Below are 109,604 nucleotides of genomic sequence, written 5' to 3'. Positions count from 1 at the left end.
TAAGTGTCATGCCGGTACGCAGAGTGGATCGCATGGGGCTTTCCTTCTCAGCGATGCTTGTAATTAAGGGTGATGGTCGCCGCAGTGAGGAAGGCCAGGATCATGCTAATGAAGTAAAGAATGTCGCGAAGTGCAAATTTTCCATCGTCCAGGCTGCTGAATCTTGAAAGCGGATTGAGGGAACTCAAACTGTCGATAACCCAAATGGGCGCTTGATGTTCCAGAGCATCGAGTAAAGATGAAAGTCCACTGACGGTGAGCAGTAAGCCCATCGTCAGTATGACGACGACGGTACGCTGACGGACGCAAGTGAAGATGAAACAACCGGCAGATAGATAACTGCCCGCCAGCAGCCAACTTGCCAAAAATTGCGAGGCTATAACGGCGTTGTCCGCCCTGCCAAGATAATTGGCGATGATGACCAGGGGAAACGTCAACAGCAGAGCCACGCCGACTACAGCCCAGGCAGCCAGGAACTTGCCGATCACCCACTCAAAGGGGGTGACGGGCAATGTTTTCATCAGTTCGAGAAAACCGGCATTCGCCTCATCCGACCAGAGTTGCGCCGCCAGGGCGGGGATCAAGAGTAAGTAAAGCCAGGGATGCAGTTGGAAAAAAACCTGCAAGGTGCGGCTGTCTTGCTCCAGCCACGGGCTGAGGTGAAAACCCAAGGCCACGGACAGTACTAAAAAAATCGCCACGCTCAGGTAGGTGCCTGGTGTGCAGGCATAACTGGCGAGTTGGCGCTTGAAAATGACGGGCAGCAATTTCAAAGAGTGGCCTCTCGGCTCAGGTGGTGGACCACATCGTTCACGCGGCCTGACTCCTGGTGCAGCGAGCTGATTTGCCACCGACGACTGGCGATGAGTGTGTGAATGTGTGAGGAGATGTTATGGCCCGGCATGGCCAGCACGGTCACGGTGCCGGGGGCATGGCGATGCTCTTCGATGCCCGCCACGCCTGGCAGGACGGCGAGCGCCAGCAGGTCCAGAGGCGTTTGCGCGGTCAGGGTAACTGCCTGGAAATGGCGGGAATCGCGTTGCAGATCAGGCAGTGGCGTATCGGCCACCAGACGCCCGCCCGCAAGCACCAGCGCCCGTGTGCAGAGTTCGGACAATTGATCGCAGTGCCGGGACGCGATGATCACCGTCATCTCCTGCGTCAACGACCTCATAAGCGCCCTGAAGGTGTGTTTTTGATCGGGTGCCAGCCCTTCGGTCGGCTCATCCAGTAACAACAAGGCTGGCCCATGCAGGATGGCTTGGGCAATCGCGACTTTACGTTTCCATCCAGTGCAGAGTGTGTCGAGGGGCGCGTTGAGAATGGGCCATAACTCCAGTCGCATGGCGGCATGTTCCACGCGCGCGCGTTTTTCTGCGCCGTGGAACCCACGAATGCTGGCAATGAAATGCAGGAACGCGTTCGCCGACATCGTCGGATGACCGAGATCCCGGTCCAGTTGATAGCCGATCGCTTTCTTTATCTTGAGAACTTGCGGGTTGATACCCTGGACAGTGACGTGGCCACTGGAAGGCGAAGTTGTACCGGAAAGTATATTCAATAGTAGCGTTTTAACAGCAGGGTCTTCTCCAAAAAGCCCCAGGCATTCGTGTTGATTGGCGCTGAATGAGAGATCACTGATAATGTTTTTCTTGTCCAGGTATTTTGTCACGTTGCTTATTTCGATCATGTGTTTACCGAATAAGTTTGGTATGACGTTAAGGGAGAGATTTTAAAAAGGGTACGGATAATCATCGCTTTTGGGAACGACGATCAGCATTAATAAGAGAAGTCCTACGTGTGTGCCCGGTACATCGCTGAAACAATTGGAGTGTGTGTTGACTTTTAAATTTCGAATGTTTATTTGATGTTTGTATAGACGTTCTGCGCTGTGTAACGAGGCCTGATAATCATGATGCTGCTACGTACCCTAGTTCTTGAACGCGATGGTCAGGATGCACCGGTCAACGGCGCACTGCTCTGTGGGTTTGCTGTTGGTCAGATTGCCTCCAACTTCCTCGTCTACAGCCTCGATGAAGAAGTTGAACCGGGGAGTTCCAGGGTTTACATCGCGGCATTGCGTAAAAAAGCCGAACGGTATTTTCTCGGTGGTGTCGAGTCCAGGGACGACTTGCAAGTTGCCATGCATGTGTTCAAGCAAATTCTGACGTTGGCGGCGTCGGGTGCAAAAGCCGCTGGCGTCACGGAAACCCAGTTGCCCTATCATTTTGTCGATTTGAAAGGCTGCAAGCTGCCGCCTGCCAGGCCCGAGGATCACCACTCGGTGATCATCAAGAAAGCGCTGGTGATGAAGGTGATTACCCTGGGCATTTCCGCGCCTGCGTTGCCGGCAATCGAAAGCGCGTCATTGATCGTGCCGTCCATTCGCTTTTCATCGAAATTAAGCTCGTCCCCCAGGGCAGCGATCGCGGCCGACCCTGCCCGTGTACCTGAGCACGAACAGCCTGTCGAAGAGCCACGCCCGGTGGCGATCGAAATGCCGGTAAACCGCGTACAGGCTGAACCTGTGATGCCGCCCGCGCCGGAGCCGCGGGGGCAACCTGGATTGCCCGCGCCCATGGACCAGAACGCCATGTTCGAGGTGGACAGTACACTGACCAACCTGGCGCGTGTCGCACAGGAGTTGACCCAACAAAAGCTCGCCGTCATCGAACAGCAGGCGGCGCTTGATCAATGGCAGGCTCGATTGCAGCAGGAACAAAGCCAGTCCGATGAGAGGTCTCGAGAGCTGGAGCAGCGCATTGCCCAGTTGCATGACCAGTCGCTGGCGGTCAGCCAGAGAACCGAAACACTGAAGGTCATGACGTCGCAGGTGTCGAACCTGCGCCAAAGCTTGCGCGCGATGCTGCTGGACCTGGATCAGGTCCTGGATGGCTAGACCGGCCTGGCTACTTTCCCGGGTTCATTTATCATCAACGCCAGCCAGCCGACGCCAGGGCATGATTGCCTGGCCGATCGGCACCTATGGACATTGCCTGGGGATGCATGCGTTTGAGTACCAAGCTGATTACCAAAGAAGGTCATGAAGCGCTGAAGAAAGAGCTGGACTACCTGTGGCGCGAAAAGCGCCCGGACACCACGCGCAAAGTGACATGGGCTGCATCGCTGGGCGACCGCAGCGAAAACGCCGACTACCAATACAACAAGAAATTGCTGCGCGAGATCGATCGCCGGGTCCGGTACCTGCGCAAGCGCCTGGAAGACATGCGCGTGGTGGAGTACATGCCCGAGCAGGAAGGGAAGGTGTTTTTCGGCGCCTGGGTCGATATCGAAAACGAGCAGGGCGAGACCAAGCGTTTTCGGATTGTCGGCTATGACGAGATTTATGACCGGATGGACTATATCTCCATCGACTCACCGATGGCCCGCGCGTTGTTGCGCAAGGAAGTCGATGACGAGGCCATCGTGCAGACGCCCGGCGGCGAAGTGTGCTGGTGGATCACCGGGATCGAGTATGTGAAGTGAGCGGCGTTGGCCCGCGTCCCTTGAAGGACGCGGGCCATTGTGTTTTCAGCCTTCGCGCAATACGGTCAGAGGGCTGGCGTTCAGTGCGCGGCGCGTACCGAAGACCCCGGCCCCGCCGATCAATACCGCACCGATCACCGGCAGCACCAACAACCACGGGTGCGGGTGCCAGGCCAGGTCAAAGGCATAGCGGTACAGCACCCACGTCACCAGCTCGGTTCCCAGCGCCGCCAGCAACCCGCTGACGGCACCCAGCAAGCCGAACTCGATGCGCCTGGCCTTGACCAGCAGCTTGCGCTCGGCGCCCAGGGCGCGCAGCAGTGCACCTTGGCGGATCCGCTCATCAAGGGTGGCCTGCAGGCCGGAGAACAACACCGCCATTCCGGCCGCCAGCACAAACAGCAGCACGTACTCCACCGCCAGGGTCACCTGCGCCAGGATGCTGCGCAACTGCTCCAGCAGTGCCTCGACCTGCAGGATGGTCACGGCCGGGAAGGCACGCGACAGATCGACAATCTGCTGGTCGTGCCCAGGTGCCAGGTAAAAGCTGGTCAAATAGGTCGCGGGCAGATCCTTCAGCGTGCCTGGCTGGAAAATCATGAAGAAGTTCGGCTGGAAGTTGTCCCAGTTGATGGTGCGCAGGCTGGTGACCCGCGCTTCACGGTTTTCCCCGCCCACGGTAAACACCAGGTGGTCGTTGAGTTTGAGCTTGAGGCTTTCTGCGACCTTGGCTTCTACCGAGACCCCGGGGATCTCGTCGGTGGGTTGCTGCGACCACCAGGTGCCCGCTGTCAGGGCGTTGCCCGGTGGCAGGTCGGCGGCCCAGGTGAGGCTCAAGTCACGTTGCACCGCGCGGTCGCCGCTGGAGTCCTTGCTGACAATCTCCTGCACCGGTTCGCCGTTGATGCTGATCAGCCGGCCCGGCACCACGGGATACAGCGGTGCTGACTGCGCCTGCAGCTCCAGCAGGCGAGCGCCGAACGCGTCTTTGTCGGCCGGCAGGATGTTGAGGGCGAAATAGTTGGGCGCATCCTTGGGCAACTGGTTTTGCCAGGTGTCTAGCAACTCGCCGCGCAGCAGGGCAATCAAACCCATCGACAGCAGGATCAGGCCAAAGGCCAGGGACTGGCCAGCCGCCGCCAGCGGGTGACGCAGCAATTGTCCCAGGCCCAGGCGCCAGGGCAGGGAGGCGCGGGCCAGCAGGCGTCGCAGGCTCTGCAACAGCAACAGGAGCAGGCCACCGAGTACCAGCGCTGCCACCACGCCACCGCCGAGCAGGGCGAAGGTCAGCACCAGGTCGAGGCTCAGGCGCCACATGATCAGGCCCAGGGCGAACAGGGCTGCGCCGTAGACCATCCAGGTGCTGGAAGGAATCGGCAGCAAGTCGCGACGCAGTACCCGCAGCGGCGGCACCCTACCCAATGCCGCCAGTGGCGGCAGGGCGAAGCCGGCGAGGGCGACCAGCCCGGTGCCGATCCCGGCGATGGCCGGCAGCAGGCCGCCAGGCGGTACGTCCGCCGGCAGCAGATCGTGCAGGAAGTAGAACAGGCCAAACTGCGCGAGCCAGCCGAGCAGTGCGCCGGTGAGGCTCGCCAGCAGGCCCAGTACGCTCAATTGCAGGCTGAACAGCAACATCGCTTCACGGCGCGATAACCCCAGGCAGCGTAACAATGCACTGGCGTCGAAGCGGCGGGTGGCGAAACGGTTGGCCGACAAGGCCACGGCGACGCCGGCCAGCAGCACTGCCACCAGGCTTGCCATGTTCAGGTAGCGCTCGGCCTTGCCCAGGGCACCGCCAATCTGCTGGTTGCCGTCTCGCGAGTCCTGCAGGCGCTGGTTGGCGGCGAGGCCGGGCTTGACCAGGTCGCGATAGGTTTGCAGCGCTGTGCTGCCCTGTGGCCCGCGCCACAGTTCGCGGTAGCTGACGCGGCTGCCGGGCTGGACCACACCGGTGGCATCCAGGTCCGCCAGGTTGATCATCACCCGGGGCGTGAGGCTGTAGAAATTACCGGCGCGGTCGGGTTCGTAGGTGAGGATGCGGGCCAGGCGCAGGGTCTTCATGCCGACATCGATACTGTCGCCGACCTTGAGGTCGAGTGCAGTCAGTAGCCGCGCCTCCACCCAGGCTTCACCGGGCTTCGGGCCACCTCCCGGGGTTTCATCGCCAAACGGCGCAGCCGCGCTTTTCAGCTCACCGCGCAGCGGGTACTGCTCGTTGACCGCCTTGATGCTGGAGAGCTGGATGCCGTTGTCGGTGGCAATCACGCTGGAGAATTCGACCACCCGGGCGTGATCCAGGCCCAGCTCGGTCCCCGACCGGATTTGTTCGGGCCGCGCCGGCGAGCTGCCTTCAAGCACCAGGTCGGCGCCGAGGAACTCGGTGGCGCGCAGCATCATGGCGCCATTGAGGCGGGCACCGAAATAGCCGATGGCGGTGCTGGCAGCTACCGCCACCAGCAGGGCGAAGAACAACACGCGCAATTCGCCGGCGCGGGCATCGCGCAGCAATTGGCGCATGGCAAGGCTGAACAGGCGCAACAGCGGCAAACGTGCCATCAAGGCTCCAGGGGTGCGACCATCAGGCCGGCTTCAAGGCGGATCAGGCGTCGGCAACGGTGGGCCAGGCGCTCGTCGTGGGTGACCAGCACCAGGGTCGTGCCGCTTTCTTTGTTGAGCTCGAACAGCAGGTCGCTGATGCGCTCGCCGGTGTGGCTGTCGAGGTTCCCGGTGGGTTCATCGGCAAACAGCACGTCCGGTTCGGCTGCGAACGCGCGGGCGATCGCTACGCGTTGCTGTTCACCGCCGGACAACTGGCGCGGCGAGTGGGTCAGGCGTTGGCCCAGGCCGACTCGCTCCAGCAAATGGGTGGCGCGCTCGCGGGCGTCTTTGCGGCCGTCCAGCTCCAGCGGCAGCATGACGTTTTCCAGGGCGTTGAGGCTGTCGAGCAACTGGAAGGACTGGAACACGAAGCCCACGTGCTCGGCGCGGATGCGCGCACGCTGGTCTTCGTCGAGGGTGCTGAGGGCTTGCCCGGCGAGCGTGACTTCGCCGCTGCTGGGCAGGTCGAGGCCGGCCAGCAGGCCCAGGAGGGTGGATTTACCGGAGCCGGAAGCACCGACGATAGCCAGGCTATCGCCCTTGTTCAGTTCCAGGCTCAGTTCGTGCAGGATAGTCAGTTCACCTTCCGCGCTGGGAACCACTTTGCTAAGGTTCCGCGCGGTGAGAATGCTTGCGCCCATGGAGAATCCGATGCGAATGTGGTTTTTGAGTGCTGGCCTGGCCTTGATGTGCATGGCCCAGAACGCAGCGGCGGGTACAGTCCTGATCGTTGGCGATAGTATCAGTGCCGGTTTCGGCCTGGATACCAGCAAAGGGTGGGTAGCGTTGCTGGGACAACGGCTCAAGAAGGAAGGTTTCGACGATAAAGTGGTCAACGCTTCCATCAGCGGCGACACCAGTGCCGGAGGCTTGGCGCGGCTGCCGGCGGCGCTTGCAGAGCATAAGCCGGATGTCGTGGTGATCGAGCTTGGTGGCAATGACGGCCTGCGCGGCCAACCGCCTGCGCAATTGAAACAAAATCTTGCGTCGATGATCGATCAGTCCAAGGCCGGCGGCGCCAAGGTGCTGTTGCTGGGCATGCAGTTGCCACCCAACTACGGCCCGCGCTACACCACGGCATTCGCTGAAGTGTATGGGGCACTGGCCAAGGAAAAAAACGTCCCGCTGGTGCCGTTTTTCCTTGAGGGCGTCGGTGGTCATCCCGAACTGATGCAGGCGGATCAACTGCACCCGGCGGTCGGCGCCCAGGGCAAGTTGCTGGAAAATGTCTGGCCGACGCTAAAACCGCTGCTTTGACGCTTTTCTACCGGCAGGCTTTCGGCTAAGGTGGCGCCCCCCCGATTTGGAGCCCTTGATGTCGCGTCCTGCCTGGTCCCTGTTTAACTACCAACTGATCGAGCCGGACGAGCAGCTGGATCTGTTCGCCTGCCAGGAAGTGCGGGTGCATCTGGTCACGCGGCAATTGGAACTGGGCGGCTCCATCGATCGTACCCTGTGCGGTACGTTACTGCCGGCGCAACCGCGGTGGTCGCTGGTCGATCGCTCGATCTTCCAGGACCAGCGCCTGTGCCCGTTGTGCCGAGCGATTCTGGAGTCCCAGAAGCGCGGCACGCCGCCAATCTGGCCGGAGCTGCGTTTCGAGCTCTAGATGCAGCTGCAAGCTTCACGCTATAAGCTGTAAGCTAGCGGCTGAAAGCTTGTAGCTTGTAGCTTGCAGCTCGCTTTTAACCTACCCGTCGTTCTGCGAAGGATTTTCCGGATGTTGTCGCGCCTTTCCGTCGTCACCTGCTGCCTGTCTCTTGCTGCACTTTGTGCGGCCGGTTCTGCGTCAGCCTTGCAGTTGCCCCTGCCCCCGCCAGGCGAGGACATCGTCGGTCAGGTCCAGGTGATCAAGGCCAAGTACGAAGACACCTTTGCCGACCTGGGCACGACCTATGACCTGGGCTATTCGGAGATGGTCGCGGCCAACCCGGGCGTGGATGCCTGGTTGCCGGGCGCGGGCACTGACATCGTGCTGCCGACGCGTTTCATCCTGCCGCCCGGTCCTCGGGAAGGCATCGTGATCAACCTGGCGGAGTACCGGCTCTATTACTTCCCCAAGGGCCAGGACGTGGTCTACACCTTCCCGCTGGGGATCGGTCGTGAGGGCTGGGGCTCGCCGGTCGCCCACACCACGATTACCGGCAAGATCCCCAACCCGACCTGGACCCCGCCCGCCTCGATCAAGGCCGAGCACGCCGCCAATGGCGATCCGCTGCCCAACGTGGTGCCGGCCGGTCCGGACAATCCACTAGGGCCGTTCAAGTTCACCCTGGGCACCCCGGGCTACCTGATCCATGGTTCGAACATGAAATTTGGTATCGGCACGCGTACGAGCCACGGTTGCTTCCGCATGTTCAACAACAACGTGCTGGAGATGGCCAGTATGGTGCCGGTGGGTACCTCGGTGCGCATCATCAACGATGCCTACAAGTTCGGCAGCAGCGGCGGCAAGGTCTACCTCGAGGCGCATACGCCGCTGAACGACGACGGCACGCCTTCGGTGGTCGACAAGCACACGGCGGTCATCAACGCCCTGCTCAAGCGTGAAGACCTGGCCAATAACCTGCGGGTGAACTGGGATCAGGTGCGTGATGTGGTCGCGGCCGAAGACGGCCTGCCCACCGAAATCGGGGTGCTGGGTGCAGCGCCGGTAGCGTCCAGCGCGCCGATCGACCTGCAGCAATAAGCCTGCTCGACCCTGAGCCCGCCACGGCCTTGCGCTGCGGCGGGCTTTTTATTGCGCGGCAATCGAGGCACGAATCGCGGGCAATAAAAAAGCCGACCCAAGAATGGATCGGCTTGATAACAACCCCGAGGGATTATTACTTGCGGCTTGCTTTTTCAAGCATGCGCAGAGCGCGCTCGTTAGCTTCGTCAGCAGTCTGTTGTGCTTTTTGAGCAGCAGCCAGAGCTTCATCAGCTTTACGGTAGGCTTCGTCTGCACGAGCCTGGGAGCGAGCTGCTGCGTCTTCAGTTGCAGTCAGACGAGCTTCGGTTTCTTTGGAGACGCTGCTGCAACCGGTAGCCAGAACTGCGGCCAGAGCCAGAGCAGAGAATTTCAGAACGTTGTTCATCGTGTTCCCCTTCAAGGACTTTCTATTAAATGGCTATTTCCTCAGAGTGAGTTCATAGCCGGCGTACATACTACTCATTACTTGTAGTAAGTAAACTGACGTAGCGCAAGAAGCAAAAAAAATTCTTGTGCCGAATCTATTTTGGCTAATCTTTTGGAGGTTTGTATAAAAACCGTCCAATTTTTTGCAGTCGGGCGGAAATTGGATCCAGGCTGAAAGGGCCGGCCCGCATGTGTTAAGCCTTGTAAACAGATGAAAATTTATATATCGAGGCCGACACTTTCGCGCTGCTTGCCTTTACCACACCTGGCATCTTTTACGCATGTAGAGTGACTTTAAGAGCGGCAGTTCGTCTCAAGGTTCAACGGCCGGCAAATGTTCAGGCTATCGGTCACCGGTTGATCGAGGCCCTTTCTATATCCACCCATGGCAAGGATGACGAGTGCGGCTTGAGCAATGGCAGGATTGGTGCCTACTATTCTCTACGTGCTGGTTGTGAGCGCTAAAGGTTTTCTCGTTGTCGAAACCGGCACGGGGTGGCGTAGATGTTCCTTCGCCGGAAAAACATCGGTAAGGTAGGGGTCGCAATCTTAGACCCGCGAGGAGTAGTGATGAGCGAGGCGTTGTCCATCCACCATGACCAGGCTGGTCATCAGTTCGAGACCAATGTGGACGGTCATCGTGCCTATCTGACCTATATGGACCTCGGGAAGCAGACCCTGGACATCTATCGGACCTTCGTGCCCAACGCGCTGCGCGGCCGTGGTATTGCGGCGGCATTGACCGAAGAAGCGCTGAAGTTCGCCGAAGAGGCCGGCTACACGGTGATCCCGTCCTGCTCCTATGTCGAACGCTACATGGAGCGCCACCAGCGCCATGCCGCGAAGCTGTAAGCCACACGCTGCAGCATGAAAAACGCCGGGCTTAGCCCGGCGTTTTTGTGTGCGCTCGATTCAGCCGCGCTGTCAGGTGCGTTTGCGCTTGGGCAAGACGTCCTTGAGCTTCGCGTGCATGCTGCGCAGGGTGTTCTCGGTAGCAGCCCAGTCGATACAGGCATCGGTGATCGACACGCCGTACTGCAAGTCGGCGAGGTCCTTTGGAATCGCCTGGCAGCCCCAGTTCAGGTGACTCTCGACCATCAGGCCGATAATCGACTGGTTGCCTTCGAGGATCTGGTTGGCGACGTTTTCCATGACCAGTGGCTGCAGCGCCGGATCCTTGTTGGAGTTGGCGTGGCTGCAGTCGACCATGATGTTCGGCTTGATCTTAGCCTTGTTCAGGGCCTGCTCGCACAGCGCGACGCTGACCGAGTCATAGTTGGGCTTGCCGTTGCCACCGCGCAGCACCACGTGACCGTAGGCGTTGCCCTTGGTGGTGACGATGGAGACGCCGCCTTCCTGGTTGATGCCCAGGAAGCGGTGAGGGCTGGAGACCGACTGCAGCGCATTGATCGCCACGGTCAGGCCGCCGTCGGTGCCGTTCTTGAAGCCGACGGCCGACGACAGGCCGGACGCCATTTCGCGGTGGGTCTGGGATTCGGTGGTGCGGGCGCCGATGGCCGACCAGCTGATCAGGTCCTGCAGGTACTGCGGGGAGATCGGGTCGAGGGCTTCGGTGGCGGTGGGCAGGCCCATTTCCGCCAGGTCCAGCAGCAACTGGCGACCGATGTGCAAGCCGTCCTGGATCTTGAACGAGTCGTCCAGGTACGGGTCGTTGATCAAGCCTTTCCAGCCCACGGTGGTCCGTGGTTTCTCGAAATAGACGCGCATCACCAGGTACAAGGTGTCGGACACTTCCGCTGCCAACACCTTGAGGCGCTCGGCGTACTCGTGGGCAGCCTTGAGGTCGTGGATCGAGCAGGGCCCGATCACCACGAAGAGGCGGTGGTCGGTGCCGTCGAGAATGTCACGGATGACTTCGCGGCCCTTGGTGACGGTCTGCAGGGCAGCGTCGCTCAGGGGGATTTCGCGCTTGAGCTGATCGGGTGTGATCAGCGTCTCGTTGGATTCGACGTTAAGGTCATTGATCGGTAAATCAGCCATCGTGTTACTCGCCAGGGTCACGGGTGCCGGCCGCCAGCCATCCCCGTGCGGCGGGCACAGCATGATTTTGAATACAGGGGGGAGGAACCTTAGCGCGTAACACGGGCCCGCGACAATGGGCAAAGCCCGCTTTAATCCCGTGCAGGCCGCACAAATGCTTCATGGGAGAACTCGCTGGCATGGCGCGCCACCCACTCGCGGGCCAGGGCTTCGAGTTGTGCAGGTGTCGGTTCGGCATCTTCGTGCTGGCGGCAGTAGCGTTCCATCCGGCATGCTTGTTCGCCCATGCGCGCGCCGAACAACGCATGCTCATCGGTAAACGAGATGCCGATGCGATAGCCGTTTTCGACCTTGCGGCACCAGGCTACATAGCCCGGATACCGGGCGTTGGCGCCCAGGGACGGGATGTGCAGGTCAACGGCTGTGCCCTGGCGCCAGGCGCGTGGCCAATGGCAGGCGATGCCGCCCAGGCCGACCGTGTGCAGGCGCTGGCGGGGGAGGGCAGGAGAGGGACGTTGGATTAACTCGACAGCGACATCATCAGGGTGAGGTAAAAAACGACCCATGTACACGGACTCCGAGCACCGTCCAGTTGACGGCGGTGGCAGCAGTATAGTGAAGGAACTGGAATTGACCGACCTGGATATTGACCAGCAATTGCTGGGATTGCCAGGTATTTCGCTGGTGGTGTTCACCAGCGTCGGGTGTTCCAGTTGCCGTTGGGCGCGCCAGCAGCTACCGGGCTGGTCCCTGCCGATTGACCGCGTGTGCTGGGTGGATGCCGGCCACAACGGCGGCGCGGTCGAACGCTACCAGATCTTTCATTTGCCCGCGTTGTTCGTGGTGTGCGAGGGTCAATTCCTCGGGCAGTTACAGACACGTCTTACACTCACTGACCTTACCGACGCGATCAATCAAGCGCTTACCCGTACTCCAGAGGATCTGCCATGACAGCACAGTCGCCCCGCATTGGCATTATCGGCACCGGCGCCATCGGTGGTTTCTACGGCCTGATGCTGGCGCGCGCCGGTTTCGATGTGCACTTCCTGTTGCGCAGCGAATACGCGGCGGTCAGTGAGCATGGCTTGCAGCTGAACAGCAGCGTGCATGGCCACTTGCACCTGCATCCGGTGCAGGCCTACGCACGGGCTGCCGATATGCCGCCGTGCGACTGGCTGCTGGTGGGCACCAAGTCCACGGGTAACGTTGAGCTGGCCCCGACTATCGCCCAGGTCGCGGCGCCGGATGCCAAGGTGGTATTGCTGCAAAACGGCCTGGATGTGGAAGACAGCCTGCGTGAACACTTGCCGGCGTCGCTGCATTTGCTCGGTGGGCTCTGCTACATCGGCGTACACCGCTCCGCGCCTGGCGTGGTCGAGCATCAGGCGCTGGGGCGGGTCAACCTCGGGTATCACAGTGGCACCGCGGCCAACGACGACGCCCGTCGGCAAGCGATTGTCGAAGCCGGCGCCGCGTTGTTCCACCAGGCCGGCATCGACTCCCAGGCCATGGCCAATGTGCATCAGGCGCGCTGGCACAAGTTGGTGTGGAACGTGCCCTACAACGGCCTGTCCGTACTGCTGGGGACCGGCACCACGGCGATGATGGCGGACGAATCCAGCCGCGAGTTGATCCAGGCATTGATGGCCGAAGTGGTGCAGGGCGCCCATGCTTGCGGGCATGAAATCCCCGCCAGTTACGCCGAGCAGATGTTCGCCATGACTGAAACCATGGACGACTACCTGCCGAGCATGTTTCACGACCACGTGCATAAACGCCCGCTGGAACTGGCGGCGATCTATGCGCGGCCACTCGCCGCGGCCAAAGCCGCTGGTTGCGAATTGCCACGGATGCAGGCGCTGTATCAGGCCTTGAGTTTTATTGATCGGCATAATCGCTGAGTGAGGAAACACACCATGGCCAAGGGTTTGGGTGACAAGTTGGTGCTGGCGATTTCCTCGCGGGCACTCTTCGACTTGAGTGAAAGCCACAAGGTCTATCTGGCCGAGGGGGTCGAGACCTACCGCCAGTACCAGATCGAACACGAGGAAGAAATCCTCGAGCCGGGCGATGCCTTCCCGCTGGTCAAGAAGCTGCTGAGCCTGAATGCCAGCCTTGGTCGCGCCCGGGTCGAGGTGGTGCTGGTGTCGCGCAACAGTGCCGACACCGGCTTGCGTGTGTTCAATTCCATCCAGCATTACGGCCTGGATATTTCCCGCGCCGCTTTCGTCGGAGGGCGTAGTCCTTATCCTTATTTGGCAGCGTTCGGTTGCCATCTGTTTCTTTCCACCCATGCTGAGGATGTACGCAGTGCCCTCGATGCGGGGTTTGCGGCAGCGACGATTTTGTCCGGCGGTCCACGCCGTGCCTCCAGTGAGGAATTGCGGATTGCCTTTGACGGTGACGCGGTGTTGTTCTCCGATGAGTCGGAGCGCGTGTACCAGTCCGGCGGGTTGGAAGCGTTCCAGGCCAGCGAGCGCGAGTCGGCGCGCCAGCCGTTGCATGGCGGTCCGTTCAAGGGGTTCCTGGCCGCGCTGAACCTGTTGCAGCGCGAGTTTGCGGACGAGGACTGCCCGATTCGCACGGCGTTGGTCACTGCGCGTTCGGCGCCGTCCCATGAGCGGGTGATCCGCACCTTGCGCGAGTGGGATATTCGCCTGGACGAGTCGCTGTTCCTGGGTGGGCTGGAAAAATCCGCGTTCCTGGAAGCGTTCGCCGCCGATGTTTTTTTCGATGACCAGGCCGGTCATTGCGAGAAAGCCAGGGAGGTGGTGGCCACCGGGCATGTGCCCCATGGCATCAGTAATGAAGTGAAGAGCTAAGTCAATCCAAGTCGTCCGGGCGCTGCTAAGCTGATTCAATCTCCGCCGTCCTGGCAGTCCAGGAGGTTCTATGATTCGCTCGATGCTCTTTGCCACGGACCTTGGTCTGTACGCGCCTTATGTGATGCAGCATGCGTTGGCGCTGGCGCGGACGTTCAAGGCAGATCTGTACGTGATCCACGTGGTCGAGCCGATCGGGTTGTTCGCCGAATCGGTGTTGCAGAGCTACCTTGATGAGAAGGCCCTGAGTGAGTGGCAGAGCCAGGGGCTGACCACGGTGATGGCGACGATCGAGCAGCGGGTGCTGGACAGTTTTCGCGAGGAGTTGGGGGAAGGGGAGCAGGACTTGAAGGTGATTCGCTCGGTACGGGTGATCCAGGGGGATCCGTGCGAGGTCATACTCGATCAATTGCGCAAACTCTCCGTAGACCTGCTGATCGTCGGCAGCCACAGCCACGCGACTTCCGCTGCCACTCCGCTGGGGCGTACCGCAGCTCGGGTGTTGCAGCTGTCTACCGTGCCGGTTTACCTGGTGCCTTCGTTACAACGTCGACGCAGTGATGACGTGTGATGGGTAAATAACGATAAAAAGTTCTAGATTTATCCGTCAAACCTTTAATATAGTTATATACCGTCGCTGATACCCGTGGCGTCTATTTGCTTTGAGGGACACATATGAAGCTTCAACAACTGCGCTACATCTGGGAAGTGGCGCACCACGACCTCAACGTTTCCGCTACCGCTCAAAGCCTCTACACCTCGCAACCCGGTATCAGCAAGCAGATCCGCCTGCTCGAAGACGAGCTGGGCGTCGAAGTGTTCGCGCGCAGCGGCAAGCATCTGACCCGTGTCACCCCGGCGGGTGAGCGCATCATCACCACCGCCGGCGAGATCCTGCGCAAAGTCGAAAGCATCAAGCAGATCGCCCAGGAATTCTCCAATGAGAAGAAGGGCACCCTGTCCATCGCTACCACCCACACCCAGGCGCGTTATGCCTTGCCGCCGGTGATCCGCGATTTCATCAAGCAATACCCTGACGTCGCGCTGCACATGCACCAGGGCTCGCCGATGCAGATCGCCGAAATGGCAGCTGACGGCACCGTCGATTTCGCCATTGCCACCGAAGCCCTGGAGCTGTTCGGTGACCTGGTGATGATGCCGTGCTACCGCTGGAACCGTTGCGTGGTCGTGCCTCAAGGTCACCCGTTGGCCAAGCTGCCGAAGCTGACCCTCGAAGCCCTGGCCGAATACCCGATCGTGACCTACGTGTTTGGTTTCACCGGCCGTTCCAAGCTCGACGAGGCTTTCAGCCATCGCGGCCTCACGCCGAAAGTGGTGTTCACCGCCGCCGACGCCGACGTGATCAAGACTTACGTGCGCCTGGGCCTGGGCGTGGGCATCGTGGCCAAGATGGCCGTCGATACCAACCTCGACAAAGACCTGGTGGTGCTCGATGCCAGCGAGTTGTTCGAGTCCAGCGTGACCAAGATCGGCTTCCGTCGCGGCACGTTCCTGCGGGGCTTCATGTGCGACTTCATCGAGAAATTCGCGCCGCACCTGACCCGTGAAGTCATGGCCAAGGCGATCCAGTGCCACAACAAGCAGGAACTGGAAGAACTGTTCGACGGCGTCGAATTGCCGGTTCACTGATATTGCAGGGGCTGGCTTGCCGTGGTGAGGGCGCGTGCTCCTTCGCCACTACAAGCTCGCTCCTGCAGGCGTTTATTTGGCCTCGGTCACCGTAAAGTGCTGCCGGGCGCCTGCCACCAGAATCTCCACCTCATCCCCTTCGAATTTGTGCAGCAGGCTCTTGCCCAGCGGCGAGCGCGGAGTGATGACGGTCACCGGTTGCCCGACCACATCCACTTTCAAACCCGCCGCGTCCGGCGCCAGGAACAGCCACTGCTGGCGACCGTGCTCGTCTTCCAGCCCGAGTAGCGCGCCGATTTCTATACCGCGCTGATCATCATAAGCACGCAACGGCATGCTCTGGCACAGCGCCAGTGCCTGCTTGATTTCCTCGACCCGTTTGGCTTGGCCCGCCGCGAGGTAGGACGCCTCGAGGCCCAGGGTGTCGTATTTGTTTTCGGCGATGTTTTCTTCGTGGGTCGCGGTTTCGTAGGCGGTCTGCGCGGCGCGTTGGGCAATGTCGAGATCGACGCTGAGCTTCTCCAGCACAAGCTGGTGGACGGCGTGTTTATTCATGGCTGTGCTTGATCATTCGCAAAATTGCAGGACATTTGCCCGGCTCTTTTCATTGGGCGCGTTCTGGTCCTGTTGCAGCCAGAACTGGCACTTGGGGTTGGACAGGTTGCGCGCGTTGGTGCGGGCCTGATCCAGGCTCTGCTGTTGCTCCTGCTTCTGCAGGTTCTGTTGATACTGCTCGAACATTCGGTTCGGCGGTTCCGGCGCAGCTACCGCCGGTTTACCCAGTTGCTGGACGGCTTGGGCCACGGGCGCCAGGGTTTGCGGGAAGAGGTAGCGCGATGCCAGCCAACTGGTCAGCACAATGGCGATAAACCCCAGCCACACCCCCAGGGCGATGGCGAACGTAAGCTTGGGCAGCGACAACGATTGATCCGACATGATGGCCTCCTGGCAGGCAATTGCGGCGTGGCGGCGATTGTCGCACAGCCGCTGTGCAGAATAATCGCGATCAAGCCTTCTGCATCAGGGCATTTATGCGGACAATCGGGCCTTTGATCGTAGGAGCCCGGAATGAAAGCCCGCTGGGATATTTTTTGCAGCGTCGTCGACAATTACGGCGACATCGGCGTGACCTGGCGCCTGGCCCGGCAATTGGTGGTGGAGCACGCCTGTAACGTGCGTTTGTGGGTCGACGACCTGCGGGCCTTCGAGCGCATGTGCCCGGAAATCGATGTGCACCTGGACGAGCAATGGCAAGAGGGCGTGGAAGTGCGCTTCTGGCCGACCGAATGGCGGGACACGGCCTCCGCCGATGTAGTCATCGCCGCGTTCGCCTGCCAGTTGCCGCCCGAGTACATGGAAGCCATGGCCGCAAGCGCGCGTGCGCCCTTGTGGATGAACCTGGACTACCTCAGCGCCGAAGAGTGGGTGGTGGGTTGTCATCGCCTGCCGTCAGTGAAGTTCAAGGGGGTGCAGAAGTACTTCTTTTTCCCGGGTTTCCGACCGGGCACCGGTGGGCTGCTGCGCGAGGCTGGATTGCTGGAGCAGCGCCAGGCGTTTCAGCAGGACGCAGCCGCACAGCGCCAGTTCCTGCAGGCCCTGGGCGTATTTGCGACAGAGGGAGCACGCCTGATTTCATTGTTCGCCTACGAAAATGCCGGGCTCGGCCGTTGGCTGGATGTGTTGTCGAGCGACGTGCGGCCCACGCACCTGTTGGTCCCGGAAGGGCGGATCCTCGGTGATGTGCAGCGCTGGCTTGGCGTGGAGGGCCTGGTGGCGGGGGACGTGCATCAGCGCGACGCCCTGACCGTGCAGGTGCTGCCGTTCGTGCGCCAGGAGCAATATGACCGCCTGCTCTGGTGCTGCGACTTCAATGCGGTGCGCGGCGAAGACTCGTTCGTGCGTGCCCAGTGGGCCGGACGGCCGCTGTTGTGGCACATCTATCGGCAGGACGAAGACATCCACCTCGACAAGCTCGATGCCTTCCTCGCGCTGTACACCGCGGCGTTATCACCGGCCGCCAGCGCTGCATTGATCGCACTCTGGCAAGCCTGGAACACTGATGGCGATATGTCACAAGCGTGGAAAATGCTGCTGGAGCACTGGCCGGAGGTGAACCAGCATGCGCAGACGTGGTGTCTGGAACAAGGCTTGCAGGCCGATCTTGCGACGGCGCTGGTACAGTTTTATGAAAGTTGGATATGATACGCGACCTTGATTTTTGTAAATCCCATCCAAATTTCGGATATACGCAATGAAAACTGGTAAAGAACTGAAACCCGGTACAGTGATCCGTCTCGAAAACGACCCTTGGCTGGTTCAGAAAGCTGAGTTCACCAAGTCTGGTCGTAACAGCGCAATCATGAAGACCAAGCTGAAGAACCTGCTGACCGGTTACAAGACCGAGATCGTCTACAGCGCCGATGACAAACTGGACGACGTGATCCTCGACCGCAAAGAAGCGACCCTGTCCTTCATCAGCGGTGACACCTACACGTTCATGGACACCACCGACTACACCATGTACGAGCTGAACGCTGAAGATATCGAAGCCGTTCTGCCGTTCATCGAAGAAGGCATGGAAGACGTCTGCGAAGCTATTTTCTTCGAAGAGCGCCTGGTTTCCGTAGAGCTGCCGACCACTATCGTGCGTAAGGTTGCCTACACCGAAGGTTCCGCTCGCGGCGACACTTCGGGCAAGGTAATGAAGCCAGCCAAGCTGAGCAACGGTACCGAACTGCAAGTAGCCGATTTCATCGAAATCGACGACCTGATCGAGATCGACACCCGCGAAGGTGGTTCGTACAAAGGCCGCGCTAAGAAGTAATTCTGGCTCGCCAACAAAAAACCCGACTTAGCGTCGGGTTTTTTTATGCGCGGCTGTTTATCAGACGGCAACGTGCAGGCGTACTTCGACATTGCCACGGGTGGCGTTGGAGTACGGGCACACCTGGTGGGCGGCATCGACCAGGCTTTGCGCCTCGTCCTGGGCCAGGCCCGGCAGGCTGATATGCAGGTCGATATCCAGGCCGAAACCACCGGGGATCTGGCCGATGCCGACGTGGGCAGTGATCGAGGCGTCATCCGGGATTTTGCGTTTAGTCTGGCTGGCGACGAATTTCAGTGCGCCGATGAAGCAGGCCGAATAGCCGGCGGCGAACAGTTGCTCAGGGTTGGTGGCCTGGCCACCGGCACCGCCCAATTCCTTGGGGGTGGAGAGTTTGACGTCGAGGATGTTGTCGCTGGAAACAGCGCGACCATCACGGCCGCCGGTGGCGGTGGCTACTGCGGTATAGAGCGTTTGCATGGTGTCGTCCTCTTGGTGTTCTAGCGCTAAATATTTGCGCGCTAAGTAGTTGGTGAGGCGAATGTATAGCGCTAATGTTTAGCGCGCAAGATAAATTTTAAAAATTTTCGCCTCGATGCACAAACGGTAGGAGCCGGCTTGCCGGCAAGCCGGCTCCTACAAGGGGGAAGGGGGGTTAGACGCTGGCTTGCAAATGACTGCGCAAGGCAATCAGGTCAGCCTGCAGCTTGAGCAACTGTTCCAGCTCCAGTCCGCTGGCGCCAAGGATGCACTGCGGAATGCCCATGGCCTTGTCCTGCAGGGCACGGCCGGCGGCGGTCAACTCGACGACGACGACCCGTTCATCTTCGCGGCTACGGGTCCGGCTGAGCAGGCCTTCAGCCTCCAGGCGCTTGAGCAGGGGCGTGAGCGAGCCTGGATCAGTCAGCAGGCGGCTGCTGATTTCGCCGACGGTCAAGCCATCTTCTTCCCACAGCACCATCATGGCCAGGTACTGCGGGTAGGTCAGGCCGAGGGCTTGCAGCAGGGGTTTGTAGACCTTGGTCATCAGCAGCGAGGTCGAGTGCAGGGCGAAGCACAGCTGGTTATCCAGCATCAGGGACTCGCAGGGATCGGGGTTTTTGCTCATGGCGGTGCCTCAAAAAAGCGTATCTGGCCTGGAATCTAGCGGGCAAATCTTTAATGCGCCAGATAATTCTGTCCGGGTGGTCAGACAAGCCCGCTCTGCAGCGCCAGATCCCAGGGCGGCACCGGGCTGAAGCGCGATTTCAGGTATTCCAGCAACAACCGGCTGCGGGCATTCGCCTGCTGTTCCAGGCGCAAGGCGTAAATCCCGGTGGTTTCCGGGCTGGGCAGGCCATCCTCGCAAAACAGTGGCAACAGTTCGCCGCGTACCAGGTATTCACTGGCCAGCCAGGTGGGCAAGTGGGCGATCCCCAGCCCGGCGAGGGCGCCGGACAGCAGGGCTTCGGCGTTGTTGGCGCTCATGCGGATGCGCTGCGGACGATAGGTGGCGCGGCGCCCGTCCAGCTCGAAGCGCCATGCGAACATGGGGGCCAGGCCGTCCCAATCCAGGCCGTCATGCTCGCTCAGTTCGCGCGGATGAGTGGGCGTGCCGCGGCTCTTCAGGTAGGCCGGGCTGGCACAGGCGATGCGCACGATGCTGGCCAGCGGCGTGGCGATCAGGCGGGTATCGACGATATGCCCGGCGCGCAATACCAGGTCGACCTTGCCCAAGTGGGCGCCCTGCATGTCGACAAAGCTGTCGATCAAATGCAGGTGCACATCCAGCCCCGGGTACACGTTGAGGAAATCCGCAATCACCGGCGCCAGGTGCCGTCGGCCAAATGCTGCGGGCGCATCCACGCGAATCAGGCCTTCTGGCGCATGGCTCAGGGACACCGCCTCGGCGCGCGCCAGTTGCAACTCGCTGACAATCCGCCGCGCCCGCTCGGCAAACGCCAGGCCGGCAGGCGTCGGCACCACGGCGTGGGTGCTGCGCTGGAACAGGCGACTGCCCACCGAGCTTTCCAGGCTGTCGATGCGCCGAGCCACCGCCGAGGGTGTCAGCGGATGACGGCGGGCGGCGGCGGAGAAGCTGCCGGTTTCCAGGACATCCAGAAACAGGCCGAGCTGATCGGTGAGAGTGTTGGGGTTCATAGGCATACGCTTATGCGAAATTGGCACAGCCATTGTGCGTTGCTGTGCGTTTCCGTGCCAGGGGCGACTGCGTAGCATGCAAGGCCTGGAATGGGGGAGTAGCGAACGGTGTTGGATTTAGCGATGTACCTGATATTGGGCGCGGCCCTCGGCACAGTGGGCGGCCTGTTCGGGATTGGGGGTGGCTTGATCGCCATCCCGGTCCTTGGCGTCTTGTTCGGCCTCGATCAGCAACTTGCCCAGGGCACGGCGCTGGTGATGGTGGTGCCCAACGTGATGCTGGCGCTGTGGCGTTATCACCAGCGCAACCGTATCGAATTGAGGCATGCGCTGCCCTTGGGCGTGATGGGCTTCAGCTTCGCCTGGCTTGGCTCGATCTGGGCCGTGGGGCTGGACGCAGGCGCGATGCGCATCGGCTTTATCGCATTCCTGCTGACGCTGTCGGCCTACAACCTGCTGCGCATGTTCACACGCAACGCGCCGCCTACCGCGCAAATGCGTTATTCCTGGCCGTGGCTTGGCGTCTTGGGCGCAGCTTCCGGCTCCATGGGCGGGCTGTTTGGCGTCGGGGGCGCGGTAGTTGCTACCCCGGTGCTGACCAGCCTGTTCGGCACCACCCAAGTGGTCGCCCAAGGCCTGTCCCTGGCCCTGGCGCTGCCCAGCACCAGCGTGACCCTGGTCACCTACGCCTGGCACCACGAAGTGGACTGGATGATCGGCGTGCCGCTGGCCGTTGGCGGAATGCTCAGTATCAGTTGGGGCGTGAAAGTGGCCCATGCGCTGCCGGAGCGTGTATTGCGCGGCCTGTTTTGCGGCTTCCTGGTGGTGTGCGCGGTGATGCTGACGTTTAAAGTTTGAAGCCTTCGATGATGTAGTCGGCCAGGCAATCGGTAATCGGCGAGGCCAGCAATGGGTTGCGCAGCAGGCGCAGATTCATCGAGGGCAATGGGGGGAAGCCGTCCTCGCTGCCGAGTATGCACAGGTCCGGGGTCACCAGGCTTTCCATGCTGACCATGGCCGCCAGGCCCGCGCTGACAACGGCCTGGATCGCCGCCCCGTTGGAGCTGTGGTAGGCCAGGCGATAATTGCGCTCGGCCGAATCGAGTGCCGCCAGGGCCCATTGCGTGTAGAGGCAGTCGCCACCGGGAATCGCCAGGGGCAGGGCGTCGTGCTCGTCCACGCAAAAGCACGGCGCCGCCGCCCATACCATGCGTTCAGTGCGCAACAGCTCACCGACATCATTGCCCGGCTCGCGGCTGATAACGGTCAGCGCCAGGTCCCGTCGCTGCATCAGCACGCTTGATCCCTCACAGTGCATCTCGATCTGGATCAGCGGGTAGGCCTTGGAAAACTGTTTGAGAATGCCCGGCAGGAAGCGCATCACGTAGTCATCCGGCGTGCCGATGCGCACCAAGCCGACCATGTGGGGCTCGCGCAAGGTATTGAACACCTCGCTGTGCAGCTTGAGGATGCGTCGCGCGTAGCCCAACAGCACCTGACCCTCGGGCGTCAGCCGGACCTGACGCCCGTCGCGCTCGAACAGCTTGCGTTGCAGCACGTCTTCTTCCAGGCGTTTCATCTGCATGCTCACCGCTGATTGGGTGCGGTTGACCAATTCGCCGGCGCGGGTAAAACCGCCCTGGTCGGCGATGGCGACGAAGGTACGCAGCACTTCGGTGTCGATGCTCGGGTAGCCGGACAATTGATCAATCTCTGAGATGTATTGCATAAGAAACATTCGTTGGATTGATCATAAGGCCAAGCACACACTCGCGTCATCCCCACTGGAGGGCGAGAAGATGAAAGGTCAAAGAGGCTTTGTGTTGCTGGCGAAACGTCCGTTTTCCGGGTTGTTCCATAAGGTTGTGCGGTGGCAGGCGCTGCATGCGGAGCGCCAGACACTGGCAGCCTTGAGTGATGATGCGCTCAAGGATATCGGGCTTAACCGCGGCGACGTCGAGCAGGATCGCCACCTGCATTTCTGGCAAGACCCGCTGCGAAAATGATGCGGGATGCAGTAGGGTAGTCGGCGCGCCCATATGGAGATTCGCATGCCCGCCGACCTGTCTTTGTCACTCAAGCAAGCTCGACGCCTGGCACTGGCCGCCCAAGGTTTTTCCGGGCGCCAGGCGCCTGCACTGATCAAGGCCGCTCACATCAACCGCTTGGTCGAACGCCTGGGTGTATTGCAGATCGATTCGGTGAATGCCGTGGTGCGTTCTCACTACCTGCCATTGTTTTCCCGCTTGGGCACTTACTCCCCGTTGATCCTCGAACAGGCGGCCTGGAGCCAGGGGCGCCGGCGTTCGCTGTTCGAATATTGGGGGCATGAGGCCTCGCTGCTGCCGATGGCGTTGTACCCGTTGATGCGCTGGCGCATGCAGCGGGCGCAGCAAGGGCAGGGCATTTATTCGCAAATGGCGCGCTTTGGCCGTGAGCAGCAGGCGGTCATTCAACGCGTCCTGAAGACCGTGGAGCAGCAGGGTGCGCTGGGCGCGGGGAGTCTGTCGACTCGCGAGGAGCGCGCCGGCCCCTGGTGGGACTGGAGCGAGGAAAAACACGCACTCGAATGGCTGTTTGCTGCGGGGCTGGTCACCGTGGCCGGTCGACGTGGGTTCGAGCGGCTCTACGATTTGCCGGAACGGGTGATCCCTGGCGAGATCCTGCTGACAACGGTGGGCGAAGCCGAGGCCCAGCGCGGCTTGCTGTTGCACAGCGCGACTGCACTTGGCGTCGCTACCGAAAAAGACCTGCGCGATTACTTCCGCCTCGACCCTGCCGACAGTCGCAATCGCCTGGCCGAACTCGTGGAGGACGAGCAGTTGCAGGTGTGCCAGGTGCAAGGTTGGAAACAACCGGCGTACTGTCTGCCCGAGCCGAAAGTGCCACGCAAGGTGCCGGCCAGCGCGTTGCTGTCGCCGTTTGATTCGCTGGTCTGGGAGCGCGCGCGTACCGAGCGCCTGTTCGATTTTCGCTACCGGCTGGAGATCTATACCCCGCAAGACAAGCGGGTCTATGGCTACTACGTGCTGCCGTTCCTGCACAACGAACGCATCGCCGCGCGCATCGACTTGCGCGCCGAACGTGCCAACGGGCGGCTGGCTGTACATGCGGTGCACGAAGAAGAACCGGGGCTGGATGAAGAGGGGATGCTGGCGCTGGCCGCGAACCTTCGACAGATGGCCGACTGGCTGGGGCTGGAACAGATCCAGCTCAATTGCCAGCGGCCAAGTGCCGACAGGTTGCGGGCGGCGATGATCAGTCGGGACAGGCTTGTTTAGAGCCCCATCGCGGGCACTTGTGGGAGCCGGGCTTGCGCGCGATGGCGTCAGCCCCGGCGATTCAACCTCTCAACGCTTGACCTGTTTGAGCGTCTCCGCAATCAGGAACGCCAGTTCCAGCGACTGATCGGCATTCATCCGGGGGTCGCAGTGGGTGTGGTAACGATCCGACAAGCCATCCTCGGTGATCGGTCGCGCACCACCAATGCACTCGGTGACGTTCTGCCCGGTCATCTCGATATGAATCCCGCCGGCATAGCTGCCCTCGGCCTGGTGCACCTGGAAGAACTCCTTCACTTCGCCGAGGATCTGCGCGAAGTCGCGGGTCTTGTAGCCGCTGCTGGCCTTGATGGTGTTGCCGTGCATCGGGTCCGAGCTCCACAGCACCTGCTTGCCCTCGCGCTGAACGGCGCGAATCAGCTTGGGCAGATGTTCGCCGACCTTGCCTGCACCCATGCGCGCGATCAGGTTCAGGCGACCGGGGTCGTTGTCCGGGTTGAGGATGTCGATCAGGCGGATCAGGTCGTCGGGGTTCATGCTTGGGCCGACCTTGACCCCGATCGGGTTGTTCACCCCACGCAGGAACTCGACGTGGGCGCCGTCCAGTTGGCGGGTGCGGTCGCCGATCCAGAGCATGTGCGCCGAGCAGTCGTAGTAGTCGTTGGTCAGGCTGTCCCGGCGCACGAAGGCTTGCTCGTAGTTGAGCAGCAGCGCTTCGTGGGCGGTAAAGAAGCTGGTTTCGCGCAGTTGCGGTGAGCTGTCCATGCCGCAGGCGCGCATGAACGCCAGGGTTTCGTCGATGCGGTCGGCCAGTTGGCTGTATTTTTCCGCCAGGGCGGAGTTGGCGATGAAATCCAGGTTCCACTTGTGAACCTGGTGCAGGTCGGCAAAGCCACCCTGGGCAAAGGCGCGCAGCAGATTGAGGGTCGCGGTGGACTGGTGATAGGACTGCAGCAGGCGCTCGGGGTCTGGCACCCGGCTTTTTTCGTCGAAGCCGATCCCGTTGACGATATCGCCGCGGTAGGCGGGCAGGGTGATGCCGTCGATGGTCTCGTCATTGGCCGAACGCGGCTTGGCGAACTGACCGGCCATGCGTCCGACTTTGACCACCGGGCAGCCGGCGGCGAAGGTCATCACAATCGCCATCTGCAACAGCACCTTGAAGGTGTCGCGGATCTTCGCGGCGGAGAACTCGGCAAAGCTCTCGGCGCAGTCACCGCCTTGCAGCAGGAACGCCCGACCCTGGGTCACTTCGGCAAACTGACGGCGCAACTCACGGGCTTCCCCGGCAAATACCAGCGGCGGGTAGCTGGCCAGGTTCTGCTCCACTTGCAGCAAGTGCGCAGCGTCCGGGTACTGGGGTTGTTGCTGGATCGGCAGGGCGCGCCAGCTGTCGGGGCTCCAGGGTTGGCTCATCATGAACTCGATAGGGTGGTTGACGGTCGGGCGTCAATGTTATCAGCAATTAGTGCGTGACCTGTTGCCGCCGGTTGGCCGACAATCGCGCCTTTGCCGTGCGGTATACCCTTTAGGAGTAGTGATGACCGAGGAGCGTGTCGAGCGCCTGCTGGCCGAAGTCCATGATGATTTCGGCATGATCCGCGTGCTCGAAGTGGCCGATTACCGCTTTCTCGAATTTGGCGACGCCATCGAGCAAAGCTGCGTGTTCACCGCCGACCCCAGCTGGCTGGAGTACGACTACACCCGCGCGATGCTGATCGGCGCGTTGTGCCATGAGCTGCCGGAGAGCGCGCTGTTCCTCGGCCTGGGCGCCGGCACGCTGACCCAGGCGTGCCTCAAGTTTTTGCCGCTGGAAGACGTCGAAGCCATCGAACTGCGCCCCGACGTGCCGCGCCTGGCCATCGAGTACCTGGGGCTGGACGACGATCCGCGCCTGTACATCCGCATCGGCGACGCCCTGCAATTGCTCGATACAGCCGAGTCGGCCGACCTGATTTTCGTCGACCTTTATACCGATGTCGGCCCAGGCGTCGGGCACCTGGCCTGGACCTTCCTGGAAAACTGCCAGAAAAAACTCAACCCCGGCGGCTGGCTGGTGATCAACCAGTGGGCCACCGACGACGGCAAACCCCTGGGGGCGGCGTTGTTGCGCGGGTTGTACCACCGGCATTACTGGGAACTGCCGGTGAAGGAGGGCAATGTGATTCTGCTGGTGCCTTCGGAACTCGATCAGGCGCTGGACCTGGATGCGCTGTCGGCGCGTGCCGAGGCGCTGGCACCGCGATTGGGTTATTCGTTGCAGCCGTTGATCAAGGCGATTCGGCCGGCAACTTAGTCGCCTGTTTCAACGCTATGGCGGGCAAGCCCGGCTCCCACAGGTGGAAATGCGCACCCTGTGGAAGCGGGCTTGCCCGCGATAGCGCCATCAGCCGGTTCAGATACCCTTGAACACCCCGGGACGCTTCTCGATCATCGCCCGCACGCCTTCCTTGGCATCCTCGCTGTTGAGCAACTTATCCACCATCGGCGGCAAGGCGGCGGCCGCGACGGTTTCGCCTTCGATGCGCGCCAGGCGTGCCGACATCAAGGTCGCCTGCACCCCAAGCGGTGCCTGGCGGGCGATGCGGCTGGCGAGTTCGATGGCGCGCGGCAGCAGGTCTTCACTCGCCATCACCTCCTGCACCAGGCCCAGGCGCAGGGCGTCATGGGCGTCGAACTCATCGCCGGTGAGCAACCAGCGCATGGCGTTGCCCCAGCCGGCGACCTGATGAAAGCGCAAGGTCGCACCGCCAAAAGGAAAGATCCCACGTTGCACTTCCATCTGCGCGAAGCGGGTATTGCTCGCGCACAGGTTGATATCCGCCGCCAGCATCAACTCGATGCCGATGGTCAGGCAGTAACCCTGGGCCGCCACGATCACCGGTTTGCTCACCCTGGGACCGGCGAACACGCCCCACGGATCGCAGCCGCCCAGCGGCGGTTGCCAGCCTCCCGCCATCACGCCGCTGACGTTGGCCAGGTCCAGCCCGGCGGTGAAGTGGTCGCCGTGGGCGAATACCACCGCCACGCGCGCGTCTGCATTTCGATCAAATTCGCCATACGCCAGGCTCAGCTCATTGAGCAGATCCAGGTCGAACGCGTTGCGCTTGGCGACTCGATCCAGGCCCAACAGCAGGACATGACCCTGGAGTTCACGGCTGACGCGGCTGCTGCTGGGTTGATTCATCGGGGGGGCCCTCGGGCGCAATGGAAGGTTTCGGACCAAAGGTGTTGATCGCCAGGTGAACCGTTTAAGCGTTACGACCAACGGGGCCGGGCCTTTGAAAAATAGACCCTCGCGGGCCGCTGCGCAAAGACTGTGACGCAGCGCGGTTTATCGGCACTTTGCGATAAAAAAAGCTCCCTTTTTCAGCTATTTCCGGTATAGTGCGCGCCGGCCTTTAACCGGGCCGCGTTTAGGTAGCGCAATTCCCCGAAGTCAGCTTCGGCTGCACGTCCGCACAGCGGACTCTCCCTTGACGAATCTTTTTCATTCATTCGTTTTCGCAAATCCCCGCCGACAAAGCAGCCAGGGCGACTCTTGAGTCTCAACACGGCATGCGCAGCTTTGGAGCATGGGTCTTTGCGGATGCACTTAGAGGCAGACCCATGACCCAGGAAACCGGCGGCTTCGCCGCTTTTAATCTTAACCCGAATATTCTTGCAGCCGTCGCAGCGACCGGCTACGAAGAGCCTTCGGCGATTCAGCAGCAATCGATCCCGATCATCATGGCCGGCCAGGACATGATTGGCCAGGCGCAAACCGGTACCGGTAAAACCGCCGCGTTCGCCCTGCCTATCCTGCACTGCATCGATCCTGCCAAGCGCGAACCGCAAGCCCTGATCCTCGCGCCAACTCGTGAGTTGGCGCTGCAAGTAGCAACCGCTTTTGAAACCTACGCCAAGCAAATGCCAGGCGTTACCGTTGTGGCTGTCTACGGCGGCGCGCCGATGGGCCCGCAACTGAAAGCTATCCGTAACGGCGCACAGATCGTCGTTGCCACCCCGGGCCGTCTGTGCGACCACTTGCGTCGTGACGAGAAAGTCCTGTCGACCGTGAACCACCTGGTTCTGGACGAAGCCGACGAAATGTTGAAGCTGGGCTTCATGGATGACCTGGAAGTCATCTTCAAGGCACTGCCACCGACCCGTCAGACCGTACTGTTCTCGGCCACCCTGCCACAGTCGATCCGTGCCATTGCCGAGCGCCACCTGCGCGATCCGCAACACGTGAAGATCCAGACCAAGACTCAGACCGTTACCGCGATCGAACAGGCTCACCTGTTGGTTCACGCTGACCAGAAGACCTCGGCTGTATTGAGCCTGCTGGAAGTCGAAGACTTCGACGCCCTGATCATGTTCGTGCGCACCAAGCAAGCGACCCTGGACCTGGCCAGTGCCCTGGAAGCCAAAGGCTACAAGGCCGCTGCGCTGAACGGTGACATCGCCCAGAACCAGCGTGAGCGCGTAATCGACTCCCTCAAGGATGGCCGCCTGGACATCGTTGTGGCAACCGACGTAGCCGCTCGTGGTCTCGATGTTCCACGTATCACCCACGTGTTCAACGTGGACATGCCGTACGATCCAGAGTCCTACGTTCACCGTATCGGCCGTACCGGCCGTGCTGGTCGCGAAGGTCGTGCACTGCTGCTGGTGACTCCACGTGAGCGCCGCATGCTGCAAGTGATCGAGCGTGTAACCGGTCAGAAAGTCGCCGAAGTCCGCCTGCCGGATGCCCAGGCCGTTCTCGATGCCCGCATCAAGAAACTGACCAACAGCCTGTCGCCGCTGGTGGCTGACGCTGAATCGACCCACGGCGACCTGCTGGACCGCCTGACCGCCGATATCGGTTGCACCCCGCGTGCCCTGGCTGCAGCGCTGCTGCGCAAGGCTACCAACGGTCAGGCCCTGACCCTGGCAGCGATCGAGAAAGAACGTCCACTGGTTCCGAACAGCGCGCCACGCGGTGATCGTCCAGAGCGTTCCGGCGACCGTCCAGAGCGTGGTGATCGTGAGCGTCGTGCTCCGGTTCCATTGGCTGAAGGTCGTGCCCGTTGCCGTACCGCGCTGGGCGCGCGTGATGGTATCGCGGCCAAGAACCTGCTGGGCGCTATCCTCAACGAGGGTGGCCTGGCACGTGAAGCCATCGGTCGCATCCAGGTCCGTGACAGCTTCTCCCTGGTGGAGCTGCCGGAAGACGGTCTGGAGAAACTGCTGGCCAAGCTGAAAGACACACGCGTTGCCGGTAAGCAGCTGAAGCTGCGTCGCTACCGCGAAGATTGATCCGCCCTTGGGCTGATTGATCGCACATAAAAAATCCCCGACTGGTTCGGGGATTTTTTTTGCCTGTTATTTTTGGGCGGTCTGCGCGCCCGTAGGAGCCGGTTTGCCGGCTCCTACAAAGGGTTGCTTTAGCCGAAGCGGTAGATGTCCATGCCCAGCGCCCCAAGGGTGAAACCCTGATGCGCCACGCTGAAAGCGCCACCGGCGCCACGCGCAAAATACAGCGGCAGCAGATGCTCATCACTGGGATGGCTGCGCACGGCATTCGGTGCCTGGCGGCGATAGTCGTGCAAGGCGTTTTCATCGTTGGCTGCCAGCTTGTCGACGACCCAGTCGCGAAACTCCAGCGCCCATGGCGTGATGGTCTCGGGCCCGGCGCGCCAGTCAAGCTCACCGAGGTTATGGGTGATGCTGCCCGAACCGATCAATAACACGCCTTGCTCGCGCAGGCTGGCGAGGGCGTGCCCGACGCGGGTCTGCAGGGCAGGGCCCATGCGGCTGGGCAGGGACACCTGCACCACCGGAATATCTGCCGCCGGGTACATCAGCGACAGCGGCACCCAGGTGCCGTGGTCAAAGGGCCGGCGCTCATCAATGCGTGCGTTCAGGCCATCGGCGTGCAGCAGTTCGACAATTTCGCCGGCCAATTGCGGGTTGCCCGGCGCCGGGTACTGCACGGCAAACAGCTCGGGGGGAAAGCCGCCAAAGTCGTGCCAGGTTTCGGGTGCGGGGCTGCCGGTGACCAGCAGCTCCTGGCTTTCCCAGTGCGCCGACACCACCACAATCGCCCGCGGTCGTGGCAGTTCGGCAGCCATACGCTGGAGGGCTGGGCCGCTGGCACCGGGTTGCAGGGCGAGCATGGGCGAACCGTGGGAAATAAACAGGCTGGGGAGCATGGGGAGGGTCCTGAGCGTTAACATGGGCCCATCTTCAATCAGATCATTGATCTAAATCTAATATAAGTTTTAGCACCATTTGATCGAATTTTCGGGGTGATCCATGGAGCCTAAGTTTTGGCAGGAGCGCTGGGCGCGCAATCAGATCGGTTTTCACTTGCCTGAGGTCAACCCTTACCTGCAACGGCACTGGCCGCAGTTGGCCCTCGCGCAGGGCGCCCAGGTGTTGGTCCCCTTGTGTGGCAAGAGCCTGGACTTGATGTGGCTGGCCAGCCATGGGCTGCGGGTACTCGGCGTGGAGCTGTCGGAACAGGCGGTGAAGGCGTTTTTCAGCGAGCAGAACCTGGTGCCGCGCATCACACGGCGCGGCGTCTTCAGCGTGTACCAGGCTGATCTGATCGAGGTGTGGTGCGGCGATTTCTTCGCCCTGGACGCCGAGGCCGTGGCCGATTGCGCCGCGCTTTATGACCGCGCCGCACTGATCGCCTTGCCGCCGTTGATGCGCGCGCAGTATGCCGAGCATCTGCACCAGTTGCTGCGTCCCGGTTGCCAGGGGCTGCTGATCACCCTCGATTACGATCAGACGCAAAGGGCCGGCCCGCCGTTTGCGGTGACGGATGACGAGGTCAAGGTGCTGTTCGGCTCGCAATGGACGCTGCGCGTGCTGGAAGAGCAGGACATCCTCGGCGAGAGCTGGAAGTTCGCTCAGGACGGCGTTACGCAGCTGGATGAGCGTGTCTATCAGATGACGATGCGTTGACCAGGCCTGGGTATTTACACCGCTTCGGGTACGCTGCCAGACCTGTGGCGGGGTAGATTGCCACCGGCTACGCGATCCAAATGTGGGAGCCGGGCTTGCCCGCGATGACGATATAACCGCCCACAAAAAAGGGGCGATCAAATCGCCCCTTGTTGTTTTGCGCCGGCTGTCAGCCGCGACGACGCAGTGCGTCGATACGCTCTTCCAGCGGTGGGTGGCTCATGAACAGGCGAGCCATGCCCTGTTTGATGCCACCGTTGATGCCGAAGGCAGTCAGGCTGTCCGGCATATGCACCGGCAGGCCTTGTTCGGAGCGCAGGTGTTGCAGTGCTGCAATCATCGCCCCGGTACCGGCCAGGCGTGCACCGGCTTCGTCTGCACGGAACTCGCGTTTGCGCGAGAACCACATGGTGATCGCGCTGGCCAGGAAGCCCAGCACCACTTCAGCGAAGATCGTCGCGACGAAGTAGGCAATGCCGCGGCCTTCTTCGTTCTTGAAGATCACCTTGTCGACAAAGTTGCCGATGATCCGCGCGAAGAACATCACGAAGGTGTTCACCACGCCCTGAACCAGCGCCAGGGTGACCATGTCACCGTTGGCGACGTGGCCGATCTCGTGGGCCAGCACGGCTTTCACTTCATCGTAGGAGAAGCGTTCGAGCATGCCCTGGCTCACTGCAACGAGTGCGTCGTTCTTGTTCCAGCCGGTGGCAAAGGCGTTGGCTTCATATGCCGGGAAAATCCCGACCTCGGGCATCTTGATCCCCGCCTCGCGGGACAGCTGCTCCACGGTTTGCAGCAACCATTGCTCATGCCGGGTGCGTGGCTGGGTGATGACCTGGGTGCTGGTGCTCATTTTCGCCATCCACTTGGAGATGAACAGCGAGAACAGCGAGCCGGCAAAACCAAAGACGGCACAGAAAACCAGCAGCTGATTGAGGTTCAGGTCAACCCCGTTGGCCGCCATGAACCCGTTGAAGCCGAAAAGGCTCAGGGTGATGCTGGCAATCAGCACGACCGCCAGGTTAGTGGCCAAGAACAGCAGGATGCGCATCATGGTTGTAGAGTTCTCCTCATGCTTAATATGTCGCGTACTGCGGGGTATATAAGGTGCGGCATGGGGTGATTCAACCGAGCGACTATTTCAAACTGTGTCCTACAGCCTGAATGTAGAGTCTTGAAGGGATTTTCCGGCTCGCTAGCCGCGGTTGGATCACTTCGCCGTTGCCTTGCCGCCCTGTAATTATAGGGTGCAAGTGCGAGAACGGGCGCCACAGGTGCCAAGGCTTAGGGCGCGGGTGGAGAAGTGTTGCCAGATACTCGCCGTACGACCGCATGTCGGTCGTACGGCGACATCTACCCTACTGGCGATAGGACTTGAGGAAGTTGCCGATGCGACCAATGGCCATGTCCAGGTCATCCACACGCGGCAGGGTCACCACACGGAAGTGATCCGGCCACGGCCAGTTGAACGCCGTGCCTTGCACCACCAGCAGCTTTTCCGACAGCAGCAGGTCGAGCACGAACTTCTCGTCGTTGAGGATCGGGCAGACCTTCGGGTCGATGCGTGGGAAAGCGTACAGCGCCCCCATGGGCTTCACGCAGCTCACGCCCGGGATCGCGTTGAGCAGTTCCCAGGTGCGGTTGCGCTGTTCCAGCAGGCGGCCCTGGGGCAGTACCAGGTCGTTGATGCTCTGGTAGCCGCCGAGGGCGGTCTGGATGGCGTGCTGGCTCGGCACGTTGGCGCACAGGCGCATGTTGGCCAGCATGTCGATGCCTTCGATATAGCTCTGGGCGTTGTGCTTGGGCCCGGAAATGGCGATCCAGCCAGAACGGAAGCCCGCCACGCGATACGACTTGGACAGGCCGTTGAAGGTCAGGCACAGCAGGTCAGGTGCCAGCGACGCGGTGCACACATGGACGGCGTCATCGTAGAGGATCTTGTCGTAGATCTCGTCGGAGAACACCACCAGGTTGTGCTGGCGCGCCAACTCGAGCATGCCCAGCAGCACTTCCTTGGAGTACACGGCGCCGGTGGGGTTGTTCGGGTTGATGATCACCAGGGCCTTGGTGTTGGGGGTGATCTTGGCCTTGATGTCGGCCAGGTCCGGGAACCAGTCGGCGCCTTCATCGCACAGGTAATGCACCGGGTGGCCGCCGGCCAGGGTCACCGCTGCCGTCCACAGCGGGTAGTCGGGTGCCGGCACCAGCACTTCATCACCGTTGTTGAGCAGCGCCTGCATGGACATCACGATCAGCTCGGACACGCCATTGCCCAGGTAGATGTCTTCAATACCGACGCCTTCGACCTGCTTCTGCTGGTAGTACTGCATCACCGCCTTGCGCGCGCTGAACAAGCCCTTGGAGTCGCTGTAGCCCTGGGCGGTGGGCAGGTTGCGGATCACGTCCTGGAGGATTTCGTCCGGCGCTTCGAAACCAAATGGCGCCGGGTTGCCAATGTTCAGCTTGAGGATGCGATGGCCTTCCTCTTCCAGGCGTTTGGCGTGCTTGAGCACTGGGCCGCGAATGTCGTAGCAGACGTTGGCGAGCTTGTTCGATTTGCTGACCTGCATGGCGATGTGATCCTGAAAATGAACGATCCAGACGGTGTGGACACTACCGTACTGCGAATCCTGCGGGGCCCGCACCCATAAATACGTTTGAATGCCGGTTGCGCGGGTGCCAGACTGGCGTTTTGAAGAGGCGCAATCATACGTGCCGCCTGATCCATGGAAAAGACACAGATCAGGCTTTTTCAGTTGCCGAGGTGTACCGATGGATAAGTTGCAGAAAACCCTTGAAGAGTGGCGGGACATGCTCGATCCCGCGCAGTACCAGGTTTGCCGTCTCAAGGGCACCGAGCGTCCTTTCAGCGGCAAGTACAACGAAACCAAGACAGATGGCGTGTACCACTGTATCTGCTGCAACGAACCCCTGTTCGATTCCACCACCAAGTTCGATTCCGGCTGCGGCTGGCCGAGCTTCTACGCGCCGATCGCCGAGAGCGCGATGGTCGAGATTCGCGATGTCAGCCACGGCATGATCCGCACGGAAGTCACCTGCGCCAAGTGCGATGCGCACCTGGGCCACGTGTTCCCGGACGGCCCGCCGCCGACCCACTTGCGTTACTGCATCAACTCGGTGTGCCTGGACCTGGTCCCGCGCTGAGCGATATAGGCCAACGTAAACCCCTGTAGGCGCACGGCTTGCCGGCGATGGCATCCTTGGGATCGCTATCGCCACAAGCCGGGCGCCTGCAGGAAAAAGGTGATAGTGGGGTATCAATGCCGCCAATTAAATTGCATGCAATTTAATTGCCTACTATGTTTACCTTCTTTTCTCCCTATCGAGACACTGCCATGAGCGACAACCTGCTGAGCATCCCGTGCACCACCATCAAGGGTGAGCAAAAGACCTTGGCCGATTTCGCCGGCAAGGCCATCCTGGTGGTCAACACCGCCAGCAAGTGTGGCTTCACCCCGCAGTACAAGGGCCTGGAGCAGCTCTGGCAGCAGTACAAGGACCAGGGCCTGGTGGTACTGGGCTTTCCCTGCAACCAGTTCGGCAAGCAGGAGCCGGGCAACGAAGGCGCGATTTCCGAATTCTGCGAGCTGAACTATGGCGTCAGTTTCCCACTGTTCAAGAAAATCGACGTGAACGGTACTGAGGCCCATCCTCTGTTCGTGCAACTGAAAAAACAGGCGCCGGGCCTGCTGGGGTCCAAGGGGATCAAGTGGAACTTCACCAAGTTCCTGATTGGCCGCGACGGCCAAGTGGTCAAGCGCTTTGCCCCGACGACCAAGCCGCAGGACCTCACCCAAGAGATTGAAGCCCTGCTCAAATGACCGACCTGCCTACCGTGTCCCTGGCCCTGGACGATCAGTTGTGTTTCAAGCTGTATGCCGCCTCCCGGGCCGTGACCCGCGCTTATAAGCCGATGCTGGATCAGCTTGGCCTGACCTACCCGCAATATGTGGTAATGCTGGTGCTGTGGGAGTGGCACGAAGTGGCTCCGGCGCAACCGACGGTCAAGGCCTTGGGTGAGCGCCTGATGCTCGACTCGGGCACGCTGACGCCGCTGCTCAAGCGCCTTGAGCAGCTCAAGTGGGTCAGGCGCCAGCGCAGCGCCAGGGACGAGCGCGAAGTGCACCTCAGTCTCAGTGATGCCGGTGTGCACCTGCGCGACCAGGCCCATGGCCTCAAGACCCGATTGTTATGTGACAGCGGCATCGACCTGAACCAGGCCGACGCCTTGCGCCACGGCCTGGACCAGTTGCTTGGGCAGATCAGAGACTTGTCGTCGTCGGCACCCACAGGTCCAGCAGGCCCTTGAGTTCTTCGCGGCGAAACGGCTTGGCCAGGTAGTCATTCATGCCCGCTGCCCGGCAACGCTCGCGCTCTTCGGAGAGGGCGTTGGCGGTCAGCGCGACAATCGGCAGGTCCGGCCAGCGTCCGCTTTGGCGGATCTGCCGGCTGGCCTCATAGCCATCCATCACCGGCATGTTGCAGTCCATCAGCACCAGGTCAAAGCGTTGGTCCTCGAGGAACTTGAGCGCTTCGCCACCATGGGCGGCCACGACCACTTCGCACCCCAGCTTGCTCAACATGCCCTTGGCGACCAATTGGTTGACCGGATTGTCCTCCACCAGCAGGATGCGCGCCCGGTGTGCCAGGGGCGCGGCCTCCAATTGGAGGGGGTCGAGGATCAGTTGCGGGTCGCTGCGTAAATTGCGCTGCAGGATCTGGTACAACGCATTGCGGCTCAAGGGGCGCGCCTGTTGCTGCAAGGGCGCCAGCGCCGCCACTTCTTCGCTGGGCATGAAGTTGCCATAAGCGGTCACCAGCAGGATCGGCGCGGTAATGGCAGGCCGCAGGCGGAACAGGCATTCCGGACAATCGGTGATCAGCAGGTCCGGGGCCAGGCCACTCAAATCCTCGTCCTGCGAGTAGCAGCGGGGTGTCAGCCCCCAATGCGGCAGCAAGGTGCTGAGCAGTTCCGTCAGGCCACTGCCGGCGCTGGTTATGGCGATGACCTCACCCGCCAGCGGCGCCTGTTGCACGGCGGGCAAATGCAGGGGCAGGGGCAGCTCGGCGCAGAACTGGCTACCAAAGCCGACCTCCGAACTGATGCTCAGACGGCCTTTCATGGCTTCGCACAGGTTGTGCGTCAACGCCAGGCCCAGCCCCGTGCCGCCAAACTGGCGGGTGATGCCCGCGCCGGCTTGGGTGAAGGGCTGGAAGATTTTCACCTGGGCTTCCTGCGCAATGCCGATACCGGTATCACACACTTCGATGCGCACCCGGCCATTCAGGGCGCTGAGGCGCACATCCACACGACCGAAACGGGTGAACTTCAACGCATTCGACAGCAAATTGCTGACGATCTGCCGCACGCGCGTCGGGTCGCCCAGCACCTGGGCGGGAAACTGCGGGTCGATCAGGCAGGTCAGCTCGACGCTCGGCGCGGCGTTCTGCGACAGCAGGTTGGCGGTGTCTTCGACCAGCGAGCCCAGGTCGAACGGGATCACCTCCAGCTCCAACTGGCCGGCGTCGAACTTGGACAGGTCGAGGATATCGTTGAGCAACTCCACCAGCACCTTGCCCGAGTCATGGGCGATCGACAGTTGCTGGCGCTGCTCGGCGTTCAGCGAGCTGTCCAGTGACAGCGCGATCATCCCCAGCAGCCCATTGAGCGGGGTGCGGATTTCATGGCTCATGTTCGCCAGAAACGCCGCGCGGGCCTGGGCCATGCCCAGGGCGGTCATCTTCGCCGCTTCCAATTCTTCGTTGGACTGGCTCAGGCGCTGGTTGCTCGCCTTGAGTTCAAGGGTGCGCGCGGAGACGATGTTTTCCAGTTGCCCCAAGTATTCGGTCAGTCGGTCTTCGGCATGCCGGCGTTGCTGGATCTCCGTCTCCATGTTTTCAAATTGCTGGTTGGCCACGCTGACCAGCACACCGATCTCGTCGTGTTCATGCCCGGCTGGGCAGTCCAGGCGGGCGTGCCGGCGGTTGCTCAGCTCGCGAATGACGCGTACCAGTGGCTGGGTCAGCATCACGTAGAAGAGGGCCAGGAGAATGCCGGTCAGCAGCAGGCTACGGGCAAACCCGTTGAGCAGGGTGATCTCGGCACGGTGCAGGAAACGGCTGCCGAAGGCGTAGGTGTCCACGTCCAGGCGCAGCACGCCGAGGGATTCGTTGGGCATATGGCTCAGGTACAGCCGGTCTTCGAACTGACGGTTGGCGCCAAACAGGAAATCGCTGATGGGGCGGTAGGGGCTTTCCATGCGCGGCCGCTCGACATCGGCCAGTACCACGCCGTTGTTGTCGATCAACTGCGCGTGAATGATCGCGGGGGAGTGCAGCAGGCCCAGGGTCAATTCCTGGGCCAATTCGGCGTCAATGTTATAGGCAATACGCGACGTAGGATTATGGCTGATTTCGATCAGCGAGCGTATTTCACGGTTGATGGATGCGTCTTCGCTGGCATAATCAATGCCGATTTGGATCAGGCTGAGCAAGGTTCCCAAGACGAAACCGACCAGCACAGTCAATCTGGCTTGTTTATAAGACAAGCGGTGGGCGAACTTGATATCCATCGAGTGTTGAACCACTTCACGTTTCCCTTCGCCCGGCAAGCATAGCTGAACATCCACAGGCTCTGGCTTGCCGGCATGAATCGTTTTTTACGCGGCCTCGTGCGATCCGCCGCAGGGTTGCCAATACGCCATCTTTTGCAAGAACTTGCCAGAGGAATAATCGTGGATTCTCGACTGAATGCTTTTCTTGAGCGGGCCGACGCAGTACTCGCCCGCCTTGAACCCTTGTTGCCCGCGCCACGCCAAGCCATCGACTGGAACCAGTGCCTTGCCGCCCGTTGGCAGCGTGAAGGTCGCACCGGCTTCCTGTTGCCGCTGGAGGTTAGCCTGGACATGCGCCTGTCCGACCTGATCGGCGTGGACAAGCAACGCGAACAACTGGCCCGCAACACCCAGCAATTCATCGACGGCCTGCCAGCCAACCACGCGCTGCTGTGGGGTTCACGCGGCACCGGCAAATCGTCGATGGTGCGTGCCTTGCTGGCCCAGCATGCCAAGGCCGGCCTGCGCCTGATCGAAATCGAGCGCGATCACCTGGCCGACCTGCCACGGGTGGTCGAGCAACTGGTCAAGCTGCCGCAGCGCTTTATCCTGTTCTGCGACGACCTGTCGTTCGAGGCCGGCGAGGGCGATTATCGCGTACTCAAGAGTGTGCTGGATGGTTCGCTGGAACAGGCTCCGGAAAACGTGCTGCTGTACGCCACGTCCAACCGTCGCCACCTGGTACCGGAAAACCAGAGTGACAACGACAACTGGAAACGCGTGGACGGTGAGCTGCATCCGAGCGAGGCGGTGGAAGACAAGATTGCCTTGTCCGACCGTTTTGGCCTGTGGCTGTCGTTCTACCCGTTCACGCAAGAGCATTTCCTGGACGTGGTCGAGCACTGGATCGGCGAGCTGGCGAACAAAGCCGGTTTGCAGTGGCAGCGCGATGAGGCGCTCGACATCCTCGCCGTTCGCTGGGCGACCGGGCGCGGCAACCGCAATGGCCGTTGCGCGTACCAATTTGCCCGTTACTGGGTAGGCCTCAAACTGCTGGAGCGTCAGCCATGATCGATCTACAACACGCCGGCACCGGCCTCGACGGCTACGCGATGCTGTGTGCGCAGCTGGAATCGCTGCTGGCCGATGAGCGCGATTTCATCGCCAACAGTGCGCAGTTTTCGGCGTTTCTGTTTAACCAGCTGGACGACTTGAACTGGGCCGGCTTTTACCTCAACCGCAATGAAGAGCTGGTGCTGGGGCCGTTCCAGGGGCAGATCGCGTGTGTGCGTATTCCGTTCGGTCGTGGTGTGTGCGGGGCGGCGGCGGCGTCGCGCCAGACCCAGCGCGTCGAGGATGTACACGCGTTTCCCGGGCATATTGCCTGTGACAGCGCCTCCAACAGTGAGTTGGTGGTGCCGCTGGTCAAGGACGACAGGCTGATTGGCGTCCTCGACCTCGACAGCCCGTCCCTGGCACGCTTTACCGAGCAGGACCAGGCGGGTATCGAACAGCTGGCGGCGATCTTCCTGCGCTTGACCGACTGCTGATCAACGAGGGGGCGGATGCCGCCCCCTTATTGACTCCCCAGCTCCTGCAACTGCACCTGCAGCAGCCGTTCCAGCTCCAGCATCAGTTTTTCCAGGGCTTTCACCTGCGTGTCGATCAGGGGGCGGTCAGCATCCTGCGCGCACACCTGTTCGAGGCTTTCGCATTGCGAAGCCAGCGTTCGGGCTTGAACGATGCGGGCAGCGCCCTTGATCTTGTGCGCCTGTTCGCTGATGTCCCGGGATGAAGCCTGGGCGGCTATCAAGGCGAGCAACTCCTGGCGATCGCGACGACTGCTGCTCAGCAACTCCTCCAGCAGGCGTCGACTCATCTGCGGATCGCCGCCGGTCAAGGCCTCGAAATTACCCAGGTCCAGGATCAGGCCGGCCGACCGCGGGCTGATCTGCGCCAGTTGCCGCTCCAGCGCGGTGAGGCTGATGGGTTTGAACAGGCAATCGTTCATGCCTGCCTGGGCGCAGCGCTGTTTCTCCTCGGGTTGGGCGTTGGCGGTAAAGCCCAGTACGACACAGGGCGTCAGTTGCTCGCGCTGCTCGTACTCGCGGATCGAGCGGCTCAACTCGTAGCCATTCATGATGGGCATGTTGCAGTCGGCTATCACCAGGTCGAAGTGCTCCTGGCGCCAGGCCTGGAAACCGGCCGAGCCGTTGTGGGCGGCGGTGAACTGGTGGCCCAGGTAGCCGAGCTGCTGGCACATCAACAGCCGGTTCGCCGGGTGATCGTCCACCACCAGGACATTCAGCACGGGCGCCGTCGCGGGGGCCTCGGGCTTGAATTCGTCCACCGCCAGCACCGGCTGCAGGCGCGTCATCTTCAGGTTGACGTACACCTGGGTGCCGACCATCGGCACGCTGCTCAAGCTCAGTTGGCCGCCCATCATCGCGCACAGGCTGCGGCAGATCACCAACCCCAGGCCCGCGCCGCTCCTGGCCAGGTGCCCGGAGTTGTCGGCCTGGGCAAAGGGTTCGAACAGGCGCATCTGATCGTCACGGCTGATGCCGATGCCGGTGTCTTCGACCACCAGTTTCATTTCGATCTGCTGCGGCAGTTGGGTGGGTAACACCTCGACCTTGATCTTTACCTGGCCTTGCTCGGTGAACTTGATCGCGTTGCTGACCAGGTTGGACAGCACCTGCTTGAAGCGCAACGGGTCGATCAAGACCTCGGTGGCGTCCAGCTCGGGCTTGAACTCCAGCAACAGGCTGAGGGTTTTCTGCCGGGCGAGGCCATCAAACACGCGCACCACCGACTCGATCACTTCCCGCAGGTTGACGCGTTCGGGCGCCAGGCTCAGGCGGCCGGATTCGATACGGGCGATATCGAGGATATCGCCGATCAGCTCCAGCAGGTCCTTGGCCGAGTTGTACGCCACTTCGATGGCCGGGCGATCGAGATGACCCTGGTCGGCTCGCTTGAGGGTCAGCTCGAGCATGCCGATCACGGCGTTCATCGGCGTGCGGATTTCGTGGCTCATGGTCGCGAGGAAGGTGCTCTTGGCCCGGTTGGCTTCGTCGGCACGCTCCTTGGCGGCGCGCAGTTCGTCGAACAACTGGCGTCGTTCGCTGATGTCGATCCAGCCGCCGATGATGCCCTGGACCTCGCCGACGGAGTCGCGGTACGGCAGGATCCAGTGGTAGATCGTCAGTTTTTTCTCGCGAATGTGCAGGGTGCGGTCGAGGATCAGCGGGTTGCCTTCGGACACCACGCGCTTGTAGTCGGCATGGTATTGCGCCGCCTCTGCCGCCATCGCCGTGCTGATCTGCAGGGCGCTTTTGCCGATCACCTCCTCGCGCTTGACGTCGAACACCTGCAGGTAACTGTCGTTGCAGGTCTGCAGCAGGCCCTTGCGGTCGCGGACGTAGATCGGGTGCGGGGTTTCGTTGACCAGCGCACGCATGAACTCGAACTGATCATTGAGCGCGCGCTCCGCCATCCTGCGGTGCTTGATCTGGCGGCGCATATAGGCGTTCCAGCCCAGGGAAATCAGCAATAGCAGGCCGGTGCCGATGATGATGCGGGCAATCAGTTGATGGTAGTCGCGCCAGTAACTGTCGGAGGCCGCGGTGTAGCCGCGCCAGCGACTGTTGATCACCCCCAGCTCATCCGGGGCGATGCTCAGCAGGGCCTTGTCGAGAATCGAGGTGAGTTCGGTGGCGCTGCGTGCTGTCGCCAGCGCAAAAGTGGCAGGGGTGGTGCCGATGCTGGAACTGATTTGGAGCTTGTCCTGGAACATCGGCGAAGACAGGAAGTAATTGGCGACCACCAAGGTATTCACTGCGCCGTCCACGTTGCCTTGCACCAGCAATTCGGCCGACTTGAAGGTGTCGCCGGTTTCTACCAGCTGGATCCTGGGAAAGTTGTCGCGCAGGAATGTTTGCAACGGGCTGCCCTGGGTCACCGCCAGCCGCTTGCCTTGCATTTCCTCAAGACTGCTGGGGGCCTGGCCATCCTTGCGCGTCAACATGACGTAGGAGTTTTCCAGGTAGGGGCGACTGAAGTTCAACTGGGCTTCGCGCTCGACGCTGGGGATGACCGCCCCGATGATATCGGCCTTGCCCGCCTCGACCTGATTGATCATCACGTTCACATCACGTTCGCGCTGGACGTCGAAGCGCAAGCCGGTACGCAGGCGAACCAGTTCCAGCAAGTCGGCGGCGATGCCGCGAAAATTCCCGTCGGAGTCAAAAAACGTCAGCGGTGCAAAGGTTTCGTTGACGATCACCTTGACCACCGGGTTGTCCCGCAGCCAGCGTTCTTCGCGCAAGGTCAGTTGCAGTTTCTGGTCGGTCAGCAGGATGTCGCTGCCGGCGCTCCAGCGCTTGGCGATCGTTTCACGTTCGCTGGTGGGCACAGCGCGCAAGACTTCGTCGACGATGCTCAGCAGGGTGTGCTGGTGCTGGGGCATCGCGAAGCTGAACCCATAGGCTTCATGCTTGCCGAAGTTCGCCATCCGCACGTTCTTCAGGTAGCCCTTGTTGATCATGTAATGCGTGGAGATGGTATCGCCGAGAAAAACGTCGGCTTGCTCGAAGGCCACCGCGTTCAGCGCATTCTGATACGAAGGGTAGGCACGGATGATCGCCTTGGGGTACAGCTTTTCCACCTCACCCAGGGGCAGGTAGTGGTAGACCAGTGCCAGGCGCATTCCGGCCAGGCCCTCGCTGAGGCTACGGGTTTCGCCTTCGCGGGTTACCAGCACCGGCCGGTCGACGGCGTACGGCTCTGACAATGCCAGGTGGGGGTTTGCCGCCTCAAAGCTGTTGGAGGAGCCCAGCAAGTCGATCTCCCCGGTTTCAAGGGCGCTGATCGCGGCCTCTCGGGAGGGATAGCGCAGGACCTTGACCGGCAGGGCCAGCGCCTTGGCGAGCAGGCCGGCGTAGTCGGCGGTGAGTCCTTCATAGTCGCGCCCACTGGACGTGAGATCGAAGGGCGGGTAGTCAGGGAAAGCGGTGCCCAGCACCAACTCGCGTTTGTTCTGTAGCCATTGGCGTTGGGCTTTGTTCAGGCGGTTTTCCAGTGGTACGTAGCTCGCGCGGCTCAGCAGGTTGAAATGTTCCGGGCCAGTTTGAGGGGTTGCGGGCACGGCGGCGCTGAAGCACAAGCCGGCACTCAATATAATCAGATAGTCCTTTATACACCTGGGCATCCGTTTTCTCACACTAGCGCGTTTCGTTTTGCCATCTCGATAAGTTCTACCAAGGACTTGGCTTGAAGTTTCTGCATCAGCCTCTTTTTATAAGTGCTTACAGTTTTATTACTCAGAAACATACCCTTGGCTATTTCCTTGTTGGTGCGGCCTTGTGCAAAAAGTTGCAATACCATCAACTCGCGGTCATTGACTGCCTTGAACAGTTCCAGCTCCTGGGTATCCACGCCGTCTGCACCGTGGGAGTTCAAGGCCTGGCTGGGAAAGTAGTTGTAGCCGGACAATACGGCGCGAATGGCGCTCAGCAGTTCGCTCAGGTCGCCTTCTTTGCACACGTATCCGTCGGCGCCCGAGCGCATGCAGCGTGTAGCGAACAGGGTGGGGGATTGGGCGGTCAGGACCAGGGTTTTCATCGAGGTATTCATGGCGTTGAATCGGCACAGCACCTCGAGCCCATCGAGTTTCGGAATGCTGATGTCCAGGATGATCAGGTCCGGCAGGCATTCGCGGACCATTTGTATGGCGTCGCACCCGTTGTCCGTTTCGCCGACGACTTCGTAACCTTCGTGTTCCAGCAACATCCTGATGGCCAGCCTTATAACCGGGTGGTCATCGATAATAAAAACGGTGTTCATAATCACATTCCATGCAAGTGCAAATAAAGCGGGCACATTAGCTCAGAAGTTGAGGGGGGAGCATGAACTCGAGGGGGCATAGATATAAAACAGGAAAGTTCCTACATTAAAAAAGGTAATAGCCTACTGGTCGCTAAGGCTTCGAGAGTCGGGTGGTCAGCGATTCAGCGGCGCGCCGCCCGAATCGTGGTGCCGGGGATTTAACGGCCCTTATACGTGTGCTTTTCGACGGTTTATATGTTTTAAGTCCTACACGTTTAAGCGGGGCAATGAGTGGGTCAAACGTGAAAACTCATCTTTGTTCAACGGCTTTGATAAGTAGCCGAGTAAGGGCAGCCCACGCTCCCGGGCTTGCTCGTGCAGGGTCGATAATTCAGCTTCCGGTAGCCCGCTGAGCAGGATGGCGGCGCTGATAAAACGTCGGCGGCTGGCGATTTCGATCAATTCGAGCCCCGGAAGGTCCGGCAGGCACTGGTCGCAGAGGAGGATATCGAAAGGGCTGTCGGCCAGCGTCATCAAGCGGATCGCCTGTTCGGCGTTTTCCGCCGGGGTCAGTTGCTCGAAACCGAAACTCTTGAGCAGGCACTGGGTGGCAAGCAGCTGGAACGGATGGTCCTCCACCACCAGGATGCGTAAGGGGTAACTGGGCATAGAAGGCACACAGTGAGTCAAGCGTCGATGGGGGGGCACGTAGGAACGGTTCGCCAGGTTGGCCCGGAGTGCGCGCGATTATTCCTCGTGTGGTTGTGCGAATTCGATCAGGCCGCTCTGTTACCGTCGTAGGCAGATTCTGTTCAGGCAACAGGCGGCGTGATCGGCGGGGTTATTGGGGGCTGGAGCGTCCCGTCATCTCCCGCGCCATTTCGGTGGCATAGCTGTCGGTCATGCCGGCGATGAAGTCGATCATGCGCAGGAACGAAGCGTGCAACGGCCACGCAGGGTTCGGCGCGTTGTTGCCCAGCAGGTCGAGAATGCGCCGGTTCTTGAAGGACGGGGTCCGCCCGCCATGCTGCTCCAGGGCTGCGCCGCAAAAGGCGTTCAGGAGGATCTCCAGAGTGGTGTAGGCACCAATCTCATGCAGGGTCTTGCGTTTGTCCTGGAAGATTTTCTTGCGCGCCATGTCCTTGGCATCCAGTACGCAGCGCTTGGCCGGGCCGTGCATGTGCTCGACCAGGTCGCCGGGCAAAGTCCCGGCCAACAGGGCGTCCTGCTGTTCGACGAAGGCCCGCGCCGCGGCATTGGTCAAATGCTCGATGGCCTTGCCGCGCAGAATCGCCAGCTTGCGCCGACGCGAGTCCTGGGAGCCCAGTTGCCGATAGGTCTGCGGCAGGTCGTCGCCCACCAGGTCGAGCAGCAGCGACTCGACCTCGGCGTATTCCAGCAACTCCATTTCCAGGCCGTCTTCCAGGTCGATCAAGGCGTAGCAGATGTCGTCCGCCGCTTCCATCAGGTAAACCAGCGGGTGACGCGCCCAGCGCTGTTCTTCGAGCTGCGGCAGGCCGAGCTTGTGGGCGATCTGTTCGAGGATCGGCAGTTCGCTCTGGTAGCAGCCGAACTTGTGCTTCTTGTAACCCAGGGAGTCGGCGTGGCGGGCGGTCCAGGGGTATTTGAGGTAGGTGCCCAGGGTCGCGTAGGTCAGCCGCGTACCGCCATCGAACTGGTGGTATTCAAGCTGGGTGAGCACGCGAAAGCCTTGGGCGTTGCCCTCGAAATTAAGGAAGTCATTGCGCTCGGCGGTGCTCATGTCATCCAGCCAGCCGCGTCCGGCAGCTTGCTGGAACCAGTGGCGGATGGCGTCTTCGCCGGAATGCCCGAACGGCGGGTTGCCGATGTCATGGGCCAGGCAGGCCGATTGCACGACCATGCCCAGGTCGCTCGGATCACACCAGTCGGGCAGGGCGCTGCGCAGGGTTTCACCGACGCGCATGCCGAGGGAGCGACCCACGCAGCTGACTTCCAGGGAATGGGTCAGGCGCGTGTGGATGTGGTCGTTGCTGGACACCGGGTGAACCTGGGTCTTGCGACCGAGGCGGCGAAACGCGCCGGAAAAAATAATTCGGTCGTGGTCTTTGTGAAACGGGCTGCGGCCCAATTCTTCCGGGCTGTGCAGGGGCTTTCCAAGACGTTCGCGGGTAAGCAGGGTGGGCCAATCCAAGGCGGGTACTCTCCGTACGGTGAATGTCCCTCCCAGCTTCCCGGTTCAGCGAGGCCTGGGCAAGCGAAAATCTACAAGCCGGCCGCGTCGATATCGATTAACAGCAAGCGCTGACCGTTATCGAAGAATTGTCCGGCGGTGAGGCAATACTGGTTGGTGGTGGCGTCGCGGTAGGTCGAGGACAAGGTCAGGCGGCGTTCTTCCCAGCCTTCGGCCAGCAAGTGATAAAAATACGGGCGCCAGGACCAGTTATGGCCCAGGTAGCGGCTGTCGGCTTGCCAGGCGTCCTGGCGCCACTCGAAGTTCGGTGTCAGCTGGGTGCCATGGCGGTCGCACTGATAAAAACGCAACAGCCAGGGAAAGTCCGGCAGTTGCGGCAGCTCGCTCAGCGGTGCCTGACCCTGGGCCCAGGCCTGCAGGATCTTCATCAGCTCGGCCAATTGCTGGCGCAGTTGCATGACGCGCCCGCGTTCCGCCAGTTTCTGTTGCACATACGCCGCGCGCAGCTGCGCAAAATGCGCCACGAAGGCATCGGTGGCAAACCAGTCCAACTGCGCCTGCGCGAACAGGTAGCCCTGCACATAGCGCGAACCGCACTCCAGGGCGAAATTCAACTGGGCTTCGGTTTCCACGCCTTCGGCAATGATCCAGCAGCCGGTTTTTTCCGCCATCTGCGCCAATGCGCGCACCACTTCACTGCTCGGCCCACCCTTGGCAGCTTCCTGGAACAGACGCATGTCGAGCTTGAGAATATCCGGCTGCAACGCCAGCACCCGGTCGAGCTGGGAATAGCCGGCACCAAAGTCGTCGATGGCGATGCGCGCGCCCGCCTCGCGATAGCGCGCCACCACCTGGGCCAGGCGCTGGATATCGCCACCCAGCTCAGTGATCTCGAACACGATGCGCCGTGGGTCGACGCCATGCTGGTGGATCTGCCTCAGGCTCGGCAGGGCCTGGCCCGGGCGCAGGCGGTTGATCCAGCGCGGCGAGATGTTCAGGCTCAGGAACCAGTCTTCGGGGGCCTCATGCAAACGGCTCAGCGCATTGTCGCGAATCTGCCGGTCGAGGCGGCGCAAGCCCACACCCGGCGTGCGCGGATCGGCGAACAGCGGGCCGACGGACTGCAGGCGCCCATCCGCCTGGCGCAGGCGGCCGAGGGCTTCGACGCCGGCGATACGGCCCGTGGCGGTGTCGATGAACGGTTGGAAGCAGGCGAGCGGTTGCCCGTCGATCACGGGGCCTCCTTAGATGCGTTGCCGAAAAAAAGGCCCGGCCCTCGAAAACGAGGACCGGGCCGTTTCTGTTAGCAAGAATGCAGCCAGCTGGCTCAGCTTTTGCGCGAACTGCCCTGCATGGCCAATTTGATCAGCGGGATCAGGCCGGCACCGAGGCGCACCAGGCGCGTCAGGCTGCTGATCCCGCCGCCCTTGGCGCCTTTGCCGGTAAAGAAGCCCATCAGCGTGACGGCGGCCACGCCCCACAGCGGCGCGTGCTTGATGCCCAACCCGCCCTGGAAGCTCTGGCCCATGTTGCGCACCTTGTTCAGAGGCACCATCAGTTGCTGGGACTCATGGCGGATCTCCTGGCGGTGCATCTCCATGCGCAGGCGAATCAACGCCTTGCGCATTTCCCGGCGCGAGGTTTGCTGGATTTCATTCGAGCTCATGGCAGCAGGCGCTCCCGATCATTGGCCAACTCTTCGAGGGTGGCGTGGAAGGGCGTGGACTCATCGAACACTGCCGCTTTCAAGCGCACCCCGCAGAAGGCGGCGGCCAGGCTGTAGAAGACGCACAGGCAGATGATCCCGGTGAGGCGGTAACCGGTGTCCCACACGAGGATCATCACCAATGTCGACAGCCCCACCAGCAACAGCAGGGCAAACACCAGCGCCAGGCCGGCAAACAGCAGCAGGCTGACAGTGCGCGCCTTCTGCTCCTGCAATTCGATACCAAACAGTTCGACATGGCTGTGCAGCAAGCCCAGCACGGCCGCGCCCAGACGTCGAGAGGTTGTGCCCGTGGACGAGCTGCTTTCGCCGATAGACATGATTTAGCGCCTTGTAGCCAGCAGACCGATCAAGAAGCCCACACCGGCAGCGATACCGACGGACTGCCATGGGTTGGCCTGGACGTAATCCTCGGTGGCCGTGACCGCCGCCTGGCCGCGTTCGCGCAGGGACTCTTCGGTCAGTTGCAGGGTTTCACGGGCCTTGAGCAGGCTTTCGTGGATCTTGCTGCGCAGCTCATCGGCCTGGTCGCCGGCCAGGACCTTGGTGTCGTCCAGCAACCGTTCGGTGTCACTGACCAGGGTTTGGAAATCCGCCATCAGTATTTCTTGAGCAGTCTTTGCAGTTCTTCTGGCCATGGTTATCTCCGTGATTGGCTGATCGTTACGTGTGTTTTCGAGTCACCGGCATCGGTGAAGGTTCAGTTCAATTGTGTGGTACAGCTTTTGCTTTGCCTTGGTGCGCACGCCCCGGGGCCTGCGCTGAATCTGGGCGGCCTGAGGCCAATGCCTTGAAAAACCTTACCCTAAATCACTCAAACCCGCGGAAAAACCCTGTCGGCAACGGCCTGTTGTGTTAATCGCTGCGCTAAAGCGGTTCATGCCCTCTGAAGAGGGGTGGGACCGGTGGTGCCAATTTAGTGCGCGAAACCCTGGCTTGAACCGCTTTGGTGCTTTTTGCCTTTAATGCAGGCCTGCCCACCTCCATGGAAAATTTGCAAAGCGCGGTGGATACCCTTGTCCACAGTTCCAACACCCTGTTCATCCTGATCGGTGCGGTCATGGTCCTGGCCATGCACGCCGGCTTCGCGTTCCTGGAAGTCGGCACCGTGCGCCAGAAGAACCAGGTCAACGCCTTGTCGAAGATCCTCAGCGACTTCGCCATCTCGACCCTGGCCTATTTCTTTATAGGCTATTGGATCTCCTACGGTGTGAGCTTCATGCAACCGGCGGCGGTAATCAGTGCCGACCACGGCTATGGCCTGGTGAAGTTCTTCTTCCTGCTGACCTTCGCCGCGGCGATCCCGGCGATCATCTCCGGTGGCATCGCTGAACGTGCACGGTTTGTTCCGCAACTGTGCGCCACCGCGCTGATCGTCGCGTTCATCTACCCGTTTTTCGAAGGCATGGTCTGGAACGGCAATTTCGGCTTGCAGGCCTGGCTGCTTGCGACTTTCGGCGCCAGCTTCCATGACTTCGCCGGATCCGTGGTGGTACACGCCATGGGCGGCTGGCTGGCGCTGGCGGCGGTGTTGCTGCTGGGCCCGCGCAACGGCCGTTATCGTGACGGGCGGCTGGTGGCGTTTGCACCGTCGAGCATTCCGTTCCTGGCATTGGGCTCCTGGATCCTGATCGTCGGCTGGTTCGGCTTCAACGTGATGAGCGCGCAAACCCTCAATGGCGTCAGTGGGCTGGTGGCGGTCAACTCGCTGATGGCCATGGTCGGCGGCACCGTGGCCGCGCTGGTGATCGGTCGCAATGACCCAGGCTTCCTGCACAACGGCCCGCTGGCCGGGTTGGTGGCGATCTGTGCTGGCTCCGACCTGATGCACCCGGTGGGCGCGCTCGTCACCGGTGTCGTCGCCGGTGGCCTGTTTGTGTGGTGCTTCATCGCGGCCCAGGACCGCTGGAAGATCGATGACGTGTTGGGTGTGTGGCCGTTGCACGGCCTGTGCGGCGTGTGGGGCGGCATTGCCTGTGGCATTTTCGGGCAGACCGCACTGGGTGGGCTGGGCGGCGTGAGCCTGATCAGCCAGTTTATCGGCACCGCCCTCGGCGTCGTGGTCGCGCTGGGCGGCGGCCTGTTGGTGTACGGCGTGATCAAGCGCCTGCACGGGCTGCGCCTGAGCCAGGAAGAGGAGTATTACGGCGCCGACCTGTCGATCCACAAGATCGGCGCGGTCAGTCAGGATTGATCGGCGCCGCGTCGTCGCTGGGCGCCTGCGAGTAAAACCCGTGCAGCAGGCGATAGCGATTGTGCCGGACCTCGTCGACCCGTGCCTGTACCTGTTGGTCGGGCAAGCCGAGCATCACCAGGGCGTGGGAGGCGAGCATCAGGCTCGACTCCAATAGCTCGGGCACCACCTCGCTGGCGCCCGCGGCTTTCAATTCGGCCAACTGGCTGTCATCGCGGGTGCGCACCAGGATCGGCACGTCGGGGTTGATCCGCCTTGCCTCTGTGAGCACCACCAGGGCCACATCGCTGTTGTCCACCGCAATCACCACCAGGCGTGCGCGCTCCAGGCCGACGGCGCTGAGCAAGGCGCCACGCCGACAGTCGCCATAGTGCACGCTGCTGTCTTCGGTGGCCGCTTCCTGTACGCGTTCCGGGTCGTCATCCAGCGCGATAAAGGCTTGCTGTTCGTGCCGCAGGAACCGCCCGATGGATTGCCCGACCCGGCCATAGCCACAGATCACTGCGTGCCCGCGCAATTGGGCGTTGAGGGCGGTGATCGCCTCCAGTTGCACTTGCTGGTTGGGCTTGCGGTGCAGGCGCAGCGCGAGGGCCGGCGCGGCGCGCAACAGCAGCGGGGTAAGCAGCATCGAGCAGAACGTGGCGGCGAGCAGCAGGCCGTTGAATTCATCCGGGATCAACCGGCTCTGCTGCATCTGCGCCATCAATGCAAAACAGAACTCGCCGCCCTGGGCCAGGGCCAGGCCGCTGCGCCACGCGGTTTCACCGTCACTGCCGCGCCACTTGACCAGGGCGGCGACCACGCACGCCTTGACCAGCATGAGTGTAAGGGTGAAACCGAGGATCAGCAGGCTATGGCTGACGAACAGTTGCAGGTCGATCAGCATGCCGATGCTGACAAAAAAAAGCCCGAGCAAAATGTCGCGGAACGGGCGGATATCCGCTTCGATCTGATGGCGGTAATGGCTTTCGCCCAGCAGCATCCCGGCGAGAAACGCACCGAGGGCCGGGGACAGCCCCAACAGGTGCGTGAGCCAGGCGGTGAGCAGCACGATCACCAGTGCCAGCAGCACAAACAGCTCGGCCGAATGGGATGCGGCCACCTCATGAAACAGGCGCGGCAAGAGCCAGCGGCTGGCAAACAGCAGGCCGACGAACAGCACCACGGTCTTGCCCAGGGTCAGCGGCAGCGCCCAGTACCAGGCTTGCTCGCTGCTGCCGGCAAACACCGGCACCAGGGTCAGCAGCAACACCGCCACCACGTCCTGGAACAGCAGCACACCAATCGCGTTCTGGCCGTGGCTGCTGAAGATTTCCCCGAGGCTGGTCAGTTCCTTGCTGACGATAGCGGTGGACGACAACGCCAGCCCGGCACCGAGCAACAGCGCAATGCCCGGCGCCACCCCCAGGACCATCAACAAACCACCCAGCAGCGCCCCGCAGCCCAGCACCTGCAAGCTGCCCAGGCCAAACACCACGCGGCGCAGGGCGAGCATCTTGGTCAGGGAAAATTCCAGGCCCAGGGAAAACAGCAGGAACACCACCCCCAATTCGGCGAGGTCGGGCAGCTCTTCGCTGTCGTTGACCCAATCCAGCGCAGTGGGCCCCACGGCCAGGCCCACACACAGGTAGCCCAGCACCGGCGGCAATTGCAGGCGGCGAAACAGCGCAATCACCACCAGGGATGAGGCCAGAATGATCAGCAGGTTGGCAAACACACGCATCTCCGTTGCAGGTGGCGGGCAAAAAGCCGCGAGAATCGCTGAATCAGTTATAGGTCATGCTGACCTGGGTCAGGTATTTCTGTGGGCGATTGGATTTCAAGTGGCAAGCGAGGGCTGTTGTGGCGAGTGGGCTTAGTGTGGAGAGCGGGCTTATTGTTGGTGATCTGGCTTCCTGTGGTGAGCGGGCTTGCCCCGCGTTGGGGCGCGCAGCGGCCCCACTAAGGCCACCACACTCATCCAGACACAACTGGGGCGATCCGTTTCGGGGCTGCTGCGCAGCCCAACGCGGGGCAAGCCCGCTCGCCACAGGTATTGGGTGCGCTTAGAATGATCACCTACTTCTGACAGGGTCTATTCGTCATGCTGCCTGAATGCCAATTGTTCGGCACCCTGGGTTGTCACCTGTGTGAGTTCGCCGAAGCCGAAATCATGCCGCTCGTCGAACACGGACTGCTGGTGGAGTTGGTGGATATCACCGACCCGGTCGACCTGACCGAGGCCTACGGCCTGCGAATTCCGGTGCTTCGCCGGGTCGACACCGGGGCGGAACTGGATTGGCCATTCGACACACAACAGGTCGTGGCCTTCCTTCGTTGAGGTTTCTGCGATGGCAGGTTTCCAAATATTGCGTTACTGTATGTTTGTACAGCGATTGAATAGAGGGAACGCCCGTGGTGAATGTTGAACAATTGAAAAGCAGCGTCAATCGCATGTCCGCCGACGTCGTGCGCAACGCGGTGAACGAGCTGCGCCTGGACGGCCTGGTCACGGAAGGCAAGACGCCGTTTAACAAAGTGCATTTCAATACCTGCTTCGCCGAGATCGAGGCCCTGTTCCAGCGCGCCGGTTACCACAAGCAGCTGGACGTGGTGGGTTACCAGGGCTTGCTGTACGCGCTGTATGATCCGGGCCGCTGGGAAGCGGTGGACGTGCTGCGCTGGCTCAAGGAGTTCACCGAGGCCGCGAGTGCTTCGCCGATCCTGCGTGCCGAGTTGGTCAAGGCCTGAGATCCGCCCTAGGCTCAATCCCGCTGCATGCGGGATAATGCCCGCGTGTTTTTCCAGGCTTCGAGCATTTCATGTCCTCTACCGGTTTCTCCGCCTCCCAGCATCAAGCCAGCACCTTGTACCTGCCACCGGGCCCCTGGGCGACGGTGCTGGATTGCCTGTGCGAACACTTCCCGGCCATCAGCCGCGAACACTGGCTGGACCGCATCGCCCGTGGCCGCGTGCTGGACATCAACGGCAGCCCGATCCGCCTGGACCTGGCCTACAAGGAAGGCCTGTGCATCTATTACTTTCGCGAAGTGCCGAACGAAAAGGTCATCCCGGTGCAGGAAACCATCCTGTACGCCGACGAACACCTGGTGGTCGCCGATAAACCGCATTTCCTGCCGGTGACCCCGGCCGGTGAGTACGTCGAGCAAACGCTGCTGCGCCGCTTGATTCGCCGCCTCGACAACCCCGCGCTGGTGCCGCTGCATCGCATCGACCGGCATACAGCGGGGCTGGTGCTGTTCTCGGCCAATCCGGCCAGCCGCTCGGCTTATCAGCAGCTCTTTCCCACGCGACGTATCGATAAATTCTACGAGGCCATCGCCCCGGCACTGCCCGCGTTGACGTTCCCCCTGGTGCACAAAAGCCGCCTGGTGGAGGGCGAACCGTTCTTTCGCATGCAGGAAGGCGTCGGCGCCAGCAACACTGAAACGGCCGTGGAAGTGCGTGAGAAAAATGCCGATCTATGGCGCTACGGTCTGTTCCCGGTGACCGGCAAGAAGCACCAGTTGCGCGTGCACATGACCGCGCTGGGCGCGAGTATCTGCAACGACCCGTTCTACCCCGAGGTGATCAAGGATGCCGTGGACGACTACGCCAACCCGTTGAAGCTACTGGCCCAGGGCGTGCGCTTCATTGACCCGGTCACCGGCGAAGCACGCCACTTCAACAGCCGCATCACCCTCGACTGGTAACCCCCCGGAAACGACAAGGCCCGCGCGAGGCGGGCCTTGTGGGCAAGCGTTTGAGGCTTACAGGTCTTTAACGGTACGGACCTGGTCCTTGTTGATACGGGTCTGTTTGCCGTCCAACTGCTCGAACTCGTAGAAGCCCGAAGCCTTGTCGAATTTAGGGGTGTCGACGGCCTGGATTTCGCGACCGTCATTCAGGGTGATCACTGTTGGCGAGGCGCAACCGGCGAGAGTGGCGAGGCCCAGTGCAAGCATGAGAGCGGCGATGGTCCGTTGAGTCATGAGTGTGTCTCCGAGAGAATACTTTTTAAATGCTGACCTTGTGACGTGTGAGACGCCGCCAAAGTTCCTTGTGCGAAAGTTCATTCTGACACGTCAGTCCTTGGGTGCAACAGCTCTGGCGTATTCAGGTTGGCCAAGCGTGGATCATCCGCCGGGCATTCCAGGCCCACGCCCCCCAGTTGCAGGAAGATCTTGCGCGGGCTGCGCTCACCGGCGTGCCACGCCTGTTCTACCTCGGTTCGCAGGTGGGTGGGGATGATGCAGATCAAGGGTTCCCAGAATTCACCATGACGCACCATCACGGGCACCTGCGGTTGGCGTTGCGCGGTGTCACGCAGGGCGCTCAGCAATTGCGCGTCGAGGTTTGGCACGTCACACGGCAATATCAACAGGTGTGTATGGCGCGCGGCTGCCAGCCCTGCGCGGATGCCGGCGAGCGGGCCGGGGAAGTCCGGGCTGTCGTCGCTCACCAGGTGGTCGGCGTAGTGGGCGTAGCGGTCCTGATTGCGGTTGCAGGAGATGATCAAGTCATCGGTCAATGGCCGGGTCAGGCGTTGCAAATGTGCAATCAACGGTTCGCCGCGCCACGCCAGCAGGCCTTTGTCCTGGCCACCCATGCGTTGGCCACGGCCACCGGCCAGTAACAGGATCGAGCAGGGCAGGGGCGAAGAATCGAGAGACATGGCGGTTCCGCTGCGGCAGGTAAAGAGGGCCCTGTGATATAACATCGGGCTGTTCCTTCGACAACCGGACCGAGCCATGAAAGCCAAGGCTGATGCGCCCTTCGTACCCCTGAATATCGCTGTATTGACCGTCAGCGACACCCGCACCCTGGACACCGACACCTCGGGCCAGGTGTTCGTCGACCGCCTGACCGCCGCCGGCCACGCCTTGGCCGAGCGCGTGCTGCTCAAGGACGACCTGTACAAAATCCGCGCCCAGGTCGCGCACTGGATCGCTGAAGATGTGGTGCAAGTGGTGCTGATCACCGGCGGCACCGGTTTTACCGGCCGCGACAGCACCCCGGAAGCCGTCAGTTGCCTCTTGGACAAGCAGGTCGACGGCTTCGGCGAATTGTTCCGCCAGATTTCCGTGGCCGATATCGGCACCTCCACCGTGCAATCCCGTGCCTTGGCCGGCCTGGCCAACGGCACGCTGGTGTGCTGCCTGCCGGGTTCCACCAACGCTGTGCGCACCGGTTGGGACGGCATCCTCGCCGAACAGCTGGATAACCGCCATCGCCCGTGCAACTTCGTACCGCACCTCAAACAGGCTGAACCCTGTGAATCCCGTGGGTAAGCCTGGCAAGACCGGCGCCCTGATGCCGGTGGAAGACGCGCTCCAGCAATTGCTCGACATGGCCGCCGCGGCGCCGATTCGTGAGCAGGAATCGCTGCTCCTTGCCGAGTGCGATGGCCGCGTCCTGGCGCAGGATCTGATCTCCACCCTCGACCTGCCGCCGTGGCCCAACAGTGCCATGGACGGCTACGCCTTGCGCCTGGCGGACTGGACCGGCGAGCCGTTGGTGGTCAGCCAACGCATCTTCGCCGGCAACGCGCCGCAGCCCCTGGCTGCTGGCACCTGCGCGCGCATCTTCACCGGCGCACCGGTGCCGCCAGGCGCGGACTGCGTGGAGATGCAGGAAAATGCGGTGGTCCACGCCGATGAGCGCGTGAGCTTTACCGAGCCCTTGCAGGTCGACCAGAACATCCGCCCCCAAGGTCAGGAAACCACCGTCGGCGAATTGGTCTTGAGCGCCGGCACGCGCCTGGGCCCGATCGAGTTGGGTCTCGCCGCTTCGCTGGGGCGCGCTCGTCTTGACGTGATCCGCCGCGTGCGCGTGGCCGTGCTGTCCACCGGTGATGAGCTGATCGAGCCCGGCTTGCCGTTGGGGCCTGGGCAGATCTACAACAGCAACCGCCGTGTGCTGTGCAGTTGGCTTGAGCGCATGGGCTGTGAAGTGATCGATGCCGGCATCCTGCCGGATGACCTGGAGCAGACTCGCACCTGCCTGGCGAGCCTGGGCGCGGTTGACCTGATCCTGTCCACCGGCGGCGTATCGGTGGGCGAGGCCGACTTCCTCGGCATCGCCCTGCGCGAAGAGGGCGAGCTGGCCTTGTGGAAGCTCGCGATCAAGCCGGGCAAGCCGCTGACCTTCGGGCACTTCCGTGGCGTGCCGGTGATCGGCCTGCCTGGCAATCCGGCGTCGACCCTGGTGACCTTCGCCCTGTTGGCGCGGCCTTACCTGTTGCGCCGCCAGGGCGTGCAAGACGTGGAACCGCTGCGTTTCGAAGTGCCGGTGGGCTTCACCTGGCCCAAGCCGGGCAACCGCCGCGAGTATTTGCGCGGGCGCATCGAGCAGGGCAAGGCGATCATCTACCGCAACCAGAGCTCCGGCGTGCTGCGCAGCGCGGCCTGGGCGGAAGGCTTTGTGGAAGTGCGGGAAGGCACCACGCTGGAGGTGGGCGACAGCGTCAATTTCATCCCGCTGAGTGAAGTCCTGAACTGACAATAGAGAGCTGTGTGGGGGAGTGAGTCGTTAGTAGTCTTCGCCACGTGCGGTCACATCGCGTTCCGCCGGCTGGGCGTTGGGGTCATAGCCTGCGGGGAACTTGCCCTTCAAGGTCCAGGCGAACGCGATGATTTCGGCAATGGTGCGGTACAACTCCTCGGGAATGCTGTCGCCCAATTCCATCCTCGCCAGCAGCTTCACCAGCTCGGCGTTTTCATAGACCGGGACTTCGTTTTCCCGCGCCAACTTCAGGATCGCCTCGGCGAGGGCGTCGTCGCCCTTGGCGGTCAGGGTCGGGGCTTGTTGGCCATCGTATTTGAGGGCAATCGCCTGACGCGGTGGTGTCGGGTTTTTCATGCGGTCTCATCCACCCAGCGTTGTTCCAGTCCGGTTTTCGGCCCGCGCGGCGGGGTGCCGAGGTGGCAGTCGAGGTCGCCGACGTTGAGGCCCGACGTCACCAGGCGCTCGCGCAGGTTGCCCAAGTGGCTTTCGATCAGGCTGGCGGTAAACGGCCGGGTTGCCCATAACTGGCTGGACAGCTTGCCCTGGGTCAATTGCGCCTGCACCTGCAACGGCCCCAATGGCTCCATATCGAAGGCCAGCTCGACGCGCCAGAGCATCTGCTTGGGATCTTTCTTGTCTTTGCGCTCGGGCTGGTCCTTGTCCGGCGCCGGCTCTTCGCGCTGGAACTTGACCTGCAGCGGCACGATGTCCTGCAAGGTGCGCATCGGGATTTCCAGTTGCCAGGTGGTTTGCAGGCGGCCATCGGCGGTGGTGCCGGTCTGTTCCAGGCTCGACAACTGGTGGCTCTGCAACCGCGAGATCGCCCCGGCGGCGAGGCGCAGAAGGTTTTCCAGGTCGCCTTCGCCTTCCAGTTTGGCCATCAGCCGCTCGGGCAGCGGGAAGCCTGCGGGTGTCTGCCGGGCGCTGACCTGGCCGAGGGTGTTCAACGGGCTGCGCACGAAGTTCGGCAACACCTGGGCCAACGTATTGGCGGCGAGGATGGCATTCATATTGGTGCTGGCGGGGAGGGCGGGCAGCAGGTCCGCGACCAGGCGCAGCAGGGCGCCCTTCATGTCCAGCGGCGGGATCTGCGGGTTTTGCCCGGCGAGCAGCTTGGCTTCGAGGAAGGCGCCGCTGTTCTGAATCACCTGGGCCAGCACCTTGGGATTGCTGACCTGCGCCAGGTCCGGCAAGGCAGCCAGTAACCGCTCGGCTGCGGCACGCAGGTCAGCGGAGGTGCTGTCGCCACGTGGCAGGTTCTGGAGCGCAGTGAAGACCGCATCCAGCGAGCCCTGGCGACTTTGCTGGGTGGCGAGTTGCTGGGTCACCGCCAATTGATCCTTGAGCCCGCTCAACGGCACAAAATTCAAGGTCTGTGCGTTCTGCACCACGGCGCTGAGCAAGCTGCCCACGCGCAAGGGTTGCGGGCTTTCCACGGTCAGGGTAGCACCGACCAGGGCGTTATTGAGCACGGTCACCAGCGAACGGTAGATGGCCGGTTGCGTGGGGCCCTGGGGCAACATCTGGGTGGTCAGCACCTTGGCTTGCAACAGCGTGCCCACCGGCATTTGCGTGGTGTCGATGCGCGTCAGCGCGGCAACGTTCGCGCTCAAGGCCTGCTGCAGGCTGAGCGTGAGGTTGCCGGCGGGCGTCTGGCTGACGGCCACGTTACTGCCCAGCGGCAAGGGCTGCGCGCTGCTCGCCTGGACCAGGGTCTGGCGGCCACCCTCGAGGGTCAACTTGAGCAACAGCTGAAAGGCTTCACCGCCTTGTTTCAGGGCGATGACCTCGGCATTCGCGGTTTTCCCGGGGTCGATCAGGCCGATCTGCGGCTCCAGCAGTTTCAGCAACTCACCGGTCGCGGGCGCCAGGGCAGGCCCGGTTGCCGGAGCAGGTGCTAGCGTAGGAAGGTTGATCTCACCGGTCATCGCGCGCGTCGTCTCTGGGGAAATTGCCCTCTTTAGAGTAGGGCATCACATGTATAATGCCGCCCGTCTGCAAAGAGAGCGGTAAAAACCTCACAACTATTTGATCCAGCTCTCTAAAATCGGTCGCCAAAGCCGTTATTGTGCATTTCTCTTTAACGGCCGCTGCACCGCCGACTTGAACCGTAAAGGCCCGCGATCTCTTGACCAGCCCTCTTCTTGAAGCCGTAGCGCTTGCCTGTGAACGCGACCTGCGCCTGTTGTTCGAACACCTCGAACTGCGGCTGACGGGCGGCGACATGGTGCAGATCAGCGGCCCCAACGGCAGCGGCAAGACCAGTCTGCTGCGCCTGCTGGCCGGGTTGATGCAGCCGACGGCCGGCGTTGTACGCCTCAACGGCAAACCCCTCAATGAACAACGCACCGAGCTTGCCCGCAACCTTGTCTGGATCGGCCACGCCGCCGGCATCAAGGATGTGCTGACGCCTGAAGAAAACCTCAGCTGGCTCAGCGCCCTGCATCATCCGGCCGCGCGCAACGCCATCTGGCAGGCCCTGGCCGCTGTCGGCCTCAAGGGCTTTGAAGACGTTCCCTGTCACACCCTGTCCGCCGGCCAGCAGCGCCGCGTGGCCCTGGCGCGCCTGTATCTGCCCGGCCCGCCGCTGTGGATTCTCGACGAGCCCTTCACCGCCCTCGACAAACAAGGCGTCGCCCAGTTGGAAGAGCACCTGGCGCGACATTGCGAGCAGGGCGGCCTGGTCGTACTCACCACCCACCATAACCTCACGCGCATGCCCGCCGGTTACCGCGACCTGGACCTGGGCCGGTGGTCGGCATGAGCGTGTTTGCCCTGTTGGTCGCCCGCGAAGCGCGGCTGTTGTGCCGTCGCCCGGCGGAGTTGGCCAACCCGCTGGTGTTCTTTGCCATCGTGATCGCCTTGTTCCCGCTGGCGGTCGGCCCCGAGACTAAACTGTTGCAAACCTTGTCCCCGGGACTGGTGTGGGTGGCAGCGCTATTGTCGGTCCTGCTCTCGCTGGACGGGCTGTTTCGCAGTGATTTCGAAGACGGCTCCCTCGAACAGTGGGTCCTTTCGTCGCACCCCTTGCCACTTCTGGTACTGGCGAAGGTACTGGCACACTGGGCTTTTTCCGGCTTGGCGCTAGTCTTGCTCTCGCCGCTGCTGGCGATGATGCTCGGGTTGCCCACCGAGTGCCTGCCGATCCTGCTCCTGAGCCTGTTGCTCGGCACGCCGGTACTCAGCCTGTTGGGGGCCGTGGGTGCAGCGTTGACCGTCGGTTTGAAACGGGGTGGCCTGTTGCTCGCCCTGTTGATTCTGCCTTTGTACATCCCGGTGTTGATCCTCGGTAGCGGCGCCTTGCAGGCCGCGCTCATGGGCATGCCGGCGACCGGTTACCTCCTGTGGCTTGGCAGCCTGACCGCCCTGGCGGTAACCCTGACACCCTTTGCTATAGCGGCTGGCCTGAAGATCAGCGTCGGCGAATAATGAGGTCTGGCCAAGCGTTTTAACCGTGGCCAGTAAAGACCCTGAGCCTCCCGCAATGACGGGAGGCCACCGTGATGGAAACAGCAATGAACTGGACCTGGTTTCACAAGCTCGGCTCGCCCAAATGGTTCTACGGCATCAGCGGCAAGCTGCTGCCGTGGTTGAGCGTCTTCGCCGTATTGCTGATCGGCATCGGCCTGGTCTGGGGCCTGGCCTTCGCGCCGCCGGACTACCAGCAAGGCAACAGCTTTCGCATCATTTATATCCACGTGCCCGCCGCGATGCTCGCCCAGTCCTGCTACGTGATGCTGGCCGTGTGCGGCGTCGTCGGCCTGGTGTGGAAGATGAAACTTGCGGATGTGGCCCTGCAATGCGCTGCGCCCATCGGCGCGTGGATGACCGCCGTGGCGCTGGTGACCGGCGCGATCTGGGGCAAACCCACCTGGGGCTCGTGGTGGGTGTGGGATGCACGACTAACGTCGATGTTGATCCTGCTGTTCCTGTACTTCGGTCTGATTGCCCTGGGCAACGCGATCAGCAATCGTGACAGTGCCGCCAAGGCCTGCGCGGTCCTGGCGATTGTCGGCGTGATCAACATCCCGATCATCAAGTACTCGGTGGAGTGGTGGAACACCCTGCACCAGGGCGCCACCTTCACCCTCACCGAAAAACCGGCCATGCCGGTGGAGATGTGGGCGCCGCTGCTGCTGATGGTGCTGGGGTTCTACTGTTTCTTCGGCGCCGTGCTGTTGCTGCGCATGCGCCTTGAAGTGCTCAAGCGTGAAGCCCGCACCAGTTGGGTCAAGGCCGAAGTGCAAACCAGCCTGGGAGCGCGTGGATGAGCTTTGCATCGTTCAGTGATTTTCTCGCCATGGGCCATCACGGCCTGTATGTCTGGACGGCCTATGGCATCTGCCTGGCGGTGCTGGCCCTCAACGTCGCCGCGCCGATCCTGGCCCGCAAGCGTTACCTGCAACAAGAGGCGCGTCGTCTGCGCCGGGAGACCGAAAAGTGAATCCGCTGCGTAGAAAGCGTCTGTTGATCATCCTTGCCATCCTGGCCGGCGTCGGCATTGCCGTGACCCTGGCCCTGAGCGCCCTGCAGCAGAACATCAACCTGTTCTATACCCCGACCCAGATCGCCAATGGCGAAGCGCCGGTGGACACGCGCATTCGCGCCGGCGGCATGGTCGAGAAGGGCTCGCTCAAGCGTTCCGGAGATTCCCTCGACGTGACCTTCGTGGTCACCGACTTCAACAAGGCCGTGACCATCACCTACCGCGGCATCCTCCCGGACCTGTTCCGCGAAGGCCAGGGCATCGTCGCCCTGGGCAAGCTCAACGCCGAGGGCGTGGTGGTGGCCGATGAAGTGCTGGCCAAGCACGATGAGAAATACATGCCGCCCGAGGTCACCAAGGCCCTCAAGGACAGCGGTCAACCCGCGCCAACCCCCGCCAAGGAGGGCTAAGTGATGACGTCCGCACTGTTTATTCCGGAGCTGGGCCAACTGGCGATGATCCTCGCCCTGTGCTTTGCCATCGTCCAGGCCGTGGTGCCGTTGCTCGGCGCCTGGCGCGGCGACCGCCTGTGGATGAGCCTGGCGCAACCGGCGGCCTGGGGGCAGTTTGCCTTTTTGCTGTTCGCGTTCGGTTGCCTGACCTATGCGTTCATGACCGACGACTTTTCCGTCGCCTATGTGGCGAACAACTCCAACAGCGCGCTGCCTTGGTACTACAAGTTCAGCGCCGTGTGGGGTGCCCACGAAGGCTCGTTGCTGTTGTGGGCTTTGATCCTCGGCGGCTGGACCTTCGCGGTGTCGGTGTTCTCGCGCCAACTGCCACAAGTCATGCTGGCGCGCGTGCTGGCGGTGATGGGCATGATCAGCATCGGCTTCCTGCTGTTCCTGATCATGACGTCCAACCCGTTCAGCCGCATCCTGCCGCAGATCCCGGTGGACGGGCATGACCTCAACCCATTGCTGCAGGACATTGGCCTGATCGTGCACCCGCCGATGCTCTACATGGGGTACGTGGGGTTTTCGGTGGCCTTCGCGTTCGCCATCGCCGCCTTGCTCGGTGGGCGCCTCGATGCCGCCTGGGCGCGCTGGTCGCGGCCGTGGACCATCGTCGCCTGGGCCTTCCTCGGGATTGGCATCACCTTGGGCTCATGGTGGGCCTACTACGAACTCGGCTGGGGCGGCTGGTGGTTCTGGGACCCGGTGGAAAACGCCTCGTTCATGCCATGGCTGGTCGGCACCGCGCTGATTCACTCGCTGGCCGTCACCGAAAAACGCGGCGTGTTCAAGAGCTGGACCGTACTGCTGGCCATCGCGGCATTTTCCCTCAGTCTGCTTGGCACTTTCCTCGTGCGTTCGGGCGTGCTGACGTCGGTGCACGCGTTTGCGTCCGACCCTGAGCGCGGCGTGTTCATCCTGATCTTCCTGCTGTTCGTGGTCGGCGGCTCGCTGACGCTGTTTGCGTTGCGTGCCCCGGTGGTCAAGAGCCAGGTCGGCTTCAACCTGTGGTCGCGCGAAACCCTGTTGCTGGGCAATAACCTCGTACTGGTGGTGGCCGCGTCGATGATCCTGCTCGGCACCTTGTATCCGCTGGTGCTGGATGCGTTGAGCGGTGCCAAGTTGTCCGTGGGCCCGCCGTACTTCAACGCGTTGTTCATTCCGTTGATGGGCCTGTTGATGGTGGTGATGGCCGTCGGCGTGCTGGTGCGCTGGAAAGACACTCCGGTGAAATGGCTGGCGGGCATGCTGATGCCGGTGCTGCTCGGCAGTGTGGCCCTGGCAGTGATCGCCGGTATTGCCTACGGCGACTTCAACTGGGCGGTACTTGCGACCTTCCTGCTCGCCGCCTGGGTATTGCTCGCCGGTGTGCGCGACATCGTCGACAAGACCCGCCACAAAGGCTTGATCAAAGGCTTGCCGACATTGACCCGCAGCTACTGGGGCATGCAGGTCGCGCACATCGGCATCGCCGTGTGCGCGCTCGGCGTGGTGCTGTCCAGCCAGAACAGCGCCGAGCGCGACCTGCGCCTGGCGCCGGGCGAGTCCATGGACCTGGCCGGTTACCACTTCATCTTCGAAGGCGCCAAGCACTTCGAAGGGCCGAACTTCACGTCGGACAAAGGCACGGTGCGCGTCGTGCGCAACGGCAAGGAAGTGGCGGTGCTGCACCCGGAAAAACGCCTGTACACCGTGCAGAGTTCGATGATGACCGAAGCCGGTATCGACGCCGGTTTCACCCGCGATCTCTACGTGGCGTTGGGTGAACCGCTGGGTGATGGCGCCTGGGCGGTGCGAGTGCACGTGAAACCATTTGTGCGCTGGATCTGGTTCGGCGGTTTGCTCACCGGTTTTGGTGGGTTGCTGGCCGCGTTGGATCGGCGTTATCGGGTCAAGGTCAAGAGCCGGGTGCGTGAAGCCCTCGGTCTGCAGGGAGCGGCGGCATGAAGCGTTGGTTGATGGTTTTACCGCTGGCGGCCTTCCTGGTGGTGGCCGTGTTCCTGTATCGCGGCTTGTACCTGGACCCGGCCGAGCTGCCCTCGGCGATGATCGGCAAACAGTTCCCGGCCTTCAGCCTGCCGACGGTGCAGGGCGACAAGACCCTGACCCAGGCTGACCTGCTGGGCAAACCGGCGCTGGTCAACGTGTGGGGCACCTGGTGCATCTCGTGCCGTGTCGAACACCCGGTGCTGAACAAGCTGGCCGAGAAAGGCGTGGTGATCTACGGCATCAACTACAAGGACGACAATGCGGCGGCCTTGAAGTGGCTGGCGGAGTTTCACAACCCGTACCAGCTGGATATCCGCGATGAAGACGGCAACCTCGGTTTGAACCTTGGCGTGTACGGCGCTCCGGAAACCTTTTTCATCGATGCCAAGGGCGTGATCCGCGACAAGTACGTCGGCGTGATCGACGAGGTGGTCTGGCGTGAACAACTCGCCGCCAAGTACCAGGCGCTGGTCGATGAGGCCAAGCCATGAAGCGCCTGTTAGCGGCTGCCGTCCTGGCGCTGGGCTTGGCCGGCGTGGCCCACGCGGCCATCGATACTTACGAATTCGCCAAGGAAGGTGACCGCGAACGTTTTCGCGAGCTGACCAAGGAACTGCGCTGCCCCAAGTGCCAGAACCAGGACATCGCCGACTCCAACGCACCGATCGCCGCCGACTTGCGCAAGGAGATCTTCCGCATGCTGGGGGAGGGCAAGGACAACCAGCAGATCATCGACTTCATGGTCGACCGCTACGGTGATTTCGTGCGCTACAAACCGGCCCTTACCGGCAAGACCGCGTTGCTGTGGTTCGGCCCCGCCGGGCTGCTGCTGGCTGGCGTGGTGGTGATGGCCGTGATCGTGCGCCGCCGCCGCGCTGCGCCGACCGATGGCTCCGATGCGCTGTCCCCTGAAGAGCGTAAACGTCTCGACCAATTGCTGGACACCAAGACTGATGATTGATTTCTGGCTCGCAGCCGGCTTGCTGCTTCTGATTGCCCTGAGTTTTCTGTTGATTCCGGTACTGCGCGGCCGCCGCGCCCAACGTGAAGAGGATCGCACCGCGCTGAACGTGGCGCTGTACCAGGAACGCGTCGCCGAGCTGCAGGTGCAGCAGGACGAAGGCGTGCTCAACGCCGCGCAACTCGACACCGGCCGCGCCGAAGCCGCCCGCGAGTTGCTGGCCGACACCGAAGGCGTGGAAAAACCGCGTGAATCGCGCCTGGGCAAGCCACTGCCATTGTTGGCGGCATTTTTGGTGCCTGTCCTCGGCGTTGCGCTGTACCTGCATTATGGCGCCAGCGACAAGGTCGAGCTGACCCGCGAATTCTCCCAGCCGCCGGTGTCCATGGAAGACATGACCCGCCGCCTGGAACGTGCCGCCGCTGCCCAGCCGGACTCGCCGGAAGGCCTGTACTTCCTCGGTCGCGCGTACATGGCCCAGGATCGCGCCGCCGATGCCGCGAAGGTCTTCGAGCGCACCGTGGCCTTGGCCGGGCGCCAGCCGGAACTGCTCGGCCAGTGGGCCCAGGCGCAGTACTTCGCCGACAACAAACAGTGGTCGCCCAAGGTCCAGGCGCTGACGGACGAAGCCTTGAAGCTCGACCCGAAGGAAGTCACCAGCCTTGGCCTGCTCGGGATCGCGGCCTTTGAAGGCCAGCGTTATCAAGAGGCAATCGACTACTGGAATCGTCTGTTGGCGCAACTGCCACCGCAAGACAATTCCCGTGCGGCGTTGCAAGGCGGTATTGATCGGGCAGCGGAGAAACTCAAGGAAAGCGGCGGTGCCGTCGCGCAGAAAACCGGGATGAAAGTCCGCGTGGACCTGGCGGCCGAGGTGAAAGCCAAAGCCCTGCCAACCGACACCGTGTTCATTTTTGCTCGCGCCGTCAGTGGCCCGCCGGCGCCGTTGGCCGCCAAGCGCGTCACCGTCGCCGACCTGCCGATCACCGTCGAACTGGGCGATGCGGACGCGATGATGCCGCAGTTGAAACTGTCCAACTTCCCCGAAGTCCAACTGGTTGCGCGCATATCCCGGGCAGGTCTTCCAACCGCTGGCGAGTGGATCGGCCGCAGCCAACCCTTGGCCAGCACCACCACTGCCCTGCAGCAGCTGACCATCGACAGTCCGGACCAGTAAATCGAGGAAACGCCTATGACCGCATTTGCACGCATCACCTTGCTCAGCCTGGTATTGGGCCTGAGCGCTTGTGCGGTCCACCGCCCACCTCCCGCGCCGACCGGCCCGACCATCCCACCGTCGGGCCCGTCGACCCAGCCGAGCACCAAACCATCCGGCCCGGTGACCCCGCCGCCGAAACCCGTGCCCACCTCATCGCCAACCTTCGCCCCACCGCCCGGCGCCGCCAGTCACTGGGACGGCAAGATGCAGGTGTATGTGCTGGAAGAGCAGCCCGACACCTTCTACCGCCAGCGCACGTATTACCGCTGGAGCAACGGCTGGAGCCGCTCCATCAGCCCGAACGGGCCATGGGAAGAAACCAATGTCCAGGGCGTGCCGCCGGGATTGAGCAAGCAGTACGCGCAGTGACAAACAGGCGACCTTTGAAAGGTCGCCTTTTTTATGCCTGACTTGAAGTGCAGTCGCGTGTGGGAGCCGGGCTTGCCCGCGATGGCGGTGTTTCAGGCGCCGAATCAATTGCAGCTATACCGCCATCGCAGGCAAGCCAGCTCCCACAGGGGGAGCTGTGTACGATCCAGAAATGCATTCCCGCCAACTACAAAGCCCAAGTGTGGGAGCCGGGCTTGCCCGCGATGGCGGTGTTTCAGGCGCCGATCAATTGCAGCTATACCGCCATCGCAGGCAAGCCAGCTCCCCCATTCGAGCTTCATTTGTTCTGGAGTTTGAGCGAACGCTCGAAGCCACCGAGCCAGTGAATCAACCCGGCCAACAGGCCCAGCACCACCCCGAACTCCACAATCCCCATCCACCCAAACTGTGCCATCTACCACCCACTCACCGTCGCCCCAATCGCCCCACCCACAAACGTCGCGGTCATGTACAAACTATTGATCCGCCCCTGCGCCTTCGGGTCTACCGCAAACGCCCGCGTCTGATTCGCCACCAACCCCGCCTGCACGCCGATGTCCAGCACGATCACGCCCACCACCAGCAACATCAGCGACGTCTGCGCCCCGGCCAGTAACAGGTATGCCAAGGTCACAATGCCCACGCTGGCGCCGATCACCTTGCGACAGCCGACCTTGTCCGCCGCCCGACCACCGTACGAGGCGGCGAATGCGCCCATCGCGCCGATAATCCCGAAACCACCGGCCCAGGCACTGCCCAGCTGCCACGGCCCATTGGCCAGCAACCCCGCCAGATTCACCCAAAACGCGTTGAAGCACGCCCACAACAACGCCTGCACCATCATCGATTGCCGGATTGGGCTGTTATCGCGCATCAGCGGCCAGAGCGAAGCCAGCAGGCGCGGGTAGGAAAGATTGCTGCTCGGCACGCCCGGCGGCAGCAGCTTGGCCGCGATAAACCACACCGGGATCATGAATGCCGCCTCAAGCGCATACACCGCGCGCCAGCCATAGGCCTCGCCGACCACGCCGCTGATCGTGCGCCCGAGCAAAATCCCCAGCATGATCCCGCTGACCACCGTGCCCACGTTGCGCCCGCGCTCATGCGGCGGCGACATCACCGCCGCGAACGGCACCAGTTGCTGCGGCACGCAACACACCATTCCCAGGCCAAACGAGGCACCGATCAGCGCCCAGATACTCGGCGCAAAGGCCGCCGCCAAGGCAAGACAAAACGCCAGTGCGATTTGCCCCAGCACCAACTTGCGCCGATCGAAGCGGTCGCCCATCGGCAGCAACAGGGCCAGCCCGGTGGCAAACCCCAGCAAGGCCGCGCCCGCCACCAGGTTGACCGTCGACACGGGGACGCGCATGTCCGAGGCAATCAACGGCAGCACCGGCTGCGTGCAATAAATATTGGTGACCACCGCCCCGGCGATCACCGCCATCATGATGATCTTGCCTCGCGGCGGGGAACTCTCGGACGTTATCGGCAGGCTGCTCACGGCACTTTCCTTTTGTTGCAGGGGGTTGAGTGAGCAACCTTACGCAGTCGCATTTATGTCGATAATCCCCTAGGATCGGGAATCATCCTTCCAAAATTTGATAGGGCGTCATGAACCGTCTTGAGTCGATGTCGGTGTTTGTTGCAGTGGTCGACGCGGGCAGCCTGTCGGCGGCCGCACGCAAGTTGGACATGCCGCTGGCGTCGGTCAGCCGCAAAGTCGCGGAACTCGAAGCCCACTTGAAGTCCCGGCTGCTGCACCGCACCACGCGGCAGTTGTCGCTGACGGACGTGGGCGCGTCTTATCTGGCCGCGTGCCGGCGAATTCTTGAGGACATTGGTGAAGCGGAGCGGGCGGCGACCGGTGAATATGCGGAGCCCAAGGGCGAGTTGGTGGTGACCGCGCCCATCGTGTTCGGGCGCCTGCATATCGTGCCGGTGGTGGCGGAGTTTCTCGCGCAGTACCCCGAAATCAGCATCAACCTGATGCTCACCGACCGCGTGGTGCACTTGATGGAAGAACAGTGCGACGTGGCCGTGCGCATTGGTGACCTGCCGGACAGTTCGCTCAAGGCCGTGCAAGTCGGCACGGTGCGGCGGGTGGTGTGTGCCAGTCCCGAATACCTGCAAACCCATGGCCTGCCGGCCACGCCGCAGGCGCTGGCAGACCATAACTGCATTACTTTCGAAGTGCTGGCCTCGGTGGGCGCCTGGGTGTTTGGTGCGGGTAAGGCGCAACAGAGCGTGCCGGTGCGTTCGCGGCTGTCGGTGAACACCGCGGAAGCGGCAATCACGGCGGCGACACTGGATGTTGGTGTGATTCGGGTGCTGTCGTATCAAGTGGCGGATGCAGTGCAAAAGGGTGATTTGCAGGTGGTGCTGCAGCCGTTCGAATCGGCCGCGTTGCCCATCAACCTGGTGCATAAAGGCCAGGCGCCATTGCCGCTGAAAGTGCGCGCATTCCTGGATTTCGTCACCCCGCGACTGCGCGCGCGTGACGCCAATATTCCCTGATGCACTCGGAGCAAATGTGGGAGCAGGCTTGCCTGCGATAGCAGTGTGTCAGGCATAAATCTGCCAACTGACCCACCGCCATCGCAGGCAAGCCAGCTCCCACATAGATCGCCTCAGCCATCAGGCCACGGGGCACTCCCGATTCAGCGCTTGATCTACCAACAACTGCGCAATCGCAACCCTCTGCACCCCATCCGCGACCAAGCAGAAGGGGGACGAGCTATACGCAGGTTGGTCGACCAGGGAATGGAAACCCGGCAGGGCCTGAGCCCTCCCACGCACAGCTCGCCATGACGCGAACACAATAATGCCGCTTGCGCGGCACTGTGCGCCATTCCAACCCAGGCGACCAAGCCTGATCGCTGAGTTGAGCAGCGACTGCGAGAGGCTAACGGTGCGTTATAGCAACCCACACGGGTTGTAGGACAGTTCCTAGAAGAAGCGGACAGTTTGTGGCGAGCAGGCTTGCCCTGCGTTGGGCTGCGAAGCGGCCCTTAAACCTGACGACGCGTTCTGCCTGAATAAACGCGGTGGTCTTATTGGGGCTGCAGAGCAGCCCAGCGCAGGGCAAGCCTGCTCGCCACAATAAGACCACGCAGGGTCGCATCCAACCTTTCACAAAACCTTCATCCAACCGACCCCCTGTAGTCATGTGCAAGTCATAGGGCTGACACAGCCCAGGCCTACTGTCGTTTGAACTCAACCGCAGCCATCCATTGGCTGTTCAAACAAGACAGAGAAGCCCATGACTCACGCTATCCATGTCGATCACTTGAACAAGACCTTTGCGAAGAAATCCGCATTGGTCGACCTCGAACTCACCATTGCCGCCGGTGAGATGGTCGCGCTGATTGGCGCTTCCGGTTCCGGCAAGTCCACCTTGTTGCGCCACCTGGCGGGCCTGGCCTGTTGCGACAAGAGCAACGGCGGCAGCATCAAGGTGCTGGGCCGGGAGGTGCAGGCCAGTGGACGGTTGAACGGCAAGGTACGGCGGTTGCGCGCGGACATCGGCTACATCTTCCAGCAGTTCAACCTGGTCAATCGCCTGAGCGTGCTCGACAACGTGCTGCTCGGTTGCCTGGGCCGCATGCCGCGCTGGCGCGGCAACCTCGGGTTGTTCAATGCCGAGGAGAAGGCCTTTGCGCTCGAGTCCCTGGCTCGTGTGGGCCTGGCCGACCTGGCTGCGCAACGCGCGTCCACCTTGTCCGGCGGCCAGCAGCAGCGCGTGGCGATTGCCCGGGCATTGACCCAGCGTGCCGAGGTGATTCTTGCCGATGAACCGATCGCCTCGCTCGATCCGGAGTCGGCGCGCAAGGTCATGGAGATCCTCGCCGACATCAACCGCCGCGACGGCAAGACCGTCGTCGTGACCCTGCATCAAGTCGATTACGCCATGCGTTATTGCCCCCGCGCCGTGGCGCTCAAAGGCGGGCGCATTCACTTCGACGGGCAGGGCAGCGCGATGAGCAGCCAGTTCCTGAATGATTTGTACGGTGCCGACGTCGACACCAGCCTGATGTTTTCCGACCAGACCCGCCGCACCGAGGTGACCCCTCGGCTGGCCCTGGCGCGCGCTTGAAACCCTACTCACGACCCACAGGAATCCCGTCCATGTTGAACCGTATCGGCCACGTGTTTCTGTCTGCCGCGTTATTGGCGAGTGCCGCGATGGGCCATGCCTACGCGGCGGACAAAGCCATCAACTTCGGCATCATGTCCACCGAGTCTTCGCAGAACCTCAAGAGCATCTGGCAGCCCTTCCTGGATGACATGCACAAGAAGACCGGCCTGACCATCAACGCCACCTTCGCCTCCGACTACGCCGGCCTGATCCAGGGCATGCGGTTCAACAAGGTCGACGTGGCCTGGCTCGGCAACAAGGCCGCGATGGAAGCGGTAGACCGCTCCAACGGCGAGATCTTCGCCCAGACCGCCGCCGCGAACGGCGCCGCCGGTTACTGGAGCGTGCTGATCGTGCGCAAGGACAGCCCGATCAACAACGTCGACGATATGCTCAAGAACGCCAAGAACCTGACCTTCGGCAACGGTGATCCGAACTCGACCTCGGGCTACCTGGTGCCGGGCTACTACGTGTTCGCCAAGAACCACGTCGATGCCGCCACCGCCTTCAAGCGCACGCTGAACTCCAGCCATGAAGTCAACGCGCTGAGCGTGGCCAAGGGGCAGTTGGACGTCGCCACCTTCAACACCGAAAGCTGGGACCGTCTGGAAGTCACCCAACCGGACAAGGCCGCGATGCTCAAGGTGATCTGGAAGTCGCCGCTGATCCCGGCCGACCCGATGGTGTGGAGCAAGGCGCTGAGCGACAGCGAGAAGACCAAGATCCGCGATTTCTTCGCCCACTACGGCGACACCGATGAAGAGAAGGCCGTGCTGAAAAACATGCAGCTGGGCAAGTTCCTCGCCTCCAACGACGACCAACTGTTGCCGATCCGCCAGCTGGAACTGTTCAAGCAGCGCACCACGATCAGCGCTGACGACCACCTCGAAGCCGCTGACAAGGCCAAGAAGCTGGCGGACATCGACGCCGACCTGGCCAAGTTGCAGCAGCGCATCAGCGAGCTGGACAAGAAAACCGCAGCCAACGGCTAACCCCCTGTAGGAACCGGGCTCTAGGTGGGAGCGGGCTTGCTCGCGAATACGGTGTGTCATTCAACGCATCCGGCGACTGATTCTCAGCATTCGCGAGCAAGCCCGCTCCCACATTAAGCCAGTTCCAACCTTATACCGAGAGTGACCCATGACGACTTTGCACGCTGAAGCGGTTGGCAAAAGGACCTGGCCGCAATACCTCGGCTGGGGCCTGTTCCTGGTCCTGCTGGCCTGGGCCTGGCACGGCGCGGAAATGAACCCGCTGGCGCTGTACCGCGACTCCGGAAACATGGCGACCTTCGCCGCGGACTTCTTCCCGCCGGATTTCCACGAATGGCGCTCCTACCTCAAGGAGATGATCGTCACCGTGCAAATCGCCCTCTGGGGCACGGTGTTGGCCATCGTCTGCTCAGTGCCGCTGGGCATCCTGTGTGCCGACAACATCACCCCCTGGTGGGTCCACCAGCCGCTGCGCCGGGTCATGGATGCCTTCCGCTCGATCAATGAAATGGTGTTCGCGATGTTGTTCGTGGTTGCCGTCGGCCTCGGTCCCTTCGCCGGTGTCCTGGCGCTGTGGATCAGCACCACCGGCGTACTCGCCAAGCTGTTTGCCGAAGCCGTCGAGGCCATCGACCCGGGCCCGGTGGAAGGCGTGCGGGCCACGGGCGCGAGTGCCTTGCAGGAAGTCATCTACGGCGTGATCCCGCAGGTCATGCCGCTGTGGGTGAGCTACGCGTTGTACCGCTTCGAAGCCAACGTGCGGTCGGCCACGGTGGTAGGCATGGTCGGTGCCGGCGGGATCGGCGTGATCCTCTGGGAAAACATCCGCGCCTTCCAGTTCGTACAAACCTGCGCGGTGCTGCTGGTGATCATCGTGGTGGTGAGCTTGATCGACGTGCTGTCCCAACGCCTGCGCAAGCAGTTCATCTGACCTTGGAGGGGTGCCCGCGCGGCGCTTTTTTTAAGCATGCAGTTGTCTAGACAAGAAGAACCGGTGTACCGCGAACTCGCGGATATCCTGCGCCGTGAACTGAGCAGCTACCAAGCCGGCGACTTCCTCCCCGGCGAGGTGCACATGGCCGAACGCTTCGGCGTCAACCGTCACACCCTGCGCCGCGCCATCGATGAGCTGGTGTTCGAGGGCAGTCTGTTGCGCCGCCAGGGCAAGGGCACCCAGGTGCTCGACCGGCCGCTGATCTACTCGATGGGCGCCGAGACCTCCTACAGCCAATCCTTGTCGGCCCAGGGTGTCGGTGTCGAGGCGGTGCTGCTCAAGCGCCGCTACTGCTACGCCAGCCGCGAGGAAGCCGGGCACCTGGGCATTGCCGAAATGGCGCCGATGATCGAGCTGCAAACCCTGCGCAAACTCGACCACCAGCCCGTCAGCCTGATCCGCCATCGCTACTGCGCCAGCCGCGCGCCGTTGCTGGCCGACTACACCGGCGGCTCGTTGCGCCAGTACCTGCGTGAGCGTGACCTGCCGCTGACGCGCACCCAAAGCCTGATCGGTGCGCGCTTGCCCAACCGTGATGAAGCCGCGCTGCTGCTGATGCCCCGGCATTTGCCGGCCCTCACCGTGTTTACCCTTTCCTGCGATCGCGACGGCCGCCCAGTGGAGCTGGCGCAGTCCACCAGCCGTTCGGATCGCTTCCAGTACCAAGTGGTGACTTGATGGAGACCACGATGAACCTGTCCCCGCGTCAACACTGGATTGGCGTGCTTGCCCGCGCCCAACTCAGTGAACTGCAACCGCATGAAGCCGCGTTGAAAGACGTGGAATACCAGACCATTCGCGCTCCGGAAATCGGCATGACCCTGGTGCGCGGCCGCATGGGCGGTAATGGCGCGCCGTTCAATCTCGGCGAAATGAGCGTGACCCGCTGCGTGGTGCGCTTGGCTGATGGACGCACCGGCTACAGCTACCTGGCCGGGCGCGACAAGGTCCACGCCGAACTGGCCGCCCTGGCCGACGCCCACCTGCAAGGCGCTCATCCGAGCATTTGGCTCAGCGACCTGATCACCGCGCTGGCCAGTGCCCAGGCACAACGCCGCGCGCAAAAAGAAGCCGACACGGCGGCCACCAAGGTCGAGTTTTTCACCCTGGTGCGAGGAGAAAACTGATGAGTGCTCACCTGTTGCAACCGGCGTTTGTCGACCCGGTCCTGGATGCCCAGCGCGGCTTTCGTGCCGCCCTCAAGGCCCTGGCCGAACCGGGTTTGATCCAGCACCTGCCTTCGGCCCCGCGCCTTGACGGGCTGGCGCCCGCCACCTACGCCTTGTGCCTGGCGCTGCTGGATGTGGACACGCCGCTATGGCTGGCGCCGAGCTTCGACACGCCGCTGATTCGCGCCAACCTGGCTTTCCACTGCGGTTGCCCGCTCACGGATAAGCGCGAGGACGCCGTGTTTGCACTGCTGGGCGAGCAGGACCTGCTCGACCTCGGCGGCTTCGACCACGGCAATGACCGCTATCCCGATCAGTCCTGCACTTTGCTGGTGCAGCTCACCGACCTGGAAGCCGGTCGCGGCCTGCTCTGGCGCGGCCCGGGTATCCAGGCCCAGCGCCGGGTGCACGTGCCGGTGCCACAAGCTTTCTGGCACGAGCGTCAGCGCCGCGACGCCTTCCCCCGTGGCCTGGACGTGCTGTTCGCCGCCGGCCATCACCTGATCGGCCTGCCGCGCAGCAGCCGCATCGCAGAGGAGCACGCCTGATGTACGTAGCCGTCAAAGGTGGCGAACAGGCCATCGACAATGCCCACCGCCTGCTGGCAAAAAAACGCCGGGGCGATACCGCGATTCCTGAACTCAGTGTCGAGCAGATTCGCCAGCAACTGCCCCTGGCCGTGGCCCGCGTAATGACCGAGGGCTCGCTGTTCGACGCCGAACTCGCCGCGCTCGCGATCAAGCAAGCGGCGGGGGATCTGGTGGAGGCGATCTTCCTGTTGCGCGCCTTCCGCACCACGCTGCCGCGCTTCAGCCCGAGCCTGCCGATCGACACCGCGCAAATGTCCTTGAGCCGGCGCTTGTCCGCCACGTTCAAGGACGTGCCCGGCGGCCAACTGCTCGGCCCGACTTTCGACTACACCCATCGGCTGCTGGATTTTGCGCTGCTGGCCGAAGGCGAATATCCGGGGCCGCAGACCACGCCCGAGGCGACGCTGGAAGCCTGCCCACGCGTGCTCGGTTTGCTCGCCAAGGAAGGCCTGATCAAGCACGAAACCGACGACAACGCGCGTGTCGCCGACATTACCCGCGACCCGCTGGAGTACCCCGCCAGCCGCGCCGAGCGCCTGCAGGCCCTGGCCCGTGGCGATGAAGGGTTTCTGCTGGCGCTGGGGTATTCGACCCAGCGCGGCTACGGCCGTAACCACCCGTTTGCCGGCGAGATTCGCATCGGTGACGTGGAGGTGTGGATCGACCCCGAAGAGCTGGGTTTCCCGATCTGCCTGGGCAGCATCGAAGTGACCGAGTGCGAGATGGTCAACCAGTTCGTTGGCTCGGCCACCGAGCTTGCGCAGTTCACGCGCGGTTATGGCCTGGCGTTCGGGCATGCCGAGCGCAAGGCCATGGGCATGGCGCTGGTCGACCGCTCACTGCGCGCCGGGGAATACAACGAAGAGATCGTCTCGCCGGCCCAGCGCGAGGAGTTTGTGCTGGCGCATTGCGACAACGTCGAGGCGGCGGGCTTTGTTTCGCACCTCAAATTACCGCACTACGTGGACTTCCAGTCCGAACTGGAACTGATCCGCAAACTGCGCCAACCGGCCGAGGGCACCCGCCATGAATGACCTGACGCAAGTGCCGGTACGCGACCCGGCCTACAACTTCGCCTACCTCGACGAGCAGACCAAGCGCATGATCCGCCGCGCCTTGCTCAAGGCCGTGGCGATCCCCGGTTACCAGGTGCCGTTCGGTGGTCGCGAGATGCCGTTGCCGTATGGCTGGGGCACCGGCGGCATGCAACTGACCGCCGCGATCCTCGGCGCCGATGACGTGCTCAAGGTCATCGACCAGGGCGCCGACGACACCACCAACGCCGTCTCGATTCGCCGCTTCTTCGCGCGCACCGCGGGCGTCGCTACTACCGAGGCGACCCCTGAAGCGACGGTGATCCAGACCCGCCACCGCATCCCGGAGACCCCGCTGCAGGCCGGCCAGGTCATGGTTTACCAGGTGCCGATCCCAGAACCGCTGCGCTTTATCGAACCGTCGGAAACCGAGACGCGCACCATGCACGCGCTGAATGATTACGGGGTGATGCACGTGAAGCTCTACGAAGACATCGCCACCTTTGGCCATATCGCCACCAGCTATGCGTACCCGGTGATGGTCGATGAGCGCTACGTGATGGACCCGTCGCCGATCCCCAAATTCGACAACCCCAAGCTCGACATGAGCCCGGCCTTGATGCTGTTCGGCGCCGGTCGCGAAAAGCGCCTGTACGCGGTGCCGCCCTACACCCAGGTCACCAGTCTGGACTTCGAGGATCACCCGTTCGAAGTGCAGCAGTGGGAGCACAACTGCGCCATCTGCGGCAGCCATGATTCGTTCCTCGATGAGCTGATTCTGGATGACGCCGGGACCCAGAGTTTCGTGTGTTCCGACACCTGGTATTGCGCCCAGCGGGTCAAGGAGAACAACCAGTGAGCCAGCCGTTATTGCAAGTCCGCGACCTGTCCCTGTTGTACGGCCCGGAGAAGGGTTGCCAGGGCGTCAGTTTTGACCTGTATCCCGGCGAAGTGCTGGGCATCGTCGGCGAGTCCGGTTCGGGCAAATCCACCTTGCTCTCGCTGCTGAGCGGGCGTTTGCCACCGCAGTCGGGGAGCATCGGCTATCGCAGCAAAGACGGCGAATGGCTTGACCTCTACAGCGCCAGCGAAGCCGAGCGCCGCACCTTGCTGCGCACCGAATGGGGCTTTGTCGAGCAGAACCCCCGCGACGGCCTGCGCATGGGCGTGTCGGCCGGCGCGAATATCGGCGAGCGCCTGATGGCCCAGGGCGTGCGCAACTATGCGCAACTGCGCGGTGCCGGCCTCGACTGGCTGAGCCAGGTGGAAATCGATCCGCAGCGTATCGATGACCTGCCGCGCACTTTCTCGGGCGGCATGCAGCAGCGCCTGCAAATCGCCCGCAACCTGGTTTCCAGCCCGCGCCTGGTGTTCATGGATGAGCCTACCGGCGGCCTGGATGTGTCGGTGCAAGCGCGGCTGCTCGATCTGCTGCGCGGCCTGGTGCGTGAGCTGGACCTGGCGGTGGTGATCGTTACCCACGACCTGGCCGTGGCCCGCCTGCTCGCTGATCGCCTGATGGTGATGCGTCGCTCGCGGGTGGTGGAAACCGGGTTGACCGACCAGATCCTCGACGATCCACAACACCCTTACTCTCAACTGCTGGTGTCTTCGGTACTGCAGCCATGACGAATGCCTTGATCGAGGTCCGTGACCTCTCGAAAACCTTCACCCTGCACCAGCAGCATGGGGTGGTGCTCAACGTGCTGCGCGGCGTGGGGTTCAGCGTGCAGGCAGGCGAATGCCTGGTACTGCATGGCCAGTCCGGCGCGGGTAAGAGCACCTTGCTGCGTACCCTGTATGGCAACTATCTGCCGGCGGGCGGCAGCATCCGCGTACGTCATGCGCAGGCGTGGCTGGAGCTGGTCGGCGCGGCGCCGCGCGACATTCTGCAGGTGCGCCAGCAGACCCTCGGTTACGTCAGCCAATTCCTGCGGGTGATCCCGCGCGTGGCGTGCCTGGATGTGGTCATGGAGCCGGCGCTGGCGCGTGGCTGGTCCAAGGCCGATGCGCAGTCGCGTGCCGAGCACTTGCTGGCGCGCCTGAACATCCCCCAGCGCCTGTGGCAACTGGCGCCCGGGACCTTCTCCGGTGGCGAGCAGCAGCGCGTCAACATCGCCCGTGGCTTCATGGTGGAGTGGCCGGTGATGCTGCTGGACGAACCCACCGCGTCGCTGGATGACAGCAACCGCCAAGTGGTGCTGGAACTGATCAACGAAGCCAAGGCCAGCGGTGCCGCGCTGATCGGCATCTTCCACGACCGCGCTGCCCGTGAAGCGGTTGCCGACCGCCATTTCGACATGACCCCCACGCCCGTTGCCGAAGAGGAATACGCACATGCCCGCTGAACAGATCCTCAGTAATGCCCAGGTGGTCACCGCTGATCGCATGTTCCTCGGCTGCGTGGTGCTGCGCGACGGCAAGATCGTCGACATCGCCGAAGGTCGCAGCCAGTTGCCCCAGGCCCAGGATCTGGGCGGGGATTGCCTGCTCCCCGGCCTGGTGGAATTGCACACCGACAACCTGGAAAAACACATGACCCCGCGCCCCGGCGTGGACTGGCCGTCGACCTCGGCGGTACTCAGCCACGATGCGCAAATTATCGCGGCGGGCATCACCACGGTGTTCGATGCGGTGTCCATCGGCGACGTGAACCCCAAGGGCAATCGCATGAAGAAGCTGCCGGCGATGCTCGACGCGATCGCTGCGGCAGAAGGCGCCGGCCTGACGCGCGCCGAGCATCACCTGCACCTGCGCTGCGAGTTGTGCCACCCCGACACCCTCAGCGTGTTCCGCGACCTGGTGGAAAACCCACTGGTGCGCCTGGTCTCGGTGATGGACCACTCGCCGGGCCAGCGCCAGTTCGTGCTCGAATCCAAGTACCGTGAGTACTACATGGGCAAGTACCACCTCAACGACGAAACCATGGACGCTTTTATCGTGCTGCAGATGGCCAACTCGCGGGAGTACAGCGACCGTTATCGCGCGGCCATCGTCGAGCATTGCCTGGGGCGCGGCCTGTCGGTGGCCAGCCATGACGACGCGACCCTGGCGCATGTGGAAGAGTCGGCGCGCTACGGCATGACCATCGCCGAATTCCCGACCACGCTGGAGGCGGCGAAGGGGTGTCAGGCACTCAACATGAAAGTCTTGATGGGCGCACCGAACGTGGTGCGCGGTGGGTCGCACTCGGGTAATGTGGCCGCCGCCGGCCTGGCTGCCGAGGGATTGCTGGATATACTTTCCAGTGATTACTACCCGGCCAGCCTGTTGCAGGCTGCGTTCGTGCTGGCCGACCAGCAGGACGGCGGCGACCTGTCGCGGGCGGTCAAGATGATCAGCCTGGCGCCGGCGCAAGCGGCCGGGCTGGCGGATCGCGGTGAAATTGCCATTGGCCTGCGCGCGGACCTGGTACAGGCCCGCAGCCGCGAAGGGCTTCCTGTAGTGCAACAAGTCTGGCGACAGGCGAAGAGGGTGTTTTGATGGTGGGCAGGTTGATCTATCTCATCGGGCCATCCGGTTCGGGCAAGGACAGCCTGCTGGATGCCGCACGCCCGCGCTTGGCCGAGCGCGGCTGCCGCATCGTGCGCCGCGTGATCACCCGCTCGGCGGAAGCGGTGGGTGAAGCGGCCCAGGGCGTGAGCCCGCAACAGTTCGCGGCGCTGCAGGCCGAGGGTGGGTTTGCCCTCAGTTGGCAGGCCAATGGGTTGTCTTACGGGATTCCCCGGGAAATCGACGACTGGCTGGCGGCGGGGCAGGACGTGCTGGTCAACGGCTCGCGTGCGCACCTGGCGCAGACCCGCGAGCGCTATCCGACCCTGTTGGTGCTGTTGCTGACGGTGGATCAAGCCGTGTTGCGCCAGCGCCTGATCGCGCGAGGACGCGAGTCCCTGGCGGATATCGAGGAGCGCCTGGCACGCAATGCACGCTTCACGGCGCAGTTGATCAGCGGCAACGGCGCGGGGTTGTTCGTGCTGGACAATTCCGGCCCGCTGGAACACACCGTCGAGCGCCTGCTGTGCTGCCTCGACCACGGGCACTCGGCATGCGCCTGACCCTGCTCGGCACCGGTGACGCGCGGCAAGTCCCGGTGTATGGCTGCGAGTGCGCGGCGTGCGCGATGGCGCGCAGCGATGCAAGCCTGCGCCGCCGACCGTGCAGCGCGCTGATCGAATGCGGCGACCAGCGCTGGCTGATCGACAGCGGCTTGCCCGACCTCACCGAACGTTTCCCGCCGCGCAGTTTCAGCGGGATTTTCCAGACCCACTATCACGCCGACCATGCGCAAGGCTTGCTGCACTTGCGCTGGGGCCAGGGGCTGGTGATACCGGTGCACGGCCCGGCGGATCCGGAAGGTTTGTCCGACCTCTACAAGCATCCCGGCATCCTCGATTTCAGCCAGCCGTTTGCCGCGTTCGAAACCCGGCAGTTCAGCGCGCTGAGCGTTACCGCGTTGCCGTTGCAACATTCCAGGCTGACCCTGGGTTACCTGCTCGAAGGCGAGGGGCGCCGCATCGCCTACCTTACCGACACCGTCGGCCTGCCACCTGACACGCTGGCCTGGTTGCAACGCGAGCCGCTGGATGTGCTGGTGCTGGATTGCTCCATGCCGCCGCAGCCGCAAGCTCCGCGCAATCACAATGACCTGACGCTGGCGTTGCAGAGTATTGCCGACACCGGTGCGCAGTTGGGGGTACTGACCCATGTGGGGCATACGCTGGATGCATGGCTGCTGGAACATCGGCGAAAGTTGCCACGGCATGTGACCGTGGGGTGGGATGGCCGGGTGCTTTAGCGCAGGCGCCTGTCAAGCGGCAAGGTCCTGGCCCACGGGAAAACCACCATGAAAAAGTTGAGCGAATGTATCCGCGTCAGGGCGGCTTTGAAGCAGTAAGCGCCGGTCAATTGTGTGGGTTTATATTTTTATCGCGTGGAATCAACAGGTTTTCAGCTTCGCCCATGTGTGTCTGGTTTTTTGAAGTGCAAGTGTTTTTTCGCGTGTTTTAGCAGGTGTTGCCCCACGCCGCGCTGTTTCAGGACGAACTAAATAAAGGCTGTTGCGCACTCATTTTTGCAGGGAAATTCAATCAGCCGATGCTCACGTGTCTGGCTCATTTATCCTCTAGAAAGAGCGCAAATTCCCATGATCAGTTCTGAGTCTTTATCGCGTACACCCCCACAGCAAACCTTGCCGCTTGCCGATCCCGGACCGTTTGGCGTGGGCGCCAGCGGCAAGCCGACCTACACCACCGACCAGGCGGGCAAGCACATCACCCGCGATAACCTGCACTTTCACGACCGCAATAACGACAACAAGATAGATCTTTCCTACACCGTCGATCCCACTTTCTCTGCTGCGCAGCAGCAACGTGTGCGCCAGGCCGCCCAGTCCTGGCAGGACGTGGCCAATATCAGTTTCAGGGAGCGGGCGGCAGGTGCGGACTGCACGGTTCACGTCAAGAACAACCCACGTGGAGACCGTGGCGTCGCCATCTCACCCACGCGCGCCACCAGCAGTACCACCGCGACGATTGGCACACTGAAATCAGGCAGTTCGCCGGGGCTGGACAGCCACTTTTCGCTCACCGCTGTGCATGAAATCGGACACGCCATCGGCCTGCAGCATCCGGGTAACTACAATGGCGGTGGTTCCACTTATGACAATGGCGCTGTGTATGCCGGTGACACCAAGGCGCGCAGTGTCATGAGCTACTGGTCCGAAAAGCATCAGGCCGGTCATGATTTTCGCCACTCCAACCCCAGCGCGCCGATGATGGATGACATTGCCGCGGTGCAGCGGCTGTATGGGGCCAATCACCAGACCCGCAAGACCGACACCACCTATGGCTTCAACTCCAATACCGAGCGCGAAGCCATGACCCTCAAGAGCGCCACGGACAAACCGATCTTCTGCGTCTGGGATGGCGGGGGGGACGATACCCTGGATTTTTCCGGGTTTGCCCAGAACCAGAACATCAGCCTGAAGGCCGAGTCGTTTTCCGATGTGGGTGGCTTGAAGGGCAATGTCTCCATCGCCAAAGGCTGCACGGTTGAGAACGCCATCGGCGGTGCCGGACGCGATGTGTTGACGGGCAATGACGCGAACAATCGGCTCAAGGGCGGTGCGGGGGCCGACACATTGCGCGGCGGTGGGGGCGCGGATACGTTTATCTACGACAAGGCCAGTGACTCCACACCGCAGCAGCCGGACGTGATCGAGGACTTCACCACCGGGGTCGACAGGCTCGATGTCTCGGGCGCCTTGAGAGAGGCGGGTGTCGGCGCCCTGATGTTTACTGACCGGTTCAGTGGGCGGGCCGGGGAGGCTGTGCTCAAGCATGACGCTGCCACGGGTCGTTCAAGCCTGGAGATCGACCTGATGGGCACGGGCAATGCCGGCTTCATGGTCAAGGGCATCGGCCAGATCAAGCCGGGGGATGTGCTGTGGCAGGGGCAAACGGTGCCGAAGGTCGTGCCAGCACCGGTACCGGCGCCGTCGCCAGCACCCGTGCCCGCACCACCGCTACCGGCACCGCTTGATCCGACCGCAGGCATGATTTCAGTGTTAAGCGAAATGCTCGCCACGACGCTGTCGACCTTGCTGCAGTTAGTGCTGAACGTTGTCAGGCGTTGATCAGCGCTTCGACATACTCCACAAACGCGCGTGCCTTGGCGCTCGCCATCCGGCCGGTGGGGAACACTGCCCACAAATCCCGGGGCGGCAAATGCCAGTCCGCCAGCACGCGCTTGACCTCGCCGCTGGCCAGCTCCGGCGCGAACATCCAGCTGGAAGACAGTGTCAGGCCCAGATGGCTCAGTACGGCGGCGCGCACGCCTTCCGCCGCCGTCACGCGCACGCGGCCATGGGCAACGAGCGGGTAATGCGTGTCGCCTTGGGTAAAGTTCCAGTGCGAGCCTTCGCCTCGGGTGTAGATGATCGCCTGGTGCTGCAGCAAGTCCGCCGGGGTGGCGGGCTCGCCGAAGCGTTCGAAGTAGGCCGGCGTGCCGAGGATCACGCAGGGTGATTCACCGATCTTGCGCGCCGTGAGGCTGGAGTCATCCAGGTTGCCCATGCGCAGGGCGACGTCGATGCCTTCTTCCACCAGATTGAGCGTGCGGTCATCGAGCACCACGTCGACATTCACCCCCGGGTACTGCTCCAGGAACGCGCCCAGGTGCGGAATGATATGCATGCGGGCGAAGGTCACCGCTGCGCTGATACGCAGGTTGCCCGACAGCCCGGCGCCGGCTCCCCGGGCGGCGTCGTCGGCCTCGTTGGCTTCGTCGATGGCGCGCCGGGCTTTCTCGAAAAACGCCAGGCCTGCCTCGGTGGGCGTAAGGCCACGGGTCGAACGCAACACCAGGCGCACCGCCAGGCGTGCTTCCAATTGCGCGATGCTCTTGGACACGGCGGGCTGGCCGATGCCCAGGCGCTTGGCAGCGGCCGAGAACGAACCGGTTTCGACAACGTGGACGAAAGTTTCCATGGCAGTAAGGCGGTCCATCGGGTGTCCTTGGGTTATCGGGTGAGGGCGTCGAGCAGCGCCGAGGGTTCCGGGCGTTGAGTGTAATCCGGGTTGACCTCGGCGTAACGGATCACGCTGTCCTGGCCGATCACATAGCGGGCGGGCATGGGCAGTGTCCAGGCCGGATCGTCGTTGATCAGCGGCAGGTTGTTGCCCAGCGCCTTGTAGAGTTCGATCAAATAATCCGGCAATTGAAAGCGCAGCCCGAACGCATCGGCGACGTCGTTGTGGGTGTCGCTGAGGATCGGGAACCCCAGCCCGGCAATGCGCGTGGATTTGCGGCTGTTGGCGGCCGTTTGCGGCGACAGGGCCAGCAACTGGGCGCCAGCCGCCGTCAGTGTCGGCAGAAACGCCTGCAACGCCTGCAATTCCATAGTGCAGTAAGGGCACCACACACCTCGGTAGAACGTCAGCACCAGCGGCCCCTGGGCCAGCAGCCTGGCCGAGGACACCGCGTTGCCGTCGGCGTCCTTGAGGCTGAACAGCGGCGCTTTGTCTCCCACCTTGAGGGCACGTTGTGCTGCACCGCTGGCGATCAGCTCGGCGGTGGCGCGCTCCATGATCGGATGGATATGCGCGGGCGCGTTATAGGGCGGCTTGCCCGCTTTGAAGTCAGCGCGGAAGGCATCAAGTGTGGCTTGAAGTGTCATGGCGGTAGTCCCTCGGGAGATGAGCCGGCTTGGCTGGAGGGGATGATGGGCACGGCGGTGCGCGGGTAGAAGCGGGCTGCCGGGCATAGGATTTATGCGTCGAGGGAATGAATGCGTGTAATACCAACATTCGGTAAAACAGCCGCCAGTCGGGATCCCTGATTCTGTGCTTGAGTAAAGATAACTCTAGGGTTACTTTTATTCCGACCAAGCCAAGGAGGCTGCGGTGCAAAGCAGGCTATTGATCAAGGAGCTGCAAGAGGCGGGTTGGGTGCTGGATCGGGTCACGGGCAGTCATCACATTTTTACTCACCGCTATAACCCGTACACGATCCCGGTGCCGCACCCCGAGAAGGACCTGCCGCTGGGCACCGTCAGAAGCATCAGGAAACGCGCCGGACTGTTTCAGTTTTAAGGAGAGCATTCATGCAATACCCAATCTGTATCGAATGGGGCGATGACTTTACCGCCACCGGTATTCAGATCCCCGATATTCCAGGCGCGGTCACCGCCGGGGACAGTTTCGAAGAGGCGTACAACGCCGCCGTGGAAGTCGCGCACATCATGCTGCAAGAAATCGCCGCCGAAGGTGGGCCGATTCCGATGCCCACGTCGGTGGCCAATCATCACGCCCATGAAGACTACGCCGGGATGGGCTGGGGCATGCTCGAGCTGGACATCTCGCCCTATCTGGGCAAGACCGAGAAGGTCAACGTGACCTTGCCCGGTTATGTCATCCAGCGCATCGACCGTTATGTGCGCGAGCACAAGGTCAAAAGCCGCTCGTCATTCCTGGCGGACGCGGCCTTGGAGAAGCTGGTGCGCTCCTGAGGGCGATCAGGCCGTGGCGACCGTGGCCTGGCGCGAAGCGCTCAAGAAGCGCAACAACGCCACCAGCGGGAACGCACTGCCCACCAGCATCACGCCCAGCCAGCCACCGTGCTCGTAGACGCTGCTGGCAATCGCCGAGCCGAAGGCGCCGCCGATGAAGATGCTGGTCATGTACAACGCGTTGAGGCGGCTGCGGCTGTTGGCGTCGAGGGCATAGATCGCGCGTTGGCCGAGGACCATGTTCATCTGCACGCAGAAGTCCAGGACCACGCCGGTCACCGCCAGGCCGATCACGCTGTACAGCGGGTGCACGAAGGCTGGCAGGAAGCTCAGCACGGCAAACAGCATGGCCAGCAGTGAGGCGCGGTGAGTGTGGCCGGCATCGGCCAGGCGGCCGGCGATGGGCGCAGCGATGGCACCCAGGGCACCGACCAGTGCGAACAACGCGATCTCACTTTGGCTCAGCCCATGATTGCGCGCCAGCTCCAGCGGTGCGGCGGTCCAGAACAGGCTGAAGGTGGCAAACATGCAGCCCTGGTAGAACGCACGTTGGCGCAGCAGGGGTTGTTCACGCAACAAGGTGCCAAGCGAGCCGAGCAATTGGCCATAGCTGGCGCTGTGGTCAGGCTGGCGCTTGGGGATGGTCAGCATCAGCACCACGCTGATGAACGCCATCAACGCGGCCGCCGCCATGAACATCGCCCGCCAGCCGAAGTGGTCCGCGACCACGCTGGACACCGGCCGCGCCAGCAGAATGCCGAGCAGCAGCCCGCCCATGATGCTGCCCACCACCCGGCCACGGGATTCGGCGGGTGCCAGGTGGGCGGCCAGCGGGATCAGGATTTGCACCGACACCGAACTGAAGCCGATCAGCAACGACACCAGCAGGAACAGATTCGGCTGCTCGGTGAAGGCCGCGCCCAGCAGGCTCGCAATGGCCACCACGGTGGTGGTGATCATCAGCTTGCGGTTTTCCAGCAGGTCGCCCAGCGGTACCAGGAAAAACAGGCCGAGGGCATAACCGATTTGCGTCAGGGACACGATCAGGCTGGCCATCGCCGGGGTGAGGCCGATGTCCGGTGCGATCAGTTCGATGATCGGCTGCGCGTAGTAGATGTTGGCGACGATGGCGCCGCAGCAGAACGCAAACAGCATCACCATCGCGCGGGTCATGGTGGTTGTAGGGTGTGAGGTAGCGTTCATGGTGTTCTCATAAAAGCGGAGGAAGTAGGCGAGCGAGAGTAGAGACAAGGTGCAACGGCGAGTAGGCCGCTGGTGGTGATAACACTCATGCCGGGAATTAATGACTGAAACGTTAACTTTCGCGTCGAACGGCAATGATACATTCAGACACAACTGCCGAAACAGGAAATCCATTGCGATGAAGATCACGTTGAACAAGATGCTCCTGGCTTCCACCCTTGCCGCCGCCATGGCTGTCGGCCTGGCGAACGCGGCCGATGCCCCACGCGTGGGTGTGCGTGGCGCCATCACGGCGATCGACGGCGACGCGATGCACGTCAAGGTCAACAGTGGTGAAGACGTCACCGTGCACCTGACAAAAGACACCCAGGTCCGTGCCGTGACGCTGGCGAAGATCGACGAGATCAAGCCCGGCAGCTACATCGGCTCGGCTGCCATGCCCAACGCCGACGGCACCCTGACTGCCCTCGAAGTGCATGTGTTCCCGCCGGCGATGGCCGGCACGGGCGACGGGCACCGGGCGTTCGACCTCAAAGAAGGCAGCAGCATGACCAACGGCACGGTCGGCGACCTGGTGGTCAGCAACGGGCGGACGTTGACCGTCAAATACAAAGGGGGCGAGCAGAAGATCGTGGTGCCGGATGATGTGCCGATCGTCAACCTGGAGCCAGGCGACCGCAGCTTGCTCAAGCCGGGGGTGAAGGTGGTGATGTTTGCGGCGAAGGACGCGGACGGGACGGTGACGGCGCAGGCTATCTCGGCCGGCAAAGATGGCGTGACACCGCCGATGTAAGGGCCAGGCGCATCCCCTAATGTAGGCGCTGGCTGGCCTGCGATAGCATCACCTCGGTATGCCTGATACGTCGAGGTGTCTGCATCGCAGGCCAGCCAGCTCCCACACGGGGCTGCGTTTGTTCAGTTATTGACCGCTGTAGATCTGGTCGAAAACACCGCCATCATTGAAGTGGGTTTTCTGCACGGTGCGCCAGTCGCCGAAGGTCTTCTCTACCGAGAGGAATTCGACTTTCGGGAAGCGGTCGGTGTACTTGGCCAGTACCTTCGCGTCGCGTGGGCGCAGGTAGTTGTTGGCGGCGATTTCCTGGCCTTCCGGCGACCACAGGTACTTCAGGTAGTCTTCGGCGGCCGCGCGGGTGCCTTTCTTCTCGACCACTTTGTCGACCACCGACACCGGCGGCTCGGCTTCGGCAGAGACGCTTGGGTAGATCACTTCGAATTGATCACGGCCAAATTCGCGGGCGATCATTTCTGCTTCGTTTTCAAAGGTCACCAGCACGTCGCCGATCTGGTTGGTCATGAACGTGGTGGTCGCGGCGCGGCCACCGGTGTCCAGCACAGGTGCCTGCTTGAACAGCTTGCCGACAAAGGCCTTGGCCTTGTTCTCGTCGCCGCCGTTTTTCAGCACGTAGCCCCAGGCCGACAGGTAGGTGTAGCGGCCGTTACCGGAAGTCTTCGGGTTGGGCACGATCACTTGCACGCCGTCTTTCAACAGGTCCGGCCAGTCTTTCAGGGCTTTCGGGTTGCCTTTGCGCACGATAAACACCGTGGCGGAGGTGAACGGCGCGCTGTTGTTCGGCAGGCGCGTGACCCAGTTGTCCGGCACCAGCTTGCCATTGTCGGCGAGGGCGTTGATGTCGGTGGCCATGTTCATGGTGATCACGTCAGCCGGCAGGCCGTCGATCACCGAGCGCGCTTGTTTGCTGGAGCCGCCGAAGGACATCTGCAGGGTCAGCTTGTCGTTCGGGTGCTCGGCGTCCCAGTGTTTCTGGAAGGCGGCGTTGTAGTCCTTGTAGAAATCGCGCATCACGTCATACGAGACGTTGAGCAGAGTGACCGGGGCTGCCTGGACGGCGCCCGCCAGGGCAAGGCCGGCGGCCAGTAGAGAGGCGCTAACGAGTTTTTTCACTGCTCATTCCTTGTTGTTCGAGAAGGTTATCGATTGAGTGAGGGCATTTTGCCAGCGACTATAGCTGGGCCTGCATAGACGCTTAAAGATTAAAACGCACTTTGCTTATTCCACTTTCTTAAACAGCGCATTGCCACAGCGCGAGCAGAACGCCGCGTTGGGCTCGTGGCTGTTCTTGTTGCACACCGGGCAGTCGGTTTGCAGTTGCTCACCGCGCATGGCACTGGCCAGTTCGGCGGTAAAAATCCCCGTCGGCACGGCGATGATCGAGTAACCGGTGATCATCACCAGTGACGAAATCACCTGGCCCAGCGGGGTCTTGGGCACGATATCGCCAAAGCCCACGGTGGTCAGGGTCACGATCGCCCAATAGATGCCCTTGGGAATGCTGGTAAACCCGTGCTCCGGGCCTTCGATCACGTACATCAAGGTGCCGAATACGGTGACCAGGGTGCACACGCTGACCAGGAACACCACGATCTTCTGCTTGCTGCCGCGCAGCGCGGCCATCAGGTAGTTGGCCTGCTTGAGGTAAGGGCTGAGCTTGAGCACGCGGAAGATCCGCAGCATCCGGATGATGCGGATGATCAGCAGGTACTGGGCGTCGCTGTAATACAGCGCGAGGATGCCGGGGACGATGGCGAGCAAATCCACCAGCCCATAGAAGCTGAAGGCATAGCGCAGCGGCTTGGGCGAGCAGTACAGGCGCAGGCCGTACTCGATGGCGAAAATGATGGTGAAGCCCCACTCGATGTAGGCCAGCACGTCGGCGTAGTTGTCGTGGACGGTCTGGATACTGTCGAGGATCACAATCACCAGGCTGGCGAGGATGATCAGCAGCAAGGTGCTGTCGAAGCGCCGGCCGGCCGCTGTGTCGCTTTGGAAAACCATGACGTAGAGCCGCTGACGCCAGTCGTTGTTGCTGTCCATAAAGCCCGCCTGAATCGAATATCGAGCAAGCCTAGGGGGATTCGAAGGGGCTGTCCATGCGGGGTTTACCCAGCATCCGGCGACCGGCACGCACCAGCCAGCACGCGAGGATGAACGGGGCGGTCAACGCCGGCAGGTGCAGCGCGGCAAAGCCTGGCGTGAGGACGATTGCCAGCAGGATGCCGAGCAGTGGTTGCCAGACGTGGCGGCGCGTCTGGCACAGGGCCAGTGCCGCCAGCGCGGGGTTGTAGCTGTGCAGGCCGAGCAGGGCGCTGGCGGTCTCGTCGAGCAGCAGCGCGATCAGCACTCCGCAGAGGGCGCCGGTCAAGGCCCAGAGGGCGGCACGCCGATTGGCCAGCCACAGGCCAAGCGCGATCAGCGCACCGGCCAGGGGCTGGTCGAGCAGCATGATTTGCGCGAGCCCGGTAAAGGGCGCGGCCAGGACGGCCAGGGTGTCGGCTTCGCCGAGTGCAAACGTGCTCGGCGGCACGCTGCCCAGCAACAGCCAGCCCAGGCCGACAAACGGCGCGGTGTAGGCGGGCAGGTCATCGGGGCGGGTTGCGTGTTTGAGCCATTGTCGCGTGAGCATCGCACTCAAGCCGCCGCACGCCAGGATCAGCGGTGGCAGCACGGCCGACCAGGTAAAATGCTGGCTGATCAGCAAACCCAGCAGTACGCCGTTGTAGCTATACAGTCCGGCCTGGCGTTCGGCCTTGGGATAACCCCGGCGCTGGGCCGTGAGCAAACCGGCGACGCCTCCCAGCAATGCCCCGCCGAGCAGGGCCGGGGCGCCGATCAGGATGGCCAGCAGGCACAGCAGGCCACACAGGGGATGGCGCTGCAGGAAGATCTGGCTGAAGCCGTTGAGCAAGGCTTCGGCCCAGTCGGGGCAGGATTGGTTGGGCATGGCGGATGAGTCTGAGGGACCGAGTTGCCCCCAATCGCCGGCAAGCCAGCTTCACATTTGAATCGGTTCACCAATCAAAATGTGGGCGCCGGGCTTGCCCGCGATGAGGCCTGGACAGACGCTAGATCAACGTCTCGATACGCAGCGAGTTGGTCGACCCCGGTTGCCCGAACGGCACTCCCGCGGTAATCACCAACGTATCCCCACGCTGCGCCATCCCCTGGGCCTGGGCGATCTCCAGCGCGGTCGAACACACTTCATCGACCTGGCGCAGCCGATCATTGACCACCGAATGCACGCCCCACGCCACGCTCAAGCGGCGCGCAGTGGAGAGGTTCGGCGTGAGGTTGAGGATCGGCGCCACCGGCCGTTCCCGTGCCGCACGCAGGCTGGAGCTGCCGGACTCGCTGTAGTTCACCAGCACCGCCACCGGCAGGATGCTGCTGATCCGCCGGATCGCACAGCTGATGGCGTCCGACACCGTGGCGTCCGCCTTGGGCCGGCTGACGTCCAGTTGCGTCTGGTAGTCCGGGCCGTTTTCGACCTGGCGGATGATCTTGCTCATCATCTGCACGGCTTCCAGGGGGTACTCGCCGGACGCGGTTTCCGCCGACAGCATCACCGCATCGGCGCCTTCGGCCACGGCGTTGGCGACATCGGTGACTTCGGCGCGAGTCGGTGCCGGGGAGAAACGCATGGACTCGAGCATCTGCGTGGCCACCACCACTGGCTTACCCAACTGGCGGCAGGTGCTGATGATGTCTTTCTGGATCTGCGGCACGCTCTCGGCGGGCACTTCCACACCCAGGTCGCCCCTGGCCACCATGATCGCGTCGCTCAGCTCGGCGATTTCTTGCAGGCGCTGCACGGCCGAGGGTTTCTCGATCTTGGCCATCAGGAACGCTTTGTCGCCGATCAACTCACGGGCTTCGCGGATGTCTTCCGGGCGCTGCACGAACGACAGCGCCACCCAGTCCACACCCAGTTCCAGGCCGAAGCTCAGGTCGCTGCGGTCCTTGGCGGTGAGCGGGCTGAGTTCCAGCAGCGCTTGTGGCACATTCACACCTTTGCGGTCGGACAATTCGCCGCCATTCAGCACCGTGGTGTCGATGGCATCCGCATGCTTGGTGATGACCCGCAGGCGCAATTTGCCGTCATCCAGCAGCAGGTCCATGCCCGGCTCCAGCGCCGCGATGATTTCCGGGTGCGGCAGGTTGATACGGCGCTGGTCGCCCGGTGTGGGGTCCAGGTCCAGGCGCAGGGCCTGGCCACGCACCAATTGCACCTTGCCTTCGGCAAAGCGCCCGACCCGCAGCTTCGGCCCTTGCAGGTCCATGAGGATGCCCAGCGGGTAGTTCAGCTGGCGCTCGACCTGGCGAATCCACTGGTAGCGCTGGGCGTGATCGGCGTGCTCGCCGTGGCTGAAGTTGAGGCGAAAGATATTCACGCCGGCCTCCACCAGCTCGCGGATATCATCGATACCGTCGGTGGCCGGGCCCAGGGTGGCGAGGATTTTGACCTTCTTGTCAGGCGTCATGTTTGGCAGTCTCAAGGATCAGGATGGCGCGGAAATCATTGACGTTGGTGCGCGTCGGTTCGGTGACGATCAAGCCCTCGAGCGCGGCGAAATAGCCGTAGCCGTTGTTGTTATCCAGCTCGTCGCTGGCCGACAGGCCCAAGGCCTCGGCGCGGGCATAGCTGCAGGGGGTCATGATGGCGCCGGCGTTGTCTTCGGAGCCGTCGATGCCGTCGGTATCACCGGCCAGGGCGTACACGCCCGGCAAGCCCTTGAGGCTGTCGGTCAGGCTCAGCAGGAATTCGGCATTGCGCCCGCCACGGCCATTGCCGCGCACGGTGACGGTGGTTTCGCCGCCGGAGAGGATCACGCAGGGCGCCGCCAGTGGCTGGCCATGCTGCACGATTTGTCGGGCGATGCCGGCGTGCACCTTGGCCACGTCCCGCGCTTCGCCTTCAAGGTCGCCGAGGATCAGCGGGCTGAACCCGGCCTGGCGGACTTTCACCGCGACCGCTTCGAGGGATTGCTGCGGGCGCGCGATCAATTGGAAGTGGCTGCGCGCGAGTGCCGGGTCACCCGGCTTGACGGTTTCCGAGGCCGGGTTCTGCAACCAGCTGCGTACCGAGGCGGGGGCGTCGATGCCGTAGCGCTTGAGGATCGCCAGCGCCTGTTGCGACGTGCTCGGATCGCCAACGGTGGGGCCGGAAGCAATCACCGTGGCCTGGTCGCCCGGCACATCGGAAATCGCATAGGTGTAGACCGTCGCCGGCCAGGCCGCCTTGGCCAGTCGGCCGCCCTTGATCGCCGAGAGGTGCTTGCGCACGCAATTCATCTCGCCAATGGTGGCGCCGGATTTGAGCAGGGCTTTGTTGATGGCTTGCTTGTCGGCCAGGGTGATGCCTTCGGCGGGCAGGGCGAGCAGGGCAGAGCCGCCGCCAGACAGCAGGAAGATCACGCGGTCGTCTTCGGTCAGGTTGCTGATCAATGCCAGCACGCGTTTGGCCACGGCGAGGCCGGCGGCATCGGGGACCGGGTGGGCGGCCTCGACCACTTCGATTTTCTTGCACGGCGCGCCGTGGCCGTAGCGCGTAACCACCAGGCCAGAGACTTCGCCCTGCCAGGCGTTTTCCACCACCAGGGCCATGGCGGCGGCGGCTTTGCCGGCGCCGATCACGATCACACGGCCGCTGCGGTCGGTGGGCAGATAAGGTTCGAGGACTTGCCGGGGGTGGGCGGCGTCGATGGCTGTGGCAAACAGCGCGCGAAGCAGGTGTTGCGGATCGACCGACATAAGCGGGCTCCCGGGGGATTCTTGTTATTAGGGGGGCATCAATTCCAGGCTGGAATGCGATCAAATGTGGGAGCGGGCTTGCTCGCGAATGCGTTCTGACATTCAACATCCATGCTGACTGATACACCGCTTTCGCGAGCAAGCCCGCTCCCACATTCGACCGCACTCAAAGGTGGAAGCGGGGTGGGTTACTTATCGCGAATCGAAAAATTCGCCATATGCTCCAGCCCCTTGATCAGCGCCGAATGGTCCCAGTTGCCGCCGCCGATCGCCGTGCAGGTGCTGAACACCTGTTGGGTGCCGGCGGTGTTCGGCAGGTTGATCCCCAGCTCCTTGGCACCGGCCAGGGCCAGGTTCAGGTCCTTCTGGTGCAGGTTGATGCGGAAGCCCGGATCGAAGGTGCCCTTGATCATGCGCTCGCCATGCACTTCGAGGATCTTCGAGGAGGCAAAGCCACCCATCAGCGTTTCACGCACCTTGGCCGGGTCGGCGCCGTTCTTCGAGGCGAACAGCAGCGCTTCGGCCACCGCCTGGATATTCAGCGCGACGATGATCTGGTTAGCCACCTTGGCCGTCTGGCCATCGCCATTGCCACCCACCAGGGTGATGTTCTTGCCCATGCTCTGGAACAGGGGCAGGGCGCGTTCGAAGGTCTGCGGCTCGCCACCGACCATGATGCTCAGGGTGCCGGCCTTGGCGCCGACTTCACCGCCGGACACTGGCGCATCCAGGTACTGCGCGCCGGTCTGGTTGATCTTGGCGGCGAACGCCTTGGTGGCGGTGGGGGAGATCGAACTCATGTCGATCACCACCTTGTTGGGTGACAGGCCGGCGGCGACACCGTCGGCGCGGAACAGCACGTCATCGACCTGCGGGGTGTCGGGCACCATGACGATGATGAACTCGGCTTCCTGGGCGACTTGCTGCGGGTTGGCCAACGCGATGGCGCCCGCACCGATCAGCTCGGCCGGCGCCTTGCCATGATGCTCGGAGAGAAACAGTTGGTGACCTGCTTTCTGCAGGTTGGCGGCCATGGGTTGGCCCATGATGCCGGTGCCGATGAATCCGATTTTAGCCATGACGAAAATCCTCTCTTTATTCGATGTGAGAGCTGCTTTTTGTGGGAGCTGGCTTGCCTGCGATGGCATTACTTCGGTTTAACTGAGAGACCGAGTTGCCTGCATCGCAGGCAAGCCAGCTCCCACACAAGCCCTGCTTTCACATTGGGTTTTGTGTTGTTCAGTCAGATCGCGTTGTGGGTTTTGAGCCAGCCCAAACCCGCTTCGGTGGTGGTCAGCGGCTTGTATTCACAGCCGACCCAACCCGTGTAACCGATGCGGTCCAGATGCTCGAACAGGAAGCGATAGTTGATCTCGCCGGTACCCGGTTCATTGCGCCCGGGGTTGTCCGCCAGCTGGATATGGTTGATCTCGCCCAGGTGCGCGGCCATGGTGCGGGCCAGGTCGCCTTCCATGATTTGCATGTGATAGATGTCGTATTGCAGGAACAGGTTGGCGCTGCCCACTTGCTCGCGAATCGACAGGGCCTGCGCGGTGTTGTTGAGGTAGAAGCCCGGAATGTCGCGGGTGTTGATGGCTTCCATCACCAGCTTGATGCCCACCGCTTGCAGCTTGTCGGCCGCGTACTTGAGGTTGGCGACAAACGTCTTTTCCAGGGTTGCATCATCGACACCGGCAGGCCGGATCCCCGCCAGGCAGTTGATCTGGGTATTGCCCAGCACCTCGGCGTAGGCGATGGCCAGGTTGACCCCGGCGCGGAACTCCTCGACCCGATCCGGGTGGCACGCCAGGCCGCGCTCGCCCTTGGCCCAATCACCGGCCGGCAGGTTGAACAGCACTTGGGTCAGGCCATGGGCGTCAAGTTGTGCCTTGATTTCGGCGGAGCTGAACTCATACGGGAACAGGTACTCGACCCCTTCGAAACCGGCCTCGGCGGCGGCTTTGAAGCGGGCGAGAAAGTCCTGCTCGGTAAACAACATGGACAGGTTGGCGGCAAAGCGCGGCATAGGGTTCTCCTTAATCGAGCAGGGAAATGGCAGTCGGCGCATCGTTGCCGACCAGGGCCAGATCTTCGAATTCGTTGACGGCGTTGATCTCGGTGCCCATGGAAATATTGGTCACGCGCTCCAGGATGATCTCGACGATCACCGGCACCTTGAATTCCTCGATCATCTCCTGCGCCTTGCGCAGGGCCGGCTGGATCTGGCCCGGCTCGAACACGCGCAGGGCCTTGCAACCCAGGCCTTCGGCGACGGCGACGTGGTCGACGCCATAACCGTTGAGTTCCGGGGCGTTGAGGTTGTCGAAGGACAGCTGGACGCAGTAGTCCATTTCAAAACCGCGCTGGGCCTGGCGGATCAGCCCCAGGTAGGAGTTGTTCACCACCACGTGGATGTACGGCAGCTTGAATTGCGCGCCCACCGCCAGCTCTTCGATCATGAACTGGAAGTCATAGTCGCCGGACAACGCCACCACCTTGCGGCTCGGGTCGGCCTTGACCACGCCGAGCGCTGCGGGGATGGTCCAGCCCAACGGGCCGGCCTGGCCGCAGTTGATCCAGTGGCGCGGCTTGTACACGTGGAGGAATTGCGCGCCGGCAATCTGCGACAGGCCGATGGTGCTGACGTAGCAGGTGTCTTTGCCGAACACCTGGTTCATCTCTTCGTACACCCGTTGCGGCTTGACCGGCACCGCGTCGAAGTGGGTCTTGCGCTGCAGGGTGGCCTTGCGCTGCTGGCAATCATGCAGCCAGGCGCTGCGGTCCTTGAGCTTGCCGGCGGCTTTCCACTCGCGGGCCACTTCAATGAACAGGGTCAGCGCGGAACCGGCGTCGGAGACGATGCCCAGGTCCGGGGTGAACACGCGGCCAATCTGCGTCGGCTCGATGTCGACGTGAATGAACTTGCGGCCTTCGGTGTAGACCTCCACCGAACCGGTGTGGCGGTTGGCCCAGCGGTTGCCGATGCCGAGCACCACGTCCGACTTGAGCATCGTCGCGTTGCCATAGCGGTGGGAGGTTTGCAGGCCGACCATGCCGACCATCAGCGGGTGGTCGTCGGGGATGGTGCCCCAGCCCATCAGCGTCGGGATCACCGGGATGCCAGTGAGTTCGGCGAACTCCACCAACAGTTCGCTGGCGTCGGCATTGATCACGCCACCGCCGCTGACCAGCAACGGCCGCTCGGCGGCATCGAGCAGGGCCAGGGCTTTTTCCACCTGGATGCGGGTTGCCAGCGGCTTGGCCAGAGGCAGCGGCTGGTAGGCGTCGATGTCGAATTCGATTTCGGCCATCTGCACGTCGAACGGCAGGTCGATCAACACCGGGCCTGGGCGGCCTGAGCGCATTTCGTAGAAGGCTTTCTGGAACGCGTAGGGCACCTGGCCAGGTTCGAGCACGGTGGTCGCCCACTTGGTCACGGGCTTGACGATGCTGGTGATGTCGACGGCCTGGAAGTCTTCCTTGTGCATCCGTGCACGCGGCGCTTGGCCGGTGATGCACAGGATCGGGATCGAGTCCGCCGAAGCGCTGTAGAGGCCGGTGACCATGTCGGTGCCCGCCGGGCCCGAAGTGCCGATGCACACGCCGATATTGCCGGCCTTGGTGCGGGTGTAACCCTCGGCCATGTGCGAGGCGCCTTCAACGTGGCGAGCAAGGACGTGATCGATGCCACCGACCTTCTGCAAGGCCGAATACAGCGGGTTGATCGCGGCGCCAGGGATACCGAAGGCGGTGTCCACGCCTTCACGGCGCATCACCAGGACGGCGGCTTCGATTGCTCTCATTTTGCTCATTATTTTGGTGCCTCTTGCGTTTTGTAATTGTATACAAGTGGTGTCTGGATAAAGTGTATTCACGGCGAGTGGCGCAGGTCAATCCATTTTGTTCGCGGCCCTTTGCGTTCGTCGGAAGGCATTTTTTCGACGTATGGAGTGTTTGTGCGAAATTATTGTATACAAAATTAATTGTCATTGTGTTCTATTTGTTTGATCGAGCATCTGATCAGACAGACATCCACCGCTTTCCCAATAACAAAAGAAGGACGGCACCATGAGCGCTTTAACCTTGAAAATCGCCACCCAGCTCGCCAGTCAGGCCCTCAACGCAGGGCGCACGCTGTCGACGGCGCCGCTGACCATCGCGGTCCTCGACAGTGGCGGCCACTTGATCACCCTGCAACGCGAAGACGGCGCCAGCCTGCTGCGCCCGCAGATCGCCATCGGCAAGGCCTGGGGCGCGATCGCGCTGGGCAAGGGCTCGCGCTTGTTGGCACTGGACGCGCAGCAGCGCCCGGCGTTTATCGCGGCATTGAACAGCCTGGGGCAGGGCAGCGTGGTCCCGGCACCGGGCGGGGTATTGATTCGAGATCGAGAGGGGGTGGTACTGGGGGCGATCGGGATCAGTGGCGACACATCGGACATCGACGAGCAATGCGCGATCACCGCAATCGAGGGCGTGGGGTTGTTGGCGGATGCGGGGGTGCCCGCGTGATTTGAAGTGACGGTGCGGGTCTCTTCGCGAGCAAGCCCGCTCCCAAATTTTGAATGCATTCCAAGTGTGGGAGCGGGCTTGCTCGCGAAGGCGGCAACGCGGTCTCGGCACTAAACCCGGATCACCTCCCACAACGGATCACCCCATCCCCTCCAGCAACTCCGCTCCCACATTCGGAATGCAGTCCAAATGTGGGAGCGGGCTTGCTCGCGAAGGCGGCGACGCGGTCTCGGCACTAAACCCGGCTCACCTCCCACAACGGATCACCCCAATCCCCCCAACAACCCGGCTCCCACATTTGAACTGCAGTCCAAATGTGGGAGCGGGCTTGCTCGCGAAAGCGGCGACGCGGTCTCGGCACTAAACCCAGATCGCATCCCACAGCGGATAGTCGCCGATTCGTTCTACCAAGTTGGCCCGCAATGGATTAGCCACCACATACCGGGCCATTTTCACCAGGTCGTCTTCCTTTCGTAGCGCACGATCATGAAAGCTGGTTTGCCAAAGCCTGCCTTTGCGACCGCTGGCGCCGTTAACGGTGCGGGTGCTTTTGGATTTCACCTGGCACATCAGGTCTCCCAAGGAGCCTTTTTGCAGTTCGATCAGCCAGTGGAAATGGTCTGGCATCACCACCCAGGCCAGAGAGTTGGCCAGCCCTTGGTACTGGGCGAGCCGGAATTGCCCGACCACCAGGCGGCCGAGGTGGAAGTCGCGAAATATCGGCAGGCGTTCGTGGGTGTTTGTGGTGATCAGGTAGACACGGTTCGATTCGCTGAACCGCCCGATACGCAGGCGGTGCGAAGTGGCTAAATCAGGCATTCCTTGGCCTCTCTTCAAGTGGTGTCCTGAGAGGCTAGATCCCGCCGATCAATGCTGGGCGCCAGGCTTTTGGCAGGATGTGTCTGGAAGGCCGCTTTCGCGAGCAAGCCCGCTCCCACTGGGGGTGGAGGGATTCGAACATTTTGTGTTCAACACCGCAGAAATGCAGGCGCTGGCTTGCCTGCGATGCAGACACCCCCCTCCATTAGTCCGGCTCACACCCCTTGAGCACCAACCGGATGATCGTCTGCGCTGCCGCTTCATAGTCCGCCTCATCCAATTTGGCCTTTCCGGTCACCGCCGAGATCTGCCAATCGAAATCCGCATAGGTCTGCGTCGCGGCCCAGATGCTGAACATCAGGTGGTTGGGGTCAATGGCGGCGATCAGGCCGCGATCTACCCAGTTCTGGATGCAGTCGATGTTGTGCTTGGCCTGGGCGTTGAGCTGTTCAACCTGGTCGGCACTGAGGTGTGGCGCGCCGTGCATGATTTCGCTGGCGAACACCTTGGAGGCGAAGGGCAGATCGCGGGAGATGCGGATTTTCGAGCGGATGTAGTTGCTCAGCACCACCGACGGCTCACCTTCGGGGTTGAACGGCGTGGACGCTGCCAGGATCGGCTCGATAATGCTTTCGAGCACCTCGCGATAGAGGTTGTCCTTGGACTTGAAGTAGTAATAGACATTGGGCTTGGGCAGCCCGGCCTTGGCGGCGATGTCGCTGGTTTTGGTCGCGGCGAAGCCCTTGTCGGCAAACTCCTCGCTGGCCGCCCGCAGGATCTTTTCTTTGTTGCGCTCGCGAATGGTGCTCATAAACCAGGGTTTTCCTTGCCAGGACAGGCGGTTGCGCATGGTAGCACCGGCCTTGCGCAGCGCTCAAGAATCCTACTCCAGGCCTTGCAGGCCGGGGGCTTGCGCCAGATTGTCTGTCTTGATGCTGAACGCATTCAAGGTTGTACAGGCATAGGCCGGGCGCGCTGCTAGAGTTCAGGTCAGCCACCGACTCATTGCAGCGGTCGGTCTATCCTGATTTCGGCGTTCGAGAGAGAAACCGTGGAGAAAAGCAAACGACGCACGTTCGCCTGGCTGGCGGGCGTCGTCCTGGTGGTACTGGCGATTGTCCTGGGTCTCCATTTCTTCACCGCGCAGCACAAGGGCAAGCCTGCACCCACAGGTGAACCGGTGGCCGTGGTGCCCGTCGCCTTGCAGGATGTGCCGGTGTACATCGACGCCCTCGGCACCGTGACCCCGACACGCAGCGTCACGGTGGTCAGCCAGGTCGACGGCATCCTCAGCAGTGTCGAATTCAAGGAAGGCCAGCACGTCAGCAAAGGCCAGGTTATTGCCCGCATCGACGACCGTGCGCTCAAGGCGCAATTGGCTGTGGCCAAGGGCACGCTGGCGCATGACCAGGCCGTGTTGAGCAATGCCCAGCGCGACCTGGCCCGTTATCGCGACCTGGTCAAGGCCGGCTCCACCAGCCAGCAAACCCTCGATACCCAGGCCGCCCTGGTGCAGGAGCAGCAGGGCACCGTCGCCGCCGACCAGGGCAATGTGCAAAACCTCGAGGTGCAACTGAGCTACTGCACCATCACCTCGCCGGTCGATGGCGTGGTTGGCTTGCGGCTGGTCGACCCCGGCAACTACGTGACCACTACCAGCACCACCGGCATTGTGGTCATTACCCAGATGAACCCGGCCACGGTGGTGTTTGCCGTGCCCGAAGATGACCTGGGCAGCATCGACCAGGCCATGGCCCGTGGCAGCGTGACCGTGCTGGCCTACGACCGCAATAAAAAGACCCTGCTGGCCACCGGCAGCCTGCTGGCCCTGGATAACCAGGTCGACACCAGCACCGGCACGATCAAGGTCAAGGCGCAGTTCGACGACGCAGGTGATGCGCTGTTCCCCAACCAATTCGTCAACGCGCGTCTCAAGGCCGACACCTTGAGCCAGGTCGCCGTGGTGCCGACCCGGGCGATCCAGCACGGCAGCAGGGGGGATTTCGTGTTTGTGGTCAACGGCGACAAGGCCGCGCTGCGCAACGTCAAGATCGGGCCGTCGATGGGCGATGTCTCGGCGATCCTCGACAACGGCGTCAAGCCTGGCGAGCAGGTGGTCACCGAAGGTGCCGATAAACTTGACGACGGTTCGCCGGTAAAAGTCGTCGCCCAGTAAGGAGCTGCCAGTCATGAATGTCTCGCGGCCCTTTATCGAACGCCCGGTGGCAACCACGCTGATGATGGTGGCCGTGCTCTTGCTCGGGTTGCTCGGGTACCACTTGCTGTCGGTGTCGGCGTTGCCCGAGGTCGATTACCCGACCATCCAGGTCTTCACCCAATACCCCGGCGCCAGCCCGGATGTGGTCAGCTCCTCGATCACCGCGCCGCTGGAGCGCCAGCTCGGCGAGATGCCGGGGCTCAAGTCGATGAATTCCACCAGCTCCGACGGCGCCTCGGTGGTAACCCTGCAATTCGACTTGTCGTTGTCCCTGGACGTCGCCGAACAAGAAGTGCAGGCGGCGATCAACGCGGCCGGTACCTTCCTGCCGGCGAACCTGCCGTACCCGCCGGTGTACAGCAAGGTCAACCCGGCGGACGCGCCGGTGCTGACGCTGTCGCTGACCTCCGATGTGCTGCCGCTGACCAAGATCGAAGACCTGGCCGACACGCGCCTGGCGCAGAAGATCTCGCAGATCACCGGCGTCGGCCTGGTCACCATCAGCGGCGGCCAGCGCCCGGCGGTGCGGGTCGAGGCCAATACCTCGGCGCTGAACAGTCTCGGCCTGTCCCTGGATGACCTGCGCACCTCGCTGGGCACCGCCAACGTCAACCAGGCCAAGGGCAATATCGACGGCAAGTTCCAGGCGTATTCCATCGGCGCCAACGACCAACTGCAATCGGCCGAGGAGTACCGCGACCTGGTGATCGCCTACAAGAACGGCGCGCCGATTCGCCTGTCGCAGATCGCCAGTTCGACCCAGGGCGCCGAAAACCCGCGCCAGGCCGCCTGGACCAACAGTACGCCGTCGATTGTGTTGAATATCCAGCGCCAGCCTGGCGCCAACGTGATCCAGGTGGTCGACCGCGTGCAGCAATTGCTGCCCAAGCTGCGCGCCAGTTTGCCTGCCACATTGAAGGTCGACGTGCTCACCGACCGCACCCAGACCATCCGCGCGTCGGTCACCGATGTGCAGTACGAATTGGCCATGGCCATCGCGCTGGTGGTGATCGTGATTTTCATCTTCCTGCGCAACGTCGCGGCGACGATCATTCCGGCGGTGACCATCCCGCTGACGCTGGTGGGGACGCTGGCGGTGGCCTATGCCCTGGGCTTTTCCCTCAACAACCTGACGCTGATGGCACTGACCATCGCCATCGGTTTCGTGGTGGATGACGCGATCGTGATGATCGAAAACATCACGCGCTACCTGGAGGCCGGTGACTCGCCGCTGGAGGCGGCCCTCAAGGGCTCGGCGCAGATCGGCTTCACGATCATCTCGCTGTCGATTGCGCTGATCGCGGTGATGATCCCGTTGCTGTTCATGGGCGATGTGGTCGGGCGGCTGTTCCGCGAATTCGCCATGACCGTGGCGGTGACTATCGTGATCTCCGCGCTGATTTCCCTGACGCTCACGCCGATGATGTGCGCGCGGATGCTCAAGCACCGGCAGCAGGAACACCGGGTGGATTTCTTCGACCGCATCAACACGCACTATGTGCGGGGCCTCGATTGGGTGCTGGCGCACCGCACGCTTACGTTGATCTCGGTGGTGCTCACCGCAGCCCTGACCCTGGTGACACTGGTGCTGATGCCCAAGGGCTTTTTCCCTGATCAGGACACCGGCCTGATCCAGGGGATTTCCCAGGCGGCGCCGACCATTTCGTTCCAGCAGATGCAGGTGGAGCAGCAGCGCCTGGCCGCGCGGATTCTCAAGGATCCGGCGGTGCAGAGCCTGTCGTCCTTCGTCGGCATCGACCAGACCAACCCGACCATCAACCAGGGCAACCTGCTGATCAACCTCAAGCCCCGAGGCGAGCGCGACAGCAGCACCGAAGTGATCCGCCGCCTCGCCGACGCCAACGCCGACGATGCCGGCATCCGCCTGTACCTGCACTCGGTGCAGGACCTGACGCTGGACGCCACGGTGTCGACCACCAGCTATCGCCTGGGCCTGCAAGCCACCGACCTGGATGAGCTGGAGCAGTGGACCAACAAGCTGCTCGCGGCGATCAAGCGGGACCCGATGTTCACCGACGTGCAAAGCCAGGCGATGCAGTTTGGCAACCAGATCCAGCTGACCTTCGACCGCGCCACCGCCTCGCGCCTGGGCATCACCCCGCAAGCCATCGACGATGTGCTGTATGACGCGTTTGGCCAGCGCCAGGTGTCGACGATCTACACCCAGCTCAACCTATATCACGTGGTGATCGCCACCGATCACCCGCCGCGCAACCTGCCGGATCTGCTCACCGGCTTGTACGTGGACATTCCCGCCGGCGGCGTGGCGCCGCTGTCGAGCATGGCCACGATGCAGGTGGTGCGCACCCCGGTGACCATCAATCGCCTGGGGCAATTTCCCTATGCGGATGTGTCGTTCAACCTCGCGCCGGGGCAAACCCTTGGCGCAGCGGTGACCCGGCTCAAGGACATCGAGGCCAAGGTCGGCCTGCCGCTGTCGGTGCAGGCCAACCTTGAGGGAGCGGCGGCGACGTTCGAGGCGTCGCTGTCCAACCAGGTGTTCCTGGTGGTGGCGGCGATTGTGGTGGTGTACCTGATGCTGGGGATTCTCTACGAGAGCTTCGTGCACCCGGTGACGATCCTCTCGACGTTGCTTTCGGCCGCCCTCGGCGCGTTGCTTGCGCTGCTGGTCACTGGCACGCAGTTCGACATCATCGGTTTGATCGGCATCGTGCTGTTGATCGGCATCGTCATGAAGAACGGCATCATGATGGTCGACTTCGCCCTGGCACTGCTGCGCGAGGGCGGGCTGACCCCGGTGGCGGCGATCCGGCAGGCGGCGGAGTTGCGGTTTCGGCCGATCCTGATGACCAGCATGGCCTCGCTGTTCGGCGCGGTGCCGCTGGCACTGGGCACCGGCATCGGCTCGGAACTGCGCCATCCACTGGGCATCGCGATCATTGGCGGGCTGATGCTCAGCCAGTTGCTGACGCTGTTTTCCACCCCGGTGATCTTCCTCGCCATGCACGGGCTGGAACAGCGCTTCAGCCGGCGCCCGGTTGAAGCGGACCCGGCGCAATGAACCTCAGCGCGCCGTTTGTCCATCGCCCCATCGCCACCACCCTGATGGCGGCGGGGCTGGCGCTGTTCGGCGCGCTGGCCTTTATGCTGTTGCCGGTGGCGCCGTTGCCGGAGGTGGATTTCCCCACCATCAGCGTCAGTGCCTCGTTGCCCGGCGCCGACCCCAATACCGTCGCCAGCTCGGTGGCCACGCCGCTGGAGCGCGAGTTCGGGCAGATCGCCGGGGTCACGCAAATGACCTCCGCCAGCAGCCTCGGCTCCACCCGCATCACCTTGCAGTTTGACCTCAATCGTGACATCGACGGCGCCGCGCGCGACGTGCAGGCAGCGATCAACGCGGCGCGCACCAACCTGCCGAGCGACCTTTCCGGCAACCCGACCTATCGCAAGGTCAACCCGGCCGACTCGCCGATCATGATCATCAGCCTGACCTCCGACAGCGCCACGCCGGGGCAGATGTACGACGTGGCCTCGACCCTGCTGGAGCAGAAACTGTTGCAGACCACCGGCGTCGGCGACGTGACGGTTGGCGGCGGTGCGCTGCCGGCGGTGCGCGTGGAGCTCAACCCGGATCGCCTCAACCGGTACGGCGTCAGCCTGGAGCAAGTGCGCCAGGTCATCAGTGCCTCGAATGCCAACCTGCCCAAGGGCAACGTGGCAATCGGTGACCGCTCCTACGGGATTGGCGCCAATGACATGCTGCTCAACACGGACGACTATGGCCCGTTGGTGGTCAAGGAACACAACGGCGACCTGATCCGCATCGCGGACCTCGGCTACGTGCGCGAAGATGTGCAGGACCTGCGCAACTTCGGCCTGTCCAACGGCAAGCCGGCGGTGTTGCTGGTGGTGTTCAAGCAACCCGGCGCGAATGTGATCGACACGGTGGACGCGGTAAAAGCCTCGCTACCGTTTCTGCAAAGCTCGATCCCGGCGTCGATCAAGCTCAACCTGTTGATGGACCGCACCACCACCATCCGCGCCTCGCTGCATGATGTGGAAGTGACCCTGCTGGCGTCGATCCTGCTGGTGACGCTGGTGACGTTCGGGTTTTTCCGCGACTGGCGCAGCACGCTGGTGCCGGCGATCGTGGTGCCGCTGTCGTTGCTCGGCACCTTCGGCGCGATGTACTTCCTCGGCTACAGCCTGAATAACCTGTCGTTGATGGCGCTGACCATTTCCACCGGGTTTGTGGTGGACGATGCCATCGTGGTGGTGGAAAACATCATGCGCCACCTGGAGAAAGGCGAGAGCCGGGTCCAGGCTGCGCTGAATGGCGCCAAGGAGGTCGGCTTCACCGTGCTGACCATCAGCGTGTCGCTGGTCGCGGTGTTCATTCCGCTGCTGTTGATGGGCGGGATTGTCGGGCGGCTGTTCCGTGAGTTTTCGGTATCGCTGTCGGTGGCGATCGTCATCTCGATGCTGATCTCGCTGACGGTCACGCCGATGCTCGCCAGCGTGTTGCTGCGCGCGCCCAAGGAGGTGCACGAAGGCGATGAACACCCGGATTCGCGTTTTCACCGTTTCTACGACCGGACCCTGGGGTGGGTCATCGAGCATTCGATCCTGATGGGCCTGGTCACGGTGCTGGTGATCGTGCTGGCCGGGGTGCTGTATGTGCTGGTGCCCAAGGGCTTTTTTCCCCAGGAAGACACCGGCCGCCTGCAGGGCAGCATCCTGGCCAACCAGAGCATTTCCTACGGGGCGATGCAGAAGGACTTCACCGAGATCAACCGCAAGGTCATGACCAACCCCAATGTGGAAACCGCCGCCGGGTTTGTCGGTGGCGGCGGCGGTGGCGGTGGGGCGGTCAACAGTGCGCAGATGTTCGTGCTGCTCAAGCCACTGGGCGAGCGCAAGGACGACGCCGCCCAGGTGATCGGGCAAATCCGCCACGCCCTCGGTGACTTGCCCGGCACCAAGCTGTTTTTGCAGTCGGCCCAGGACATCACCGTGGGTGGCCGGCAAAGCGGCGCGCAATATCAGTACACGCTCACCGCCGATGACCAGTCATCCCTGGACGAGTGGGTGCCGAAGGTGGTGGCTGTGTTGCGCAAGCTGCCGCAGTTGACCGACCTGAACACCGACCAGCAGGACAACAGCCTGCTGGCCAATGTCGGCATCAACCGCGACACGGCGGCGCGGCTCGGGGTGAGCATGTCGGCCGTCGACCAGACGCTGTACGACGCCTTTGGCCAGCGCCAGGTCTCGACCCTCTACCGTGCCGCCAACCAGTACCACGTGGTGATGGAAATCGCCCCCGAATACTGGACCGACCCGTCGGCGCTCAAGGGCATTTATGTGCCGGTGGGCAGCGCGGCGCTGGCCAGCAAAGGCAGCGTCGTCGCGCCCAACCTGGCGGCGCAGTCGACCTTGGTGCCACTGTCGGCGATTGCCGATGATTCGGTGGCGCGCACGGCGATCTCCATCAGTCACCAGGGCAGTTTTCCGGCGGTGACGGTCTCGTTCAACCTGGCGCCCGGCACGTCCATCGGCCAGGCCACCGCCTTGGTCGACGACGCGGTGAAGCAGCTGCGCATGCCCGCCAGTGTGGTCGGGCAGTTCGCCGGCACCGCCCAGGTGTTCCAGTCGTCGGTGGCCAGCGAGCCGTTGCTGATCGTCGCGGCATTGCTCTCGGTGTACATCGTGCTGGGCATTCTGTATGAAAACCTGATGCACCCGCTGACGATTCTTTCCACCTTGCCTTCGGCGGGTGTCGGTGCCTTGATCGCGTTGCTGCTGACCGGCACCGAACTGTCGATCATCGCGCTGGTGGGCGTGATTTTGTTGATCGGCATCGTCAAGAAGAACGCGATCATGATGATCGACTTCGCGATCACCGAACGGCGCGAATTCGGGCTCACGGCCAAGGCGGCCATTCGCCGCGCGTGCCTGATCCGCTTCCGGCCGATCATGATGACCACCCTGGCGGCGATCCTCGGCGCGCTGCCGCTGGTGCTGGGCACCGGCTATGGCTCGGAACTGCGCCGGCCGCTGGGGATTTCGATTATTGGCGGGTTGCTGCTCAGCCAGGTGCTGACGCTGTACACCACCCCGGTGATTTACCTGTGGCTCGACCGGGCGTCCCAGCGCCTGGGACGGCGTAAGGAAGCAAGCGCATGAAACTCACAAATAGCGTGCTGTTGTTAAGCCTGGTACTCGGTGGTTGCATGGTCGGGCCCGACTATCAAAAGCCTGCGATGCCGCTGCCGCAGACCTTCAAGGAGGGCGCGCAGTGGCAACGCGCGGCGTCCAATCCCCAGGGCGCGTTGGACAGCCAATGGTGGCTGGCGTACCAGGACCCGGTGTTGAATGACCTGGTGGCGCGCTCGGCCCAGGCCAACCAGTCGATCATTGCCGCTGAAGCCGCGTATCGGCTGGCCCAGGCGCAAGTGGCGTCGAGCCGCGCCGGGCTCTGGCCGACGGTGGGCGTGGGGTTGTCCGGTTCGCGCGGCGAGGGCGGTGACGGCACCACGTCCAGCAGCACCACGTCGACGGGCGTGAAAAACAGCGTCAGCGCGACGTTGACCGCCAGCTGGGAGCCGGACCTGTGGGGCGAGGTGCGTCGCGGCATCGAGTCAAGCCAGGCCGCCGCGCAGCAATCCGATGCGTTGCTGGCCGGGGTGCGCTTGTCCATCAGCTCCAGCGTGGCCAGTAACTACCTGGCGCTGCGCCAGATGGATATCGACGTGCGCCTGCTCCAGCAGCAACAGGCGATCAACCAGCAGTTGCTGGCCATGATCCAGGCCCAGTTCACCCAAGGCGTGGCGACCAACGATCAGTTGCTGGTGGCTCAGGACCAACTGACCACCTCGATTGCCGACCTGCAGACTTCCCAGCGCGACCGCGAGCAATATGAACACGCATTGGCGGTGCTGGTGGGCATGGCGCCGAGTGAATTCAGCGTGGCGCCACGCAATGACTTCAGCTTTGTCGTGCCGCGCCCACCGCTGACCCTGCCGTCGACCTTGCTGCAACGGCGCCCGGATGTGGTGGCGGCCGAGCGCTCGGCGGCGGCGGCCAATGCGAAAATCGGCGTGGCTGAGGCAGCGTTTTTCCCGACACTGGATTTGACCGCCCAGCTGGGTTATCGCGGCAGTGCCTTGGGCGGGTTGTTCTCCTTGCCCAACCGCATCTGGACCCTGGGGCCGGCGCTGGCAGAGACGATCTTCGACGGCGGCGCCCGTGAGGCCGCGGTCAAACAGGCCGAGGCCAGCTACGACCAGATCGCCGCAAACTACCGTGGCACGGTGCTCAGCGCCTTGCAGAACGTCGAGGACAACCTGTCGGCGATCAATCACCTGCAAACCCAGGCCGATGCCTTCCAGCAGGTCTACCAGCGCAACCAGCAGCTGTTCGGCAGCCAGGAGGCGCAATTGCGTGCGGGCACGGTCAGTCGCGAGACGGTGTTGACCCAGCAACTGGTGTTGCTGCAAGCCGAACAGAACCTGCGTGACACCCAAGGGCAGCTCAGCCAGGGCAGTGTGGCGTTGATCCAGAGCCTGGGCGGTGGTTGGCAGCCCTGATGCCCCGCTCATCACGCAGGCGGGGTGACCGCCATCGCCGGCAAGCCAGCTCCCATCCGGCGAGCAAGATCAACAGCAGATCGGCAGTGATCCGCGTTATATTCGCGGCATTCTCACGGCAGGAAGTCCCCCAATGGCAGGAAGCAGTTTGCTGGTACTGATCGACGACATCGCCGCGGTGCTCGACGATGTGGCGTTGATGACCAAGATGGCCGCCAAGAAAACCGCCGGGGTCCTCGGCGATGACCTGGCACTCAACGCCCAGCAGGTCTCGGGAGTACGCGCCGAACGGGAGATCCCGGTGGTGTGGGCGGTGGCCAAGGGCTCGTTTCTCAACAAGCTGATTTTGGTGCCGGCGGCGCTGTTGATCAGTGCGTTTGCGCCTTGGGCGGTCACGCCGCTGTTGATGCTGGGCGGGGCTTACCTGTGTTTCGAGGGGTTTGAAAAGCTCGCGCACACCTTCCTGCACAAACGCACCGAAGAGCAGGCGCATCTGGTCGAGGCCGTGGCCGACCCGGCAACCAACCTGGTGGCGTACGAAAAAGACAAGATCAAAGGCGCGATCCGCACCGACTTCATCCTCTCGGCGGAAATCATCGCGATCACCCTCGGCACCGTGGCCGCTGCACCGTTGATGCAGCAGGTGGTCGTGCTGTCGGGCATTGCCATCGTCATGACCATTGGCGTGTATGGCCTGGTGGCCGGCATCGTCAAGCTCGATGACCTGGGCCTGTGGCTCACCCAGAAGCCCGGCCAGATGGCGCGCAGCATCGGCGGCGCAATCTTGCGCGCGGCGCCGTACATGATGAAAAGCCTGTCGGTGATTGGTACGGCGGCGATGTTCATGGTCGGCGGCGGCATCCTGACCCATGGCGTGCCGGTGGTGCATCACTGGATCGAGACGGTCAGCCAAAGTACCGCAGGCTTGGCGTGGTTAATGCCGACCTTGCTGAATGCGGTGGCGGGGATCATTGCGGGGGCGGTGGTGTTGGCCGTGGTGTCGGTGCTTGGCAAGGTATGGCGAGCGACGAAAAGCTGATTCACGGCTGTTCAAGCTTAATCCTACTGTTCCAGGCGGCAGGTGTGCCTCCTGGTCACAGTGTCAGCTGAGTCAGCAAAATCAGTGCAATAAAAAAGGCCATTCAATCGAATGGCCTTTTTCGTCGGCGGTTACTACTCCGCAATCTGCAACTTGCGCGACTCGGTATAGATATACCGCACCTTTTCATACTCGAACGGTGAGTTCATCTGCCCATAGCGGAAGCTGGTCTGGTAGCGCTTGTCGACCGCGCGCAGGGCCCAGATTTCCGGATGGTTTTCGCTGACTTTGGACACGTTGAGGAAGTTGATCTCGGTCTCCGCGCCGTAATCGACCAGCAAGCCCGTGGTGTCACGCAGGTTCGACGGGCCGAAGATCGGCAGCACCAGGTACGCGCCGCCTGGCACGCCATAGAAGCCCAGGGTCTGGCCGAAGTCTTCGCTCTGGCGCGGCAGGCCCATGGCGGTGGCCGGGTCCCACAGGCCGGCGATGCCGATGGTGGTGTTGAGCAGCAGGCGCCCGGTGGTTTCCAGGGAGCGGTGGCCCTTGAGCTGCAGCAGGCTGTTCAACAGGTTGGGCACGTCGCCCAGGTTGTTGAAGAAATTGCTCACGCCGGTGCGCAGGAAGCTCGGGGTGACGTAGCGGTAACCGTCGACCACCGGTAGGAACACCCATTGGTCGAAGCGGTAGTTGAAGTGGTACACGCGGCGGTTCCACGACTCCAGCGGGTCGTAGACGTTGAGCGCGGTCAGCGACGAACGCTCGAACTCGCGTTGGTCCAGGCCCGGGTTGAACTTGAGCTTGGTCAGCGGTTCCTTGAAGCCATCGGAGCCCACCACGGTAGGCGCATGGGCCTTGCTGTTGTCGGCGTTGGCCACGCCTGCGCACATCAAGGCGGCAAGCAGCAGAAGATATTTAGCCACGGAAGAACTCCAGCATGGCGTCGGCGTTGACGCGGTAATTGAGGTTGCCGCAGTGGCCGCCCAGCGGGTAGACGGTCAAGCGATCGCCGAAGGTTGTACGCAGGAAACCGAGGTCGCCGGGGCCCAGGATCACATCGTCGGCGTTGTGCATGACGGCGATTTTCGGGCTGTTGTGCAGGTAATCCTTGAGTGCATACAGGCTGACCTGGTCAACCAGTTGCAGCAGGCTGCCGCCATCGGAACGGGCGCGCCACATCGGGATGACCTGCTCGGTCAGGTAGCAGTCGAAATCGCATTGCAGCGCACGCTTGAGGAACGGCGTGAGGCTGGTGCCTTCGGTGATCGGGTATTTCGGCGGGATGATCAGGCCACGGCGGTTGATCAGGTCCGAAGTGAAGGCAATGTCGGCGGCCGAGAAGCGGAAGGAGGTGCCGATCAGCATGGCCATCTGTTCGTTGGTCAGGTGCTGCTTGGAGTTCTGGAAGTCATAGAGCAGGGCGTCATTGAGGTCGATGTAGCCCTTTTGCTGGAAGTAGCGGGTGAGCTTGTTCAACACCAGCTCATAGAACGTGGTGGTGTTGTTGATGCCCTTGACCTCGGTCTGGACCAGTTTGTCGAGGTTGGTGATCGAGGTGTAAAGGTTGACTGGCGGGTTGAGCAGCAGCACTTTCTTGAAGTTGAAGCTGCGGCGGGTCTCGTCGAGCTTGCTGACAAAGGCCGCATCCAGGGCGCCGAGGCTGTAGCCGGTGAGGTAGAAGTCGGTCACCGGCAGCGAGGCATTCTGTGCGCGCACGGCCTGCATCACGCGGTACATGTCTTCGGCGTCTTCCTGGCTGATCCCAGGGGTGGCAAAGCGCGAAGCCGAGGCGATGAAGTCGAAGCTGGTCGGCGACGACAGTTGCACCACGTGGTAGCCGGCCTGGTAATAGAGTTTTTTCAGGTATTCGTTGATGCTGCTGTCAAACCGCGCACCGGTACCGGCGATCAGGAAGATCAGCGGGGCGGCACGGTCCTGCTTGGCGATGCGGTAAGTCAGCTTCTTCACCGCCCAGAAGTTGTCCGGCAGGCTGAATTCGCGCTCGGGGCGCATGTTCAGGGTGTAGTCGGACTGATTGATCTCGTCGTCGCTCGGCAATTTGGGCCGCAGGTCAGGCGGTGTGGTTGCGATGGTCGCTTCGAACGGGTTGGTCAAAGGGTAGCCATAGCTGGCTTGGTCGATATCGACGGCCAGTGCTGACGCACTCAAAAAAAGGCTGCCCAGCAAGGCAGCACAGCGCAAGGAACGGAGCATGACTTTATCCCTAAGAGGAAACGTGCTGAATGAAGTTCGCAGGCTATGACCACCGCGTTGCCACCGAAGTGCCAGCCCTCGGCACGAAAAGTCGGAAAAAAACGTCGGAATCGGGGTAATAGTAGCCAGACGATACACTTTGGCACGCTTTGTTGAACAGTTATCTGCGTACACACCTTGCTAACGGCCGCCGGCGCATTAAGCTGAGCGCCGTTTTTG

General features: G+C 62.4%; 113 protein-coding genes (1 of these 113 cut by a window edge). 64 read left to right on the top strand and 49 right to left on the bottom strand.

All coding sequences use genetic code 11. The features are described 5' to 3' along the window. The 3 genes in view from AC07SI_RS15390 to AC07SI_RS15380 are tightly spaced (at most 13 nt apart) and all read right to left on the bottom strand, a layout consistent with a single transcriptional unit that may run on beyond the window. Positions 1-34: the 5' portion of a Gldg family protein gene (locus AC07SI_RS15390; protein WP_495006004.1), read on the bottom strand. 1,712 nt of this gene lie to the left of the window's left edge; the window shows 34 of its 1,746 coding nt (coding positions 1-34); it begins with the start codon at positions 32-34; its stop codon lies off the left edge, out of view. A 13-nt stretch (positions 35-47) separates the two neighbouring features. Continuing rightward, positions 48-773 carry an ABC-2 transporter permease gene (locus AC07SI_RS15385; RefSeq protein WP_495006003.1) on the bottom strand — a complete coding sequence of 242 codons (726 nt, stop codon included), beginning with the start codon at positions 771-773 and terminating at the stop codon, positions 48-50. Next, positions 770-1,690 carry an ABC transporter ATP-binding protein gene (locus AC07SI_RS15380; protein WP_495006002.1) on the bottom strand — a complete coding sequence of 307 codons (921 nt, stop codon included), beginning with the start codon at positions 1,688-1,690 and terminating at the stop codon, positions 770-772. Before AC07SI_RS15380 ends, AC07SI_RS15385 begins: the two co-directional genes overlap by 4 nt. Positions 1,691-1,912: 222 nt before the next feature. On the opposite strand from AC07SI_RS15380, the gene AC07SI_RS15375 reads away from it, so the two are divergent. Both AC07SI_RS15375 and greB read left to right on the top strand, forming a co-directional pair. Beyond that, positions 1,913-2,899: a hypothetical protein gene (locus AC07SI_RS15375; protein ID WP_201143798.1), complete on the top strand. Its 987-nt coding sequence runs from the start codon at positions 1,913-1,915 to the stop codon at positions 2,897-2,899. 113 nt (positions 2,900-3,012) lie between these two features. Further along, the gene (gene greB / locus AC07SI_RS15370; protein WP_016972352.1) at positions 3,013-3,486 is read left to right on the top strand and encodes a transcription elongation factor GreB; all 474 of its coding nucleotides are present in this window, start codon (positions 3,013-3,015) and stop codon (positions 3,484-3,486) included. 45 nt (positions 3,487-3,531) lie between these two features. Here greB and AC07SI_RS15365 read toward each other — a convergent pair whose 3' ends face one another. Together AC07SI_RS15365 and AC07SI_RS15360 are read right to left on the bottom strand one after the other, a co-directional pair. Then, positions 3,532-6,042, bottom strand: coding sequence for an ABC transporter permease (locus AC07SI_RS15365; protein WP_106804749.1), 2,511 nt, complete (start codon positions 6,040-6,042; stop codon positions 3,532-3,534). After that, complete coding sequence (locus tag AC07SI_RS15360; RefSeq protein ID WP_065901727.1) at positions 6,042-6,725, bottom strand: ABC transporter ATP-binding protein; 684 nt, start codon at positions 6,723-6,725, stop codon at positions 6,042-6,044. The genes AC07SI_RS15365 and AC07SI_RS15360 overlap by 1 nt, the downstream gene beginning before the upstream one ends. Before the next feature lie 10 nt (positions 6,726-6,735). Between AC07SI_RS15360 and AC07SI_RS15355 the strand changes: the two genes are divergently transcribed. The 3 genes from AC07SI_RS15355 (at position 6,736) to AC07SI_RS15345 (ending at position 8,773) form a co-directional block, all read left to right on the top strand. After that, positions 6,736-7,341 (top strand): arylesterase, encoded by a 606-nt coding sequence (locus AC07SI_RS15355; RefSeq protein ID WP_065901725.1) that lies wholly within the window; start codon positions 6,736-6,738, stop codon positions 7,339-7,341. Between the two features lie 58 nt (positions 7,342-7,399). Further along, entirely contained in the window at positions 7,400-7,693 is a 294-nt protein-coding gene (locus AC07SI_RS15350; RefSeq protein ID WP_003172705.1) for a hypothetical protein, read from the top strand. Positions 7,694-7,804: 111 nt separating this feature from the next. Continuing rightward, positions 7,805-8,773: a L,D-transpeptidase family protein gene (locus AC07SI_RS15345; protein WP_495006001.1), complete on the top strand. Its 969-nt coding sequence runs from the start codon at positions 7,805-7,807 to the stop codon at positions 8,771-8,773. Between the two features lie 136 nt (positions 8,774-8,909). Here the strand turns inward: AC07SI_RS15345 and oprI are convergent, their stop codons facing one another. Then, on the bottom strand, positions 8,910-9,161 hold the full coding sequence (oprI, locus tag AC07SI_RS15340) for an outer membrane lipoprotei OprI (RefSeq protein WP_003172710.1): 252 nt from the start codon (positions 9,159-9,161) through the stop codon (positions 8,910-8,912). Positions 9,162-9,772: 611 nt separating this feature from the next. Here oprI and AC07SI_RS15335 point away from each other — a divergent pair. After that, complete coding sequence (locus AC07SI_RS15335; RefSeq protein WP_003189869.1) at positions 9,773-10,054, top strand: GNAT family N-acetyltransferase; 282 nt, start codon at positions 9,773-9,775, stop codon at positions 10,052-10,054. A gap of 72 nt (positions 10,055-10,126) precedes the next feature. Here the strand turns inward: AC07SI_RS15335 and AC07SI_RS15330 are convergent, their stop codons facing one another. Further along, positions 10,127-11,203 carry a 3-deoxy-7-phosphoheptulonate synthase gene (locus tag AC07SI_RS15330; RefSeq protein WP_016975370.1) on the bottom strand — a complete coding sequence of 359 codons (1,077 nt, stop codon included), beginning with the start codon at positions 11,201-11,203 and terminating at the stop codon, positions 10,127-10,129. A 131-nt stretch (positions 11,204-11,334) separates the two neighbouring features. After that, a complete protein-coding gene (locus tag AC07SI_RS15325; protein WP_106804747.1) occupies positions 11,335-11,769 on the bottom strand; it encodes a PilZ domain-containing protein in 435 nt (144 codons plus the stop codon). Between AC07SI_RS15325 and AC07SI_RS15320 the strand changes: the two genes are divergently transcribed. The 5 genes from AC07SI_RS15320 (at position 11,768) to cysB (ending at position 15,675) form a co-directional block, all read left to right on the top strand. Continuing rightward, positions 11,768-12,154, top strand: coding sequence for a YbbN family protein (locus AC07SI_RS15320; protein ID WP_065901722.1), 387 nt, complete (start codon positions 11,768-11,770; stop codon positions 12,152-12,154). The two genes, AC07SI_RS15325 and AC07SI_RS15320, sit on opposite strands and share 2 nt — an antisense overlap. Beyond that, positions 12,151-13,104, top strand: coding sequence for a putative 2-dehydropantoate 2-reductase (locus tag AC07SI_RS15315; protein WP_495006000.1), 954 nt, complete (start codon positions 12,151-12,153; stop codon positions 13,102-13,104). Before AC07SI_RS15320 ends, AC07SI_RS15315 begins: the two co-directional genes overlap by 4 nt. Positions 13,105-13,119: 15 nt before the next feature. After that, on the top strand, positions 13,120-14,025 hold the full coding sequence (locus tag AC07SI_RS15310; RefSeq protein WP_201143802.1) for a 5'-nucleotidase: 906 nt from the start codon (positions 13,120-13,122) through the stop codon (positions 14,023-14,025). Between the two features lie 70 nt (positions 14,026-14,095). Continuing rightward, the gene (locus AC07SI_RS15305; protein WP_065901717.1) at positions 14,096-14,596 is read left to right on the top strand and encodes a universal stress protein; all 501 of its coding nucleotides are present in this window, start codon (positions 14,096-14,098) and stop codon (positions 14,594-14,596) included. Between the two features lie 104 nt (positions 14,597-14,700). After that, positions 14,701-15,675 (top strand): HTH-type transcriptional regulator CysB, encoded by a 975-nt coding sequence (gene cysB, locus AC07SI_RS15300; protein WP_003189876.1) that lies wholly within the window; start codon positions 14,701-14,703, stop codon positions 15,673-15,675. Between the two features lie 72 nt (positions 15,676-15,747). On the opposite strand, the gene AC07SI_RS15295 is transcribed toward cysB, so the two are convergent. Together AC07SI_RS15295 and AC07SI_RS15290 are read right to left on the bottom strand one after the other, a co-directional pair. Beyond that, entirely contained in the window at positions 15,748-16,230 is a 483-nt protein-coding gene (locus tag AC07SI_RS15295) for a GreA/GreB family elongation factor (RefSeq protein ID WP_065901715.1), read from the bottom strand. Positions 16,231-16,242: 12 nt separating this feature from the next. After that, positions 16,243-16,611 (bottom strand): hypothetical protein, encoded by a 369-nt coding sequence (locus AC07SI_RS15290; protein ID WP_282396939.1) that lies wholly within the window; start codon positions 16,609-16,611, stop codon positions 16,243-16,245. Positions 16,612-16,743: 132 nt separating this feature from the next. Here AC07SI_RS15290 and earP point away from each other — a divergent pair, with 132 nt between their 5' ends. Then, positions 16,744-17,877 carry an elongation factor P maturation arginine rhamnosyltransferase EarP gene (gene earP / locus AC07SI_RS15285; RefSeq protein WP_495005999.1) on the top strand — a complete coding sequence of 378 codons (1,134 nt, stop codon included), beginning with the start codon at positions 16,744-16,746 and terminating at the stop codon, positions 17,875-17,877. A gap of 49 nt (positions 17,878-17,926) precedes the next feature. Then, entirely contained in the window at positions 17,927-18,499 is a 573-nt protein-coding gene (locus AC07SI_RS15280; protein ID WP_003172723.1) for an elongation factor P, read from the top strand. A 60-nt stretch (positions 18,500-18,559) separates the two neighbouring features. On the opposite strand, the gene AC07SI_RS15275 is transcribed toward AC07SI_RS15280, so the two are convergent. The 3 genes from AC07SI_RS15275 to AC07SI_RS15265 all read right to left on the bottom strand — a co-directional run bounded on the left by AC07SI_RS15275 (position 18,560) and on the right by AC07SI_RS15265 (position 20,638). Further along, positions 18,560-18,979: an organic hydroperoxide resistance protein gene (locus AC07SI_RS15275; RefSeq protein WP_106804741.1), complete on the bottom strand. Its 420-nt coding sequence runs from the start codon at positions 18,977-18,979 to the stop codon at positions 18,560-18,562. Between the two features lie 175 nt (positions 18,980-19,154). Next, a complete protein-coding gene (locus AC07SI_RS15270) occupies positions 19,155-19,607 on the bottom strand; it encodes a MarR family winged helix-turn-helix transcriptional regulator (RefSeq protein WP_065901707.1) in 453 nt (150 codons plus the stop codon). 80 nt (positions 19,608-19,687) lie between these two features. Beyond that, positions 19,688-20,638 (bottom strand): LysR family transcriptional regulator, encoded by a 951-nt coding sequence (locus tag AC07SI_RS15265; RefSeq protein WP_106804740.1) that lies wholly within the window; start codon positions 20,636-20,638, stop codon positions 19,688-19,690. Positions 20,639-20,746: 108 nt separating this feature from the next. On the opposite strand from AC07SI_RS15265, the gene AC07SI_RS15260 reads away from it, so the two are divergent. Then, entirely contained in the window at positions 20,747-21,496 is a 750-nt protein-coding gene (locus tag AC07SI_RS15260; RefSeq protein ID WP_065901703.1) for a sulfite exporter TauE/SafE family protein, read from the top strand. Here AC07SI_RS15260 and AC07SI_RS15255 read toward each other — a convergent pair. Further along, positions 21,486-22,367 (bottom strand): LysR family transcriptional regulator, encoded by an 882-nt coding sequence (locus AC07SI_RS15255; RefSeq protein WP_120447963.1) that lies wholly within the window; start codon positions 22,365-22,367, stop codon positions 21,486-21,488. The two genes, AC07SI_RS15260 and AC07SI_RS15255, sit on opposite strands and share 11 nt — an antisense overlap. A gap of 70 nt (positions 22,368-22,437) precedes the next feature. On the opposite strand from AC07SI_RS15255, the gene AC07SI_RS15250 reads away from it, so the two are divergent. Then, positions 22,438-22,644, top strand: coding sequence for a DUF1127 domain-containing protein (locus AC07SI_RS15250; RefSeq protein ID WP_065901701.1), 207 nt, complete (start codon positions 22,438-22,440; stop codon positions 22,642-22,644). 45 nt (positions 22,645-22,689) lie between these two features. Then, a complete protein-coding gene (locus AC07SI_RS15245) occupies positions 22,690-23,919 on the top strand; it encodes a winged helix-turn-helix domain-containing protein (RefSeq protein ID WP_495005998.1) in 1,230 nt (409 codons plus the stop codon). A 69-nt stretch (positions 23,920-23,988) separates the two neighbouring features. Here AC07SI_RS15245 and AC07SI_RS15240 read toward each other — a convergent pair whose 3' ends face one another. Continuing rightward, a complete protein-coding gene (locus tag AC07SI_RS15240; RefSeq protein ID WP_106804736.1) occupies positions 23,989-25,335 on the bottom strand; it encodes a class II 3-deoxy-7-phosphoheptulonate synthase in 1,347 nt (448 codons plus the stop codon). Positions 25,336-25,459: 124 nt separating this feature from the next. Here AC07SI_RS15240 and AC07SI_RS15235 point away from each other — a divergent pair, with 124 nt between their 5' ends. Beyond that, the gene (locus AC07SI_RS15235; protein ID WP_065901696.1) at positions 25,460-26,215 is read left to right on the top strand and encodes a spermidine synthase; all 756 of its coding nucleotides are present in this window, start codon (positions 25,460-25,462) and stop codon (positions 26,213-26,215) included. Positions 26,216-26,314: 99 nt separating this feature from the next. Here the strand turns inward: AC07SI_RS15235 and AC07SI_RS15230 are convergent, their stop codons facing one another. Continuing rightward, complete coding sequence (locus tag AC07SI_RS15230; protein ID WP_065901693.1) at positions 26,315-27,106, bottom strand: crotonase/enoyl-CoA hydratase family protein; 792 nt, start codon at positions 27,104-27,106, stop codon at positions 26,315-26,317. Between the two features lie 422 nt (positions 27,107-27,528). Here AC07SI_RS15230 and AC07SI_RS15225 point away from each other — a divergent pair, with 422 nt between their 5' ends. After that, entirely contained in the window at positions 27,529-29,202 is a 1,674-nt protein-coding gene (locus tag AC07SI_RS15225; protein ID WP_065901692.1) for a DEAD/DEAH box helicase, read from the top strand. Positions 29,203-29,330: 128 nt separating this feature from the next. Here AC07SI_RS15225 and AC07SI_RS15220 read toward each other — a convergent pair whose 3' ends face one another. Beyond that, positions 29,331-30,098 (bottom strand): DODA-type extradiol aromatic ring-opening family dioxygenase, encoded by a 768-nt coding sequence (locus tag AC07SI_RS15220; RefSeq protein ID WP_495005997.1) that lies wholly within the window; start codon positions 30,096-30,098, stop codon positions 29,331-29,333. A 103-nt stretch (positions 30,099-30,201) separates the two neighbouring features. Between AC07SI_RS15220 and AC07SI_RS15215 the strand changes: the two genes are divergently transcribed. Continuing rightward, positions 30,202-30,858, top strand: coding sequence for a thiopurine S-methyltransferase (locus tag AC07SI_RS15215; protein WP_495005996.1), 657 nt, complete (start codon positions 30,202-30,204; stop codon positions 30,856-30,858). 169 nt (positions 30,859-31,027) lie between these two features. Here the strand turns inward: AC07SI_RS15215 and htpX are convergent, their stop codons facing one another. Together htpX and AC07SI_RS15205 are read right to left on the bottom strand one after the other, a co-directional pair. Continuing rightward, the gene (htpX, locus tag AC07SI_RS15210; protein ID WP_034102803.1) at positions 31,028-31,915 is read right to left on the bottom strand and encodes a protease HtpX; all 888 of its coding nucleotides are present in this window, start codon (positions 31,913-31,915) and stop codon (positions 31,028-31,030) included. A 304-nt stretch (positions 31,916-32,219) separates the two neighbouring features. Then, positions 32,220-33,431 carry a pyridoxal phosphate-dependent aminotransferase gene (locus tag AC07SI_RS15205; RefSeq protein WP_016978462.1) on the bottom strand — a complete coding sequence of 404 codons (1,212 nt, stop codon included), beginning with the start codon at positions 33,429-33,431 and terminating at the stop codon, positions 32,220-32,222. A gap of 202 nt (positions 33,432-33,633) precedes the next feature. Here AC07SI_RS15205 and msrB point away from each other — a divergent pair, with 202 nt between their 5' ends. From msrB to AC07SI_RS15190, 3 genes are all read left to right on the top strand, one after another. Beyond that, entirely contained in the window at positions 33,634-34,026 is a 393-nt protein-coding gene (msrB, locus tag AC07SI_RS15200) for a peptide-methionine (R)-S-oxide reductase MsrB (RefSeq protein WP_106804732.1), read from the top strand. Positions 34,027-34,217: 191 nt separating this feature from the next. Then, a complete protein-coding gene (locus AC07SI_RS15195; protein ID WP_065901684.1) occupies positions 34,218-34,703 on the top strand; it encodes a glutathione peroxidase in 486 nt (161 codons plus the stop codon). Continuing rightward, entirely contained in the window at positions 34,700-35,191 is a 492-nt protein-coding gene (locus tag AC07SI_RS15190; RefSeq protein WP_065901682.1) for a MarR family winged helix-turn-helix transcriptional regulator, read from the top strand. The genes AC07SI_RS15195 and AC07SI_RS15190 overlap by 4 nt, the downstream gene beginning before the upstream one ends. Here AC07SI_RS15190 and AC07SI_RS15185 read toward each other — a convergent pair. Continuing rightward, complete coding sequence (locus AC07SI_RS15185; protein WP_065901680.1) at positions 35,145-37,454, bottom strand: hybrid sensor histidine kinase/response regulator; 2,310 nt, start codon at positions 37,452-37,454, stop codon at positions 35,145-35,147. The two genes, AC07SI_RS15190 and AC07SI_RS15185, sit on opposite strands and share 47 nt — an antisense overlap. A gap of 162 nt (positions 37,455-37,616) precedes the next feature. On the opposite strand from AC07SI_RS15185, the gene AC07SI_RS15180 reads away from it, so the two are divergent. Next, entirely contained in the window at positions 37,617-38,507 is an 891-nt protein-coding gene (locus tag AC07SI_RS15180) for an ATP-binding protein (protein ID WP_065901679.1), read from the top strand. Next, the gene (locus tag AC07SI_RS15175; RefSeq protein ID WP_106804729.1) at positions 38,504-38,986 is read left to right on the top strand and encodes a GAF domain-containing protein; all 483 of its coding nucleotides are present in this window, start codon (positions 38,504-38,506) and stop codon (positions 38,984-38,986) included. Before AC07SI_RS15180 ends, AC07SI_RS15175 begins: the two co-directional genes overlap by 4 nt. Before the next feature lie 26 nt (positions 38,987-39,012). Here AC07SI_RS15175 and AC07SI_RS15170 read toward each other — a convergent pair whose 3' ends face one another. The 8 genes from AC07SI_RS15170 to AC07SI_RS15135 all read right to left on the bottom strand — a co-directional run bounded on the left by AC07SI_RS15170 (position 39,013) and on the right by AC07SI_RS15135 (position 47,802). Beyond that, positions 39,013-42,648 carry a transporter substrate-binding domain-containing protein gene (locus tag AC07SI_RS15170; protein WP_495005995.1) on the bottom strand — a complete coding sequence of 1,212 codons (3,636 nt, stop codon included), beginning with the start codon at positions 42,646-42,648 and terminating at the stop codon, positions 39,013-39,015. Positions 42,649-42,656: 8 nt separating this feature from the next. Next, a complete protein-coding gene (locus AC07SI_RS15165) occupies positions 42,657-43,283 on the bottom strand; it encodes a response regulator transcription factor (protein ID WP_065901673.1) in 627 nt (208 codons plus the stop codon). Positions 43,284-43,532: 249 nt separating this feature from the next. After that, the gene (locus AC07SI_RS15160; RefSeq protein ID WP_065901671.1) at positions 43,533-43,934 is read right to left on the bottom strand and encodes a response regulator; all 402 of its coding nucleotides are present in this window, start codon (positions 43,932-43,934) and stop codon (positions 43,533-43,535) included. Between the two features lie 172 nt (positions 43,935-44,106). Next, the gene (locus AC07SI_RS15155; RefSeq protein ID WP_065901669.1) at positions 44,107-45,438 is read right to left on the bottom strand and encodes a deoxyguanosinetriphosphate triphosphohydrolase; all 1,332 of its coding nucleotides are present in this window, start codon (positions 45,436-45,438) and stop codon (positions 44,107-44,109) included. Between the two features lie 71 nt (positions 45,439-45,509). Next, positions 45,510-46,673, bottom strand: coding sequence for an EAL domain-containing protein (locus AC07SI_RS15150; RefSeq protein WP_106804726.1), 1,164 nt, complete (start codon positions 46,671-46,673; stop codon positions 45,510-45,512). Between the two features lie 92 nt (positions 46,674-46,765). Continuing rightward, a complete protein-coding gene (locus AC07SI_RS15145; protein WP_065901665.1) occupies positions 46,766-47,104 on the bottom strand; it encodes a hypothetical protein in 339 nt (112 codons plus the stop codon). Beyond that, complete coding sequence (locus AC07SI_RS15140; RefSeq protein ID WP_065901663.1) at positions 47,101-47,484, bottom strand: phage holin family protein; 384 nt, start codon at positions 47,482-47,484, stop codon at positions 47,101-47,103. Before AC07SI_RS15140 ends, AC07SI_RS15145 begins: the two co-directional genes overlap by 4 nt. Positions 47,485-47,487: 3 nt before the next feature. Then, complete coding sequence (locus tag AC07SI_RS15135; RefSeq protein WP_065901661.1) at positions 47,488-47,802, bottom strand: ElaB/YgaM/YqjD family protein; 315 nt, start codon at positions 47,800-47,802, stop codon at positions 47,488-47,490. 347 nt (positions 47,803-48,149) lie between these two features. On the opposite strand from AC07SI_RS15135, the gene AC07SI_RS15130 reads away from it, so the two are divergent. Next, on the top strand, positions 48,150-49,358 hold the full coding sequence (locus AC07SI_RS15130) for an ammonium transporter (protein WP_495005994.1): 1,209 nt from the start codon (positions 48,150-48,152) through the stop codon (positions 49,356-49,358). Here AC07SI_RS15130 and AC07SI_RS15125 read toward each other — a convergent pair. Then, positions 49,345-51,081 (bottom strand): cation:proton antiporter, encoded by a 1,737-nt coding sequence (locus AC07SI_RS15125; RefSeq protein ID WP_495005993.1) that lies wholly within the window; start codon positions 51,079-51,081, stop codon positions 49,345-49,347. The genes AC07SI_RS15130 and AC07SI_RS15125 overlap by 14 nt on opposite strands. Before the next feature lie 360 nt (positions 51,082-51,441). Between AC07SI_RS15125 and AC07SI_RS15120 the strand changes: the two genes are divergently transcribed. From AC07SI_RS15120 to AC07SI_RS15110, 3 genes are all read left to right on the top strand, one after another. After that, positions 51,442-51,678 carry a glutaredoxin family protein gene (locus AC07SI_RS15120; protein ID WP_065901659.1) on the top strand — a complete coding sequence of 79 codons (237 nt, stop codon included), beginning with the start codon at positions 51,442-51,444 and terminating at the stop codon, positions 51,676-51,678. Positions 51,679-51,752: 74 nt separating this feature from the next. After that, entirely contained in the window at positions 51,753-52,088 is a 336-nt protein-coding gene (locus tag AC07SI_RS15115; RefSeq protein WP_065901657.1) for a transcriptional regulator, read from the top strand. A gap of 71 nt (positions 52,089-52,159) precedes the next feature. Further along, positions 52,160-53,050, top strand: a complete 891-nt coding sequence (locus tag AC07SI_RS15110) for a pseudouridine synthase (RefSeq protein ID WP_495005992.1) — start codon at positions 52,160-52,162, stop codon at positions 53,048-53,050. 57 nt (positions 53,051-53,107) lie between these two features. Here the strand turns inward: AC07SI_RS15110 and AC07SI_RS15105 are convergent, their stop codons facing one another. Together AC07SI_RS15105 and mobA are read right to left on the bottom strand one after the other, a co-directional pair. Then, positions 53,108-53,329: a YgdI/YgdR family lipoprotein gene (locus AC07SI_RS15105; RefSeq protein ID WP_065901933.1), complete on the bottom strand. Its 222-nt coding sequence runs from the start codon at positions 53,327-53,329 to the stop codon at positions 53,108-53,110. Between the two features lie 80 nt (positions 53,330-53,409). After that, positions 53,410-54,012: a molybdenum cofactor guanylyltransferase MobA gene (gene mobA / locus AC07SI_RS15100; RefSeq protein WP_495005991.1), complete on the bottom strand. Its 603-nt coding sequence runs from the start codon at positions 54,010-54,012 to the stop codon at positions 53,410-53,412. Between the two features lie 76 nt (positions 54,013-54,088). Here mobA and moaB point away from each other — a divergent pair, with 76 nt between their 5' ends. Together moaB and AC07SI_RS15090 are read left to right on the top strand one after the other, a co-directional pair. Next, the gene (gene moaB, locus AC07SI_RS15095; protein ID WP_065901653.1) at positions 54,089-54,628 is read left to right on the top strand and encodes a molybdenum cofactor biosynthesis protein B; all 540 of its coding nucleotides are present in this window, start codon (positions 54,089-54,091) and stop codon (positions 54,626-54,628) included. Further along, positions 54,612-55,838, top strand: coding sequence for a molybdopterin molybdotransferase MoeA (locus tag AC07SI_RS15090; protein WP_495005990.1), 1,227 nt, complete (start codon positions 54,612-54,614; stop codon positions 55,836-55,838). The genes moaB and AC07SI_RS15090 overlap by 17 nt, the downstream gene beginning before the upstream one ends. 30 nt (positions 55,839-55,868) lie before the next feature. On the opposite strand, the gene AC07SI_RS15085 is transcribed toward AC07SI_RS15090, so the two are convergent. Together AC07SI_RS15085 and fliK are read right to left on the bottom strand one after the other, a co-directional pair. Beyond that, complete coding sequence (locus AC07SI_RS15085) at positions 55,869-56,198, bottom strand: EscU/YscU/HrcU family type III secretion system export apparatus switch protein (RefSeq protein ID WP_495005989.1); 330 nt, start codon at positions 56,196-56,198, stop codon at positions 55,869-55,871. Beyond that, complete coding sequence (gene fliK, locus AC07SI_RS15080; protein WP_495005988.1) at positions 56,195-57,772, bottom strand: flagellar hook-length control protein FliK; 1,578 nt, start codon at positions 57,770-57,772, stop codon at positions 56,195-56,197. Before fliK ends, AC07SI_RS15085 begins: the two co-directional genes overlap by 4 nt. Before the next feature lie 200 nt (positions 57,773-57,972). Here fliK and ccmA point away from each other — a divergent pair, with 200 nt between their 5' ends. The 10 genes from ccmA (at position 57,973) to AC07SI_RS15030 (ending at position 65,323) form a co-directional block, all read left to right on the top strand. Then, entirely contained in the window at positions 57,973-58,608 is a 636-nt protein-coding gene (ccmA, locus tag AC07SI_RS15075; RefSeq protein ID WP_315412330.1) for a cytochrome c biogenesis heme-transporting ATPase CcmA, read from the top strand. Continuing rightward, the gene (gene ccmB / locus AC07SI_RS15070; protein ID WP_017734375.1) at positions 58,605-59,273 is read left to right on the top strand and encodes a heme exporter protein CcmB; all 669 of its coding nucleotides are present in this window, start codon (positions 58,605-58,607) and stop codon (positions 59,271-59,273) included. Before ccmA ends, ccmB begins: the two co-directional genes overlap by 4 nt. Positions 59,274-59,359: 86 nt before the next feature. Further along, positions 59,360-60,115: a heme ABC transporter permease gene (locus AC07SI_RS15065; RefSeq protein WP_106804719.1), complete on the top strand. Its 756-nt coding sequence runs from the start codon at positions 59,360-59,362 to the stop codon at positions 60,113-60,115. Continuing rightward, positions 60,112-60,288, top strand: coding sequence for a heme exporter protein CcmD (gene ccmD / locus AC07SI_RS15060; RefSeq protein ID WP_003172771.1), 177 nt, complete (start codon positions 60,112-60,114; stop codon positions 60,286-60,288). The genes AC07SI_RS15065 and ccmD overlap by 4 nt, the downstream gene beginning before the upstream one ends. After that, positions 60,285-60,740, top strand: coding sequence for a cytochrome c maturation protein CcmE (ccmE, locus tag AC07SI_RS15055; RefSeq protein ID WP_065901643.1), 456 nt, complete (start codon positions 60,285-60,287; stop codon positions 60,738-60,740). Before ccmD ends, ccmE begins: the two co-directional genes overlap by 4 nt. A gap of 3 nt (positions 60,741-60,743) precedes the next feature. Continuing rightward, on the top strand, positions 60,744-62,732 hold the full coding sequence (locus AC07SI_RS15050; RefSeq protein WP_495005987.1) for a heme lyase CcmF/NrfE family subunit: 1,989 nt from the start codon (positions 60,744-60,746) through the stop codon (positions 62,730-62,732). Then, positions 62,729-63,265, top strand: a complete 537-nt coding sequence (locus AC07SI_RS15045; protein ID WP_016972113.1) for a DsbE family thiol:disulfide interchange protein — start codon at positions 62,729-62,731, stop codon at positions 63,263-63,265. Before AC07SI_RS15050 ends, AC07SI_RS15045 begins: the two co-directional genes overlap by 4 nt. Further along, positions 63,262-63,735 carry a cytochrome c-type biogenesis protein gene (locus AC07SI_RS15040; RefSeq protein ID WP_495005986.1) on the top strand — a complete coding sequence of 158 codons (474 nt, stop codon included), beginning with the start codon at positions 63,262-63,264 and terminating at the stop codon, positions 63,733-63,735. Before AC07SI_RS15045 ends, AC07SI_RS15040 begins: the two co-directional genes overlap by 4 nt. Then, positions 63,728-64,912 carry a c-type cytochrome biogenesis protein CcmI gene (gene ccmI / locus AC07SI_RS15035; RefSeq protein ID WP_495005985.1) on the top strand — a complete coding sequence of 395 codons (1,185 nt, stop codon included), beginning with the start codon at positions 63,728-63,730 and terminating at the stop codon, positions 64,910-64,912. Before AC07SI_RS15040 ends, ccmI begins: the two co-directional genes overlap by 8 nt. 15 nt (positions 64,913-64,927) lie before the next feature. Next, positions 64,928-65,323 carry a hypothetical protein gene (locus AC07SI_RS15030; protein ID WP_065901637.1) on the top strand — a complete coding sequence of 132 codons (396 nt, stop codon included), beginning with the start codon at positions 64,928-64,930 and terminating at the stop codon, positions 65,321-65,323. A gap of 415 nt (positions 65,324-65,738) precedes the next feature. Here AC07SI_RS15030 and AC07SI_RS15025 read toward each other — a convergent pair whose 3' ends face one another. Further along, positions 65,739-66,827, bottom strand: a complete 1,089-nt coding sequence (locus AC07SI_RS15025; protein WP_495005984.1) for an MFS transporter — start codon at positions 66,825-66,827, stop codon at positions 65,739-65,741. 110 nt (positions 66,828-66,937) lie between these two features. On the opposite strand from AC07SI_RS15025, the gene AC07SI_RS15020 reads away from it, so the two are divergent. From AC07SI_RS15020 to AC07SI_RS14950, 15 genes are all read left to right on the top strand, one after another. Then, positions 66,938-67,840 (top strand): LysR family transcriptional regulator, encoded by a 903-nt coding sequence (locus AC07SI_RS15020; protein WP_495005983.1) that lies wholly within the window; start codon positions 66,938-66,940, stop codon positions 67,838-67,840. A gap of 745 nt (positions 67,841-68,585) precedes the next feature. Further along, the gene (gene phnC / locus AC07SI_RS15015; RefSeq protein ID WP_495005982.1) at positions 68,586-69,419 is read left to right on the top strand and encodes a phosphonate ABC transporter ATP-binding protein; all 834 of its coding nucleotides are present in this window, start codon (positions 68,586-68,588) and stop codon (positions 69,417-69,419) included. 32 nt (positions 69,420-69,451) lie between these two features. Beyond that, positions 69,452-70,453, top strand: a complete 1,002-nt coding sequence (gene phnD, locus AC07SI_RS15010; RefSeq protein WP_282397895.1) for a phosphonate ABC transporter substrate-binding protein — start codon at positions 69,452-69,454, stop codon at positions 70,451-70,453. Positions 70,454-70,601: 148 nt separating this feature from the next. Then, the gene (gene phnE, locus AC07SI_RS15005) at positions 70,602-71,384 is read left to right on the top strand and encodes a phosphonate ABC transporter, permease protein PhnE (RefSeq protein ID WP_058427920.1); all 783 of its coding nucleotides are present in this window, start codon (positions 70,602-70,604) and stop codon (positions 71,382-71,384) included. A 36-nt stretch (positions 71,385-71,420) separates the two neighbouring features. Then, a complete protein-coding gene (gene phnF / locus AC07SI_RS15000) occupies positions 71,421-72,125 on the top strand; it encodes a phosphonate metabolism transcriptional regulator PhnF (protein WP_162946071.1) in 705 nt (234 codons plus the stop codon). An 11-nt stretch (positions 72,126-72,136) separates the two neighbouring features. After that, entirely contained in the window at positions 72,137-72,574 is a 438-nt protein-coding gene (phnG, locus tag AC07SI_RS14995) for a phosphonate C-P lyase system protein PhnG (protein ID WP_106804714.1), read from the top strand. Beyond that, positions 72,574-73,164 carry a phosphonate C-P lyase system protein PhnH gene (gene phnH, locus AC07SI_RS14990; RefSeq protein ID WP_213551012.1) on the top strand — a complete coding sequence of 197 codons (591 nt, stop codon included), beginning with the start codon at positions 72,574-72,576 and terminating at the stop codon, positions 73,162-73,164. Before phnG ends, phnH begins: the two co-directional genes overlap by 1 nt. Continuing rightward, positions 73,164-74,240, top strand: a complete 1,077-nt coding sequence (locus tag AC07SI_RS14985; protein ID WP_495005981.1) for a carbon-phosphorus lyase complex subunit — start codon at positions 73,164-73,166, stop codon at positions 74,238-74,240. The genes phnH and AC07SI_RS14985 overlap by 1 nt, the downstream gene beginning before the upstream one ends. Then, positions 74,233-75,099 (top strand): alpha-D-ribose 1-methylphosphonate 5-phosphate C-P-lyase PhnJ, encoded by an 867-nt coding sequence (locus tag AC07SI_RS14980; RefSeq protein WP_495005980.1) that lies wholly within the window; start codon positions 74,233-74,235, stop codon positions 75,097-75,099. Before AC07SI_RS14985 ends, AC07SI_RS14980 begins: the two co-directional genes overlap by 8 nt. Next, entirely contained in the window at positions 75,060-75,869 is an 810-nt protein-coding gene (gene phnK / locus AC07SI_RS14975) for a phosphonate C-P lyase system protein PhnK (protein WP_495006072.1), read from the top strand. Before AC07SI_RS14980 ends, phnK begins: the two co-directional genes overlap by 40 nt. Continuing rightward, a complete protein-coding gene (gene phnL, locus AC07SI_RS14970) occupies positions 75,866-76,588 on the top strand; it encodes a phosphonate C-P lyase system protein PhnL (protein WP_106804710.1) in 723 nt (240 codons plus the stop codon). The genes phnK and phnL overlap by 4 nt, the downstream gene beginning before the upstream one ends. Further along, a complete protein-coding gene (locus AC07SI_RS14965; RefSeq protein ID WP_213551014.1) occupies positions 76,578-77,723 on the top strand; it encodes an alpha-D-ribose 1-methylphosphonate 5-triphosphate diphosphatase in 1,146 nt (381 codons plus the stop codon). Before phnL ends, AC07SI_RS14965 begins: the two co-directional genes overlap by 11 nt. Next, positions 77,723-78,295: a phosphonate metabolism protein/1,5-bisphosphokinase (PRPP-forming) PhnN gene (gene phnN, locus AC07SI_RS14960; protein WP_495005979.1), complete on the top strand. Its 573-nt coding sequence runs from the start codon at positions 77,723-77,725 to the stop codon at positions 78,293-78,295. The genes AC07SI_RS14965 and phnN overlap by 1 nt, the downstream gene beginning before the upstream one ends. Beyond that, entirely contained in the window at positions 78,286-79,035 is a 750-nt protein-coding gene (phnP, locus tag AC07SI_RS14955) for a phosphonate metabolism protein PhnP (RefSeq protein WP_495005978.1), read from the top strand. Before phnN ends, phnP begins: the two co-directional genes overlap by 10 nt. A 348-nt stretch (positions 79,036-79,383) precedes the next feature. Continuing rightward, on the top strand, positions 79,384-80,874 hold the full coding sequence (locus AC07SI_RS14950) for a M10 family metallopeptidase C-terminal domain-containing protein (RefSeq protein WP_495005977.1): 1,491 nt from the start codon (positions 79,384-79,386) through the stop codon (positions 80,872-80,874). Here the strand turns inward: AC07SI_RS14950 and AC07SI_RS14945 are convergent. Then, positions 80,864-81,745 (bottom strand): LysR family transcriptional regulator, encoded by an 882-nt coding sequence (locus AC07SI_RS14945; protein WP_120447983.1) that lies wholly within the window; start codon positions 81,743-81,745, stop codon positions 80,864-80,866. The two genes, AC07SI_RS14950 and AC07SI_RS14945, sit on opposite strands and share 11 nt — an antisense overlap. A 14-nt stretch (positions 81,746-81,759) precedes the next feature. Further along, positions 81,760-82,416, bottom strand: a complete 657-nt coding sequence (locus tag AC07SI_RS14940; protein WP_495005976.1) for a peroxiredoxin-like family protein — start codon at positions 82,414-82,416, stop codon at positions 81,760-81,762. 226 nt (positions 82,417-82,642) lie between these two features. Here AC07SI_RS14940 and AC07SI_RS14935 point away from each other — a divergent pair, with 226 nt between their 5' ends. Then, on the top strand, positions 82,643-82,831 hold the full coding sequence (locus AC07SI_RS14935; RefSeq protein WP_495005975.1) for a type II toxin-antitoxin system HicA family toxin: 189 nt from the start codon (positions 82,643-82,645) through the stop codon (positions 82,829-82,831). Between the two features lie 11 nt (positions 82,832-82,842). After that, positions 82,843-83,247: a type II toxin-antitoxin system HicB family antitoxin gene (locus AC07SI_RS14930; RefSeq protein ID WP_016978509.1), complete on the top strand. Its 405-nt coding sequence runs from the start codon at positions 82,843-82,845 to the stop codon at positions 83,245-83,247. 6 nt (positions 83,248-83,253) lie between these two features. Here the strand turns inward: AC07SI_RS14930 and AC07SI_RS14925 are convergent, their stop codons facing one another. Beyond that, positions 83,254-84,450 (bottom strand): MFS transporter, encoded by a 1,197-nt coding sequence (locus AC07SI_RS14925; RefSeq protein ID WP_106804704.1) that lies wholly within the window; start codon positions 84,448-84,450, stop codon positions 83,254-83,256. Positions 84,451-84,628: 178 nt separating this feature from the next. On the opposite strand from AC07SI_RS14925, the gene AC07SI_RS14920 reads away from it, so the two are divergent. Continuing rightward, on the top strand, positions 84,629-85,243 hold the full coding sequence (locus AC07SI_RS14920) for a DUF5666 domain-containing protein (protein WP_065901603.1): 615 nt from the start codon (positions 84,629-84,631) through the stop codon (positions 85,241-85,243). A 126-nt stretch (positions 85,244-85,369) separates the two neighbouring features. Here AC07SI_RS14920 and AC07SI_RS14915 read toward each other — a convergent pair whose 3' ends face one another. The 8 genes from AC07SI_RS14915 to gcl all read right to left on the bottom strand — a co-directional run bounded on the left by AC07SI_RS14915 (position 85,370) and on the right by gcl (position 94,830). Continuing rightward, positions 85,370-86,374: a sulfate ABC transporter substrate-binding protein gene (locus tag AC07SI_RS14915; RefSeq protein WP_065901602.1), complete on the bottom strand. Its 1,005-nt coding sequence runs from the start codon at positions 86,372-86,374 to the stop codon at positions 85,370-85,372. 105 nt (positions 86,375-86,479) lie between these two features. Further along, positions 86,480-87,304 (bottom strand): ion transporter, encoded by an 825-nt coding sequence (locus tag AC07SI_RS14910; RefSeq protein ID WP_065901600.1) that lies wholly within the window; start codon positions 87,302-87,304, stop codon positions 86,480-86,482. 31 nt (positions 87,305-87,335) lie between these two features. Continuing rightward, on the bottom strand, positions 87,336-88,211 hold the full coding sequence (locus AC07SI_RS14905) for an urea transporter (RefSeq protein WP_495005974.1): 876 nt from the start codon (positions 88,209-88,211) through the stop codon (positions 87,336-87,338). A gap of 121 nt (positions 88,212-88,332) precedes the next feature. Further along, positions 88,333-89,748 (bottom strand): pyruvate kinase, encoded by a 1,416-nt coding sequence (gene pyk, locus AC07SI_RS14900; protein WP_201143828.1) that lies wholly within the window; start codon positions 89,746-89,748, stop codon positions 88,333-88,335. Next, positions 89,738-91,018, bottom strand: a complete 1,281-nt coding sequence (locus AC07SI_RS14895) for a glycerate kinase type-2 family protein (RefSeq protein WP_065901594.1) — start codon at positions 91,016-91,018, stop codon at positions 89,738-89,740. Before AC07SI_RS14895 ends, pyk begins: the two co-directional genes overlap by 11 nt. Positions 91,019-91,206: 188 nt before the next feature. Then, positions 91,207-92,097, bottom strand: a complete 891-nt coding sequence (locus AC07SI_RS14890) for a 2-hydroxy-3-oxopropionate reductase (protein WP_495005973.1) — start codon at positions 92,095-92,097, stop codon at positions 91,207-91,209. A gap of 164 nt (positions 92,098-92,261) precedes the next feature. Then, positions 92,262-93,044 (bottom strand): hydroxypyruvate isomerase, encoded by a 783-nt coding sequence (gene hyi, locus AC07SI_RS14885; RefSeq protein WP_495005972.1) that lies wholly within the window; start codon positions 93,042-93,044, stop codon positions 92,262-92,264. Between the two features lie 10 nt (positions 93,045-93,054). After that, positions 93,055-94,830 (bottom strand): glyoxylate carboligase, encoded by a 1,776-nt coding sequence (gene gcl / locus AC07SI_RS14880; RefSeq protein WP_065901588.1) that lies wholly within the window; start codon positions 94,828-94,830, stop codon positions 93,055-93,057. Positions 94,831-95,086: 256 nt separating this feature from the next. Between gcl and AC07SI_RS14875 the strand changes: the two genes are divergently transcribed. Next, positions 95,087-95,527: a GlcG/HbpS family heme-binding protein gene (locus AC07SI_RS14875; RefSeq protein WP_065901586.1), complete on the top strand. Its 441-nt coding sequence runs from the start codon at positions 95,087-95,089 to the stop codon at positions 95,525-95,527. Between the two features lie 360 nt (positions 95,528-95,887). On the opposite strand, the gene AC07SI_RS14870 is transcribed toward AC07SI_RS14875, so the two are convergent. Together AC07SI_RS14870 and AC07SI_RS14865 are read right to left on the bottom strand one after the other, a co-directional pair. After that, positions 95,888-96,346: an REP-associated tyrosine transposase gene (locus AC07SI_RS14870; protein WP_201143830.1), complete on the bottom strand. Its 459-nt coding sequence runs from the start codon at positions 96,344-96,346 to the stop codon at positions 95,888-95,890. A gap of 205 nt (positions 96,347-96,551) precedes the next feature. Continuing rightward, positions 96,552-97,157: a TetR/AcrR family transcriptional regulator gene (locus AC07SI_RS14865; protein ID WP_065901582.1), complete on the bottom strand. Its 606-nt coding sequence runs from the start codon at positions 97,155-97,157 to the stop codon at positions 96,552-96,554. 240 nt (positions 97,158-97,397) lie between these two features. On the opposite strand from AC07SI_RS14865, the gene AC07SI_RS14860 reads away from it, so the two are divergent. From AC07SI_RS14860 to AC07SI_RS14840, 5 genes are all read left to right on the top strand, one after another. After that, a complete protein-coding gene (locus tag AC07SI_RS14860; protein WP_495005971.1) occupies positions 97,398-98,522 on the top strand; it encodes an efflux RND transporter periplasmic adaptor subunit in 1,125 nt (374 codons plus the stop codon). A 13-nt stretch (positions 98,523-98,535) separates the two neighbouring features. Beyond that, on the top strand, positions 98,536-101,607 hold the full coding sequence (locus AC07SI_RS14855; RefSeq protein ID WP_495005970.1) for an efflux RND transporter permease subunit: 3,072 nt from the start codon (positions 98,536-98,538) through the stop codon (positions 101,605-101,607). Continuing rightward, entirely contained in the window at positions 101,604-104,729 is a 3,126-nt protein-coding gene (locus AC07SI_RS14850; protein ID WP_495005969.1) for an efflux RND transporter permease subunit, read from the top strand. The genes AC07SI_RS14855 and AC07SI_RS14850 overlap by 4 nt, the downstream gene beginning before the upstream one ends. Next, a complete protein-coding gene (locus AC07SI_RS14845) occupies positions 104,726-106,132 on the top strand; it encodes an efflux transporter outer membrane subunit (RefSeq protein WP_495005968.1) in 1,407 nt (468 codons plus the stop codon). Before AC07SI_RS14850 ends, AC07SI_RS14845 begins: the two co-directional genes overlap by 4 nt. Positions 106,133-106,265: 133 nt before the next feature. Next, positions 106,266-107,171 (top strand): DUF808 domain-containing protein, encoded by a 906-nt coding sequence (locus AC07SI_RS14840; protein WP_495005967.1) that lies wholly within the window; start codon positions 106,266-106,268, stop codon positions 107,169-107,171. 134 nt (positions 107,172-107,305) lie between these two features. On the opposite strand, the gene AC07SI_RS14835 is transcribed toward AC07SI_RS14840, so the two are convergent. Both AC07SI_RS14835 and AC07SI_RS14830 read right to left on the bottom strand, forming a co-directional pair. Beyond that, positions 107,306-108,094: an MlaA family lipoprotein gene (locus AC07SI_RS14835; protein ID WP_065901571.1), complete on the bottom strand. Its 789-nt coding sequence runs from the start codon at positions 108,092-108,094 to the stop codon at positions 107,306-107,308. After that, positions 108,087-109,385 (bottom strand): serine/threonine protein kinase, encoded by a 1,299-nt coding sequence (locus AC07SI_RS14830; protein WP_065901569.1) that lies wholly within the window; start codon positions 109,383-109,385, stop codon positions 108,087-108,089. Before AC07SI_RS14830 ends, AC07SI_RS14835 begins: the two co-directional genes overlap by 8 nt. Positions 109,386-109,604: the final 219 nt, after the last annotated feature.

The organism is Pseudomonas sp. GW821-FHT05D12, assembly GCF_059419825.1.
Note: the sequence above shows the minus strand (reverse complement) of the source record. Positions and strands in the feature narration are given on the sequence as shown.

What these genes read in the sequence shown, in the direction of transcription:
- AC07SI_RS14855 (WP_495005970.1), top strand. Translation starts at nt 98,536, where the DNA reads ATGAATGTCTCGCGGCCCTTTATCGAACGCCCGGTGGCAACCACGCTG.
- AC07SI_RS15135 (WP_065901661.1), bottom strand. Translation starts at nt 47,802, where the DNA reads ATGGCCAGAAGAACTGCAAAGACTGCTCAAGAAATACTGATGGCGGAT.
- msrB (WP_106804732.1), top strand. Translation starts at nt 33,634, where the DNA reads ATGGATAAGTTGCAGAAAACCCTTGAAGAGTGGCGGGACATGCTCGAT.
- AC07SI_RS15085 (WP_495005989.1), bottom strand. Translation starts at nt 56,198, where the DNA reads ATGAAAAACCCGACACCACCGCGTCAGGCGATTGCCCTCAAATACGAT.
- AC07SI_RS15170 (WP_495005995.1), bottom strand. Translation starts at nt 42,648, where the DNA reads ATGCCCAGGTGTATAAAGGACTATCTGATTATATTGAGTGCCGGCTTG.
- AC07SI_RS15050 (WP_495005987.1), top strand. Translation starts at nt 60,744, where the DNA reads ATGACGTCCGCACTGTTTATTCCGGAGCTGGGCCAACTGGCGATGATC.
- AC07SI_RS15165 (WP_065901673.1), bottom strand. Translation starts at nt 43,283, where the DNA reads ATGAACACCGTTTTTATTATCGATGACCACCCGGTTATAAGGCTGGCC.
- AC07SI_RS15270 (WP_065901707.1), bottom strand. Translation starts at nt 19,607, where the DNA reads ATGAGCAAAAACCCCGATCCCTGCGAGTCCCTGATGCTGGATAACCAG.
- mobA (WP_495005991.1), bottom strand. Translation starts at nt 54,012, where the DNA reads ATGTCTCTCGATTCTTCGCCCCTGCCCTGCTCGATCCTGTTACTGGCC.
- AC07SI_RS14985 (WP_495005981.1), top strand. Translation starts at nt 73,164, where the DNA reads ATGTACGTAGCCGTCAAAGGTGGCGAACAGGCCATCGACAATGCCCAC.
- AC07SI_RS15185 (WP_065901680.1), bottom strand. Translation starts at nt 37,454, where the DNA reads ATGGATATCAAGTTCGCCCACCGCTTGTCTTATAAACAAGCCAGATTG.
- AC07SI_RS14830 (WP_065901569.1), bottom strand. Translation starts at nt 109,385, where the DNA reads ATGCTCCGTTCCTTGCGCTGTGCTGCCTTGCTGGGCAGCCTTTTTTTG.
- AC07SI_RS14950 (WP_495005977.1), top strand. Translation starts at nt 79,384, where the DNA reads ATGATCAGTTCTGAGTCTTTATCGCGTACACCCCCACAGCAAACCTTG.
- oprI (WP_003172710.1), bottom strand. Translation starts at nt 9,161, where the DNA reads ATGAACAACGTTCTGAAATTCTCTGCTCTGGCTCTGGCCGCAGTTCTG.
- AC07SI_RS15205 (WP_016978462.1), bottom strand. Translation starts at nt 33,431, where the DNA reads ATGCAGGTCAGCAAATCGAACAAGCTCGCCAACGTCTGCTACGACATT.
- AC07SI_RS14910 (WP_065901600.1), bottom strand. Translation starts at nt 87,304, where the DNA reads ATGGACAGCAACAACGACTGGCGTCAGCGGCTCTACGTCATGGTTTTC.
- AC07SI_RS15315 (WP_495006000.1), top strand. Translation starts at nt 12,151, where the DNA reads ATGACAGCACAGTCGCCCCGCATTGGCATTATCGGCACCGGCGCCATC.
- AC07SI_RS15160 (WP_065901671.1), bottom strand. Translation starts at nt 43,934, where the DNA reads ATGCCCAGTTACCCCTTACGCATCCTGGTGGTGGAGGACCATCCGTTC.
- AC07SI_RS14840 (WP_495005967.1), top strand. Translation starts at nt 106,266, where the DNA reads ATGGCAGGAAGCAGTTTGCTGGTACTGATCGACGACATCGCCGCGGTG.
- gcl (WP_065901588.1), bottom strand. Translation starts at nt 94,830, where the DNA reads ATGAGCAAAATGAGAGCAATCGAAGCCGCCGTCCTGGTGATGCGCCGT.
- AC07SI_RS15245 (WP_495005998.1), top strand. Translation starts at nt 22,690, where the DNA reads ATGCCCGCCGACCTGTCTTTGTCACTCAAGCAAGCTCGACGCCTGGCA.
- AC07SI_RS14965 (WP_213551014.1), top strand. Translation starts at nt 76,578, where the DNA reads ATGCCCGCTGAACAGATCCTCAGTAATGCCCAGGTGGTCACCGCTGAT.
- phnD (WP_282397895.1), top strand. Translation starts at nt 69,452, where the DNA reads ATGTTGAACCGTATCGGCCACGTGTTTCTGTCTGCCGCGTTATTGGCG.
- AC07SI_RS15365 (WP_106804749.1), bottom strand. Translation starts at nt 6,042, where the DNA reads ATGGCACGTTTGCCGCTGTTGCGCCTGTTCAGCCTTGCCATGCGCCAA.
- AC07SI_RS15310 (WP_201143802.1), top strand. Translation starts at nt 13,120, where the DNA reads ATGGCCAAGGGTTTGGGTGACAAGTTGGTGCTGGCGATTTCCTCGCGG.
- AC07SI_RS15250 (WP_065901701.1), top strand. Translation starts at nt 22,438, where the DNA reads ATGAAAGGTCAAAGAGGCTTTGTGTTGCTGGCGAAACGTCCGTTTTCC.
- ccmB (WP_017734375.1), top strand. Translation starts at nt 58,605, where the DNA reads ATGAGCGTGTTTGCCCTGTTGGTCGCCCGCGAAGCGCGGCTGTTGTGC.
- pyk (WP_201143828.1), bottom strand. Translation starts at nt 89,748, where the DNA reads ATGACGCCTGACAAGAAGGTCAAAATCCTCGCCACCCTGGGCCCGGCC.
- AC07SI_RS14905 (WP_495005974.1), bottom strand. Translation starts at nt 88,211, where the DNA reads ATGCCCAACCAATCCTGCCCCGACTGGGCCGAAGCCTTGCTCAACGGC.
- AC07SI_RS15360 (WP_065901727.1), bottom strand. Translation starts at nt 6,725, where the DNA reads ATGGGCGCAAGCATTCTCACCGCGCGGAACCTTAGCAAAGTGGTTCCC.
- AC07SI_RS15355 (WP_065901725.1), top strand. Translation starts at nt 6,736, where the DNA reads ATGCGAATGTGGTTTTTGAGTGCTGGCCTGGCCTTGATGTGCATGGCC.
- phnN (WP_495005979.1), top strand. Translation starts at nt 77,723, where the DNA reads ATGGTGGGCAGGTTGATCTATCTCATCGGGCCATCCGGTTCGGGCAAG.
- AC07SI_RS15295 (WP_065901715.1), bottom strand. Translation starts at nt 16,230, where the DNA reads ATGAATAAACACGCCGTCCACCAGCTTGTGCTGGAGAAGCTCAGCGTC.
- AC07SI_RS15020 (WP_495005983.1), top strand. Translation starts at nt 66,938, where the DNA reads ATGAACCGTCTTGAGTCGATGTCGGTGTTTGTTGCAGTGGTCGACGCG.
- AC07SI_RS14980 (WP_495005980.1), top strand. Translation starts at nt 74,233, where the DNA reads ATGAATGACCTGACGCAAGTGCCGGTACGCGACCCGGCCTACAACTTC.
- phnH (WP_213551012.1), top strand. Translation starts at nt 72,574, where the DNA reads ATGAGTGCTCACCTGTTGCAACCGGCGTTTGTCGACCCGGTCCTGGAT.
- AC07SI_RS15305 (WP_065901717.1), top strand. Translation starts at nt 14,096, where the DNA reads ATGATTCGCTCGATGCTCTTTGCCACGGACCTTGGTCTGTACGCGCCT.
- AC07SI_RS15265 (WP_106804740.1), bottom strand. Translation starts at nt 20,638, where the DNA reads ATGAACCCCAACACTCTCACCGATCAGCTCGGCCTGTTTCTGGATGTC.
- AC07SI_RS15120 (WP_065901659.1), top strand. Translation starts at nt 51,442, where the DNA reads ATGCTGCCTGAATGCCAATTGTTCGGCACCCTGGGTTGTCACCTGTGT.
- AC07SI_RS14930 (WP_016978509.1), top strand. Translation starts at nt 82,843, where the DNA reads ATGCAATACCCAATCTGTATCGAATGGGGCGATGACTTTACCGCCACC.
- phnP (WP_495005978.1), top strand. Translation starts at nt 78,286, where the DNA reads ATGCGCCTGACCCTGCTCGGCACCGGTGACGCGCGGCAAGTCCCGGTG.
- AC07SI_RS15040 (WP_495005986.1), top strand. Translation starts at nt 63,262, where the DNA reads ATGAAGCGCCTGTTAGCGGCTGCCGTCCTGGCGCTGGGCTTGGCCGGC.
- AC07SI_RS15195 (WP_065901684.1), top strand. Translation starts at nt 34,218, where the DNA reads ATGAGCGACAACCTGCTGAGCATCCCGTGCACCACCATCAAGGGTGAG.
- AC07SI_RS15290 (WP_282396939.1), bottom strand. Translation starts at nt 16,611, where the DNA reads ATGTCGGATCAATCGTTGTCGCTGCCCAAGCTTACGTTCGCCATCGCC.
- AC07SI_RS15330 (WP_016975370.1), bottom strand. Translation starts at nt 11,203, where the DNA reads ATGGCTGATTTACCGATCAATGACCTTAACGTCGAATCCAACGAGACG.
- AC07SI_RS15045 (WP_016972113.1), top strand. Translation starts at nt 62,729, where the DNA reads ATGAAGCGTTGGTTGATGGTTTTACCGCTGGCGGCCTTCCTGGTGGTG.
- AC07SI_RS15240 (WP_106804736.1), bottom strand. Translation starts at nt 25,335, where the DNA reads ATGAGCCAACCCTGGAGCCCCGACAGCTGGCGCGCCCTGCCGATCCAG.
- ccmD (WP_003172771.1), top strand. Translation starts at nt 60,112, where the DNA reads ATGAGCTTTGCATCGTTCAGTGATTTTCTCGCCATGGGCCATCACGGC.
- AC07SI_RS15225 (WP_065901692.1), top strand. Translation starts at nt 27,529, where the DNA reads ATGACCCAGGAAACCGGCGGCTTCGCCGCTTTTAATCTTAACCCGAAT.
- AC07SI_RS15190 (WP_065901682.1), top strand. Translation starts at nt 34,700, where the DNA reads ATGACCGACCTGCCTACCGTGTCCCTGGCCCTGGACGATCAGTTGTGT.
- AC07SI_RS15215 (WP_495005996.1), top strand. Translation starts at nt 30,202, where the DNA reads ATGGAGCCTAAGTTTTGGCAGGAGCGCTGGGCGCGCAATCAGATCGGT.
- AC07SI_RS15350 (WP_003172705.1), top strand. Translation starts at nt 7,400, where the DNA reads ATGTCGCGTCCTGCCTGGTCCCTGTTTAACTACCAACTGATCGAGCCG.
- AC07SI_RS14940 (WP_495005976.1), bottom strand. Translation starts at nt 82,416, where the DNA reads ATGACACTTCAAGCCACACTTGATGCCTTCCGCGCTGACTTCAAAGCG.
- AC07SI_RS14865 (WP_065901582.1), bottom strand. Translation starts at nt 97,157, where the DNA reads ATGAGCACCATTCGCGAGCGCAACAAAGAAAAGATCCTGCGGGCGGCC.
- phnG (WP_106804714.1), top strand. Translation starts at nt 72,137, where the DNA reads ATGAACCTGTCCCCGCGTCAACACTGGATTGGCGTGCTTGCCCGCGCC.
- AC07SI_RS15065 (WP_106804719.1), top strand. Translation starts at nt 59,360, where the DNA reads ATGAACTGGACCTGGTTTCACAAGCTCGGCTCGCCCAAATGGTTCTAC.
- ccmI (WP_495005985.1), top strand. Translation starts at nt 63,728, where the DNA reads ATGATTGATTTCTGGCTCGCAGCCGGCTTGCTGCTTCTGATTGCCCTG.
- AC07SI_RS14895 (WP_065901594.1), bottom strand. Translation starts at nt 91,018, where the DNA reads ATGTCGGTCGATCCGCAACACCTGCTTCGCGCGCTGTTTGCCACAGCC.
- cysB (WP_003189876.1), top strand. Translation starts at nt 14,701, where the DNA reads ATGAAGCTTCAACAACTGCGCTACATCTGGGAAGTGGCGCACCACGAC.
- earP (WP_495005999.1), top strand. Translation starts at nt 16,744, where the DNA reads ATGAAAGCCCGCTGGGATATTTTTTGCAGCGTCGTCGACAATTACGGC.
- AC07SI_RS15380 (WP_495006002.1), bottom strand. Translation starts at nt 1,690, where the DNA reads ATGATCGAAATAAGCAACGTGACAAAATACCTGGACAAGAAAAACATT.
- AC07SI_RS15175 (WP_106804729.1), top strand. Translation starts at nt 38,504, where the DNA reads ATGATCGATCTACAACACGCCGGCACCGGCCTCGACGGCTACGCGATG.
- AC07SI_RS15280 (WP_003172723.1), top strand. Translation starts at nt 17,927, where the DNA reads ATGAAAACTGGTAAAGAACTGAAACCCGGTACAGTGATCCGTCTCGAA.
- AC07SI_RS15320 (WP_065901722.1), top strand. Translation starts at nt 11,768, where the DNA reads ATGTACACGGACTCCGAGCACCGTCCAGTTGACGGCGGTGGCAGCAGT.
- phnC (WP_495005982.1), top strand. Translation starts at nt 68,586, where the DNA reads ATGACTCACGCTATCCATGTCGATCACTTGAACAAGACCTTTGCGAAG.
- htpX (WP_034102803.1), bottom strand. Translation starts at nt 31,915, where the DNA reads ATGATGCGCATCCTGCTGTTCTTGGCCACTAACCTGGCGGTCGTGCTG.
- AC07SI_RS15375 (WP_201143798.1), top strand. Translation starts at nt 1,913, where the DNA reads ATGATGCTGCTACGTACCCTAGTTCTTGAACGCGATGGTCAGGATGCA.
- AC07SI_RS14850 (WP_495005969.1), top strand. Translation starts at nt 101,604, where the DNA reads ATGAACCTCAGCGCGCCGTTTGTCCATCGCCCCATCGCCACCACCCTG.
- AC07SI_RS14870 (WP_201143830.1), bottom strand. Translation starts at nt 96,346, where the DNA reads ATGCCTGATTTAGCCACTTCGCACCGCCTGCGTATCGGGCGGTTCAGC.
- AC07SI_RS15030 (WP_065901637.1), top strand. Translation starts at nt 64,928, where the DNA reads ATGACCGCATTTGCACGCATCACCTTGCTCAGCCTGGTATTGGGCCTG.
- phnL (WP_106804710.1), top strand. Translation starts at nt 75,866, where the DNA reads ATGACGAATGCCTTGATCGAGGTCCGTGACCTCTCGAAAACCTTCACC.
- AC07SI_RS15275 (WP_106804741.1), bottom strand. Translation starts at nt 18,979, where the DNA reads ATGCAAACGCTCTATACCGCAGTAGCCACCGCCACCGGCGGCCGTGAT.
- moaB (WP_065901653.1), top strand. Translation starts at nt 54,089, where the DNA reads ATGAAAGCCAAGGCTGATGCGCCCTTCGTACCCCTGAATATCGCTGTA.
- AC07SI_RS15220 (WP_495005997.1), bottom strand. Translation starts at nt 30,098, where the DNA reads ATGCTCCCCAGCCTGTTTATTTCCCACGGTTCGCCCATGCTCGCCCTG.
- AC07SI_RS14945 (WP_120447983.1), bottom strand. Translation starts at nt 81,745, where the DNA reads ATGGACCGCCTTACTGCCATGGAAACTTTCGTCCACGTTGTCGAAACC.
- AC07SI_RS15230 (WP_065901693.1), bottom strand. Translation starts at nt 27,106, where the DNA reads ATGAATCAACCCAGCAGCAGCCGCGTCAGCCGTGAACTCCAGGGTCAT.
- fliK (WP_495005988.1), bottom strand. Translation starts at nt 57,772, where the DNA reads ATGACCGGTGAGATCAACCTTCCTACGCTAGCACCTGCTCCGGCAACC.
- phnE (WP_058427920.1), top strand. Translation starts at nt 70,602, where the DNA reads ATGACGACTTTGCACGCTGAAGCGGTTGGCAAAAGGACCTGGCCGCAA.
- AC07SI_RS15125 (WP_495005993.1), bottom strand. Translation starts at nt 51,081, where the DNA reads ATGCGTGTGTTTGCCAACCTGCTGATCATTCTGGCCTCATCCCTGGTG.
- AC07SI_RS15130 (WP_495005994.1), top strand. Translation starts at nt 48,150, where the DNA reads ATGGAAAATTTGCAAAGCGCGGTGGATACCCTTGTCCACAGTTCCAAC.
- AC07SI_RS14890 (WP_495005973.1), bottom strand. Translation starts at nt 92,097, where the DNA reads ATGGCTAAAATCGGATTCATCGGCACCGGCATCATGGGCCAACCCATG.
- AC07SI_RS14875 (WP_065901586.1), top strand. Translation starts at nt 95,087, where the DNA reads ATGAGCGCTTTAACCTTGAAAATCGCCACCCAGCTCGCCAGTCAGGCC.
- AC07SI_RS15140 (WP_065901663.1), bottom strand. Translation starts at nt 47,484, where the DNA reads ATGTCTATCGGCGAAAGCAGCTCGTCCACGGGCACAACCTCTCGACGT.
- AC07SI_RS14845 (WP_495005968.1), top strand. Translation starts at nt 104,726, where the DNA reads ATGAAACTCACAAATAGCGTGCTGTTGTTAAGCCTGGTACTCGGTGGT.
- AC07SI_RS14920 (WP_065901603.1), top strand. Translation starts at nt 84,629, where the DNA reads ATGAAGATCACGTTGAACAAGATGCTCCTGGCTTCCACCCTTGCCGCC.
- AC07SI_RS15345 (WP_495006001.1), top strand. Translation starts at nt 7,805, where the DNA reads ATGTTGTCGCGCCTTTCCGTCGTCACCTGCTGCCTGTCTCTTGCTGCA.
- AC07SI_RS15145 (WP_065901665.1), bottom strand. Translation starts at nt 47,104, where the DNA reads ATGAGCTCGAATGAAATCCAGCAAACCTCGCGCCGGGAAATGCGCAAG.
- AC07SI_RS15255 (WP_120447963.1), bottom strand. Translation starts at nt 22,367, where the DNA reads ATGCAATACATCTCAGAGATTGATCAATTGTCCGGCTACCCGAGCATC.
- AC07SI_RS15325 (WP_106804747.1), bottom strand. Translation starts at nt 11,769, where the DNA reads ATGGGTCGTTTTTTACCTCACCCTGATGATGTCGCTGTCGAGTTAATC.
- AC07SI_RS15235 (WP_065901696.1), top strand. Translation starts at nt 25,460, where the DNA reads ATGACCGAGGAGCGTGTCGAGCGCCTGCTGGCCGAAGTCCATGATGAT.
- AC07SI_RS14925 (WP_106804704.1), bottom strand. Translation starts at nt 84,450, where the DNA reads ATGAACGCTACCTCACACCCTACAACCACCATGACCCGCGCGATGGTG.
- AC07SI_RS15105 (WP_065901933.1), bottom strand. Translation starts at nt 53,329, where the DNA reads ATGACTCAACGGACCATCGCCGCTCTCATGCTTGCACTGGGCCTCGCC.
- AC07SI_RS15110 (WP_495005992.1), top strand. Translation starts at nt 52,160, where the DNA reads ATGTCCTCTACCGGTTTCTCCGCCTCCCAGCATCAAGCCAGCACCTTG.
- phnF (WP_162946071.1), top strand. Translation starts at nt 71,421, where the DNA reads ATGCAGTTGTCTAGACAAGAAGAACCGGTGTACCGCGAACTCGCGGAT.
- AC07SI_RS15335 (WP_003189869.1), top strand. Translation starts at nt 9,773, where the DNA reads ATGAGCGAGGCGTTGTCCATCCACCATGACCAGGCTGGTCATCAGTTC.
- hyi (WP_495005972.1), bottom strand. Translation starts at nt 93,044, where the DNA reads ATGCCGCGCTTTGCCGCCAACCTGTCCATGTTGTTTACCGAGCAGGAC.